General features: G+C 63.5%; 95 protein-coding genes and 1 pseudogene. 68 read left to right on the top strand and 28 right to left on the bottom strand.

The annotated features are described in order from the left end of the window. Positions 1–40 precede the first annotated feature (40 nt). The 13 genes from A5782_RS07680 to A5782_RS07615 all read left to right on the top strand — a co-directional run bounded on the left by A5782_RS07680 (position 41) and on the right by A5782_RS07615 (position 15320). Positions 41–1510 carry an aldehyde dehydrogenase family protein gene (locus A5782_RS07680; RefSeq protein ID WP_064878464.1) on the top strand — a complete coding sequence of 490 codons (1470 nt, stop codon included), beginning with the start codon at positions 41–43 and terminating at the stop codon, positions 1508–1510. Between the two features lie 38 nt (positions 1511–1548). Further along, a complete protein-coding gene (locus A5782_RS07675; protein WP_064878466.1) occupies positions 1549–1983 on the top strand; it encodes a nitroreductase family deazaflavin-dependent oxidoreductase in 435 nt (144 codons plus the stop codon). 3 nt (positions 1984–1986) lie between these two features. Further along, complete coding sequence (locus A5782_RS07670) at positions 1987–3264, top strand: cytochrome P450 (protein WP_064878468.1); 1278 nt, start codon at positions 1987–1989, stop codon at positions 3262–3264. 34 nt (positions 3265–3298) lie between these two features. Then, positions 3299–3718, top strand: coding sequence for a carboxymuconolactone decarboxylase family protein (locus A5782_RS07665; RefSeq protein ID WP_064878471.1), 420 nt, complete (start codon positions 3299–3301; stop codon positions 3716–3718). Between the two features lie 47 nt (positions 3719–3765). After that, a complete protein-coding gene (locus A5782_RS07660) occupies positions 3766–5208 on the top strand; it encodes an MmgE/PrpD family protein (RefSeq protein WP_064878473.1) in 1443 nt (480 codons plus the stop codon). Positions 5209–5212: 4 nt separating this feature from the next. After that, the gene (locus A5782_RS07655) at positions 5213–5989 is read left to right on the top strand and encodes an SDR family NAD(P)-dependent oxidoreductase (protein ID WP_064878475.1); all 777 of its coding nucleotides are present in this window, start codon (positions 5213–5215) and stop codon (positions 5987–5989) included. Positions 5990–6580: 591 nt separating this feature from the next. Next, the gene (locus tag A5782_RS07650; protein ID WP_231122551.1) at positions 6581–7606 is read left to right on the top strand and encodes a serine aminopeptidase domain-containing protein; all 1026 of its coding nucleotides are present in this window, start codon (positions 6581–6583) and stop codon (positions 7604–7606) included. A 106-nt stretch (positions 7607–7712) separates the two neighbouring features. After that, the gene (locus tag A5782_RS07645; protein ID WP_369815598.1) at positions 7713–9743 is read left to right on the top strand and encodes a CoA transferase; all 2031 of its coding nucleotides are present in this window, start codon (positions 7713–7715) and stop codon (positions 9741–9743) included. Between the two features lie 65 nt (positions 9744–9808). After that, on the top strand, positions 9809–10714 hold the full coding sequence (locus A5782_RS07640) for an alpha/beta fold hydrolase (protein ID WP_082279355.1): 906 nt from the start codon (positions 9809–9811) through the stop codon (positions 10712–10714). Positions 10715–10889: 175 nt separating this feature from the next. Beyond that, positions 10890–11276, top strand: a complete 387-nt coding sequence (locus tag A5782_RS07635; RefSeq protein ID WP_067097382.1) for a hypothetical protein — start codon at positions 10890–10892, stop codon at positions 11274–11276. A gap of 1037 nt (positions 11277–12313) precedes the next feature. Continuing rightward, positions 12314–12526, top strand: a complete 213-nt coding sequence (locus A5782_RS07625; protein ID WP_155764217.1) for a hypothetical protein — start codon at positions 12314–12316, stop codon at positions 12524–12526. 69 nt (positions 12527–12595) lie between these two features. Then, a complete protein-coding gene (locus A5782_RS07620) occupies positions 12596–14227 on the top strand; it encodes an ATP-dependent endonuclease (RefSeq protein ID WP_064878482.1) in 1632 nt (543 codons plus the stop codon). Further along, positions 14208–15320: a UvrD-helicase domain-containing protein gene (locus A5782_RS07615; RefSeq protein WP_196771997.1), complete on the top strand. Its 1113-nt coding sequence runs from the start codon at positions 14208–14210 to the stop codon at positions 15318–15320. The genes A5782_RS07620 and A5782_RS07615 overlap by 20 nt, the downstream gene beginning before the upstream one ends. 406 nt (positions 15321–15726) lie before the next feature. Here the strand turns inward: A5782_RS07615 and A5782_RS07610 are convergent, their stop codons facing one another. After that, the gene (locus A5782_RS07610) at positions 15727–16443 is read right to left on the bottom strand and encodes a hypothetical protein (protein ID WP_067097379.1); all 717 of its coding nucleotides are present in this window, start codon (positions 16441–16443) and stop codon (positions 15727–15729) included. 269 nt (positions 16444–16712) lie between these two features. Beyond that, on the bottom strand, positions 16713–17387 hold the full coding sequence (locus A5782_RS07605) for a helix-turn-helix domain-containing protein (RefSeq protein ID WP_067097375.1): 675 nt from the start codon (positions 17385–17387) through the stop codon (positions 16713–16715). 333 nt (positions 17388–17720) lie between these two features. On the opposite strand from A5782_RS07605, the gene A5782_RS07600 reads away from it, so the two are divergent. The 4 genes from A5782_RS07600 to A5782_RS07585 all read left to right on the top strand — a co-directional run bounded on the left by A5782_RS07600 (position 17721) and on the right by A5782_RS07585 (position 21917). Further along, a complete protein-coding gene (locus A5782_RS07600; RefSeq protein WP_067097372.1) occupies positions 17721–18446 on the top strand; it encodes an alpha/beta fold hydrolase in 726 nt (241 codons plus the stop codon). Positions 18447–18532: 86 nt separating this feature from the next. Further along, on the top strand, positions 18533–20209 hold the full coding sequence (locus A5782_RS07595) for an AMP-binding protein (protein ID WP_067097369.1): 1677 nt from the start codon (positions 18533–18535) through the stop codon (positions 20207–20209). A 287-nt stretch (positions 20210–20496) separates the two neighbouring features. Continuing rightward, a complete protein-coding gene (locus tag A5782_RS07590) occupies positions 20497–21303 on the top strand; it encodes an alpha/beta hydrolase (protein WP_067097366.1) in 807 nt (268 codons plus the stop codon). Between the two features lie 74 nt (positions 21304–21377). Next, entirely contained in the window at positions 21378–21917 is a 540-nt protein-coding gene (locus A5782_RS07585; RefSeq protein WP_067097363.1) for a DUF302 domain-containing protein, read from the top strand. 50 nt (positions 21918–21967) lie between these two features. On the opposite strand, the gene A5782_RS07580 is transcribed toward A5782_RS07585, so the two are convergent. Further along, positions 21968–22948 carry a helix-turn-helix domain-containing protein gene (locus tag A5782_RS07580; protein WP_082942833.1) on the bottom strand — a complete coding sequence of 327 codons (981 nt, stop codon included), beginning with the start codon at positions 22946–22948 and terminating at the stop codon, positions 21968–21970. 92 nt (positions 22949–23040) lie between these two features. Here A5782_RS07580 and A5782_RS07575 point away from each other — a divergent pair, with 92 nt between their 5' ends. After that, on the top strand, positions 23041–23619 hold the full coding sequence (locus tag A5782_RS07575; protein ID WP_067097359.1) for a TetR/AcrR family transcriptional regulator: 579 nt from the start codon (positions 23041–23043) through the stop codon (positions 23617–23619). Between the two features lie 58 nt (positions 23620–23677). On the opposite strand, the gene A5782_RS07570 is transcribed toward A5782_RS07575, so the two are convergent. The 3 genes from A5782_RS07570 to A5782_RS07560 all read right to left on the bottom strand — a co-directional run bounded on the left by A5782_RS07570 (position 23678) and on the right by A5782_RS07560 (position 26590). After that, the gene (locus A5782_RS07570; RefSeq protein WP_067097354.1) at positions 23678–24595 is read right to left on the bottom strand and encodes an NAD(P)H-binding protein; all 918 of its coding nucleotides are present in this window, start codon (positions 24593–24595) and stop codon (positions 23678–23680) included. Between the two features lie 151 nt (positions 24596–24746). Continuing rightward, positions 24747–25619 carry an alpha/beta hydrolase gene (locus A5782_RS07565; RefSeq protein WP_082942831.1) on the bottom strand — a complete coding sequence of 291 codons (873 nt, stop codon included), beginning with the start codon at positions 25617–25619 and terminating at the stop codon, positions 24747–24749. Positions 25620–25783: 164 nt separating this feature from the next. Beyond that, positions 25784–26590, bottom strand: coding sequence for an alpha/beta hydrolase (locus A5782_RS07560; protein ID WP_067097351.1), 807 nt, complete (start codon positions 26588–26590; stop codon positions 25784–25786). 175 nt (positions 26591–26765) lie between these two features. Between A5782_RS07560 and A5782_RS27250 the strand changes: the two genes are divergently transcribed. Further along, entirely contained in the window at positions 26766–27239 is a 474-nt protein-coding gene (locus A5782_RS27250) for a zinc-binding dehydrogenase (protein ID WP_197694145.1), read from the top strand. A gap of 342 nt (positions 27240–27581) precedes the next feature. Here A5782_RS27250 and A5782_RS07550 read toward each other — a convergent pair whose 3' ends face one another. Further along, positions 27582–28634, bottom strand: a complete 1053-nt coding sequence (locus tag A5782_RS07550) for an AraC family transcriptional regulator (protein ID WP_197694144.1) — start codon at positions 28632–28634, stop codon at positions 27582–27584. Between the two features lie 190 nt (positions 28635–28824). On the opposite strand from A5782_RS07550, the gene A5782_RS07545 reads away from it, so the two are divergent. Continuing rightward, the gene (locus tag A5782_RS07545; RefSeq protein WP_067097344.1) at positions 28825–29475 is read left to right on the top strand and encodes a TetR/AcrR family transcriptional regulator; all 651 of its coding nucleotides are present in this window, start codon (positions 28825–28827) and stop codon (positions 29473–29475) included. Positions 29476–29938: 463 nt separating this feature from the next. Here A5782_RS07545 and A5782_RS07540 read toward each other — a convergent pair whose 3' ends face one another. Both A5782_RS07540 and A5782_RS07535 read right to left on the bottom strand, forming a co-directional pair. Beyond that, positions 29939–30823, bottom strand: coding sequence for an NAD(P)-dependent oxidoreductase (locus A5782_RS07540; protein WP_082942827.1), 885 nt, complete (start codon positions 30821–30823; stop codon positions 29939–29941). Beyond that, entirely contained in the window at positions 30816–32204 is a 1389-nt protein-coding gene (locus A5782_RS07535) for an NADP-dependent succinic semialdehyde dehydrogenase (RefSeq protein ID WP_067097341.1), read from the bottom strand. Before A5782_RS07535 ends, A5782_RS07540 begins: the two co-directional genes overlap by 8 nt. Before the next feature lie 195 nt (positions 32205–32399). Here A5782_RS07535 and A5782_RS07530 point away from each other — a divergent pair, with 195 nt between their 5' ends. The 3 genes from A5782_RS07530 (at position 32400) to A5782_RS07520 (ending at position 35287) form a co-directional block, all read left to right on the top strand. Continuing rightward, positions 32400–33470 carry an NAD(P)-dependent alcohol dehydrogenase gene (locus A5782_RS07530; protein WP_082942826.1) on the top strand — a complete coding sequence of 357 codons (1071 nt, stop codon included), beginning with the start codon at positions 32400–32402 and terminating at the stop codon, positions 33468–33470. Between the two features lie 90 nt (positions 33471–33560). Further along, positions 33561–34352, top strand: coding sequence for a molecular chaperone Hsp31 (locus A5782_RS07525; RefSeq protein WP_067097418.1), 792 nt, complete (start codon positions 33561–33563; stop codon positions 34350–34352). A 734-nt stretch (positions 34353–35086) separates the two neighbouring features. Continuing rightward, a complete protein-coding gene (locus A5782_RS07520; RefSeq protein WP_067097338.1) occupies positions 35087–35287 on the top strand; it encodes a hypothetical protein in 201 nt (66 codons plus the stop codon). Positions 35288–35291: 4 nt separating this feature from the next. On the opposite strand, the gene A5782_RS07515 is transcribed toward A5782_RS07520, so the two are convergent. From A5782_RS07515 to A5782_RS07500, 4 genes are all read right to left on the bottom strand, one after another. After that, a complete protein-coding gene (locus A5782_RS07515) occupies positions 35292–36812 on the bottom strand; it encodes a molybdopterin-dependent oxidoreductase (RefSeq protein WP_156623840.1) in 1521 nt (506 codons plus the stop codon). Between the two features lie 375 nt (positions 36813–37187). Further along, entirely contained in the window at positions 37188–39197 is a 2010-nt protein-coding gene (locus tag A5782_RS07510) for a fatty acid desaturase (protein WP_067097332.1), read from the bottom strand. Positions 39198–39332: 135 nt separating this feature from the next. Beyond that, positions 39333–40574 (bottom strand): CdaR family transcriptional regulator, encoded by a 1242-nt coding sequence (locus A5782_RS07505; protein WP_067097329.1) that lies wholly within the window; start codon positions 40572–40574, stop codon positions 39333–39335. A gap of 413 nt (positions 40575–40987) precedes the next feature. Beyond that, positions 40988–41614: a TetR/AcrR family transcriptional regulator gene (locus tag A5782_RS07500; RefSeq protein ID WP_082942825.1), complete on the bottom strand. Its 627-nt coding sequence runs from the start codon at positions 41612–41614 to the stop codon at positions 40988–40990. A gap of 180 nt (positions 41615–41794) precedes the next feature. Between A5782_RS07500 and A5782_RS07495 the strand changes: the two genes are divergently transcribed. Together A5782_RS07495 and A5782_RS07490 are read left to right on the top strand one after the other, a co-directional pair. Beyond that, the gene (locus A5782_RS07495; protein ID WP_067097327.1) at positions 41795–43918 is read left to right on the top strand and encodes an MMPL family transporter; all 2124 of its coding nucleotides are present in this window, start codon (positions 41795–41797) and stop codon (positions 43916–43918) included. Positions 43919–44522: 604 nt separating this feature from the next. After that, a complete protein-coding gene (locus A5782_RS07490; protein WP_067097324.1) occupies positions 44523–45983 on the top strand; it encodes an NAD(P)/FAD-dependent oxidoreductase in 1461 nt (486 codons plus the stop codon). Between the two features lie 264 nt (positions 45984–46247). Here A5782_RS07490 and A5782_RS07485 read toward each other — a convergent pair whose 3' ends face one another. Then, on the bottom strand, positions 46248–46670 hold the full coding sequence (locus A5782_RS07485) for a TIGR03618 family F420-dependent PPOX class oxidoreductase (protein ID WP_067097321.1): 423 nt from the start codon (positions 46668–46670) through the stop codon (positions 46248–46250). Positions 46671–46845: 175 nt separating this feature from the next. Between A5782_RS07485 and A5782_RS07480 the strand changes: the two genes are divergently transcribed. The 3 genes and pseudogenes from A5782_RS07480 (at position 46846) to A5782_RS07475 (ending at position 48362) form a co-directional block, all read left to right on the top strand. Next, the gene (locus A5782_RS07480) at positions 46846–47178 is read left to right on the top strand and encodes a hypothetical protein (RefSeq protein ID WP_156623839.1); all 333 of its coding nucleotides are present in this window, start codon (positions 46846–46848) and stop codon (positions 47176–47178) included. A 45-nt stretch (positions 47179–47223) separates the two neighbouring features. After that, positions 47224–47391 (top strand): annotated as a pseudogene (locus A5782_RS27245) (DUF899 family protein); the annotation flags it as partial. Continuing rightward, complete coding sequence (locus A5782_RS07475) at positions 47388–48362, top strand: RNA polymerase subunit sigma-70 (RefSeq protein ID WP_067097315.1); 975 nt, start codon at positions 47388–47390, stop codon at positions 48360–48362. The pseudogene A5782_RS27245 and the gene A5782_RS07475, both read left to right, overlap by 4 nt. Before the next feature lie 79 nt (positions 48363–48441). Here the strand turns inward: A5782_RS07475 and A5782_RS07470 are convergent, their stop codons facing one another. Together A5782_RS07470 and A5782_RS07465 are read right to left on the bottom strand one after the other, a co-directional pair. Beyond that, entirely contained in the window at positions 48442–50058 is a 1617-nt protein-coding gene (locus A5782_RS07470) for an allophanate hydrolase (RefSeq protein ID WP_067097312.1), read from the bottom strand. Between the two features lie 15 nt (positions 50059–50073). Continuing rightward, positions 50074–51480: a TIGR00366 family protein gene (locus tag A5782_RS07465; protein ID WP_067097309.1), complete on the bottom strand. Its 1407-nt coding sequence runs from the start codon at positions 51478–51480 to the stop codon at positions 50074–50076. 352 nt (positions 51481–51832) lie between these two features. On the opposite strand from A5782_RS07465, the gene A5782_RS07460 reads away from it, so the two are divergent. The 9 genes from A5782_RS07460 to A5782_RS07430 all read left to right on the top strand — a co-directional run bounded on the left by A5782_RS07460 (position 51833) and on the right by A5782_RS07430 (position 57514). Then, positions 51833–52258: an Hsp20/alpha crystallin family protein gene (locus A5782_RS07460; protein WP_067097412.1), complete on the top strand. Its 426-nt coding sequence runs from the start codon at positions 51833–51835 to the stop codon at positions 52256–52258. A 36-nt stretch (positions 52259–52294) separates the two neighbouring features. Beyond that, positions 52295–52615 (top strand): hypothetical protein, encoded by a 321-nt coding sequence (locus tag A5782_RS07455; RefSeq protein WP_067097306.1) that lies wholly within the window; start codon positions 52295–52297, stop codon positions 52613–52615. Positions 52616–52852: 237 nt separating this feature from the next. Next, positions 52853–53017, top strand: a complete 165-nt coding sequence (locus A5782_RS07450) for a hypothetical protein (RefSeq protein ID WP_231986618.1) — start codon at positions 52853–52855, stop codon at positions 53015–53017. Between the two features lie 191 nt (positions 53018–53208). After that, the gene (locus A5782_RS07445) at positions 53209–53682 is read left to right on the top strand and encodes a GtrA family protein (protein ID WP_067097303.1); all 474 of its coding nucleotides are present in this window, start codon (positions 53209–53211) and stop codon (positions 53680–53682) included. Positions 53683–53765: 83 nt separating this feature from the next. Further along, positions 53766–54050, top strand: a complete 285-nt coding sequence (locus A5782_RS27240; protein WP_082942823.1) for a hypothetical protein — start codon at positions 53766–53768, stop codon at positions 54048–54050. A 54-nt stretch (positions 54051–54104) separates the two neighbouring features. Further along, positions 54105–54845 carry an SDR family NAD(P)-dependent oxidoreductase gene (locus A5782_RS07440; RefSeq protein ID WP_067097300.1) on the top strand — a complete coding sequence of 247 codons (741 nt, stop codon included), beginning with the start codon at positions 54105–54107 and terminating at the stop codon, positions 54843–54845. Between the two features lie 99 nt (positions 54846–54944). After that, a complete protein-coding gene (locus A5782_RS07435) occupies positions 54945–56378 on the top strand; it encodes an FAD-binding oxidoreductase (protein WP_067097297.1) in 1434 nt (477 codons plus the stop codon). Positions 56379–56490: 112 nt separating this feature from the next. Beyond that, entirely contained in the window at positions 56491–56661 is a 171-nt protein-coding gene (locus A5782_RS26020; RefSeq protein WP_156623838.1) for a hypothetical protein, read from the top strand. A 175-nt stretch (positions 56662–56836) separates the two neighbouring features. Beyond that, the gene (locus A5782_RS07430; protein WP_067097294.1) at positions 56837–57514 is read left to right on the top strand and encodes a Crp/Fnr family transcriptional regulator; all 678 of its coding nucleotides are present in this window, start codon (positions 56837–56839) and stop codon (positions 57512–57514) included. Positions 57515–57598: 84 nt separating this feature from the next. Here the strand turns inward: A5782_RS07430 and A5782_RS07425 are convergent, their stop codons facing one another. Together A5782_RS07425 and A5782_RS07420 are read right to left on the bottom strand one after the other, a co-directional pair. Beyond that, positions 57599–58495, bottom strand: a complete 897-nt coding sequence (locus tag A5782_RS07425) for an alpha/beta fold hydrolase (protein WP_067097290.1) — start codon at positions 58493–58495, stop codon at positions 57599–57601. Positions 58496–58594: 99 nt separating this feature from the next. Then, on the bottom strand, positions 58595–58933 hold the full coding sequence (locus tag A5782_RS07420; RefSeq protein WP_067097409.1) for a hypothetical protein: 339 nt from the start codon (positions 58931–58933) through the stop codon (positions 58595–58597). Between the two features lie 164 nt (positions 58934–59097). On the opposite strand from A5782_RS07420, the gene A5782_RS07415 reads away from it, so the two are divergent. The 4 genes from A5782_RS07415 to A5782_RS07400 all read left to right on the top strand — a co-directional run bounded on the left by A5782_RS07415 (position 59098) and on the right by A5782_RS07400 (position 64019). Further along, complete coding sequence (locus A5782_RS07415; RefSeq protein WP_067097287.1) at positions 59098–59451, top strand: UBP-type zinc finger domain-containing protein; 354 nt, start codon at positions 59098–59100, stop codon at positions 59449–59451. Between the two features lie 566 nt (positions 59452–60017). Further along, a complete protein-coding gene (locus A5782_RS07410; RefSeq protein ID WP_197694143.1) occupies positions 60018–60455 on the top strand; it encodes an MmpS family transport accessory protein in 438 nt (145 codons plus the stop codon). Beyond that, positions 60452–63319 carry an RND family transporter gene (locus A5782_RS07405; RefSeq protein ID WP_067097281.1) on the top strand — a complete coding sequence of 956 codons (2868 nt, stop codon included), beginning with the start codon at positions 60452–60454 and terminating at the stop codon, positions 63317–63319. Before A5782_RS07410 ends, A5782_RS07405 begins: the two co-directional genes overlap by 4 nt. Before the next feature lie 64 nt (positions 63320–63383). Continuing rightward, complete coding sequence (locus A5782_RS07400; protein ID WP_067097278.1) at positions 63384–64019, top strand: TetR/AcrR family transcriptional regulator; 636 nt, start codon at positions 63384–63386, stop codon at positions 64017–64019. A 25-nt stretch (positions 64020–64044) separates the two neighbouring features. On the opposite strand, the gene A5782_RS07395 is transcribed toward A5782_RS07400, so the two are convergent. Further along, positions 64045–64896 carry a LysR family transcriptional regulator gene (locus A5782_RS07395; protein ID WP_067097275.1) on the bottom strand — a complete coding sequence of 284 codons (852 nt, stop codon included), beginning with the start codon at positions 64894–64896 and terminating at the stop codon, positions 64045–64047. Positions 64897–65066: 170 nt separating this feature from the next. Between A5782_RS07395 and A5782_RS07390 the strand changes: the two genes are divergently transcribed. The 6 genes from A5782_RS07390 (at position 65067) to A5782_RS07365 (ending at position 70510) form a co-directional block, all read left to right on the top strand. Continuing rightward, the gene (locus A5782_RS07390; RefSeq protein WP_082942834.1) at positions 65067–65990 is read left to right on the top strand and encodes a DMT family transporter; all 924 of its coding nucleotides are present in this window, start codon (positions 65067–65069) and stop codon (positions 65988–65990) included. A 109-nt stretch (positions 65991–66099) separates the two neighbouring features. Next, positions 66100–66825, top strand: a complete 726-nt coding sequence (locus A5782_RS07385) for an esterase (RefSeq protein ID WP_067097268.1) — start codon at positions 66100–66102, stop codon at positions 66823–66825. Between the two features lie 314 nt (positions 66826–67139). Next, positions 67140–68489, top strand: coding sequence for an NAD(P)/FAD-dependent oxidoreductase (locus tag A5782_RS07380; RefSeq protein ID WP_369815600.1), 1350 nt, complete (start codon positions 67140–67142; stop codon positions 68487–68489). After that, the gene (locus tag A5782_RS07375) at positions 68486–68923 is read left to right on the top strand and encodes an SgcJ/EcaC family oxidoreductase (protein ID WP_067097265.1); all 438 of its coding nucleotides are present in this window, start codon (positions 68486–68488) and stop codon (positions 68921–68923) included. The genes A5782_RS07380 and A5782_RS07375 overlap by 4 nt, the downstream gene beginning before the upstream one ends. Positions 68924–68965: 42 nt before the next feature. Continuing rightward, positions 68966–69529, top strand: a complete 564-nt coding sequence (locus tag A5782_RS07370; RefSeq protein ID WP_067097262.1) for an arsinothricin resistance N-acetyltransferase ArsN1 family B — start codon at positions 68966–68968, stop codon at positions 69527–69529. Positions 69530–69553: 24 nt separating this feature from the next. Then, positions 69554–70510 (top strand): dipeptidase, encoded by a 957-nt coding sequence (locus A5782_RS07365; protein WP_067097260.1) that lies wholly within the window; start codon positions 69554–69556, stop codon positions 70508–70510. 25 nt (positions 70511–70535) lie between these two features. Here A5782_RS07365 and A5782_RS07360 read toward each other — a convergent pair whose 3' ends face one another. Then, on the bottom strand, positions 70536–71291 hold the full coding sequence (locus A5782_RS07360; RefSeq protein WP_067097257.1) for an Mce protein: 756 nt from the start codon (positions 71289–71291) through the stop codon (positions 70536–70538). Next, positions 71282–71911, bottom strand: coding sequence for a hypothetical protein (locus A5782_RS07355; protein WP_067097255.1), 630 nt, complete (start codon positions 71909–71911; stop codon positions 71282–71284). The genes A5782_RS07360 and A5782_RS07355 overlap by 10 nt, the downstream gene beginning before the upstream one ends. A gap of 314 nt (positions 71912–72225) precedes the next feature. Here A5782_RS07355 and A5782_RS07350 point away from each other — a divergent pair, with 314 nt between their 5' ends. From A5782_RS07350 to A5782_RS07290, 13 genes are all read left to right on the top strand, one after another. Continuing rightward, entirely contained in the window at positions 72226–73095 is an 870-nt protein-coding gene (locus A5782_RS07350; protein WP_067097252.1) for an ABC transporter permease, read from the top strand. Position 73096: 1 nt separating this feature from the next. Continuing rightward, the gene (locus A5782_RS07345) at positions 73097–73954 is read left to right on the top strand and encodes an ABC transporter permease (RefSeq protein WP_067097249.1); all 858 of its coding nucleotides are present in this window, start codon (positions 73097–73099) and stop codon (positions 73952–73954) included. After that, positions 73955–75517: an MlaD family protein gene (locus A5782_RS07340; RefSeq protein ID WP_067097247.1), complete on the top strand. Its 1563-nt coding sequence runs from the start codon at positions 73955–73957 to the stop codon at positions 75515–75517. Next, positions 75514–76593, top strand: coding sequence for an MlaD family protein (locus A5782_RS07335; RefSeq protein ID WP_067097244.1), 1080 nt, complete (start codon positions 75514–75516; stop codon positions 76591–76593). The genes A5782_RS07340 and A5782_RS07335 overlap by 4 nt, the downstream gene beginning before the upstream one ends. Next, on the top strand, positions 76586–77632 hold the full coding sequence (locus A5782_RS07330; RefSeq protein WP_067097241.1) for an MCE family protein: 1047 nt from the start codon (positions 76586–76588) through the stop codon (positions 77630–77632). Before A5782_RS07335 ends, A5782_RS07330 begins: the two co-directional genes overlap by 8 nt. Continuing rightward, complete coding sequence (locus A5782_RS07325; protein WP_067097238.1) at positions 77629–78744, top strand: MCE family protein; 1116 nt, start codon at positions 77629–77631, stop codon at positions 78742–78744. The genes A5782_RS07330 and A5782_RS07325 overlap by 4 nt, the downstream gene beginning before the upstream one ends. Positions 78745–78746: 2 nt before the next feature. After that, positions 78747–79979 (top strand): MlaD family protein, encoded by a 1233-nt coding sequence (locus tag A5782_RS07320; protein WP_067097235.1) that lies wholly within the window; start codon positions 78747–78749, stop codon positions 79977–79979. Continuing rightward, a complete protein-coding gene (locus A5782_RS07315; protein ID WP_067097403.1) occupies positions 79976–81226 on the top strand; it encodes an MlaD family protein in 1251 nt (416 codons plus the stop codon). The genes A5782_RS07320 and A5782_RS07315 overlap by 4 nt, the downstream gene beginning before the upstream one ends. Positions 81227–81262: 36 nt before the next feature. Continuing rightward, a complete protein-coding gene (locus tag A5782_RS07310) occupies positions 81263–81859 on the top strand; it encodes an Mce protein (protein WP_067097232.1) in 597 nt (198 codons plus the stop codon). Between the two features lie 12 nt (positions 81860–81871). Then, positions 81872–82657: a mannan-binding family protein gene (locus tag A5782_RS07305; protein ID WP_067097229.1), complete on the top strand. Its 786-nt coding sequence runs from the start codon at positions 81872–81874 to the stop codon at positions 82655–82657. Positions 82658–82784: 127 nt separating this feature from the next. Then, positions 82785–84047, top strand: coding sequence for a TetR/AcrR family transcriptional regulator (locus A5782_RS07300; protein ID WP_067097400.1), 1263 nt, complete (start codon positions 82785–82787; stop codon positions 84045–84047). 294 nt (positions 84048–84341) lie between these two features. Beyond that, positions 84342–84566, top strand: a complete 225-nt coding sequence (locus A5782_RS07295) for a hypothetical protein (protein ID WP_067097397.1) — start codon at positions 84342–84344, stop codon at positions 84564–84566. Between the two features lie 9 nt (positions 84567–84575). Continuing rightward, the gene (locus A5782_RS07290) at positions 84576–84965 is read left to right on the top strand and encodes a hypothetical protein (RefSeq protein WP_231986615.1); all 390 of its coding nucleotides are present in this window, start codon (positions 84576–84578) and stop codon (positions 84963–84965) included. A 35-nt stretch (positions 84966–85000) separates the two neighbouring features. Here the strand turns inward: A5782_RS07290 and A5782_RS26440 are convergent, their stop codons facing one another. The 3 genes from A5782_RS26440 to A5782_RS07280 form a co-directional block, all read right to left on the bottom strand. Beyond that, positions 85001–85168, bottom strand: a complete 168-nt coding sequence (locus tag A5782_RS26440) for a hypothetical protein (RefSeq protein WP_169926947.1) — start codon at positions 85166–85168, stop codon at positions 85001–85003. Between the two features lie 126 nt (positions 85169–85294). Beyond that, positions 85295–86083 (bottom strand): hypothetical protein, encoded by a 789-nt coding sequence (locus A5782_RS07285; RefSeq protein ID WP_067097226.1) that lies wholly within the window; start codon positions 86081–86083, stop codon positions 85295–85297. Beyond that, positions 86080–86505 (bottom strand): hypothetical protein, encoded by a 426-nt coding sequence (locus A5782_RS07280; RefSeq protein ID WP_067097222.1) that lies wholly within the window; start codon positions 86503–86505, stop codon positions 86080–86082. Before A5782_RS07280 ends, A5782_RS07285 begins: the two co-directional genes overlap by 4 nt. 71 nt (positions 86506–86576) lie before the next feature. Here A5782_RS07280 and A5782_RS07275 point away from each other — a divergent pair, with 71 nt between their 5' ends. Genes A5782_RS07275 through A5782_RS07265 form a run of 3 tightly spaced genes read left to right on the top strand, consistent with a single transcriptional unit; the run spans position 86577 to position 89159 of the window. Then, complete coding sequence (locus tag A5782_RS07275; RefSeq protein ID WP_067097220.1) at positions 86577–87161, top strand: hypothetical protein; 585 nt, start codon at positions 86577–86579, stop codon at positions 87159–87161. Next, complete coding sequence (locus tag A5782_RS07270) at positions 87158–87463, top strand: PE domain-containing protein (protein ID WP_067097217.1); 306 nt, start codon at positions 87158–87160, stop codon at positions 87461–87463. The genes A5782_RS07275 and A5782_RS07270 overlap by 4 nt, the downstream gene beginning before the upstream one ends. 19 nt (positions 87464–87482) lie before the next feature. After that, complete coding sequence (locus tag A5782_RS07265) at positions 87483–89159, top strand: PPE family protein (RefSeq protein ID WP_067097395.1); 1677 nt, start codon at positions 87483–87485, stop codon at positions 89157–89159. 21 nt (positions 89160–89180) lie between these two features. Here A5782_RS07265 and A5782_RS07260 read toward each other — a convergent pair whose 3' ends face one another. Together A5782_RS07260 and A5782_RS07255 are read right to left on the bottom strand one after the other, a co-directional pair. Next, positions 89181–89870 (bottom strand): class I SAM-dependent methyltransferase, encoded by a 690-nt coding sequence (locus A5782_RS07260; protein WP_067097214.1) that lies wholly within the window; start codon positions 89868–89870, stop codon positions 89181–89183. 150 nt (positions 89871–90020) lie between these two features. Then, complete coding sequence (locus A5782_RS07255) at positions 90021–90920, bottom strand: class I SAM-dependent methyltransferase (RefSeq protein WP_067097211.1); 900 nt, start codon at positions 90918–90920, stop codon at positions 90021–90023. 157 nt (positions 90921–91077) lie between these two features. On the opposite strand from A5782_RS07255, the gene A5782_RS07250 reads away from it, so the two are divergent. Beyond that, positions 91078–91500, top strand: coding sequence for a nitroreductase family deazaflavin-dependent oxidoreductase (locus A5782_RS07250; RefSeq protein WP_067097208.1), 423 nt, complete (start codon positions 91078–91080; stop codon positions 91498–91500). 325 nt (positions 91501–91825) lie between these two features. Further along, positions 91826–93376 (top strand): SulP family inorganic anion transporter, encoded by a 1551-nt coding sequence (locus A5782_RS07245; RefSeq protein ID WP_067097205.1) that lies wholly within the window; start codon positions 91826–91828, stop codon positions 93374–93376. Positions 93377–93406: 30 nt separating this feature from the next. Here A5782_RS07245 and A5782_RS07240 read toward each other — a convergent pair whose 3' ends face one another. Continuing rightward, positions 93407–94264, bottom strand: coding sequence for an LLM class F420-dependent oxidoreductase (locus tag A5782_RS07240; RefSeq protein ID WP_067097202.1), 858 nt, complete (start codon positions 94262–94264; stop codon positions 93407–93409). A gap of 293 nt (positions 94265–94557) precedes the next feature. On the opposite strand from A5782_RS07240, the gene A5782_RS07235 reads away from it, so the two are divergent. Further along, entirely contained in the window at positions 94558–95481 is a 924-nt protein-coding gene (locus tag A5782_RS07235) for a 2-hydroxyacid dehydrogenase (protein ID WP_369815599.1), read from the top strand. Between the two features lie 145 nt (positions 95482–95626). Continuing rightward, positions 95627–96052, top strand: coding sequence for an ATP-binding protein (locus tag A5782_RS07230; RefSeq protein WP_067097391.1), 426 nt, complete (start codon positions 95627–95629; stop codon positions 96050–96052). A gap of 21 nt (positions 96053–96073) precedes the next feature. Here the strand turns inward: A5782_RS07230 and A5782_RS07225 are convergent, their stop codons facing one another. Further along, the gene (locus A5782_RS07225; protein ID WP_067097196.1) at positions 96074–97291 is read right to left on the bottom strand and encodes a cytochrome P450; all 1218 of its coding nucleotides are present in this window, start codon (positions 97289–97291) and stop codon (positions 96074–96076) included. Between the two features lie 214 nt (positions 97292–97505). Between A5782_RS07225 and A5782_RS07220 the strand changes: the two genes are divergently transcribed. Beyond that, on the top strand, positions 97506–98324 hold the full coding sequence (locus tag A5782_RS07220) for a formate/nitrite transporter family protein (protein ID WP_067097388.1): 819 nt from the start codon (positions 97506–97508) through the stop codon (positions 98322–98324). Positions 98325–98374: the final 50 nt, after the last annotated feature.

The following is a 98374-nucleotide window of genomic DNA, read 5'->3' as shown; positions in this document are numbered from 1 at the left end:
CTAGAACGCTGAAATATCAGCAGATAGGGGAATTCTCGGGATGGTCGTTCACCTCGAGGTGGACCGGTTGCTGATCGACGGCCGCGCCGTCGCCGGCGACGGAGTGGCGTTGCCGGTCGAGGACCCGGCGACCCAGGAGATTCTCACCACCGTGGCGACCGCGTCAGCGGACCAGGTGGAAACGGCCATCGCCGCCGCACGCAGGTCCTTCGACTGTGGTGTGTGGGCGGACAGGTCGGTGTCCGAGCGCCTGGAGACGCTCGGACGGATGGCGCAATGGCTCGAGGAGCGCCGCGAGGAGCTGGTTGAAACGGCCGTCCACGAGGTCGGCGCCCCGCTGGGAATCGCCCGCATCGCCCAGGTGGGCATGGCTTTGGACCAGGCTCGACAACTCCCCGAACTTTTCAGTGGTCTGCCGCAGTGGGAGCACAACGAGATGCCGCTGGGCGATTTGGTGACCGCCAAAGACGTTCTGCTCAGCATCCGTCGCTATGAGCCTGTCGGCGTGGTCACCGCCATCACCCCGTACAACTTCCCACTGCAGACCAATATCTGGAAGGTTTTCTCGGCGCTGGCAACCGGCTGCTCGGTGATCCTGCGTCCGAGTCCGCTCACCCCGTTGACTGCGCTGGCCCTCGGTGAGGCTGCGCTTGCCGCTGATCTGCCGCCCGGCGTCCTCAACGTCGTGGTCGAGCAGGGCACCTCGGGAGCACTGCAGCTCACCAGCGATCCGCGCGTCGATTGTGTCTCGTTCACTGGGTCCACGGTCGTCGGGCGCCAGATCGGCGCACAGGCTGCGCCGACCGTGAAACGCATGATCCTGGAACTGGGCGGCAAATCAGTCCAGCTCTACCTGCCCGACGCGCTCGAGCGGGTCGGGACCGGAGTCCTCACCGTGTTCGCGTCGCATTCTGGCCAGGCCTGCACCGCTCAGACCCGAGTCCTGGTACCACAAGACGCCGTGGACGCCGCGCTGGAGAAGATCACCTCAGTTCTTCCATTCCTGCCCGTCGGTGACCCCAGTGACGAAAAGACAATGATCGGTCCGGTCATCTCGGCTGGGCAGCGAGAGCGGATCGAGGACCTCATTGCCGCCGGCATCAAGGCCGGTGCGCAAGTAGTTGCGGGAGGAAGGCGGCCCGCGGGCCTGGAACGGGGGTACTTCATCGAGCCGACCGTGCTGCGCATCGAGGACAACTCCAATCCGGTTGCGCAGCAAGAAGTGTTCGGACCCGTGGTCACGATTCAGGGATACCGCGACCTTGACGAGGCGGTGGCCATCGCCAACGACTCGGAGTACGGACTGGGCGGGGGCGTCTATACCGCCGACCTGCCGGCCGGAGTGGCTGTCGCACAACGGATCCGGTCGGGCACCGTGCATGTCAACCGTGGGGCCCCTACGGCGTACACGCCGACCGGCGGCTATAAGCAAAGCGGGATCGGTCGGGAACGCGGTGTGGCTGGCCTGCGCGAGTACCAGGAGGTCAAACACCTGGTCGTTGGGCCTTGACCACTTCAAATTCACTTGTTGCTGAAGGGAATACAGTAATGTCGACCCCCAATCTCGACCTCTCGCTGTTCGGTGCCGACCACGTGCGCCGCTACCGCGAGACCGGCGGTGAGGTCGGTTACCTGTGGAACGGTGTGCCGACTCTCATCCTGACCACCATTGGCCGCCACAGCGGCCAGCAGCGGGACACGGCGCTGATCTGCGCTGCCGACGGCGATGACGGCAACAAATACGTCGTGATCGCATCGCAGGGCGGAGCCCCCGCGCATCCGCAGTGGTACCTGAACCTGGTGGCTAACCCACGAGTCCACGTACAGGTCAAGGGCGATCGCTTCGAGGCTACTGCGCGCACCGCCGAGGGGCCGGAACGCGAGCGGCTGTGGCAGTTGATGGCCGAGGCGTGGCCCAGCTACGACATCTACCAGACCCGCACCGACCGGGTGATCCCCGTCGTGGTGCTGGAGAGGGCCTGAAAGATGCTGTCCAACGAGATAATTGCGCTCGATCCGAAGCGGCTTAAGGAGCTGTTCGATCTGCGCAGTGAGGTCTACGAGATGCGCGGCGGGTCGTTTGAAGACGATCCCTACCCCGCCTTCAACGAGTTGCGGGAGAGCGGGCCGGTACACGCGGGCACCCCGGGCGAGCTCGTCGGCTATGACGGACCCGCGTTCTTTTCCGGTCTGCCGTTCGACGAGCGTCCGCACTTCACGGCGTTCGACTACGCCACGTGCAGTGAGATGCTGCAGGATCCGGAAACCTTCGCCGCGTCCCAGCATGAACCGGGATCGGCAGAGTACGAGAGTCAGGCGCTGTTGCTGTTCATGGACGGCCAGCGCCATCGCCGGTTGCGGTCATTGGTACGAAACGCGTTCACGCCCAAGCGGGCCGGTTGGTGGGTGGACAACTGGATCGACGACATCGTCGAAGCGCTGTTCAACCTTATTGCGCGCAAGGGCAAGTCGGACCTCAACGTCGAGTTCTTCGCACCGATTCCACTGCTGACCATCTGTAGCAGCTTCGGCGTCAGTGTGGAGGAGGCGCTGCAGGTGCGCGCCGCGATCGTCTCCGACGCCGCCGGGATTACGGCGATCGCCGAGATCGTCAAACCGATCGTCGAGGCCCGTCGGCTTGACCCGCGCGACGACCTGATCAGCATGCTGGTCAGTGAGGAATTCCAAGACGAGGACGGCAGCAGGCACCATCTCTCAGACGCGGAAGTCCAGATGTTCTCGCTGCTGCTGTTGGCGGCCGGCTCTGGCACGACTTGGAAGCAACTGGGCATCACGATGCTGACGCTGCTGCAGCGCCCCGAGTGGCTTTCACGCGTGGTGGCGGACCCGGGACTGGTCCATCCGTTTGTCGAGGAGACATTGCGGTGGATGCCGACCGATCCGGCGTTCGGGCGGTTCGCGCGTTGCGACACCACGCTGGGGGGAGTGCGTATTCCGAAGGGTGCGGTTGTGCATGCGTGCTTCGCCGCGGCCAATCGGGACCCGCTGCGCTGGGACCGCCCCGACGAGTTTCTCCCGGACCGGCCGATTCAGCCGAATCTCGGGTTCGGCCGGGGAACCCACGTTTGTCTGGGTCAACATGTCGCACGCGCTGAAATCTCTGCTGCGATAACGGCATTGACTCAACGGCTGCCCGGGCTGCGGTTGGACCCCGACGCCGAGACCCCGCGCATCATCGGCATGTACGAACGGGGGGTCACCAGCGTGCCGGTGGTCTGGGATCTACCGGGCGTTCCTCAATGACAACCAACCACAAAGAAAAGAAGAGGGCCATCACGTGACCACTGAGAGCACCGTTCAAGAATCGTCCCGCTATGAGACAGGTGCGGGGATCCTCGACAACATTTTCGGTCCCTCGTGGCGGGACAAGACCAGGGAGACCGGCTTTAAGGCCGTCGACGATTTCCAGCGCATCACCGTCGAACATTGCTATGCCGATGCCTGGGCGCGTGACACCCTGGATTTCAAGACGCGCAGCGTGATCTGCCTGTCGTCGCTGGCCACGATGGGTGCCCCAGAGGAATTGAAGTTGCACGTCGAGGCCGCCTTGGCCAATGGGCATTCCCATGAGGACATTTTTGAGATCCTCCTGCATCTGATTCCCTACATCGGCGTTCCCAAAGCTGTGCAAGCGCTGCGCGTCGCAGGGGAGGCCATCCAGGAACTGTTCACCAAGGCTGCAGCCGAGAACAGCTGAACTCCAAAACCATCAACAGTCAACAAGATCGGAAAGAGAGAAGCGTCATGACTGACACTTTGGAAGATGCCAGGAAAGAATACGTCGAGGCTAAGGCCAATAAGGATCCACAGAAGCGCCGGGCGCAGAACGTCGCTGAATGGGTCGAGCGGGTCGACTACAAGGATTTCGATCCGCAGACCGTCGAGTTCACCAAGGCGCTGCTGCTCAAGAATATTGCGGGCATGCTGGCCGGGTGCCGCGAACCCGCGGCCCGGATCCTGACCACCTACTATGCCGAACAGGGTGGTGCTCCCGACGCGGGTGTGGTGGGCGCCGGCTACCGCACGACGGTGGAGAACGCCGCGTTCGCCAATGCCACGTTCGCGCACTCCTCGGAACTCGAGGACAACGAGATGCCCAACTTCACCAGTGCCTACTGGGTGCTGCCGGGCCTGTTCCCGCTGGCGCAGAAGCAAACCTCGAGCGGTAAGGACCTGATCACCGCGGCGATCTCCGCGTGGGAAGTGGCCTCGCGGTACAACTCTGCCGGTCCCGGTCAGGCGCTGATGTCGGTGCACATCTGCCCCCCGACCTGGTTCGGTCCGCTCGGGGTTGCGGCGGGGGCGGCTAAACTGCTCAAACTCGACGCCCGGCGCACCGAGCACGCCATCACCATGGCGGGTTCCTGGGCGTGTGGCCTGGGGCAGGCCGGCTGCGACACCCACTTCATCGAATCCGGTCACACCGCCAAGATGGGCGTGCAGTCGGCGCTGCTGGCGCGGCTCGGCGCCACCGGGGAGCTCGGTGTGCTGGAAGGGAAGTCCGGCCTGTATGCACCGTTGATCGCCAATAACCAGATTGATCTGTCGATCATCGATGCCGATCTCGGCATCGCGCCGTACCGCATCAATCGGGCCTGCATCAAGAAGTACTCGGCCTGTACCTACGCGCATACCTCGATCGACGCGCTGGGGCTGCTCATGTCTGAGCACAACCTGAGCTACGAGGACATCGAGTCGGTCAAGACCCGCCAGGGCGTGATCGGAAACCTGGCCGTCGGCATCACGCCGGACCCGGTCGACCTGCAGGGGTCGCGATTCAGCGTGCACTATCTGCTGGCCGAGGTGATGCTTAAGGGCGGGATCAGCGAGCAGACCTTCGAAGACCTTTCCTCACTTCAGGATCCGCGCTACCGCGAGGCGATGGGCAAGATCGTCGCTACCGGAGATCACGAAGACTTCGGTGTGCACGACCCGGGTGCGGAGGTGTTTGTTACCACTACCTCTGGCCAGACCTACTCCAAGCGTCTTGACGGCTGGCTGGGTTCCCCGGAAGCTCCGCTGAGTACCGAGGAGATCCGCAAGGTCAGCAGGCCATACCTGGAGTGGATGCTGGACACCGCCACCGCCGACCGGGTGGAGGACCTCGTGCTCAACCTCGACCAGCAGCGCGACATCCTGGAATTGATGGACATTCTCACCTTCCACCGAGTGGGAAGCCGGCACTGAGACGATGCGACTCAACGACAAAGTCGCCATCATCACTGGGGCGGGTTCCGGCGTCGGGCGTGCCACGGCTCTTCGCTTCCTGGCAGAGGGAGCGAAGGTCGTGTGCGCCGACGTGCGTAAAGACTGGGTCGACCAGACCCTCGAACTCGCTGGTGCCCCTGAGAGTTCGGTGATCGGGGTTCCCTGCGACGTGTCCGTCGAAGGTGATCTCGAGGCGGTGGTGGCCGCGACGGTGAGCCACTTCGGCCGACTGGACATCATGCACAACAATGCCGGGATCACTGGGCTGAAGCCCGGTTGCACGGCCGAGGACTTCACCGACGCGGAGTGGCAGAAATTGCTCCAGATCAACGTCAGCGGTGTCTTCTACGGCAGCAAGTACGCGATCCGCCAGTTCAAGAAGCAGGGCACCGGTGGGGTGATCCTGAACACCGGCTCGGTCGCGGGCATGGTCGGCTTCGGGAGCGTCCTCTACGGCGCGACCAAGGGGGCTGTCAACCAGTTGACGAAGGGTCTTGCCATTGAGTTTGCCGCGCAAAACATTCGGGTGAACGCGATCTGCCCGGCCGGCATGCCGCTGACAAATTTTTCGGCGACCGACGACAAGAAGTTCGAACCCGCCGATCAGAACGTGGTGGACTACGTCGCCCAGCTTCATCCCCTTGGTCAGGTCATCACGGCAGAGGACTGCGCTGACGCGGCGGTGTTCCTCAGCTCCGACGAGGCGAAGAACATCACCGGGGTGCTGCTGCCCATCGACGGCGGCTACGTCGCCAAGTAGTCCGCCTGTAGGCGGGCCAAACTGGCTGTCAGCGAAGGAAGTCGAATAGTGCCGGTATCAGCAGCCCAGTGGCCGGCAGACCCGACGGTTCCGATGGTATCCCGGTGATGGTGGTCGTGGGATCTCAACCATCGGGTGGCGGTGTTCGGAGTAACCAGCTAGTGATTGCGCTTGGAAACGAGGCACTTTCAGCATTGGAACCGTTGTCTGGCGCAAGCATTCGGCATGTCGAACCGATTGCTGAGTAGGCGGCCACCATGCAGACCCACCGACGCAGCGTTCTGTTCGTACGGCTTGCAGCGGCGGGGTTGACCAGCTATGGACCGGCCCACGGGATCTTTTGTGACCCCACACGGTGAGCCGGGCACTTTAGCGACGGGCGAGAACATGCGCACGGCCGAGACGTGGCAGGAGCTCATGCTCGATCCCCGCCCGGAATAACCACGTGGGCCCGATCATCGCCGCGGGGCGCACGGCGGCCACTCGTCAGAAAGGAACGACCTTGAGTAAGCGACAAACCGGAGACGTCGATTGATCCCTCGCGAGTTGACGATGCGGCCGCGAGGGGGTGAAGCCGATGTTGTCGACAGGGTGAGTGAAATCCGGCGGGCCGAGCTCGACTTCAACGTCACCGCCGCGGTCGGAGGGGGCGAGCAGCTCAAGCAACGGGCCTGGCTCTTCATACCGAAGCAGGCAGTCCCGCCTCGCGCCATCCTCGTCTGTTTGGCCGGGGCTGGCTACGACAAGCACTACTGGCATCTGCAGGTGCACGGTTACCGTGGCTACAGCTTCGCCGAGCACTTCGCGGCCTGCGGGTACGTGGTGGTGGCCGTCGACCACCTTGGGGTGGGCGACAGTACGGACCCCGTTGCTGCGGGACAAGTGACCGCTGCGATGCTGGCCCGAGGCGACGCCGAAGTGGTCAACCAGGTACGGGCGCGTGCGGCTAGTAAGACACTGCATTCGAGCCTGCCCGCGATGTCGGTTCCCGTTGTGGGAGTCGGCCATTCGCTTGGCGCCGGGCTGGCCCTCGCCGCGCATGCGGGCGACGGTTCGGTTCGGCCTTTCGATGCGTTGGTGCTGCTGGGCTATGCCGCCCGCAGCTACGTCAATGCGCCGGGTGGGATCGAACAACACGTGGCGACCGCAGATTCGGGAATGGGCCTACAAGCCGCGATGCGACAAAACGAGATGCTGATACGGACGATGACCGGTGCGGCTCACGATGCGTTATCGTGCACGATCCCGCGCGGTCCCCTTCGCGACATGCTTTACGCCGCTGATGTTCCAGAGCCGGTGATCGCCGCCGACGAAGCGCACGCCACGCGGATACCGGTCCGCGTGGTCGCCGAGATAATGACGGCGGGCATCGTCGAAGCCTGTGCCGCTGGCATCGACGTGCCCGTGTTCCTCGGGTTCGGCGGAGTGCGTGACATGGCCAGCGATCCGCGCGCGGAAGCGTTGAACTACCCGTCGGCCACTGACATCACCACCTTCGTCGCTCAGGGTGCCGCCCACGCGCACAACCTGGCATCCACGCGCACTCGTCTCTGGGACCGCATTGCGGCGTGGCTGCCAGCGGTGTTACTCGGTGGATCCGCGGATGCCAATCACTAGTGCGCAGTGGCTTTTTCCGATCCACCGCCGCGTTCACCGCATCGGTTATCGGCCCGCGAGTGTCTGTAGCGACCGCACGAAATCACCGCCGAGGAGGCGTAGCGAGATGGTTGTAGAATTGACAGCCGGTTGTGAACAGCCGGTCACATCTGTTGACGGCACCGCCCTACATGTCGGTATTTTCGGGCTGCGCGGATCAATCGGCGGCCGGGGCAGGCCGGGTTCGATGCCTGTGCAGGCAGGCGGGCGCATCGGCGAGTGGACTGCGGGAGCATTCGCGGCGGTGTCTGCGGCGGCCGCGGTTCGCCATGCCGGCTGCACAGGTACCGGCGCCACGATCGACCTCTCCATCTACGAGGCGATGGTCATCGCGGTGGGCTCGTTGGGGGCGGCGTCGGCCAGCGTGCTCGGCGACGATCAGGACCTTGGCAACAGAAGCTTCGAACTGCTGTCCATCGTGGCGACCGCCGATGGGTTGGTGGGGTTCTGCACTATCACGGCGCAGCAGTTCCAGGACTTCCTGGTGCTCATCGAGCGCGCCGACCTGCTCGACGACGACTTGGCGTCGATGGCCGGACGGATCAGGCGCTGCGACGAATTCCTCGCGATGGTCAACGACTGGGCCGCTGACAAGACCACCACCGACATCGTGGAACGGGCCGCGGCCTTCCGGATTCCGGTAGCCCCCATCGCCAGCCCGCAGACCATAACGACGATCGACCATTTCGTCGTTCGCGGTGTCTTCCTCGAATCACGAACCGGAGCCGTCGGACCGCGAGTCCCCTACCGCAGCTCGGCTATCCAAGTCCGGCCTCTTGCCCTCGCGCCGGATCTGGGTGCCGACAACGGCGAGGTGTCGTGGTCGGCACGCACGGACCCACGGGCGGCCAGCGAGCACCCGACGGGCGCACTTCCGTTGACCGGTCTTCGGGTCAGCGACCTCACCGCCTTCTGGGCCGGGCCGATGGCGACCCAGCTGCCGGCCGCCTTGGGAGCAAAGATCATCAAGATCGAAGGCGTGCGCCGCCCTGACGGCATGCGATTCGCCGGCGGCCGTTCGCCCAGCTGGGATCAGTCGTGGGAGTGGGGACCGGTTTTCCAGTGCAGCAACACCAACAAGCGCGGCGTCAGTCTCGAGCTGAGCACACCGCAGGGCCGCCAGACGGCACTCGAGCTGATTGCGCACAGCGATCTGGTCATCGAGAACTTCTCGCCGAGGGTGATGGCCAACTTCGACCTCGAATGGGACACCGTGCACGCCGCCAATCCCCAAGTCACTATGGTGCGGATGCCGGCGTTCGGACTGGACGGTCCCGGGCGTGACCGCGTCGGATTCGCCCAGACCATGGAACAGGCCAGCGGCATGGCCTGGATGACCGGAACTGCGGACGCAGCTCCGCTGATCCCCCGGGGAGTCTGCGACCCCCTCGCAGGCCTGCACGCGCCGTTTGCGGCGATCGCCGGACTACAGATCCGGGATCGCACCGGTATCGGCGTGCACATCGAGTCAACGATGATCGAGGCGGCCCTCAACGCCGCCGCTGAGGCGGTCCTGGAACACTCGCTGAACGGAGTCACATTGCGCCGCAACGGAAACCGCGGTCCCCACGCGAGCCCACAGGGTGTGTTTCGGTACGCAGGCGACGACGCCTGGGTGGCGGTGGCGGTACTCGAGGACGACACATGGCCCGCCCTTGCCGAGGTGATCGGGCGCCCAGACCTGGGCGTCGACTTAAGCTTTCGACGCGAACCTGGCCGCCGCGAGCGCGCGGATGAGATCGACAAACTGATCGCAGAGTGGACGACGCACCGCAGCCCAGCCGAGGTGGTGGCCTGCCTGCGCGCACGCGGGCTCGGCGCCGCCCCGGTGGTGTCTGCCGCCGACTTGCTCGACGATGAACAGCTCGAGGCCCGGGGCTTCTGGGAAGTCGTCGACCATCCCGTCGTTGGCCGCTTCAAGACCATCGGCTTGCCATTCGCCTTCGCGGGGCGTCCCCGCAGATGGATCACCACGCCGGCGCCGCTCTACGGGCAGCACACCGCCGAAGTACTGACCGAGGTACTGATGAAGACGGCCGACGACCTGTCCGCCCTGGAGGGGGTCGGCGCGATCAGCGGCCGCCCAGCGGGCCTGTGACCGACCGGATCCGTCGCCCGCGGCCCTCCACCGCCCCGGACAGGCCGACGGCGCGGACCCTGCGGATGGAATCCTTCGGCGCCCGTTACGCCCGTCTACTGGCTACCGCGCAGCGGCACGGTGTCGATCCTGCGGGTCTTGTCCTGCCCGCCGAGGCAATGATCGTCAGCGCCGACGGCGTCGGCGTTCACTACCTCGAATGGCCAGGCGCCGGTGCCGATCCTGCGGTGATCTTCCTGCACGGCGGCGGTCTGCATGCCCACACGTTCGACGTCGTCGGCAACCTGCTGCGTCACCATGCCCGCTGCATTGCGCTCGACCTGCGTGGTCACGGCGAAAGCCAGTGGTCGCCCGGCCGCTACGGCGCAGAGCACACAGCCGACGATATCTCGACAACCGCGGAGCTCTTGGGTCTGAAAAGAGTTGTCGTGGTGGGGCATTCGATGGGCGGCATGGGCGCGATGGCCTGGGCTGCTCGAGGCGCCCCCGAACTCGCCGGTCTCATCGTCATCGACCTCGGAGCCGACCTCGACAAATCCGCAACCGACTCGGTCCGGGGCTTCATCACATCGCAGCCATCCTTCGCCAACCTAGAGGAGGTCGACGATTTCGTTGCCGGTGACGGGCCGGGTGGCGACAGCGTGGCGAGCAACCTGCGCTGGCGCGACGACGGACGACTGGCCTTCAAATACGATGACTCGCAGTTCCATTTGGGCAACACCCAGCTACCTGTCGGGGACGAGATGCGGCAGTTGGCGCGCCGCATCCATTGCCCGACCATCGTCCTGCGGGGTGACCGCAGCAGGGTCGTGTCCGACGCCGCAGCCGGCGAGCTCGCCGACCTGATCGACGGTGCGACGTGGAGCCGGGTCACCGATGCCGGTCACACCATTCAGTCAAGCAACCCGCGTGGACTGGCCGAAGCGATCACCGGATTCCTTGCCTCGATACCCACTCAACACAGAAGGTGACCAAAGCGGTCAATGATTGATTCGTCTCCCTCAGCGACACGGGGCAGCGCTACGCCAATTCAAATTCCGACGCGAAGACGGATCCGGCCGGGGCTAGACCATCCCGCGGGGCACCCCCACCGCGCCTAAGCACCTCTGCATCCCCACTGAGTTCTTCACCGCCGGATGGCATCTGGTGCTCACCCCCAACGAGCTGGTGACGTTCCTGGTGCTCTGCCATGTGGCCGACCTCCGGCTCCTGCACGACCGCAGCACCAGCATGTTCCTCGCCGAACAGTTCCGCTACAGCTTGCTCGGGCTCACCGACGAGGCCTATGTCTCCCTCCACGAGTTGGCCGAGTTTGGACTAATCGAAGTGACAGACCCAATGCCCAACCGCAAACGCGGCCGCATCCAACTCGGCGAAACAGACGGCAAACCGCCAGAGCCATACAACATTTCGGTACCAATGTTCAGCGGCCAATTGTCCACCGACGCGTTATTCGACCTCTCAATGTTCGACACGCCGGCCATCGACCGTGTCATCTCGAATCTGGCATTTCAGGCGCCCCGATTGAGGTAGCCCACCAGTTGGACGCTACCTGCGCGCCGAATCCGCCGAGCTGCCGAGCCGGTTGTTCATCGACGCGGCCCCCACCTTCGTGGCGAAGGCGGTCCGCATGCGGATTCGCCCCCAGACCATCGGGCCTATTACGCACGCACGGCCTGTCTACGGTGATGCACCGCGCGATCTCGGCTGCTTTGCGAAGCTAAAGGGACCTCTTTTAGCGCCCTAATTTCCGCACCGGTAGGCCCTCTCGGGGGCCTCACTGTCATCGCAAATCGAGATGCCTCTGGACGGCCTCGACGAGGGCCTCCAGTTCAGCAGCCAATGCATTCCGGGCGTCCGGCATCTGGTCAGACAGTGAGAGGGTAGCTTCGGCGCGGCCTACAGCTCTGGCAAGTTGGAGGTCCGAGCAGATGGATGACGGGCCCAATGGAGCGTCGTCGGAGGGCGCTGTGGGGCCCCTGCCGTTCGGGTTCAGCGCCTCAACATCGGTGCGCAACCTTTGCGTGTTCTGCTCGTAGTGCTTGAGCTTCGCCTGTGCGCGGCGGCGCTCAGAATCTGCCAGATGGCGGCACTGCGGTGAGCAGTAGTCCTGCCGCCGTCCGCGGGACAGCTTGCGTTGGAACTCGGCGCGGCATTGCGGCCGCAGGCAGACCGCGGTGACGGTCTGGACGGGCTGACGCACGCCGCGGTTACGGGCCGAGCTAGCGGACCGTAACGGCACAACGCGGTTATCCATCTCCATCCAAATAAATCGCGAGCAATTGCACCATAAACTAGCATGTCATCCGCTGTAGAGCGTGAATAACAGGCCCTTATTCGCGGCAGACACGCCGGATACAGAGCAAAATAAATCGCGTGCTGCTTTCCAGATGCAAACTAGGGGCAAGCGACTTCTCATCTGAGACTCAGCAGGCGACTCCGCGAGGGTTTGGGGCACGTCCAGGTGGTCTGGGGTGAGCCCAAGCGCGACCTCGCTGTGGTTGCGGCCGAGTGTCGGTACCTAGTGCGGGTGTCGTAGTAGCAACCCGTGAGTGCAATTGGAGAATCAGATGACCACGATGACCGTCAAAGGGGCCTGGAATGGCTGGGACGGAAAGACGTTCGTCGAGATGACCGACGGCTCGAAGTGGAAGCAGGCTGAGTACCACTACGAATACCACTATGCATACCGCCCGGAGGCGACTGTTACCCGTGACGGTCTGATGCTCGTCGACGGCATGAGCCGAGCTGTGCGGGTGCGCCGTGTGTATGGACGCGGCTGAACCCGGCGGCCGTATGGGGGAAGCCGTGGCCAGATGCGGTGGCGAGATAGCGGCGGACTGGAGTGATCAGTGATCGAGCGGGTGCGGATTCTGGGATATCGCAAGTTTCGCGAGTTGAATTTCGAGCCGCACCAGCGTCTCAACATTCTCGTCGGCGACAATGACGCGGGGAAGTCGACCCTCCTCGAAGCAATCACTTTGGCGCTGACTGGGCGGGTCAGTGGGCGTCTCGCCAGCGACGAGGTCAACCCGTTCTGGTTTAACGCCCAGTTGGTGAGGGAGTTCTTCGCCGCCAGAACCAAGGGTGATACACCAGCGCCACCAGTGATCGAGATCGAAGTATTTCTCCGCGACCACGACGAATTTCAGCGAAACCTGTTCGGCGCCAATAATTCAGAGCAGCCGACAAGGGCTTGCGCGGGTATCCGTCTCAGAGTTGAGCCCGATCCCGATTACGGTGACGAGATCGAGGCCTACCTATCTCAGATTGAGTCCGACGATGCTGGGCCCTCGGCGCTGCCTGTGGAGTACTACCGCGTGGACTGGCGCACGTTTTCCAACAAGACGTTGACGGCACGCCCGAAAGAGCTGACTACTGCCGTCATCGATTCCCGCACTATTCGGTCGAACAGTGGGATGGACGTCCACCTCAAACAGATTCTCAACGATCACCTCGACGCCTCCGAGAAGGCGAAGGTGTCCCTGGCCGTGCGCGCCACGCGCGACACCCTGGCGTCGCCACATCTGGAGGTGGTGAACGAAAAGATGGCAGAGCTGCCAGGGCCACTGGACGACAAAGCGCTAGAGCTTGCCATGGATCAAACCGGTCGTGGCGCTTGGGATTCCAGCGTAATCCCGCATGTCGCCGAAGTCCCCTTCCTGCTGTCTGGGCAAGGTCAGCAGGCCGCGATCAAGATTGCGCTAGCCATGGGGCGGACGACATCCGCGGCACGGGTGGTGATGATTGAAGAGCCGGAAAACCACCTGTCCCATACCAATTTGGGAAAGCTGCTAGCGCGCATCGCGGATCTTGCTGGCAACGATCAGCAGCTGTTCGTCACTACACACAGCTCATACGTACTCAACCGCATCGGTGTTGACGGCCTGCAACTGGTCGGAGAAAACGGCATCACGGTCTTGGGCGCACTCCCTGAGGGCACCGTTGCCTACTTCAAGAAGCTGCCCGGATACGACACACTGCGTATGGCTTTGGCGGGGCGTCTGATCCTCGTGGAGGGCCCGTCCGACGAGATTGTCGTCGAACGGTTCTATATGGATACGCACCACGGGCGGCGGCCCATTGATGACGGTATCGACGTGATCAGCATGCGTGCACTGTCGTTGAAGCACTGCCTGCGCCTGGTCCAGGCGCTCGGGAGTCGATGCGCGGTTCTGCGTGACAACGACGGCAAAGATCCAACCGAACTGCTCGAGGACCTGGCCGAGTACCTCAACGATGACCACCGCATCTTCATCGGAGCATCCGGTCAGGGAAACACGCTTGAACCCCAAATCGTGCACGCCAACGACGAGCAGACGTTACGCAAGGTATTGGCGATCACGGACAAGGCGGTCCTCGTCACCTGGATGGACAACAATAAGACCGAGGGTGCATTACGAATTTTGGAAAGCGACACGACGCTCAATGCGCCGAGCTACATCATTGAAGCGGTTGCCTTCGTTGACGAATCAGCCCAGTAACCGGCTCACGCTCGCTGTCGCCGGATCCCGAAAGACCCAAGGGCTTGTCGATTCCTGCAAAGCGGCCGATCCGCGCGAGCGCATTCTCGTTCTTACCTACACTAGCCATAACCAACGCGAGCTGTCCTCCAGATTGGATCGGCTGGCGGGCGACCACCCACACATCGAGGTGCGTGGCTGGTTCTCGTTCCTGCTTCAAAATTTCGTCCACCCCTTCCTGCCCTTGATGTTTGAAGGCAGGCGCGTTGAAGGGTTCGACTTCGACAGCCCACCCCAGACCTACGCCGCGACAGGTAGCTGGCAGCGGTACATAAATGAGCAAGCCGACGTCCGGCGCGTACACCTCCCGGAGCTCGCGGTGCAAATCAACCAGGCTGGTGCCGGAATATGCCTGCAGCGACTTGAACGGGTGTATGACCGGCTCATGATCGACGAGGTTCAGGACCTTTGCGGTTATGACCTCGAGATTCTGGACCTGCTGATGGCATCCTCGGTCACCCTCGAGATGGTCGGCGACATTCGTCAGGCCATCTTGGCCACCAACCAACGTGAAGCCAAACACAAGCCGTTCATGTACATGAAAATCTGGAAATGGTTTCAGACGCAGGAACAGGCCGGGCGCTTGGCCATCGAGCAACGATGCGAAACTTGGCGTTGCGCACCGGAGATCGCAGCGTTCGCCGATTCATTATTCGGCCCCGAGTGGGGATTCGAACCGACGGTATCGCTAAATACTGTTCGCACAGACCACGATGGGATCTTCCTGATCGCACCAGGCCATGTCGATGAGTATGACGCCCTTTACCATCCAATTCTTTTGCGTAACAGCAAGGCAAGCGGCAAGCAGTATGACCACCTTGAGTGCCTGAACTGGGGCAAGGCCAAGGGACTGGAGCGACCGCGAGTCCTGATCCATCCCACCGGACCTATTGGCAAGCTCATAACCAAGGCACGCGAGCTAAATGACCAGCAGGCAGCGAATCTCTACGTGGCGGTCACTCGGGCTCGGCACAGCGTCGGGTTCATCATCAAGCCGCCCAAGGACACCGTTATTCCCGTATGGACGCCGGAGGCAGGAATCGTAGGCAGCTGAGCGCGGACTCGCAGAGAGGATTGCTCAACCAACGCGGCCCTTGGTGTTGAAACCGCTCTGAACTGCGCTTTTGCAACGAAGATTGACAAGCTCTCGCGACACGCCCGGATCCTGTCAAAGTAGGCAGGCGTGTCCTGTCAATCGTCGCTGCATCTCGACAACGTGTTGTTGTGTAGGTTCTCATCCGACGTGGCGGAATTCTCATCTTCCTGACGTCGAAGTGGCGGATCCGCCACAAAGATGAGAATTCGCTTACGCACCTAATTGTCAAGCCTCACTTTGACGGTGCGCACCGGGCCTCGGCGTTGATGCATTGGAGTGGCGAAATGCTTTGCACCCCAGTAATATTGGTAGTGCGATCATGCAGAGACGGCTCGGCCAGGCCTTTGCGCCTACCAAGCCGACCTTATGCAGTCGTCCAGGCCTCTATTTGGTTGTACTGCAATGGTCTACCGATGAGGTAGTGATCAACAGGGTGGGCATTGAGCTCTTGTAGATCGCCGGAGGGAACTCGGCGCACCCAGCTGTGGCCGGCTGCGTCCGTAAACGAAATTTCCAGTCCCAGCTGCCCCTGCATTGGCTGGTTCGACGGACCTACGAGGGCCAGCTGGAAGTTGCCAGGAGGTAGGACCTGAACAATCGCTCGGATTTCTCGCATATCTGCGTAAGGATGTATCTGCAACTCTTCGCCGGTATGAGGAGCTGCGCCTTGCACCCACACCAGGTACGCAACCAACTCGTAAACAGGCTCGGCGGAGCTGTTAGACAGCAGAACGCGTTGGGCATACAGGTCCGTCAGTTGTCGTTCGTTCAGTCCCGCGCGGGTGATCCATCCACACACGCGCCTCGCCTGATCGATCCGTTGCTGCGCGACCGCGGCGGCTTCGGTTGCCTCGGCCTTGCGGCGGTCAGTAGCTGCTTCCCGTCTGAGCCGAAGCCCGTTGAGCACAGCCCATATCAGTGCGCCCACCGTTCCGATCGCCGACAACGTCATGACGATCAACGTGGCGTTGATTTCCACCCCGGCCGCAGTCAAGAGTGCCGGCAATCCGACAAACAGCGCCACGGCAACAGCGACTGACCAGACCACGGTGATGACCTTCATCAGGGATTGTCCGGGCATGCCGGTGAGACTAGCCCGTGGACTGGCCGATCGCTTGGGCGCATCGACGGAAGTCGATGAAATCTGCGCCAAGGGCGTGCAGAACTCAGTGTGAGCGCAACCTGATCGGACTTGTTCTGACATGCGCCAACCAATCCGGGCCGCGAGGCGTGCGTACCACAAAACCCATTTCGACGCTGACGTGAACCACATGTGTAGGGCGAGTTCATAGAGCCACGGCGACCGAGGGTCGGCGCGGTCAAAGCGCGAAGCAAGGCGAGCGCAATGTGCTATATCGCTTTGGTGGGGTCGGGTACCTGCAGGTTCCAGGTCGGAAGTGCCCGGCGCAGCCACTGTGGACCCTCGACAGTGATTTCCCCGGTGCGAAGCACTTCGCGCCACGTACGGGCACCGCGGTGCCAGTCGACGAACGCCCGTGAGCTGGCCTCAACGGTGAGGTCGGGCTGGCCGCCGGGATCGGAGTGGCACATCTCGGCATCCCCGTGCTCGATCAATATCCAGAACCGCCGGTTGCTGGGACGCTCTTCGGGGAAGGTGAACGCGATCACCGTTCGGCCGTCTGGCAGCTTAGATCGGTCGAGCTGTACCTGGCACCAAGCCCACAGTGCGTAGGCGGGATCGGATTGCTCCGCGGTGACGTCCATCCACCGTTCGCCCCACGTTCCGAGGGCCCTAATCACCCCGGCGAGGTCGGCGCCGGCGTCGGTAAGTCGGTAGGTGTGCCCACGGCCAACGGGCTTGGGCTCGGCTTCGATAATTCCCGCGCGCTGTAGTTCGTCAAGGCGCTTGATCAACATTGAGCGAGACATCGACGGCACTCCGTTGGCGATCGCCGAGAAGGTGTCGGCGCCAAACATCATGTTGCGCACGATCAACGGATTCCACCTCTCGGCGAGGATCTCCGATGCCGTTGCGACAGGGCAATACTGACGATAGGTGGCCATGTCATCAATTGTGCATCACCGCACGCCTGTGTGGAGTTCTAAATTAGGCCTTCACGGTGCAGCCGTAATCTCCGAGCATGGTGTCGTGACATTCGAAGCCCCCAATGCGGCCCCGGCGTTGATGACCCGATTCGCACGCAACGCGATGCTGGTTGTCGAGGCCGCCCGCCGACAGCACCGCGGCCACCGTCTACCCGCTCGGCAACCCTAACGTCGGCGGTCCGGGACGACTCGCCTTGAACTCACCTGCTCCAACAGTTCAAGTCAGACAGCTCGCAGAGTACGCATCGGCATTCTGCCGTGTGTGAAGCCCACCAAGGAGACGAACAAACCATGTCAACCTTCGTCCTGGTACATGCCGCATGGCACGACGGATCCGTCTGGAACCCAGTGATCAGTCGCCTGCAAGACCACGGTCACACTGCTTTTGGGCCAACCGTTGCGGGACACGGCAAGGGCGTCTGCAAACAGGTTAGTCACGCCCAGGCGACCCAGTCGATCGTGGACTTCATCGTCAGCCGCGATCTCACCGACATCGTGTTAATTGGCCATAGCTTCGGCGGCAGCATCGTTTGCAAAGTCGTCGAGGCCCTTCCCGAACGTGTTCGGCGGCTTGTCTTCTGGAACGCATTCATCCTCAACGACGGGGAGTGCGTACTTGACGTGGTGCCGCCGCATTTTCGCGCTTCGTTTCAACAGCTCGCGGAGGCCTCGCCGGACAACACCGTGACGCTGCCATTCTCGATCTTTCGCGAGACGTTCATCAACGACGCCGATTTGGACGTTGCCGCGGAGGCGTATGCGCAGTTGTCGCCGGAACCGTACCCGCAGATGGTCGAGCCGCTGGACCTGCGGAAATTCTACGAATTGGACACGCCACGGAGCTATCTCAACGGAACCGACGACATCGCGCTCCCGCCAGGCGAATGGGGGTGGCATCCCAGGATGTCGTCCCGGCTCGGGCTGTACCGGCTGGTGCAAATGCCGGGCAGCCATGAACTCATCTTTACCAATCCAAACCTATTGACTGACAAGATCATCGAAGCTGGACGCGACTGAGCGGGATAGTTGCGAGGCCCGCGAGCCGGTCCGATGGTGCGCGAGAGTGTTGGCGTGCTGGGTTATTCGATTAAATTTAGGGAGTTATGGTGTCGTACTCGATGATCCGTCCGCGGGAGTCGAGGGCGAAAGAGTACCGCGCCGCAGGGGTGTGGCGCAGTACCGGCCCGATCGGTGATTTACGCCGGTGGCGGGATGAGAGTCCGCAGGCGTTGGCAATCAGCGCATTCGGGGCCTCGGGTGCGCCGGTGCTGATCGACTATCAAGGTTATGCGTCCCTCGTCGAGCGCTTTTCGGGTGCACTGTACGAACTTGGAGTGCGGCAGGGGCATGTGGTCGCAATTCAGTTGCCGAATTGGTGGCAGGCTTTGGTGCTTTACCAGGCGGTGGCACGGTTGGGGGCCATTGTCGCTCCGACCATGACCACGATTAGACCGCGTGAACTGGAGCGAATGCTACGGCGCGTGGGGGCGCACGTCTGCATCACCGTGGACCGGTGGGCGGGATTCGACCACGCAGATGCATTGCGCAACATAGCTTCTCGATTGCCGAAATTGCGCCATCGGGTGGTGATCGGGCAGGCCGGGGACGGTGATATCGAGTTCGCCTCGATGTTCGAGGAGACCGCCTGGGAGCAGCGTCATTCGGTGGCGCTCGACGATGTGAGGGACGATCCGGACGCGGTTTCGACGGTGATCTTTACTTCAGGTACTACTGGAGAACCCAAAGCGGCACTGCACACCCATAATACCGTTTACAGCTCGTTCGCCGGCCTGTGCGAGGCGCTGGGATTTGAGCAGTCCGACGTCGTCTTCTGCCCACACGCACTCATGCACCTCGCCGGCCACTTGTTGGCCCACACGGCCTTAACCACGGGCGCCTCGACCGTCCTGCTTGACTCCTGGTCGGGGGCCCGGGGTCTGCAGGTCATGGTCGAGAGTCGCACCAGTCGGATGATGGCGGCGCCGGTGTTTATCTACGACCTGCTCACAGCCGTCGGAGAGCGAACGGGTCCGAACGATCTTCCACCCCTGCGTGCGATGATGACCGGCGCCACCACCGTCCCTGCGCCACTGGTAGCCGACGTCGAAAAGGTGTTTGGCACGCCCCTGCTGACGCTCTGGGCGATGACCGAAGTCGGCATCGGGACGGCGACCCGTAGCGATGATCCGCCGGACTGGGCCGCTCACAGCGACGGCAGTCCGTTGCGGTCAGTGGAACTGGATCTGCGATCGGACGACGAGATCAACCGCGAAAATCCGGGCAAATTATTCATACGAAGCGGTGGCGTGTGTGTCGCGACGGTGGGACGCGACACCGGTGAAGTGGTGGTGACTTCCGAGTTCGACGACGGCTGGTACGCGACCGGTGATTTGGCGGTGCCGGATGGCCTCGGCGGGATTCGGCTGATGGGTCGTGCCGGTGACAGGATCGGCGGGGCATTCATGATTCCGGTGAACGACGTCGAATCCGAATTGCTGCGTCATCCAGGCGTTCAGGACGTGGCCCTGGTCGGTTATCCGGACGGGCAAGGCGGAGAGCTGGCTTGTGCGGTGGTTGTTCCCGCCGGCGCGCACCAGGTGACTTTGGAAGAACTGCGCGAGTATCTCGGCGGGCTGGGGATGACCCACTGGTACATGCCGACCCGGCTGGAGTGTGTCGACGCGCTCCCTCGCAACGGCATGGGCAAAGTTCGCAAGATGTCGCTGCGGCGATGGCTGAAGGGCGAAGTCAGCTTGGAAGACGCCTTGACCGATGTGTAGCGGCCCGCTGTCGGTTGATGGTGCCTGCTGCCACGCGCCTACGCCTCGCGACAGCGGTCCAGAACTCGTTGCGGTACCAAAGTCAAAAGCATACCTAAGGCCATGCGCGCCTTGGCTGACCGGCCGTCCAGATGCTCACCCCGTGCACGCAGATGTGCACCACGCGCACGAACACGTCGCCGGAATCGTAACCGTGTGCAGGCCGCCCTAGCGTCGTGAACGACCGCAACCGCAAAACGCCCGGCAATCCATTTTGAGAAACCATCGCACCCGAAAGGACATCTGCCATGACCGCACCTACGAAGATCCACCCCGTCGTATTTATTCACGGCCTGTGGATCCACTCGAGCGCTTGGCAACCGTGGCTAGAACTGTTCCGCGCCAACGGATATGCCGCGGCAGCGCCCGGCTGGCCCGGCGATTCGCCCACTGTGGAAGAGACCCGCACCAATCCCGACGCCATGAACGGCGTCGGCATCGCCGATGTCGTCGACCATTACGCCGGCATCATCGGCAACCCGACCGTCAAACCGATCGTCATCGGCCATTCCTTTGGAGGGATGTTTGCCCAGCAACTGCTAGCCACTGGGTACGCCGCAGCCGCCGTCGCACTTGACCCCGCGGCGATCAAGGGCGCCAAGGCGTTGCCCTTCGCCCAACTGAAATCCGCGTTCCCGGTGCTCGGCAATCCGGCCAACCGGCACCGCGCCGTCGCGCTCACACCCAAACAGTTCCATTACGCCTTCGGCAATACTCTGACCGACGAAGAATCCAACGCACTGCACGACGCCTGGTCCATCCCCGGTGCTGGACGCCCGCTGTTCGAAGCGGCCGGCGCTAACCTCACGCGGCACTCCGCCGCCGCCGTCGACGTCACCGTCGGCAGGCGCGGGCCGCTGCTGATTACCTCCGGCACGGAGGATCACGTGGTGCCGCTCAAGGTCACCAAGCAGGTTGTCGACCTCTACAGCAAAGGACCAGGCGACACCGACTTCCACGTCTTCGAGGGCCGCGGCCACTCCCTCACCATCGACAACGGGTGGAAGGAAGTCGCCGACGTTGTCCTGGAATGGTTGGCCGGCAAGGGATTCTGAGCTCCTCGTCGCGCTTGACCGACTACCAGCCGACGACCGCGCGTCCCGTCACCACACACCCCTTAAGGAGCGCCGTGTCTGCAACAGCCACCCGCACAACGCATCACGTCGTGCGCCTCGATATCGCCACCGCCATCCCGTTCGACGAATTCCGCGCCACCTTCGAATCCGCAGCGCCGGTATTCGACCGCCAAGCCGTACACAAGATCGTCGCCGGCGGTGGCACCTGGGACGACGTGCGCGCCGCCGTAAGGGCCAGGGCACCCCACGAGCTGATGGTGTTTACGTCCATCGACGCAAGACCGATCATGTCGGCCGCCGGTCACCACACCCCGGCCGTGGAGTACCTGCTGGGCAACCCTGTCGTGGCCGAGCAGATGTTCCGCCGCTCCTCCCTGGCTCTGCTCTACGCGCCGCTGCGCATCCTCGTCCACAGCGATGCCGGCGGCGACGCCATTTTCACCCTCGACCAGCCCAGCAGCTTGTTTGCCAGCCTGAACGATCCCGCCGTCACCGACGTGGGCCGCGAACTCGACCGCAAGGTGGTCCACCTGCTTACGGTTGTCGGCGTCGACGCCGCAGCGGCGTTCGTCAACGACGGTCCGACGCAGTAACCGCCGAGCCGCCATGAGTGCTAGATGCCGGGCCGACGACCGCGACGTGGCTAGGAGCGAGTCCTGCCGCCCTCGACGCCCGCACGCAGGTCCCGCCACTCGCGAGGCGACATCCCATACGCGGTGCGGAACATCCGCGCAAAGCTCGATGGGTCGACGAACCCCCACCGCCGAGCGATCGCGGCGATCGATGCCGTCTGTGCAACGGGCTCGGCCAAGTCGCGCCGGCACGCCTCCAGCCTTTCGGTGCGGATCCAATCACCTAGGCCGATCTGCGCCGCCGCGAGCACCTTGTAAAGCTGGCGCACCGAGATGTGATGTTCCGATGCCACCTGCGCCGCACTGAGGTTCGGCTCATGCAAGTGGGCGCGCAGGTATTCGATGATCCGCAACTGCAGTGTTGCCCGCATGGCTTCACGGCCGAGTTCAGTGGCGTCGGCGTGCGTGGTCAACAGGGCGCGCACCAGGTCGATGCTGGCCTGCGCCACCGACTCCGCATCAGTGCGCTCGAAGATGTCAGACCGCGTCCGCAAGCGCCGCAGATAGGTAGCGGTCAGATCGGTGACCGGGTGGTGGGGACTCAGCGTGACCGCACACAACTGGCTAATCATGTTGTGCGGCAGAGCAAGACGGTCGATCGGCACCCGGAAGAAGTCCTGGCGAAGCCCGTCAGGATCCAACAGGGTGTATGGGGCGGTGGTGTCAAACAACGCCAGCTGACCCGGACGCAACGTTGCCTCACGACCATGCTGGACCACGACACTGGTGCCCGACGGTTGCAGCCCCAGGAACACGCACGGGCGTGTGTCGTCGCGGGCCTGCGCCGGTGTCCGCTCGATCTTCAAGGCGTTGGTGTGAACGGAGCAGTTCTGCAAATCACCCAACTCGCAGATGGTGCCCGCGGCGGTGACCGGCGATTGCTCGGTGAACGTGATGTCGATTGGAACCACCGTTTCGCGCGTCATTTGAGTCAACGCTTCGGCGCGGTCGCTGACCGGCACTTGGCGTGTGTCGACGCTGACGTAAGACATGGTTTACCTCGTCGAAATTCTGAACCGATCGATTCATTTCATTCTGAACTGATCGGTTTACGAAGTCAAGTCGAGAGAGCTAGGATCGGCTGGTGACGGTCGGGCGGCGCAGACAATTCGAGGAGCAGGCCGCTGTGCGCGCCGCGCGCGACCTGCTCTGGGAGAAGGGCTATGCCTCCACCTCCCTCACCGACCTGGAGTTGGCGACCGGCCTGAACCGCTCCAGCCTGTACCAAGCCTTCGGAAGCAAAAGCGCGTTATTTAGACGTGCGGTGCAGAGCTACTGCGAAGAAGTTCTCTGGCCGCTGATCGAACCGATGGAAGCCGACGATGCTGGCGCTGACGAGATCGCCGCCTACTTCCTCGCGCTGGCGAGTCGCATTCGCAAGTCAGCGCGGCAGACAGCCGCACGCGGCTGCCTGGTCACCAACACCGCCACCGAGCTCAACATCCTTGACGACGCCGTCGCCGACATGGTGCACAACTACCGGAAGCGGCTGCATGGCGCAATTACCAACGCATTGAACGCGATTGATGGGCTCGACCACCCGGACCGTAAGGCCGACGTGCTCACCGCCGCCCAAATGGGACTCATGATCACCGCTCGCTTCAATCCGACAGCCGCCGCCGAGACGGCGGAGACCATCGCCGCCGACGTCCGCACCTGGTGAGGACGCCCTACGCGATCCGGCCGCCAGCCCATGAGCTGACACCGTCGCCGGATACACCTCAGGGGCTTGGTGGTTGGAGTCCGTGGCGTTCGCGGACGTAGTCGGCGACGGTATGGGCGGCGTGACCGGTCAGCTCTTCCACGGTGTGGGTGAGGCGGTTATAGCGGTCCTCGCGGTGCAGCCGAGCCATGGTGGCGATGTGCTGGGTGAGGTGCGGTCCCGCCCGCATCGCGTCGAGTCGGGTCAGCCATTGGTCGTAGGGCACGTCGACGCCGCCGATGGGCCGGTTCAGCGCCTGGGAGTACTGCTCGGCCAGACCGTCGAGGTCGAGGAGGGCGGGGCCGGTGAGTTCGTAGGTAACCCCCAGGTGCGGCGCCGGGTCGCGCAGAATCGTAGCGACGACGTCGGCAACGTCGCGGGCGGCGATTGGCGAGGTCTTGCCGGCGCCGAAGGGCAGGTTAAGGGTGCCGTCGGCGTTGATCGAGGCGTCTGCGAGCGAACTGAACAGCGGGTTCTCCAGGAAGACCGTGGGGCGCACGGTGACGGCGGGCAGGCGCGACCATGCGATCACCTGTTCGGCGAGCCAGTGCTGGCGTTGCTGACGGGACTCGGCGGTGCTCGTGATCGTCATCTGCGACACCGTCATCTGGGACATGTTGACCAGGACCTCAAGTTGTCCATGATCGAGTGCGGCGGCGCAGACTTCGGTGGTTGCTTCAAGGTAGTGCGCAGAGACGCTCATGGAGAAGAACATTCGCGTCACTCCGTCGAGGGCGTCGTGGACGTCACGAGGGTTGGTGAGGTCGCCGACGACGACGTCGGCCCCCTGCTCGCGCAGCGCGGCGGCGCGCTCGTCGTCGCGGTGCACGAACGCGCGCACGGGGGCACCGGCGTCAAGCAGCGCGGTGATGACCCGGGGGCTGACGCTGCCGGTGCCGCCGCCGGCGCCAGTGATGAGGTACGTGAGTTCGGTCATCTGTCTACCAATCTGGTTCTCGGCGTAGATGTTCCAGTAGCACCGCCAGGCGTTGCCAGGAGCGCATGTAGCGGACGGCAGGTAGCTGGACCGACAACGCTGTCGCATCCAACTACGAGCCCCGGCAACACCACTCGTGTGCCAATCCAGGTCAGTGCACGGACGCGGCGGCAGCCTCGATGACCTGAGTGACGGCGTCGGGATGTGTGACCAGCGTCAGGTGCGAGCCGCCATGGAAGTGTGTGACCTGTGAGTGTGCTCGCGCGGCCATCGAGTCCTCCGAGGACGGGGTGATGACCTGGTCTCCGCTGCTGATGAAGTACCAGGAGGGGATGTCCTTCCACGCGGCGTTCTTCGACGGTGCGTACAACGCGGCCACCGCTGCTGACCGCTGGCTGGCCCAGGCTCGGGTGGCGAGGTCGGGCGGTAGGTCGTTTCCGAAGTGCTGGAGGAAGATGTCCTTCTTCAGATAGAGCTGTGCCTGATCCTGGGGTGCGCCCGGGGGGAGTACCGGATCGAACAGTTCGCTTTGGGGTCGGTTCAGTACCGAGTCGGCTCCACTGAGTTGGGCGGTCGTCTCGCCCACATCGGGGGCCGCGGCGTCGACAAAGACCAGTGCTTTGACGTTCGGATTGCCGGCGGCGGCGTTCGTGATGACCGATCCGCCATAGGAATGTCCGACTAGCACGATCGGTCCGTTCAGAGTGGCGAGGAAATTCTTCACGTAGCCGGTGTCGGAGTCCAGGTTCTCCAAAGGATTGGCGATTGCGCGGGCCTCGTAGCCGTCCTTCTCCAATGCGCCAACTTCGCCACCCCAGCTCGACGCATCGGCGAAGGCGCCATGGACCAGAACGATGGTGGGCTTCGCACCACTCGGTGAAGGCGCGGCGGGTGCGGGCGCGCCGGATGGAGACGCGACCGGCGGAGAGGCGGCCGGTGGAGATGCGGCGTGCGCGCAGGCGGCGACGGCCGGTGGGACGATCACGGCGACCGCCACCGCAGCGGCACGCGTGAGTGCACCCATACGCACCGTGTGCCAAGAAGGTTGAAACATCATTATTTCCAATCTGTGTGGGCCGCGTAACAAAGCCGCGGCGGAGAAATGTCTGTCGCCGAATTCTTCGGCGTCATTCGCGGCTGTGGGCGGTAGCCGGCGTGGGTCCTACCACCGCGCCGCGCCGCGTGCGATCAAAAGCCGTTGGCTGCCAGCCACTCGAGCACCACGACCGCGACGTCCTTCCAGCCACTGTCGATGGTGAGCGAGTGACCGCGTCCTTCGAAAATGTGAAAGTCCGTCACCGCCGGGCTTTTTGAATACATGGCGACGACTTCCTTCGTGACCTGGAAGGGAACCACGTGGTCTTCGGTGCCCGACGTCAACAGCAGCGGGCCGCGGTCGGCCAGGTGGGTGTCGACTTTGGCAGCCGAGTGACGCGAGAAGTTTGCTCCCGCATCCTCGAACAGTGGCTTACCGGGTCCGGGGATGGTCAACTCCTGGTGGAGGGCGTCGGACTCATCTTTGGTGAGATTGTTGCCAAAGGCGTAGTGGAACTGCTTGGCCGTAAGAGACACCGCCCGGTGCCGATTGGCAGGGTTGCCGAGGACGGGGAATGCTGACTTAATCTGCGCAAACGGGAGTGCCTTGACCCCCTTGATCGGCGCGGGGTCGATGGCAACGGCAGCTGCGATGAGGCCTGCGGCGAGTAACTCCTGAGCAAAGAGCCCACCGAAGGAGTGCCCCACCACGATGGGCTTGACGCCACCCTGCGCTTCGATCAGTTGCGCGTAGTGGTCCACGATCTGCTGGATACCGATGTCGTTCATACCGTCCGGGTTCGCGCGTGTTTCTGCGACCGTCGCGAGGTCCCCAGGCCAACCGGGGGCGGAGACCGCATAGCCGTTGTCCTCGAACAGCTCGAGCCACGGTTGCCAAGCAGTCGAGTGGATCCACAGGCCGTGAATGAAGATGACTGGGTGCGGTTTTGGCGATGTCATAATTCGTGTCCTCGTGTGTGCTGGGAATGCTATTCAATCGGGCGCGAGCCTTCGGCAAAGCGCTTGGGACAGAACCTACGTCGGCTATCGCACGCTGTAACTCTTCGCCGCCCGGTCGTGCACGCGGTGCACATGTGTTGGCACGCGGTGAGGCAAGTCGGCACGACATGCCCTGGTGAGGCACGATCACGACGTCTGCGCCGCCAACAGATTCGCAGCCGAAGCTAGGCTATCCGGCAGACCTTGCACCGACGATGTCATCAACTACCGCGACTGCCCGCAGTGGAGTGAGCAGGTCCGGGCTCTGACTGATGGCCGTGGCGTCGATCGCGTCATCGAGGTCGGCGGACCCGCCACCATCGAGCAGTCTCTGCGGGCGGTCGCGATCGGGGGAGAGGTGACACTGATCGGCTTCCTCAGCGCGGCTAACCCCGGAATCGACTACTTCCTCCTCAAAAGGCGCGGGCGCGAACACCCGCTCGATCACAGTCGGGGACCGCACCGACACTCAGGAGCTCGTGCGCGCCGTCAGCGCCACCCATATCCAACCGGTGATCGACGACGTCTTCGAATTCGACGACGCCGCAACGGCGTTAACCATCTCGCAGAGGGCAAGCTCCTCGGCAAGCTAGTCATCCGCATCAACTGAACGGCGTCTGAGGGTCTCTCCAAGCCGGCGGGCGCAGACAGGCGGCTGATGGAGTGCTCCGTCCGCAGCGCCGAGTAGCGGCGAGGTCGTGATAAGGACCGGGACGGGATTTACGCACAACCGTACAGTTTTAGGATTCGCCACGAAGATGAGAAAAGTCGTCCGCCATTTTGGTGAAAATCCTGAAAACATCTAGGTAACGGGGTCAGCTTCCGCCACGATCGGTGAGAACATACAAGAATATACGTAATCGGTTCTCCGGCAAAGGATTAGCCCTTGTCGGCCCACAGATCATCTACGGCGCCCATTGGTGACTAATAACCGATAAGCCGGAGATCGTGGTCAGGTGTTCAGCGGAGGTGTGAATGAGTCAACGCCGTTCCGCGCCGCATGCAACTCGCGGCTCAGGCGATGTGTGTCGGCGTAGTCTCGGGGCGTCGTCCCGAAACGTCCGCGAAATTCCTTGATGAAGTGCGATGCACTGGTGTATCCGACGGTGCGCGACACGTCTACCACGCCGAGCCGGCCTTCCAGTAGTAGTTCGCGCGCTCGGTCTAGCCGCATTTCTTTGACGAATTGATACGGTGGGCGACCGGTGACTTGACGAAACAGTTGCGAGAACGCAGATGTGCTCAGATTGACTTGCTCGGCGAGCGTGGTGACGGTCAACGGCTCGGCCAGGTGAGCGGCGATATAGTTCAGTGCCGCCGCCACAGGATTGCCCGCGGCCTGCTGGGCGGCGATCTGCAGCAGCCGCGGGGACTGCTCTCGTTGTAGTACCCGGTACACCATCTCCCGTAGGTACAAGGGAGCAAGCACGCGCCGATCGGACTCCGCTGTCAACGACCGCAGAAACCGCAGGACGGTGTCCATGAGCTCGTCATCCAGCGTAGACACCATGCATTTCTCGATAGGGTTCGATCGATTCATTAACGGCGGCATTGCCACGCCACGCCGCTCAAGCATGTCCGCCGAGACCTTGCGGACCAATGCCGGTTCGATCTGTAACACGAAAGACAGAAATGGCTCCTGCGGAGATGCTTCGAGGATCTGGCATTGGAAGTGCAGGTAGCTGCTGATCACCAAATAGCTGAATTGGTCGTACACATACTGCGCGCCGTCGGCGATGACCAGCTTGCGGCCTCGCGCGATGACGCCGAGCGACAAGCACTGAATCTCTTCCCAGCGTGGCTGAGTCGGCACGCTGTAGCGATAGATGCTCAGGCCCGGCCACAACCCTACGTTGACACCCTCGTTGGACGCGCGGGCGGCGAGTTCAGTGATCAGGTCGTCTGACGTGACGGCGCTTTCTTTGAGACTGCCAAGCGTCACAGGCCCTGCCCCTACTCGTGGGTGCGGAGCCCGTCGTCGACAATGCTCGGCGACTGAACTCACTGAAGTCATACTATAGTCACATAAGCGATGCTTGAGCAAGTGTCGTAATTGTTTACTGATTGTAAATTCGCTACACTCAAACGGTGAGTCAGCTCGACGGCACTGCATACCGGCATACATCGGCAGACGTGGTGCCCCGGTCACTGCAACCGCCCGTGCCTATTCACTCCACTGCCTTGTTGGCGCGGTTGTGACTGCGAACAAAGCCGCTTCTGCGCCGCGACGCACGCGGCGTGACGAATACGCCGAGCAGACGCGCAATGCGGTGGTCGAGGCCGCCCGGGCGTTGTTCGCCGAGCGCGGGTACTTCGCCACCACGGTCAACGAGATCGCTGATGCCAGTCGTGTCTCGGCGGGCACGGTCTATCAGCAGTGCGGCGGAAAGCAGGGTCTGCTGCGCACGTTGGTCGAGATCTGGACCACCGCGCCGCTGGTGCAGCAGACACTCGACCGGATCGACGCGGCCGGCACGCTCGATGAGGTTCTTCAGGCGCTGGGCGACTCGTACCTCGGCTTCTATCGTCAATTCGACGACATCATTCAGGTCGTGTTCGCCACGGCACCCCACGATGTGGAGGCGGCCGAACTGCTGGCGCAGGCGACCGACCGTCAACGCACCGCTTTGCTTGAAATAGCCCGCAAGGTACGGGAATTGGGAACGTTCCCGGCGTCCTTCTCCGACGACGACTTCGCGGACATCGCTATGTACTACTACGGGGCGCACAACGGCTTTCACTTCACGGTGACCGAGTTGGGCTGGTCAGAAGCGCGAGCGCGGGACTGGATCCACGAACAGTTCCACCGCAGTCTGCTCCACACTGCGGGCGAAGGCGGTGGCTGATCGACGCCGGCGCGCAGGGGCGGCCGCCATCGAGGTGGGCCGACTCTGTGATGCGGCGGTTGACAATTGGGAGGCGACGTCATCCGCCGAACCGGTGGTCATGACGCCTCGATCCGTTGGGCGCCACATCAATGTTGGCGCGGCCCAAATTAATTGACTCCCGCGTCCGCAGCCTCGATGACCGCGGAGACAGCGTCGGGATGGCTGATCAGCGTGACGAGGATGGGAGCCACCGTCGAACGTGGTCACGTGCGCGTGTGCTCGCTGCGCCGCCCCTAGGCGGGCCACTGCGTCGATGATTCGCCAGCCAGCGCACGCCGATGGCAATTCCCTGTGGTCGTCGTCAACCAGCGCGACGATGCCCGCAAATTGCGCGTTGCTCTGTCGCGCCGCAGCCAGGCCGGCGCGGGTCACATGTTCCTTTCGGAGCTCGCGGTGGATCGCTCCGTCGCAGAGGAGTCCATCAGCGGGACGTGACACGACGCGACAGCCGGTAAACGGCCGCCACGTCGGCTCGGCCCAGCCCGTCGCGCACGGCAGCGTGCAGGCGTTCCTGCACAGTCTCGGCGATACCGAGCCGCAGGCCCGCGGCCCGCGCGGCGTCGGTGATCAGCCCGGCGTCCTTTGCCGCGGCCTGCAGTGGGAAAGATGGGGTGTCGAGATCGTCGCTGATCATCTTCGGCCCCTTGGTCCGCACGTAGTCGCTGCCCAGTCCGCTGTGGCCGATAACGTCGACCACAAGCATCGGATCTACGCCCAGCGCTTTGGCGAGAGTGAGGGATTCGGCGATGCCTTCGACCGTGGCGAGCACCCATGCGTTGTAGGCCAGTTTCAGAGCGCTGGGTTGACCGATCCGGTCGAGCCATAGCGTGCGCGACCCGACGGCGTCCAAAACCGGCTGGACTCGCACGCGTGCGTCCGCCTGGGGGGAGGCGGCGAGGATGGTCAACGTGCCCGCGATCGCGGGTTCCTTGGTGCCGAGCAGGGGAGCCTCCACGTAGTCGATGCCGAGCCGGTCTGCTTGTTCGGCGAGTCGACGACTGCCCTCAGGTGCGACTGTGCATGACTGCAGCCACACCGCGCCGTCACCGAACCCCTTGCGCGCCTCGTCCATCACCTCGGCGGTGATCGCTTCGTTCGCGAGGGTGGTGAGCACGACGTCGGCGCGCTGGCTGGCATCAGCCGCCGAATTACAGACCACAGCACCGACTTTGGTCAGGGGTTCTGCGACCGCGCGGGTGCGGTTCCACACCCGCAGCCCCATCGCGGCAGCGGCAATGTTGGTCGCCATCGCCGCTCCCATGGTGCCGGTGCCGAGCACGGCCACCGTCAGGCGACGCTCACGCACCGGCGTCCTGACCAATCCATACCGTCTTGGCGTTCATGAACTCACGCATACCGAGGTCGGACAGTTCGCGCCCGTAGCCGCTGCGTTTGACCCCGCCGAACGGGATCTCCGGGTAGCTGGTGGTGTTCCCGTTGATGAAGGCCATGCCGGACTGGACGTCGCGCACGAACAGCGCGCGGTCGGCCTCGTCCTCGCTCCACAGGTTCGAGCCCAGGCCGTAGGGATGGCCGTTGGCCAGTTGCAGCGCCTCCTGCAGGGACGACACCCGGAACACCTGGGCCACCGGGCCGAAGACCTCTTCGTGGTACATCTTCATGTCAGGGGTGATCTCGGTTAGGACGGTGGGCGGGTAAAACCAACCCGACCTGTCTGGCCGCTTCCCGCCCACCAGCACCTTCGCGCCCTTGGCCACCGCGTCGTCTACATAGGCCTCCACGTCATCGCGACCCGACTCGGTGGCCAACGGGCCGACGTCGGTCGCATCGTCCATCGGGTCACCCACCACCAACGCCCCCATCTTGGCGACAAACATCGCCATGAACGCGTCATAGATGTCCTGGTGGACGAAGAACCGCTTGCCGTTGATGCACGACTGTCCGTTGTTGAGGGTGCGCGCCTTGACCGCGACATCCGTGGCCCGTTGCAGATTCGTCGACGGCATGACGATGAACGGGTCCGAACCGCCGAGTTCGAGGACCACTTTCTTGATCTCGTCGCCGGCGATGTTGCCCACGGAGCGTCCCGCGGGCTCGCTGCCGGTCAGCGTCGCCGCCTTCACCCGGTCGTCTCGCAGTACCTGCTCGACGCGTCGGGCGGAGATCAGCAGTGTCTGAAACACGTCATCCGGGAAACCGGCGTCGCGGAACAGCTGTTCCATGTACAGGGCGGTCTGGGGCACGTTGGAGGCGTGCTTGAGGACGCCGACGTTTCCTGCCGTCAGTGCCGGCGCGGCGAATCGCATGGCCTGCCACAGCGGCAGATTCCACGGCATCACAGCAAGCACCACGCCAATCGGCTGGTAGGTCACGTACGTCTGTTTGGCGCCGACGCGCGCGGCATCGGCAGGAATCTTCTCCAAGAACGCGGGACCCTCGGCGGCGTAGAAGCGCAGCCCGCGTACGCACTTCGCCACCTCTTCCTGCGCGGCACGGTAGGTTTTGCCCATCTCCGTCGTGATCAACGTGCTCACGGAGTCGGCCCCCTTTTCCAGGTTGTCGGCGGCTTGGCCGAGCCACTTCGCACGCTGCTCGATGCTCGTCAGTCGGTACGACTCGGCGGCGGCTGCCGCCCGAGCGAGTTTGTCCTCGAGTTCCTCAGGCGTGAGATCGTCAAAGCTCTTAAGAATCTCACCAGTGACAGGACTGATAGTCGCGATAGCCATGACCCGATGCTATGGCCACATCGTTCCCGAGACCGACACTGAGTTGTTTTGCTACACAGCGCCATTGGAAACTTGCATCGCGCCCCTAAGTAGGCGCGAAATGGGCACAAGTCGAGGCGGACTGCGCTATCAGATGTAGGCGGCGATGGGGTTGGCTTGATCGAGCGACTTCTTCACAGCAACCAAGGAGCGATCATGCGGATGCGGGCGGCACGGATGCACGGGTATAAGGAACCACTGCGGATCGAGGAACTAGCGGTCCCCGACATCGGTTCCAACGAGGTGTTGATCAAGGTTGCAGCAGCTGGCATGTGCCGCAGCGACTTTCAACTTGTCGACGGCTACTTCCAAGAAGGTCTTCCGGTGTCGTTCCCCATCACACCAGGCCACGAGGTCGCGGGCACGATCGCAGCAGTCGGTACCGATGTGCCTCGATCAGCCGGCCTGGAGGAAGGTGGGCTGGTCGTGGTCGACCCCAACTGGGGGGACGGATCATGCCGTCAATGCCATGAAGGCAACGAGCAGCTGTGCAGCAACGGCCAGCTCGTGGGATTCGGACCCCCCGGTGGCTTCGCCGAATACATGGCGGTGCCGCACCGCCACGTCATTGCCGTGCCTGACTGGCCGGATCGCAAACCCGAGACATTGGCCCCGCTGACCGATGCAGGACTCACTCCGTACCGCGGGATGAAGAAACTGCAGGCCGCCGGCAAGCTCGGGGCCGACCGCACCGTGGTGGTCAACGGCATCGGCGGCCTCGGTAGCTACGCGGTGCAGTACGCCAGGCTGCTCGGCGGGGGAGCCACGGTGGTGGCATTCGCGCGCAGCGACGAAAAGCTGGCCCTAGCAAAGGAAAACGGTGCCCACCACACCGTCAATACCCGCGACAAGACAGCCGCCGCCGTGCAGGACCAACTCGAGGAGCTCACCGGACGCCGCGACGTGGACGCGGTGTTGGACTGCGCCGGCGCCGAAGAATCGCTAGCACTCGGATTTTCGATCCTGGGTGCGGAAGGGGCGCTCACCTCCGTAGGTCTGATCGGCCAGCGCGCCCAGCTTCCGTTGTTCCCCTTCGTCAGCGGAGAAAAGTCCTACTTCGGATCGTTCTGGGGAAACCACAATGACCTGACCGAGGTGCTAGCGCTGGCCGACGAGGGATTGATCAAGCACACCATCGTGCCGGTCAAACTCGAAGACATCAACGACAACCTAGAAGCGCTGGCCCGCGGTGACGTGGTCGGGCGTGCGGTGATCGTCTACGACTGATGGGCGTGCGGTAATCGGCTGCCGTGTCAGCGGATAGCACACCAACGAGTACAGAGATGCGCTCAACCACAACACATGAAGGAGTACACCATGACCGTGACCATCCCTCGCAAGGCACTGATCGCTATCAGCAGCTACCACGGCGTCATTTATCCCGACGGCACGAAGACCGGCCTCTTTTTCACCGAGGCCCTGCACCCGTTTGAGGTGTTGACGAAAGCCGGATTCGAAGTGGACCTTGCCACTGAAACAGGCACATACGGGCTGGACGATCTTTCGCTCACCGACCGATTTCTGGCCGGCGACGACAAGGCAGTCTTCGAGAACCCCAACCACCCGTTCAACGTAAAACTGAATTCGCAGCTAAAGAAGGCAGCCGACCTGAAAAGCGAAGAGTACGGGTTATTCTTTGGCTCCGCCGGTCATGCCGCTCTTTACGACTATCCGACCGCCCGAGGGCTCCAGGCAGCCGCCCAGAACGTCTGGGCGCGAGGAGGAATCGTCGCAGCCGTATGCCATGGACCGGTACTGCTGCCCGGGGTGATTGACACCAGCACCGGCAAGTCAATCATCAAGGGGAAAACGGTGACCGGCTTCACCATTGAGGGCGAGATCGTGCTGAACGTCTGGGACAAGCTGACTTCCGATAAAGTCGCGCCCGTCGTGGAAGCAGTCAGCAATGCGGGAGCAGACTACAGCTCGCCCATCCATCCCTTTGATGACTACTCCATCACTGCCGGACGGGTCATCACCGGAGCCAATCCGGCAAGCGCCCGCAGTGCGGCCGAACGGGCTCTAAAAGCATTCGACGCGCTGTCCCACGCACAAGCGCGCCACGCTCGACCGGCGGACGATCCGGCCGCAGCGGCCTACACCGCCTAGCAGTGCAGCACCGCGTCGGCGACCCGCCCTTCTCAACCGGGTCACTGCGGCTCGACTAATCACGCATATGTGAAGCATTGTTACAGTAAAGTGCGCCTCGACCGATCGACCACCTAGACGCGATCCACCGGGCACAGCGAGCCGGCGATTCATTGCGTGCGGTTATTACATACGACATCCGAATGCTTCCAGCAGCAGCGGATCTTGTGATCTCAACAGCGCCGCCACGCTAGGCTTTATCACGCCTATGGAGCGGTCTAGGTCGGTTAGAAGGCATCGCTGCAACGAGGACGCGTAATGCCCTGGCGCACAGCTAGTTTGGAATCACAGCATACGCTTGGCGTATCGATCGCTTGCCAGGCGCCCAGGCCTTCGAGGCCCACATGCGGTGGCAAGCGTTGATTATCGGCCGCCGCGCTGTCACGGTGACGGAAGTCGTAGTTCGTGGGGAGGGCCGGTCGGAAATGCTGGTCGGACCCTCGGTTGGCCATCTGAATAAATGACACCAGTTTGAGACAAACGCCAGATGACATCATGTGAGACGACTTCGATCGCAGCAGGTCAGCCAATCGCGAGATGACACGCGAAATGAGAACCTACAGCCGCAGTTCTTGCGGAAGCGCCATTTCCTCCACGAAACTCATAGCTACCAGTCACAGGCCTTGGAATCAGCCGCTCCGCACAGTCTGCTGGGAAGAGGCATGACATTGCGTCCCCGGCGCTAGCATCCCTGTATGAGAAGGGGTTTCATCGTTACGTTCGCGGTCGGGTTGATCATCGCGCTGTTCGGTCTGATCTGGGCACTCCAGGGATTCGGAGTGCTTGGTGGTAGCCCGATGAGCAACACCACGACCTGGTCCATCATTGGTCCGATCACAGTGCTGATCGGCATCGCGGTTGCGGTATTCAGTTGGCGGAAACTCTCGTCGAAATAATGCTTCATGTCTTCGCCACGGTGAAGTCCACCGTGTGCCAGCCGGTGGCGCCGTCTGGGACGGTACCGACCTGATTTGCCGTTTGGACGGCTCCGGTGTTGTCGGTGGCGCGCACGGTGATGGTGTGCTTCCCAGGGCTTTTCGCCTGCCAGGGGAAGCTCCACAATCGCCACGTCTGGTTGGAATAGCTCGCCCCCTGTTCAGCGGCCTGCCACGCGCCGTCGTCAATGAGGACCTCAACGGCCCGCACGCCACGATTCTGCGCCCATGCGACACCGCCAAACACCACGGGTCCCATCGGGACCTTCTGGCCACCTTTTGGCACGTCGATCCGCGACTCCGTCTTGATGGGTGCGCGCGATGCCCAGCCCTGCCGCGTCCAGTACGCCTCTGCTCTGTCGAAGCGGGTCAGCTCCATCTCGACGACCCACTTGGTGGCCGACACGTACCCGTAGAGCCCGGGTACGACCAGCCGGGCCGGGTAGCCATGCTCGATCGGCAGCGGCTGTCCGTTGAGGCCGACGGCCAGGAGCGCGTCGCGGCCATCGGTGAGTGCCTGCACCGGCGTGCCGGCGGTGAACCCATCGATAGACGTCGAGAGCACCATATCGGCATCCGCGCGCACACCGGTCGCCGCGAGCAGATCAGCCACCCGGTAGCCGGTCCAGACGCCCGTCGAAATCAAGTCGCCCCCAACGGGATTCGATACGCAGGTTAGCGTCGTCACCGTTTCGACGACGTCGAAGTGGGCGAGCTCGTCGAAGCTATAGGTGGCTTCGTGCTCCACCATGCCATGGATACGCAGGCGCCAGTCGGCGTGACTGAGTTGGGGCACAATGAGCGCGGTGTCCACCCGGTAAAAGTCGGCGCCGGCGGTGACAAAGCTCGGAAGCGCAACCCCTTTCGGTTGCACATCAGCAGGTATTGGTGGCGCCGTTGTGCGCGGTCGGGGAAGCGTGAAGGTGTTGCGGTCGGCGGCCACTGAATGCACCAGCCGTGTGATGACCGCACCCGCCACGCCAGTCACTATTCCGAATCCGAGCAATCCGAACATGACCAACCTGCGTCTGTTGGCATCCGGCTCGTCGCGCTCAGCTACGTTTTCCGGGTTTTCCGGGCCCGGCCAAAACCGACGCGTGAGCAAGCGTAGGGTCGCCACCCCACAGGCGGCGCCCGCCACGGTGGGGATGGTGTCGAGTGCGGTCGCACCCTGCCGCGACAGCACAGCAATGCACGCGAGCACGCCCGCCGAGCCGATGACAACGCTGCCGAGCGGGCGGCGCCGAGTCTCGAGGGTCCCGGCGATTGCGGCGATCGTAGCGATTGCCACCAGCACGACGACGGCCACGAACAGTTTGTCCAGAGAGCCCAGGGTCTGAATCGCCCACTCTTTGATGGGTCCCGGTGTCAGGTCCACAGCCGCTGAACCGATCGCGGCACGCGCATCGGCCCGCGCACCGAACGGGATGCCCACCACCTGGGCTAGCCCGAGCGAAACGGACGCGGCGGCGATCCCGGCGATCATCCGTTCATTGGACGGGGCGAAAGCCATCGGAGCTACTGTACTCGCGCCCCCTCAACGACTGCGGGTCCCGGATCCGCCACAAAAGGTGATAAAAGTTCGTTCGCCATTCGAGGAGAATTCTGCGAACGTGCAGAGAGAAACACCGGTATCCGCCAACGACTTTGAGGACCTACACAGCTGTAGGTTCCCATCCAAGATGGCGGAATTCCCATCTTCGTGACGCAGAAATTAGGCTCCGCGATCCTTGGCGCCGATCAGCCGGGGGGCCTCAGCGAGAAGCCGCGTAATCGGAGCTCATGATTCCTCCAACGCATTAACATGCCTAACGCCGGTAGGCGAGTGCAGGCTTCTTGCGGAGCTCGGGCATGTGTTGGCTCAGCTGTCGTAATCGACTGCGACGGTTGGGGTGGTGGGATGAGATTGACAGGTGAGTATGAAGCCGGCGTCGATCTCGGCTGTGTTGAGTGCAAAATTTTGCTCCATCGATACTGCCCCCGTTGTGATCCTGGCTTTGCACGTGCCGCACGCGCCGCCAAGACAGGCATACGGTGCGTCGATGTTGTTTTTCAGCGCGGATTCGAGGATGGTCTCACCTGCGGCGATTTCGACGGTGTGATCCGCGCCGGACAGGGTGATGGTCACTTCGGACTCCGGGTAGCCATCGACCTGTGTGGGTCGGTTCATGCCGCGGAACAGTTCGAGGTGTATCCGCTCGGCCGGGACTCCTTCGGATGCGAGGTTGTCGCGAAACGTCGTGACGAGATCGCTTGGGCCGCATAGGTACCACCGGTCGATCGACGTGAGGTCGCTGGCGAGCAGCCGTTGAACCATCGCCAGGTCGATGCGGCCGCGAAGAGAGGCGGGGTGGTATGCCTCGGCTGAGCGGATGTGGAAGATGCGTAACCGGTCTGCGTATCGAAATTCGAGCTCATCGAGTTCGGTGGCGAACATGGTCGAGTCTGCTGTTCGGTTGCCGTAGAAGAGGGTGAAGCGGCTCTCGGTCTCGATCTCCATCGTGGTGCGCATGATCGACAGGACAGGCGTGATGCCGCTCCCGGCCGCAACTGCGACATAGTCGCGACGAGCGAGTGGATCAAGGGGTGCGCCGAAGCTACCTGTGGGCGTCATCAGGTCCAGTACGTCACCGGCTCGCAGTGTTTCGACAGCGAAGGTTGAGAACGTTCCGCCGGCGATGTGTCGTACTGCGATCGCCAGTTCTGCCGATGTGGCCGAGGCGCAGATCGAGTAGTTTCGTCGCACCTGCTGTCCGTCGATGCGGTGTTGAACGGTCAGGTGTTGGCCCGCCTGGAATTGGAACTGGTCGCTGAGGTGATCGGGAACGTCGAAAGTGACCTTGACGCTGTCTGGTGTCAGGGGCTCGACGCTTTTGACCGGGATCGGGTGGGTGCTGGCGTGGCTTGCCGCGGAGGAACGGGGCATTCGGACTGGGAGCAGTGCAGCTAGTTTGCCGTTGAGGCGTTTCCACTCGCGGTACTGCGCGGCGTCGAGCTGCTGGCCGAAGACGGTGCTTATTGCCGACTCGCGCTCGAGGTAGGCGGTCTCATTTCGTCGCCAGGCCGCGACGTAGCGGTAGAAGGGGATGGAGGGATGTAAGTGGTGGACCAGGTGATAGTTCTGGGACAAGAGTAGGGGAGTCAGGATCCACTCTGAGCCGACGCGGTTGCGGGTCGCGCGATAGCGGTTCTCGCGTTGTGTGTCTTCCAGGTTGTGGTGGGGTAGCCAGTCGAACCACCACGCAAGCACGAACATCGCCAGCCGCTCGGGAATCAGGTAGATCACCGCGAGCATCCACAGATGTCCGGTGAAGGCGCACGCCACGATCACGGTCACCGAGAAGGCCATCAAGGTCGCCGTTTCGAGAACCTCGGCGCGCGGGCGCTTTCGGAGATTACGTACCAAGAAACTGATGTATGGCAGGTCCATCGCTGGAAAACGGATGGGCAGCTGCCACCAGGGTGCGGCGCTGACGAAGTGATCGGGATCGGACCCACCGTCATTGGTGTTGCGATGGTGTTCGATATGGATGAACGCGAACGACTTGAATGAGATCAGAGGCGAGACGAAGAACATTGCCGCGCGACCGAAGGCGACGTTGATCCAGCGACGTGAGCTGATCGAGTAATGCGAGGCGTCGTGCAACACGGTGAACAGGACGAAGATTGCTGCGGAGCTCGCGGCGATGGTGGCGATCGAAGGCAAAGCGGCGGTGAGGGCAGCCCAGGTTGACGCGCCGAAGACCGCGAGCGCACACGTGAAGATGCCGACTATCGGCCAGGACAGCTTAGGAACCTGCTCGCCTGGGTCAGGCAGGGGTTGCAGCGCGGCCGTTGCTAGGGGTTGGGAATGTTGAGTCGTCGTCGACATCGGACTCCGCCTTCACGCTTCGGGATGAGATGACTCGAAACGTACAAATGGACGGTATCGACCAACAAGGCCCTCCCAGCCCCCTCCGGTGTGCTGCGAGCACATCCCGGCGCGCTCGGGCTGCAGTAAGTAAGGCTATGACTCGAGCAACACCGAGGCCCCCAGCACGTCGCACACGTGCAGGGCGGCGTGCAGCTCAGCGATCTTGATCGTTGCGGGCCTGCCCCTGCGCTCTTCGGCGCGACGCACCCTCTGCAGGACCGTGTTCTTGTGGATTCCCAGGGTGCGTGCTGCGGTCGTCAGACTCCCTTGCGCGTCGAGAACAGCCAGGAGTGCGGCACGTTCACCGCGCTCTTTGGCGTCGTCTCGCGCGAGATCGCCGAGCTGAGCGGCAACGAAGGCTCTCGCCCCGTCCAGGTCCCGCGAGATGACATCCACCAACGCAACCTCGCTGAACTCGGTAATCGATGGCGCCGCGCGCCCAGACAGTTCAATGACCCGGCGAGTGCGTAGAGCCTCGAGGTGAGAGGTGCGAAAGCCTGCAGCCCCCGGATGGGGCGAGCCCACCGCAATGTGCACGTTTTCGACTTCGCCGGGAAACTCCGTCGCCATGCCAGTGAGCGAAGTCCTCACGTCCCCCGTGATCGACGCCCAACCCCACACCGCGAGTGGGCCATCCGCCACGACGAGTGAGTGACCCGCTCCGAGAAACCTACCCACCCGCCTAGCGAGTCCCTCAAGGTCGACGCCGCGGTCGTCGACCCAGCACACGAAACCGATCTGCCCACCGGTGAGCCGGTGGCTGAGCACACGTTCGGCGCGGGCGAGGTCGACACGTTCGCCAGCGAGCAGCGCCCGCACGACGTCGTCGCGCTCAGCTCTTGCCTGGTTCTGGCGCCGGTCGAGCTCAGCGACATACTCGGCGGCCACCAGACTCGAGATGCGGTCGATGTATCTAAACCCGAACCGCTCGAGATCGATAAACGTCCTCAGCGCGACAGTAGGGTCCTCGATCCAGTCAGTGAGAGAGTCGGAAAGCGTCTCGGTGAAGTACTCATGACCCAACCGATAGAACCGCAGCATCACATCGACGCTGTGCCCCCGCGATGCCATCGCGCGCGCGTGTTCGAGCGCGGTTACCGGCGCCTCCGCAGCAGCGACGTCAATCCCATGACGGAACATCGAAAGTGCTGCCTCGAGATTCGACGAGCACGATCCCAAGGTCAGGCCGCGAAGCTCGGCATCCTCGGCGACCTCCGGTATCCGCTCGACCAAATACCTCAGCATGTCGTCGGCCAGGCTGGACACATTCGCCAGCAGAGACGCAGCGATCCCCGGCCCAGCGACCACGCCGTGAGCAGGCTCGAGCGCGTCCATATCTGCACACTAACGTCGACCGCTCGGCGCTGGTCGTAGTACGCGCGAGGCTCGGGCAGCTATGCGAGAGGCCCACTCCGCTGCAACATGTCTCGCGAAAGGTGGGGCACCGCCGCCCTGGTGGCCAGTCGGCATCTCGCTCGCCGACTACCCACTCCCCGTTCTCGTCCAGCACGATAATCCGCCAGCCGCTCGTGCCGAACTTCGCCATGTCAGGCGATCTGGCCGCATCCAGCGGACAGCAGATTACAGAATGTAGAAGCGCCATCAGGCCTGCTGTTCCTCTTGAGCGGCGGGTGGCTGTACTGCTGCGGCATTACCGATCCGATGGCCCGCTGGTGACGCAGCATGACGAACGTGTTGTCGTCGGACGCCAGGAAGGGGTACTGCGGCTACTGCTGCTGCATCAGATTTCAGACCCGGGTGGCGGCAGTTTTGAGCCCCTCCAAGGCTATCGCGATTACTTTCTCGACCTCCTGCGATGCTGTGTCGGGGTCAGCGGCGGCAGCGATGTACAAGATGGCGTTGCAGAAGACGCTGAAGAAGATTTCGACGGTGGCATCGATCGGGACAGCGCGCGCGTACCCCTTGGTCACGAAGTCTTGCAGGGTGGCTCGCAAGAAAGGCAACGCGATTTCTTCGTCGAGTGCCCGCACCCCGTCCCAGCCCAGGACACCCATCACCTGCGCAAGCAGAGCCCGGGCGTCGTTGTCGTCGACGTAGCTGCGCAGAAATAGATGGGTCCCGGCCTCGACCCGCTCCCACGGCTCCTGTTGCCCGGGTTGGTTGGTCATTGAGTCGATGACCTTGGCCACGATTGCGTGTTGACTGGCTCGATAGACCTCGGTGAAGATGTCGCGCTTGTCCCGGAAGTGGTGATACACCGCCCCCTTGCTGGACTGCGCTAGCCGGGCGATGTCGTCGATCGAGGTCGCTTCGAAGCCGCCGGCGATAAACAACGTCTTGGCGGCCTCGAGCACCGCCGCTCGAGTGAGTTCGGCATACATCTGACGTCTGCCGCGCTTGACGTCGTCGGTCACAGTCGTGATGCTACTGAAAAACTAAAAGACGTTTACCGACTATCAGTCGGTGGAAGTACAACGGTATGCAGGTGATGCCTCGAAGCAGGGAACTCTCGGATGTTTGGTGACAAACCCATTCCCAAGCAGCCCGCGCGGGGTCCTGGATGGACATGTTGGGTGGTCCGCCGACGGCGGATCGTGCTGCTTGTTGCCGGTGTCTTGGTGGTCACGGCCGCCATGGTCAGCCTGGGTCTGCACGCGCGGTTGACCAGCGGGTGGGCGGATTGGGACGATCCGGCCGCAGGCAACGTCCACGCACGGCAGTTGATCGAACAGAGCACCGGAATCGATTACCACCAAGGCTATGTCTTGCTGGTGCGCACCGACCAGGCGATCGATCCGACCCTAGCCCCGCCGCCAGAAGTGCGGGCCGCGCTCGACTTGCTCCACCATCGCAGCGAGGTACGGCAGGTCGTCGATTACCACTCCACCAACAATCCCGCGCTCATTGCACGAGACGGCCACCAGACCGTGATTCTGGGCAGAGTCGGGCCGATCGCGGAGAAACAGCTGGTCCCCGAGCTGGAGCGGCAGATCAACGACGAACCGCTGCTAGCCGGCCACGTGCTGGTAGGCGGACCCACGGTCGCCAACGTTCAAGGTGCCGATGTGGTCGTACGTGACCTGACTTTCGCGGAGCTGATCGTTTTCCCGCTGCTGTTTTTGTTGCTGATTATCGTGTTCCGAGGTGTCGTCGCCGCCGGTGTCGCGTTGGTCGGCGGTGCGGTGTCGGTGTTGCTTGCGCTACTTGTCCTGCGCATCCTTGTCGAGTTCACCGTCATGTCGGTTTATGGACTGAATCTGGTGTTCGCCCTGGGGCTAGGCCTATCGATTGACTTCAGCCTGCTGATCATCTCGCGCTACCGCGAACATCTCGCCGACACCGGTGATGAGAATGCAGCACTCCACGCCACGATGAACACCTCCGGACGCACGGTGCTGTTCTCCGGGTTGACAATCGCTTCGGCGCTTCTGGGGTTGCTGGTCTTCCCGCAGGAGGTGCTGCACTCAATAGGCGTTGCCGGCATCTTGGTTACCGCCTCGGCGCTGGTATTTGCATGGGTGATCCTGCCCGCGTTATTGGCGCTCCTGGGCGTACGGATCGAGTCTCTCGCCCCGTCACGCTGGCAGCGGCGGGCCCAGCGCGGCGGCGAGGATCCGAGTGCGGCGCGGTGGCGACAGATTGCCTCGGCAGTCATGCGCCGACCTGCGGTCTCTGCCGCCCTCGCGGCGGGTGCGTTGCTGGTGCTGGCGTCCCCACTGCTTGGCGTGCGGTTTACCAGCGTGCTGACCGCAGACACGCTGCCCGCCAACGTCTCCGCCGGGCAGGTCGCCCAGGTGATGAGCCGCGATTTTCCCGCCCCGATCAGCGACCAGGAACAACTGGTGATCGACGCTCCTCCTGCGGCCCAGGCCAGCATCACGACGGTCGCGAACACGCTTAGGACGGTTACCGGTGTGGCGGCAGTCGGCCAACCGCAGATACTCGATCGCACACGCTGGCTGATTCCCATTACCCTTACCGGCCAACCGATCTCCAGCACCTCACGTGACACCATCGATCGCATCGAGCACCTGCGTCTCCCGCATCAGGTGCGGCTGACCGGACCGACCGCCGACGCGCTGGCGCTCAATACCAGTCTGCGCCAGCACCTGCCCCTCGCCGGGGTGATACTGGTGGCCGCTACGGTGATGGTTCTTTTCGCCATGACCAGATCAATCGTGTTGCCCGCCAAGGCTGTCATCATGAACGCGTTATCTCTCGGTGCCGCCCTGGGCAGCGTCGCGTTCATCTTCCAGGACGGCCATCTCGCTGGTCTGCTAGGCGCCAGCGGGCAAGGTGCGCTCGACTCCACCGCGCCGATCGTGCTCGCCGCCGTGGCGTTCGGCTTGTCCACCGACTACGGCGTTTTCCTGCTTGGACGCATCAAAGAATCCCACGACCTCGGTCAAGACAACCGTCAAGCGGTCGCGACCGGCATCGAGCACACCGGCCGAATCGTGACCTCAGCGGCGGCCCTGCTGTGTCTGTCGATGTGCGCATTGCTGCTCTCTCGCCTGGTATTCGTCAAAGAACTCGGTCTCGGGGCAGCCCTGGCCGTCCTCCTCGACGCCACCCTGGTCCGGGCCGTGCTGGTCCCCTCGCTGATGACCCTGCTCGGCGGGATCAACTGGTGGGCACCGAAACCCCTTCTGGCTCTGCATGATCGAATTTCTCGAAAAGCTGTCCGCCGACGACAGTCTGACTCCGTCACTATGTGAGGGGCAGCGGACGCAAGACGCAGCTGCTAGCAGTCCGCCGACCGTGATTCTGCGACTACAAGCCCGCGGACCTCGGTCTTGGCGCTCGATTCTCGTAGGGCCAGATTGGCTCCGTAATCAACTGGGCAACGAGCGCAGTGCGTTACCCGTGAGGGCAACGGCGCCTCAGCATTCGTTACCCAGTTTGCGTCCTCCAATACAGTGCAAGTGGAAGTGGAAGGCCGTCTGATCCGCATCTGGGCCCGTGTTGCCGATAGCGAAACCCGGTGTCGGCAATGCCCTTCTTGCGGGCCAGTCTGCCCGCAACGGCGAATAATCGGCCAGCAACGACGGCGTCATCATCTGTCAGATGCAAGGCATCTGGAACATGCTGAAAGCTGACGGCGATTTCAGCAACCGCACGAAGACTCGTCCATACGACCGACGACGGTGTCGCACAGAATAATTCGAGACATAACTCTCGCATTGTTAGCTCGCGATAGGCCTGATGTTTCAGGCGGCGGTGGCGCGGTCCCGCCATGGGTACAGGCACCCGGGGGCATAGATAGTGGGACGCTATCTAGTTTTTCTGGAAACAGACGGTCCGGTTTGACAGGCTGTCTGGGTGCGGGTTGCGATAGTTGGGGCGGGGATCGCTGGCCTGGCCAATGCGAAGGTGCTGCGTGACGCTGGCCATGACGTGGACGTATTCGACCAAGCGCCTGATGTCGGCGGGGTGTGGAGCGCAACGCGTCGATACCCCGGACTGCGCACTCAGAACAGTAAACGCATCTATCGCTTTTCGCAGTTGCCGATGCCGGCTAGCTATCCGCGTGTGCCCAGCGGCGCGCAGATGCAGGCCTACCTGCAGAACTATGTCGAGTACTTCGGTTTCGGTAACCGGATCAAATTAAACACGGAAGTTATTGCAGCCCAGCAAGTTAGGCGTGGCTGGTCGCTACGGGTGCATCACCGCGAGCGCCATCGCGCCGAGACTGTGCACTGTGATCACCTTGTGATTGCTAACGGCGTGTTCAGCAGCCCCATGGTGCCCCGCTATCCGGGCACTGACGCCTTCGGCGCTGCGGGTGGCCGGGTGTGTCATACCTCGGAGTTCCTTGACCTGCGCGAGGCGCACGGCAAGCACGTCATCGTCGTCGGCTACGGCAAGTCGGCATGCGATGTCGCCGAGGCAGTCAGCGATGTCGCCGCATCCACGACGGTTCTGGCGCGCCGACTGTTATGGAAAATCCCGCGCCGGGTGCGTTGGCTCGGCGACTTTGAGGCCCTCGCGTTGACCAGATTCGGTGAGGCCGGTTTCGATTACCTCGAGCCTAACTGGTTCGAACGGTTCTACAACGGTCGCGGCCGGCGGCTCCGGGACGCGGCCTTCGATTTAATTCAGGCGCTGGTCACCCGGCAGCTGCGATTGCGAGAGCTCGGGCTCGTGCCCGACGGGCCGTTCGAGGACATCGCCCAGAGCACAGCCGGCCTGGTCACTGAAGGCTTCTACGAAAAGGTCGCCGCCGGCCAGATCGTCATGCACCGCGACACCGAGATCACCCGACTCGTGGACGGCCCGGCCGTAGAACTGTCGACCGGCCTCCGGGAATACGCAGATATTGTCCTGTGTGCTACCGGCTTTCGTCAGCACGTCCCGTTCTTCGACAAGGTCGTGCAGCAACAACTCACCGACGAGCACGGCAACTTCCGGTTGTATCGGCAGATCCTCCCGTCAACGGTCAAGGCAGTGACGTTCGCTGGCTACAACTCCTCGATGCTTAGTGCACTCGGCGCCGAGATAGGTGCGTTGTGGACCGCGAGCCTGCTCGCCGGTCGTCTCGATCTGCCCACACCAGCCGAACGCGATGCCCACATCGACTCACGACTGGCCTGGCTGCACCAGCGGACCGGCGGCCATCACGCGCACGGCACCGTGATCGCGGGATTCAACATCCACAACGTCGATGAGATGCTGACAGACCTTGGCGTCAACATCGGACCGCTCACCCGCACTTCACAATGGGTCCTTCCGATCAATCCACGGTCCTACCGCACCATCACAACCCGCCTCAACAGGCGGTGAGTAGCAACTCGCTGGTAGCGCCGAACTTCTGTATTCCACATTGCCCGCGCGGTTCCCCCAGTTGACCACTCAAAAAAATGACACGAGCGAGACAAATTCCAGATGACGCGACGTGAGACGATTTGCATTAACCCACGTCAGACCGTCGAAACTTGACACGAAGGAATGAGAACCTACACGCCGAGTAGCCCGGGTCTTGTTGATCTTCAGCAGCAGCCAGAGCCGACGAGTAGCAGACGGGCAGCTGACACCGAGGCGCTGCCGTCAGGATGCCCATGGACCCACGCCGCCGACCTTCTCGATCGTGATGCGCGTCAGGTATCCGGGCGGTGATCCGGGCGGCGGAAAACCGGTGCCCGGTCCGAGGATCGCCGTGGCAGTCTCGCTCAGCAGCTCGGGCGCCCCGCCCTCCTCGATGCGTGCCGTGCCCTTAATCGATAAATAAGGAGTCTGCAGCACGCTGCGGTCTTTGGACACGATGGTCACCGCCACGTGAGGATCACGCCGGATGTTCCGAACCTTCAGATGCTCCTCCAGATGGGCGATTACCAACTCGTCATCGCCGTCGGCGGTGCTCTGCACCACCATCCAGACCAGGCTCACTTGCGGGCTGCCGTCGCGATTGATCGTGACCAGCGTTGCGGGGTTGGAACTGATGAGTTGGCGTGCGTTGTCGTCGAGTTTCATGACTGCTCCTGGCTTCTAGCGCGGTTCCTGCTGATTGCGGCTCGCTGTACGAGTCGTCGTCGATATGGAGGCGGTGAGTGACGGAAACTCATCGCGGATTGCGCAACGAGGTATCACGCGGGGCGCGATGAGTTTGGTGATCATCCGGCCTCTGTATTCGTGGGAGGTGACTGCGGTGCGCAGAGCTGCAGTGGTGCAGTACTTCACGACCCAAGAAGGCGCGCAACGTAACCGCGCGCTCATTGAGGACGTGCTGATCGAACTGGCTGCCCGGGATCCTGGCGGAGGCCAGTATCAGGTGTTGATGTCTGACGACGGGCTCGGATTCGTGCATGTCGTCGCGTTCGACGGCACCGTCGATCCGTTCGCGGACTGCGCCGCCCATCGCGAATTCCATCGTGAACTCGCTCACCGCTTGGCCACAAAACCTGTCGTGACCCGTGCCGTCTTGATCGGTTCCTATCACGGTCGGGCGCCCGGTGCGACGTTGCGCCGGCCACAGCGATGAGTTTCGACCGGCGGCCACCCAACGGTTCCGACCGAACAGGGCGTCAACGTCTTCGTCCAGGAGGATGGCAAAGTCTTTCGCGCCTATTCGACCTACGGTGTCGGCGCAGATGTCATGCTGAGCACCTACCGGCTCCTCGACCTCACCCCGGGGCCGGCAGCGCTACAACGAATCGCCATGGCACGACACATACGGGGCACCGGATCGTCATGAGCACCACCACTGATCGTGGGGGAGAGGACTTCGCGCGGCTCGCCGAGCCGTTTCGTCACGAGCTGATCGCCTACGGCTACCGCATGCTCGGCTCGGTCGACGACGCCGAGGAAGTCGTGCAGGACGTTTATTTGGATGCATGGCGGGCCTACGACCGATTCGAAGGGCGATCGTCGTTGCGCACCTGGCTGTATGCGATTGCCAGCCGGGCGTTCGTCAAAGCCCTCGAGCGCAGCAAGCGCCGCCCGCTGCCGTCGGACCTGCATGCTCCGGCCGCCGACCCCACCGCGCGCCCAATGGCCGGTGATTCGGAAGTGACGTGGTTGCAGCCCGCACCCGATTCGCTGCTGACCGCCACCACGACTGACCCCGGCACGGTGGTCGCCGCGCGCGACACCATGCGGCTGGCTTTCGTGGCCGCCTTACAGCTTCTTCCCCCGCAGCAGCGGGCGGTGCTGATTCTGCGGGACGTATTGGCTTGGTCCGCAGCCGAAGTCGCGACGCTGCTCGATCTGAGCGTGGCTGCGGTCAACAGCGCGTTACAGCGCGCTCGTGCTCGCCTGCCCGCGGACAGCGACGCACTGGTGCCGCCGTCCGAACAGCGGCAGCGCGAACTGCTCGACCGGTATGTGTCCGCATTTCAGCACGCCGACGTCGACGAACTGGTCGCGGTTTTGACCGAGGACGCACTATTTGAAATGCCGCCCTTCATCACGTGGTTTTTGAGCGGCGCCGCGATCGGGGTCTTCCTCGGACCTCGCATGCGTGCCTTCGGCAGCACCCGGGTCCTACGCACCTCGGCCAACGGGCAACCCGCGGTGGCGCTCTACCCGGCGACCGCGGACGGACAGCATCGCCTGCACGCCCTACATGTGCTCACTGTCGCGCCGGAGGGTATCGGTCGAGTCGTGGCCTTCATGGACATCGCCACGCTGCGACGCTTCGACCTGCCCCACGTGCTGTTGCCTTAATCAGCGTGATTACCGGAGCTGCTGCAGCGGGCCCTATCACGTGTGCCATCGCGTGCCCTACGACGGAACCCGCGCCGGCTCAGCTGGTGCGGCCCGCGTCGGCGATCGGTGGTTTCAAACCGATGACGGTGCGGCCTTTCTCGAGTTCGACGCCGGCCAGGGCCACAGCGTCCGGCAGGGACACCAGAAGGCGGCCGAGGCCGGCTTCGGAGACGCGGAACAATTCCCCGTCGATGCGGGCAGCCGGGTTGTCGACCGACGCGAACCGAGGGTCGCCAACCGTCTTGACGTCGTGGGCGTAGCGGGCGCCGACTTGTTCGAGATGCCAGTGCAACGGCTGACCGCGCCGGTACGCGCCGAATACCGCTAGCTCGCAACCGGTTTCGACGAAGAGCGGGGACGTTGTGTCGCTCAGTCGGGCCGCGATGTCCACTGCGATTTGGTCACCGAAAGTGCGCACGACGACCGTCACCCCGAATGGGGTGCCGGTCTCCGTCGGGACCCCCGGCACGGCAACCGCGGCCATGTCGAGCAGGTTGGCGAAATTGGTGTACGTGCCCAGGCGGCGGTTGATCGAATAGGGATCGGCCTGTATCTCGGCCAATGACGGGTGTTCGGTGGTGGTCGGGAGCAACAGCGCGTCGAAACCCTCGAGCACGACGGCGGCATCGGCTCGTGCGCGCACCAGCGCGTCCAGATCGGCGGCGAACGCAGGGCCGGTGATCGCCCGGCCCGCGGCGATGATCGTCGCTACGACAGGGTCCGCGCCCGCGGGTGCGGTGTCCAGGAATTCGCCCACCGCGGCGTATCGTTCGGCGACGAAAGCGCCGTCGTAGAGCAGCAGGGCTGCGTCCAACAGAACGCCGATATCGACCGGTTCGACCCTCAATCCGGCATCGGCGGCCAGCGCCACAGTCTCCTGGAACGCACGTCGGTAGGCATCACTGAGCGGGGCGAGGTTGGCGGCTTCGGGAATCGCGACCCTGGGTGCGGTGGGTGCGCTGAGGCGAACATCGGCGGGCCAGCTACGGCTGCGGGGGTCGCGGGAATCAGGCCCGGCCATCACAGCCACCGCGGCGACGGCCGTGTCGAGGTCGGCTGCGAGCACCGAGACTGCGTCGAAGTCGGCGCAGGCGGGGACCACTCCATGGGTGGGGATGATCCCGAGTGTGGGCTTGATTCCAACGATTCCGTTGAGCGCGGCCGGGACCCGAACCGATCCTGCAGTGTCGGTACCGATGCCGATGTCGGCGATGCCCAGAGCGACGGCCACGGCGGAGCCGGAACTGGAGCCTCCGGCGACCAGGTGCGGATAAAGCGAATTACGCACGGCGCCATAGGGAGTGCGCGTGCCAACCAGGCCGGTGCCGAACTGGTCGAGGTTCGTCTTGCCGAGCACGACCGCGCCGGCGCCGCAGAGGCGGTCCACGACGCTGGCAGAAGCCGTTGGTGCGTAGGCGAACTCCGGGCAGCCTGCGGTGGTCGGAAGCCCCGCGACGTCGATGTTGTCCTTGACGGCAACCAGCATTCCCGCCAGTGGCAGGCTCTCTCCCGCGGCGAGCCGTCGCTCGACCGCGCCGGCGTCGACGAGCACGTCAGCCTGTTCACGCAACGTGATCCAAACTTCGGGCCGGTCGACTTCGGCGATGCGGCGGTACGCGGCGGCTACGCGCGCGGTCGGTAAGCGGGGGCTCATTTGACTTGCCCGATCTCAAAGCACGTGGGGCGCAATGAGCACAGCAGCGCCGGCGACCCCGAACCCGATGAGGAAGGCGATGACCGTGAAGCCCATAACCTGGCGCACATTCAGCTTGGCGATCGCCAGCACCGGCAACAGCCAGAACGGCTGAATCATGTTCGCGACTCCCTCCCCGATCGCGACCGACATCGACATCAGCCCGAGGTAAGTCGCCGAGTGCTGGCCGACCGCCACCGCCGAGCCGACGGCGATAGGTCCCTGCACGGCCCAATGTCCGCCACCGGAAGGCACGAACAACGAGATCAGGACCGACCCGATGAAAGTGAAGAACGGCAACGTGTATTGATCCGCGCCCCGCACCAACGCCTCCGCGAGCACCGTCTGCAGCGCCTTGCCCGATCCGGTTGGCAGGTAGCCCAATAGGCCAACGATCCCGCCGTACAGCGGATACTGCAACAGCAAGGGACCCGACACCTTCGCGGCGTTGGAAAAAGCGCGGATGAAGCGGATCGGCGTGCCGTGCAGCAAGGCGCTCGTGATGGTGAACAACATGATCATCGACGAGATATTCAGCGCAAAGCCGCTCAACGCGAAATACGTTATGCCCGCGGCAAAAACAAGGACGTTGAGAATCCACAGGTCTTCCAGCCACTCGGCAGCGGTCCGCTTGCCGTCCGGCTTGACGGGTTCCGGCTCCTCCTCGAAAACGGCCGGGTCGGGCTCGAGGCTTTGGTTGGGCGCCATGCGCCAGATCGCGACGGAGAGCAAGGCGACCACCGCAATCACGGCGACCCAGTTGTAGGGCTGGAAAACCGTCTTCGTCAACGGCACGGTCATGCCGGTCATCTTGTGAATCACGTTGATAGGGCTGGTCGTATCGGTGTTGGCAAGCGCGATCGACGACGACAGTCCCTGTGTCCACACGATGTAACCCATGAACCCGGTGGCGATGAGGTACCCGAAATGCGCCCCCTCCAGCCGTTTTGCGATCTGACGTGCGACCAGCGCGCCCGCGACCAGACCCAGTCCCCAGTTCAAGAGGGAAAAAACGGTGCTGACGCCGAAACACAGTAGGGCTCCCTGCACCTGGTTCGTCGGCTTGCTCGCGATGTGAACGATGGCCCGCTTCAGGACGGGCGCCTCGGCCAGGGTGTAGCCGGTCACAAGGACGAGGACCATCTGGAACGCGAAGGTGTAGATGTTCTGCGCCCCCCACACTCCGCCGTACCACGCCTTGAGAACACCGGCGGGCGTCGCATCCCGGACGAGCAGTGCGACGAGCGCCACCACGACGATGGTGAGGATGACGGCGAACAGATAGGGGTCGGGCATGAGGCGTTCGACATAACGGACACACAGTGTGGTCAGGCGCTGGATGAAGCCGCGCCGGTCGGCCTGTCGATCCTCGCTCGTGGTCATTGGTTTCCTTTATCTCTTCGCGCGCGCCGTGATCACGTTGACTTCTCGAAACCTGCTTCAGGTAACTCCAAACAGTTTGCGGGCAGGTGAATGCAAGCGGACCCGCAAACGACGACAACCACCGGTACTCAACACGTGCCGCGGCCACCATGACACGGCGCAGTTCTGCACGGACAGTTCGTCCCAGGCCGCCTGCTATCGACCGTGTCCAACCGGGAGGTTGTCGGGTAGCGAAAAATATCCCATCTCGGGCTTGCCAAGGCAGGGCAGCCGAGCTATATAAAAACTATGCCGAACGGCATAGATAATTGATGGCTACAGGCAGATGATGGGAGTGTTGGAGGTGACGGCCATGTTGGTGCGTAGCGATCCATTTCGTGACCTCGATCGCTTCACTCAGCAGGTGTTAGGTACCGCGGCGCGTCCTGCGGTGATGCCAATGGATGCCTGGCGCGACGGCGACCAGTTCGTCGTCGAATTCGATTTGCCGGGCATCAATGAGCAGTCGCTGGATCTGGATATCGAACGCAACGTGGTGACGGTGCGCGCCGAACGCCCGGATGTCAATTCAGGCCGGGAGATGCTCGCCACCGAACGGACGCGTGGGGTGTTCAGCCGACAGTTGGTGCTCGGCGACAATCTGGACACCGAGCAAATCGATGCGTCCTATGACGCGGGGGTATTGCGATTGCGTATTCCGGTGGCCGAGAAGGCAAAGCCGCGCAAGATCGCGGTCAACCGCGGTGGGAATAGGCAGCAGACCGCCATCAGCGCGTGATCGGCCGGTTTGATGCTGACAGAACGCGGGTTAGTCATGACGCACGGCAGCACCGGGGCACCGCCGGCGCCCTGCGTGGTCACTGAGCGTCCAGCAGACAAGCAGGAAGCGCTTCCGCTGGACGCTGACCAAGAGTTGTTCGTGCTGATTGCCGAGGTCGACGCCATCTTGTGCGACGCGGCCGCGACCCTGCTTCGTCGGCCACCGGCGCCGCCCGTGACCGGGTGCGCCCTGCTCGGGCCCCGGTCGCCGGGTCGGTCTTGGAAGCTACCCGCGCAGCACTGGAATGCGCCTGCGCCCGATGTGCGCGCGGTGCAGCGCGGCCCTCCGCGGACCAACATCGCGACCAACCGGTGACACACAATTTGGGAAGGCAGGTGATGGCATTACAACGAGGATGACCGGGCCAGTCCGCCGGCCGGCGATATCGTGGGCACTACCTCAGTCCTTCTGCGGATGAGGACAGGCCACTGCCACAGCCAGGCACCTCGTTTCCGGGGCGGGCGGCCCGCCCTCACTTCAACCGCTATGGTGTCCTCGAAACTGAAAGATGCTGCAAATCCAGGTTTATCGCTAGACGATGGGAGGGTAGCCGTGATCGAACAAGCCATCCTTAACCGCCCTACGCGCAACTACTCGGGTGCGCTGCGCGACCTGCTGCCGGTAGAGGCCGATCCAGTCGACTGGGCAGAACAGCAACAGTCGGTGCCGCTGCCCGACGACGAATACCCCCATGTTGTGGAGACCGCGATGTCCTGACCGCTACGTCGGGCCATTTCGACATCGACTGATACCTGGAATGCCCAATGCTGTCTAGTGGGGCATCTCGTCCACAACCGAAATCGTAGGGCTTAGGTCCACGGCGATGAGGACAAAGCGACATACTCCGCGTTCGCCGAAGTTGGCCAACTGATCACGTGGCGGATACCTGGCCATGTCACCGTATTCGTGTGCGAGCGGAACCCTGGGCCGAGGAATCGCGCCTGGTCGACCGTTTCCATAACTGGTGTGAGGCGTTCGCCGGCCGGTTGCCATTCGGGCTCGGCGCCTTCGTCGCACCGACGTTCGTCGGCTTTTGTGTGATCAACGGCGTCACCTTCGGCGTTGATCTGATGATCCTCACCGGCTTGCGCAGCGGGATCGGCCTCGCGGTGCCGATCGCCGTCACGGTTGCTTACGTGTGCCCGTTCACGTTCAGCTATGTCCTCAATCGGATTTTCAATTTCCGGTCCCACGCGCCGGTGGGACCGCAGGTCGTCGTCTATGTCGTGGTGGTTGTAGTCAACTACTTGGCTTTCATCCTGGGAGTGACCACCGCGCTGGCGGCCATGGGAGTGCAATATCAGCTTTCGCGACTGGCGGCGGGCATGTGCGAAGCCGTCTACATGTACAGCGCCATGAGGTGGGTGGTGTTCCGGCGCTGACCTGTGGGCCGTTCCCGCACTTGGTAGCCGAGGTGTAGCCCGCGCGTGACCTTCCCGCGACGGCAACGAAGGACGCTCAACACGTGACGGTAATCGCGGTCGTCGCCGCGCTCGCGACAGCAACGTGTCTCGGCTACTACTTAGGACGGCGGGCGGGCTCAACGCGGCCGAGCTGGAAGAAGCGAACGAGTCGGATCGCACTGGGAAGGCAGGCCGTCAACCTGGTCGCGATGATCACCGCACGCCGGATCCAGCGGCGCTTGCAGGCCGAGCGTGTCGTCTCCGCCATGGCCGGCAGATATGGGTTGAGAGTAATTGCGCCACTCCATCTTCTACGCGGCGGCGCGGTGCGGTCGCGGTCCTACTAGGGTGCATCCAGTATTCCGCCGAATCGACGGTCACTGAAAAGGACGGGAACTGGCATGACTGCACTGCAGGGCAAGGTGGCGTTGGTGACGGGAGCGTCGTCGGGCCTGGGCGCCGAAACGGCAAAGTTGTTCTCCCGACAAGGCGCAACGGTTTTCGGCGTTGGCCGCGATACCGGACGCCTGGCCGACGTGTTCGCCGGTGTCGAACGGGGCGGATTTGCGTCGCTGGACATCGGTTCCGTGCAGGCCTGCGCAGACGCGGTTGAGCGGTGCGTCCGGGATTTCGGTGGACTCGACGTTCTCGTCAACGTCGCGGGACGACACCAGATGCGTCGGACCGAGTCGATGACCGACGAGGACTGGGAAGACGACCTCGCGGTCAACCTCAACGGGCCGTTCTACCTCTGCAGGGCAGCACTGCCTCATCTGCTCGAACGCGGCGGAAACATCGTCAACGTCAGCTCCATCGCCGGCGTCGAGGGTCAGGCGTATTCGGCCGGTTACTGCGCCGCCAAGCATGGCCTGATCGGCCTGACCCGCGCATTGGCGGTGGAGTACACCGCGGATCGCTTGCGCGTCAATGCGGTATGCCCCGGCGGCATGCTCACGCCGCAAATCGAACAGTTCAGTGCGCCAGACAATCCCAACTACGACTTGATCATGCGCACGGCCGCACCGCGCGGCATGATGCAACCCGTCGATGTCGCCAACGTGATCGCCTTCCTCGCCAGCGACGCCGCGGCCGCCATCCACGGCGCGGTCTACCGGGTCGACAACGGCAAAGGCGCCGGGTAACGGTTCAGGCACGTTTCAATCACCGCCCGACACGTCGGGCGGCACCACGCTTGTTGTGGTTGACAATTCGGGGCATGACGCAATCGCGGGAGTCCGACGATGGCGCGTGAAATCTCGCGGCAGACGTTCCTGCGCGGCGCCGTCGGAGCGTTAGCCACCGGCGCCGTCCTCGGCGCACCCCGGGTCGCCGCCGATCCGAGACCTACCGGCTGGGAGGGCCTGTCCACCGCCCTCGGCGGGAAGGTGGTGCTCCCGGAGAGCCCCCAATTCGCCGGAGCAAAACAGGTTTTCAACACGAACTACAACGGGCTGACGCCGGCGGCGGTCGTCACCCCAACGTCGGCAGCCGACGTGCAGAAGGCGATGGCATTCGCGGCCGCCCACAACCTCAAGGTGGCCCCGCGCAGCGGTGGACACTCCTATATCGGCGCGTCGACCGCGAACGGAACCATGGTGCTCGACCTGCGCCAACTGCCAGGGGACGCCAACTACGACGCCGCCACGGGGCAGATCACGGTGACGCCGGCCACGAGTCTGTACACGATGCACCGGACTCTGGCCGCGGCCGGCCGGGGCATCCCAACCGGTACCTGTCCGTCGGTCGGTGCCGCGGGCCACGCGCTGGGTGGCGGCATGGGAGCACAGTCCCGGCATGCCGGCCTGCTCTGTGACCAGCTGACGTCGGCGTCGGTGGTGCTGCCCAGCGGTCAGGCGGTCACCGCGTCCGCCGGCAGCAACCCCGACTTGTTCTGGGCACTGCGCGGCGGCGGTGGCGGCAACTTCGGTGTGACGACCGCGTTGACCTTCGCCACGTTCCCCACCAAGGACGTGGACGTCGTCAACCTCAACTTCCCGCCGCAGTCGTTCGCGCAGGTACTCGTCGGTTGGCAGAACTGGCTGCGCACCGCCGACCCCAACAGCTGGGCACTGGCGGACGCCACTGTCGACGCGATGGGTATGCATTGCCGAATCCTGGCGACCTGCCCCGCCGGGTCGGGTAACAGCGCTGCGGCCGCGATCACCCAAGCGGTGGGACTGCAACCGTCGGGCACCGAGAACCACACCTTCAACTACATGGACCTGGTGAATTATCTGGCCGTCGGCAACCTCAACCCGTCGCCGCTCGGGTATGTCGGCGGCTCCGACGTCTTTGCCACCGTCAACGCGGGCGTGGCACAGGGGATCGCCTCGGCGGTGAACGCCTTTCCCCGCGGCGCCGGCCGGATGCTGGCCATCATGCACGCCATGGACGGCGCACTCGCGACGGTGGCGCCGGGCGCCACCGCGTTTCCGTGGCGCCGGCAGTCAGCGCTGGTGCAGTGGTATGTGGAAACGGGCGATCCCGCGGCCGCGACCAACTGGCTCAATACGGCACATCAGGCGGTGCAACAGTATTCGGTCGGCGGCTACGTGAACTACATCGAGGCCAACCAGTCGCCCTCGCGCTACTTCGGACCGAACCTGTCCCGGCTGAGCGCCGTCCGGCAGAAGTACGATCCCGGCCGGGTCATGTTCTCGGGGCTGAATTACTAGCCGCCGAACACGGCACTGGCGCCGGTCCCGCGGGCACCGGACCACTCGATGGTTAGCCCGGCTCGGCACGGGGTACTTCCAGTGTGTCTGTGACGAGTAAGGGGTTTGGTCAATGGCAATCGAGCACGGTCGTGCACGGTGCCCGCGCTGCATGGCGTGGGCGCAATACCGGTTTCTCGAACGGGATGACGACAAGCTCGAGTATCAGGTCGATTGCGATGCGTGCGGGAACCTGTACTCCGAGGTGACCATCGCGTCGACTGTCACTATCCCGGCGGCGTAGGCGGCCCTCCCGGCTCTCGAACGGCCACTCATTTCACGCTCAAAACCGCGGGCATGACCGGCTATGTTACGGATATCGCCGCTGGTGTAAAGTCTGGACCGCGAGCTAAGACGCCCCACACCGGAGCAGCGCCTAGTGCGCGCAACGCCGTGCGAAACGCGTTGAAAGGGGCGGCGTGAACGAAGTATTGGCGCGAGCCGGCATCTTCCAGGGGATCGCCCCTGATGCGGTCGATGCGTTGGCTCGCCACCTGCAGCACGTATCCTTCCCGCGCAGGCGCACCGTCTTCGTCGAAGGCGAGCCGGGTGACGACCTCTACGTCATCTTGTCGGGCGCGGTGAAGATCCGCCATCAGACGGCAGACGGTCGCGAAACCGTCTTTGCGGTGCTGGGCCCCGGGGATGTGTTCGGTGAGCTAGCGCTGTTCGACCCCGGCCCACGAACCTCGACGGTGATCACCCTGACAGAGGTGGAAGCCGTCAGGATGGACCGTCACGCGTTACGAACATGGATTGCCGAACGTCCCGAAATCGCGGAGCAGCTGCTACGGGTGCTGGCACGCCGACTCCGGAATACGAACAACACTCTGTGCGACCTGATCTTCACCGATGTCCCCGCCCGGGTGGCCAAGCAAATCCTCGATCTGGCAATGCGATTCGGCACGAGTAACGGGGGTTCGGTGCTTGTCGAGCACCATCTCACGCAAAAGGAACTCGCTCAACTCGTGGGGTCCTCGCGCGAAACCGTCAACAAGGCGCTATCAGACTTCACCCAACGCGGATGGATCCGGCACCAAGGCAAGGCCCTCATCATCGACCAACCCGCGAAGCTGGCCCACCGCGCAAGGGCCTGACGCCCGCGCGAGTCTACCGGTCACGCACCGGCACTGGGCATTTCAGCAAGCTGGGCTCTCTTGGGAGACCGGCCAGTTCGCGTCCTAGGTGATCGACCAAAACTCCAGGAGCGTCCGCAACGTCGCGACCAGGGGGAGCGGTTGGTCGAGCATGGGATGGTGGCCGGCCAAGGCCAGCTCCACGAAGGGGCCACGAAGCTGAAGCAGCGAACGGATCCGTTCGGCCATCGCGGGAGGCACTAGCCCGGCTTCACAGCGCAAATACCCTACGCGGCAACGCATCGCGCCCAGCATGGTCTCCAAGGATTCCTCGTCGGCGGGCGTCGGCTCGAGAAATTCACCGCCGAAAATCGCCGGGTCGAACTTCCAAATCCATCCTTCGTCGGTCTTGCACACCGATTCGGCCGCTATGTGCTGCCGGATGTAGGGCAGGATCAGCTCCTGCGAAGGCACGGCCGTAAAGCGGGCCAGGATCTCATCTCTCGTCCGGTAGCGGGTGTGTTGGTGCCTGCGCAGTCGCCCTTCCTCCGGCGCACGCTCCCACAACGGCGAGTCGATCACCAGCATGCTGTTGATCTGCGGGCTGTAGTGCATCGCCGCCGTGGATACGACCCAGCCGCCCATACTGTGGCCGACGATGGTCGGTCGCCCAGCGGGCCCTGCGGCCGCCGCGGCTGCCATCACTTCGCTTGCCCAGGTTCGCACGTCGTAACTGGTACGGGCCTCGCTGTCGCCGTGCCCCGACAGATCCGGCGCGATCACCCGGTGGGTGCCCGAAAAGAACGGCGCGATGTGGTCCCACCAACCTGAGTGCGCTCCGCCACCGTGGACAAGCACCACCGGAGGCTGGTCGGCAGCGCCCCAGACACGCAGATGTATGCGGCAACCGTCGACCTCGACGTCACAGTGGTCCGGCTTTTGATCGAGTGCTGTGGTGAACCAGGATGGCGTAGTCGGTATCTGATGCGAACGGGAAAACAGTTTTTCGACCTCCGTAGTCGAGGATTCAAATACCTTGCCTTGATGCAGCTTTCGCGCGAGGCAACCAACAGCGGCTCATCTGGACGGGAAACGGGAAATTCAAGAGTGCGCCTCGGCGAGCCGCACCGTGACGGTGACGCGTCCCTTTTCGTCCTGTTTGGCGACGGCATGTCCAGCCCGATCGGTCTCGTCAAATCGCAACGTGAGGGCTCCGCCGGTGTCCAGGAAGTTCCGCCACCACGTCTTCGCCGCAGGCATGCTGACGCCGATGACGATGTCGCCCACCGAACGCCGGTAGGCCACCGGGATGCGGAATGTGCGTCCGGAGCGTCGGCCCGTGTAGGTCAGCGTCGTAATGTTGCGGTTGAGCATTCTGCCAAAACGACGGGAATCGGCCAGCGCGGCCACCGGAGCATTGAAAACAGGCGCGGCGCGCATCAGGAGGCGGCCCAGATTGTCAGGTTCCACGTGGAAAGTATCGCAGCAAATTCCAGCGATTAGTCGACCGTCGGAATTCAACATGATGCCAGGCCGTTCGACATGGAGGTAGCATCCCCGCGCAGATGCTCTAGCCGTTGCCATGAGCGAGGAAGAGGGCGCTGATGACTGCTCCTGTCAACCCGTCGGTGCCACCCAGCGGTATGGGCTGTGTCGAGTGTGACGAGACCGCTGGTTGGTGGGTGCACTTGCGGCGTTGCGCCGCATGCGGGCACATCGGCTGCTGCGACGACTCGCTCTCCCGCCATGCGACCAAACACTGGCAGCAGACCGGACATCCGATAATCCGATCGTTTGAGCCCGGCGAGGACTGGTTCTGGAACTACGAGGCCAACGACTACTACGAGGGTCCCGGGCTCGCGCCGCCCGAGTGCCGTCCGGAGGATCAGTCCGTTCCCGGGCCGCGCGGACGGGTGCCACATAACTGGTTCGAGCTGCTCCGCCATCGAGACGGCTGACGAGGTGAGCCGGCCGCTTTGGCGTTCTCATCCAGTGAAACCCCTGGCTGACGAGGCTGTTATCCGGCGGACGGGACGGTGCTGGTAACAGTTCGCTGGCAGGTTCCACCCGCGAACCGGCGGCCACAGCTGGCAGCCGTATCACACTGTCGTCCAACCTGATACGTTCCTATGCCCAGGACCGCGGCCGACAGCACGAGTATCCCCTGGGCCTGCGCTTACGCCCATGATCCGACCGTTGTTCCGAGCCACGTCACGGAGTCGGCGAACCGGCCGGACGTTCAATCGGAAAGCGTTGGGAGAAAACAATTCTAGTCATCATCAGGCCAAAGGCTCCCGGCCGCGCCTGTGGAGCCGACCCGGCGCCGGGTCGACTTGTCGTCCCGCCGGCGAAAGCGAGGCATTTCGCGACCTGGCTCCGACGAGAAGTCCACCGGGGCATGCTGTACAGTTCTCGACGACCGGCTCACGGAACTTGAGTTCCGTTTATCTTCTGTGGTGGCGTTAGGCGGTTGCGCTCCGTTGCGCGCTCCCGCTGGCTGCGAAGGGTGAAAAGGAGGCAGCGGATGCTGAGCGCTTTGCGAAGGGCATGGATGCCCCTGCTTCTTGTCGTCGTAATTACGGTGGGCGCGTATGCCGTTGTCCGCATCCGTGACACGTTCGGCTCGCACGGTGGCGTAACGAGCGGCGAGGGTGGTGGCGACAACACCAAACCGTTCCACCCGAAACACATCACTTACGAGATAACCGGTACCCCAGGCGGCACGGTGAACGCCAATTACCTCGACGAAAACGGTCAGCCGCACCTCGTCGATTCCGCCCCGCTGCCGTGGTCGTTCACCGTCGTGACCACGCTGCCGTCGATGTCGGCCAACATAGTCGCCCAGGGCAGCACAGAGGTACATGCCCTGCGGTGTCGTGTCATCGTCGACGACCAGGTTCGCGACGACCGCAACACCACTGACTACCAACCGTTCATCTACTGCTTGGTGAAATCCGTATGAGCAACCCGCATTTGAAGCCCCGCCGCGCGGTCATCCCCCGGCTCATCCGCATCCTGTCGCTGCCGATTACCCTGGGATGGTTGTTCGTTGCCGTCGCCCTGGGCGTGATTTCGCCCTCCCTTGACGACGTTGCGTCCCAGCACTCGGTGCCGATGACGCCGCGAGACGCGCCGGCGTTCAAATCGATGATGCACATCGGCGACAAGTTCAACGAATTCCACACGGACTCAACGGCGATGGTGGTCCTGGAAGGAAAAGACAAGCTCGGCGACAGCGCGCACGACTTCTACAACCACATCGTCAGCAAACTCAAAGACGACCACGCGCATGTGCAAAATGTTCAGGACTTCTGGGGCGACCCCCTGACCGCTGCCGGCTCGCAAAGCCCGGACGGCAAGGCCGCCTATGTCCAGGTCTTCCTCAACGGTGCGCAAGGCACCACTCCCAGCCACGAGTCGGTCGCCGCCGTGCGCAAGATCGTCACGGACACGCCTGCGCCGCCGGGTGTCAAGGCGTATGTGGCCGGCAACACCGTGCTGAACGCCGACACCAGCGTTGTCGGGCATAAGAGCATGGCGACGATGGCGCTGGTCTCCATCGGTGTCATATTCGTGATGTTGCTGATCGTCTATCGGTCGATCGTCACAACCCTGCTGTGCCTGGTGGTGATCGGCATCGAGCTCTTTGCGGCCCAAGGTGTTACGGCAACCGCGGGCAACCTCAACATCATCGGGCTCACGCCCTACGCCGTCAGCATGATCACCATGCTCAGCATCGCCGCCGGAACCGACTACGTGATCTTCCTGCTGGGCCGCTACCACGAAGCCCGATCCCTGGGCCAAGACCGCGAGGAGGCTTTCTACACGGCCTATCATGGCGTGTCGCACGTCATCCTGGGCTCAGGTCTGACGATCGCGGGTGCCTGCTTGTGCCTGACGGCGACCCGGCTGCCGTATTTCCAGACCATGGGATTGCCCTGCGCGATAGCCCTGTTGGTTATCGTGTTCGCGGCACTGACCCTGGCCCCGGCGGTACTGGCGCTCGGGGCGCGGTTCGGCCTGTTCGATCCCAAACGCGCGGTCGACGAACGTGGTTGGCGCAAAGTGGGCACCGCCGTGGTGCGCTGGCCAAAGCCGATCATCGTCGTGACCGCAGCTATAGCCGTCATCGGATTCATCAGCCTGCTGACCTACGTGCCGAACTACGATGACCAGAAATTCACTCCCGAAAACATGCCCGCCAACGCCGCAATGACGGCGGCGCAACGGCACTTCTCCCAAGCCCGGATGAACCCTGAACTGCTGATGGTCGAAGCCGATCATGATCTACGCGACCCGGCCGACATGCTCGTCATCGATCGAATCGCCAAGAGCGTCTTCCACCTTCGCGGTATCGAACGCGTCCAGACCATTACCAGGCCGTTGGGTGCGCCGATCGAGCACAGCTCGATCCCGTTCCAGATCGCGATGCAGAATTCGGCGACCCTACAGACGGCGAAGTTCAATAACGACAATATGGCCCACATGCTCGAGCAGGCTGATGAACTGAGCAAAACGATCGCCACCATGGAGCACATGTACGGCGTCATGCAGCAGGTGACAGCGGCGACGCACAGCATGGTCGGCAGAACCCATGACATGGTGGCTACTACCAATGAATTACGGGATCACATCTCGGATTTCGAGGATTTCTTCCGGCCGATCAGAAGTTACTTCTATTGGGAGAAGCACTGTTTCGATATTCCCGTGTGCTGGTCGCTGCGGTCAGTCTTCGATACGCTCGACGGCATCGATGAGCTCGCTGACCAAATCAGCGGCCTCACAGTGGATCTCGATCGTTTGGATCGATTGATGCCGCAACTGCTGGCCGATTTCCCCAAAATGATCGACACGATGAAGACGATGCGCGACTTCATGCTGTCCACGCATAGCACGATGGCCGGGATCCAAGCCCACCAGCAGGAGGGGGCCGAGGGCTCTACCTTGATGGGGCAATACTTCGACGAAGCCAAGAACGACGACTCCTTCTACCTGCCGCCGGAAGTCTTCAAAAACCCTGACTTCAAACGCGGGCTGAAGATGTTTGTTTCCCCCGATGGCACGGCCGTGCGGTTCATCATCACTCACCAGGGTGATCCCGCCTCGGTTGAGGGAATCAAGCACGTCGCGGGAGTTAAAGACGCGGTCGCCGATGCCATCAAGGGAACTCCGCTGGAGAGCTCGAAGGTGTATCTGGCCGGAACGGCATCGATGTATTCCGACATGCAAGAAGGCGTCATCATCGACCTGCTGGTCGCCGGGATCTCCGCGTTGATACTGATCTTCGCGATCATGCTGCTCATCACGCGTAGCGTGGTCGCCGCGTTGGTCATCGTCGGCACGGTGGCCGCGTCGCTGGGTACAGCGTGCGGTCTGTCCGTACTGCTGTGGCAAGACCTCATCGGACTCGGTGTGCAGTGGATCGTGCTGCCCCTGTCAGTCGTCATCCTGTTGGCCGTGGGATCGGACTACAACCTGCTCCTGGTCTCCCGGCTCAAAGAAGAAATCCCCGCCGGCCTCAACACCGGAATCATCCGCGGCATGGGCGCCTCCGGCCGCGTCGTCACCGCCGCCGGGCTGGTATTCGCCTTCACCATGGCCTCCATGATCGTCAGCCAACTACGGGTGATCGGAGAACTCGGCACCACGATCGGATTGGGTCTGTTGGTCGACACCCTTATCGTGCGGTCCTTCATGACCCCGTCGATCGCCGCTGCGTTGGGGCATTGGTTCTGGTGGCCGATCAACACTATCCGCCTGACGAGGAAGACCGATCGGAACGAGGACGCGCATACGGCGCCGATTCCACAACTGGCCACAAGGTGAAACCGATACCAGCCGGTCTGCCAAGCTGTCCACGACGACGTTGTTGATTGACAGCCCAGGACCCATGGCAGAGCCCGAATCGAAACTTCGACAGCGCACCGAGGGGCGGCTGGACCGCTCCCGCGACCCCGCGATCCTCGACGCCGCGTTGGCCTCACTGGCCGAGCACGGTTACGACGCGACGAACATGAACGACATTGCGGCACGGGCCGGTGTGGGCAAGGCCGCAATTTATCGACGGTGGTCGTCGAAAGCCGCCTTGATGACCGACGCTCTCGTCTATTGGCGACCCGATCTGCTCGAGGATGACGCCCCCGATACCGGCAGTCTGGACGGTGACCTCGACGCCGTTGTCAAGCGCGCCAAGCGCAATGACAACTCCTTGATTACCAATGACCTCGTGCTGCGAGTCGCCGTGGAGGCCGCGCACGACCCCGAACTCGCCACCGCGTTGGATGACCTGATTCTCTTCAAGGGCAGGCGTGTGCTGTCGGCCGTTCTGTCTCGTGCCGCAGACCGCGGCGAAATCTCCGCCACCCGCGACTGGTCATTGATCGCTGACGTCCTGACCGCAATGGGCCTACTACGCGTCATCAGTGGACAGAGCGTCGACGCCAAGTTCATACGACAAGTGATCGATACGCTGATTCTTCCCGCCGTGCAGATGCCAGACGGCGAGCGCGACGTCAGGAAGCGGTGAGGCGATCGGACGCCCGACCGCCGGTTCAGCTTGCGGCGGCCAGCAGGTCGCGTACCGCATTGTCGATGGTGCCCAGCAGCTCGGGGTCGATGCCGGCGCGGCCGCGTACCAGTATCGAGGCGCTGTTGGCGGACGGCAGTCCCTCGGCGTGGCTGAGCCCATCGGGAAACTTACCGATCATCGGCAGCAGCGCTACTCCGAGCCCAGAACGCACCGCCGCGTAGAGGCCGGACAGATCGCTGCACTCGGCGGCGATCTCATACTCGATGTGGTGATTCTCCAGAATTGCGAAAGCGGGCTCGCGCAACGTGCACGGCTCGGAAAAAATCACCAGCGGCAACGGGTCTCGCGGCGAAATCGTCAGCGTGCGCGCTGAAATCCATTGCAACCGCACGAGTCCCGACGCGTGAGCGCGATCCAGGCCCGCTCCGTCGAGCATGATGGCCAGATCGACCAAGCCGCGATCGATCGAGTCCGCCAGCGACACGTTGCGGTCAAGCCGGAAGCGCACCCGCCGGTCGGGAAGCCGCTCCCGCAACACGCGGGACAGGCCGGCCAGCATGACATCAGCGCCGTGCTCGGTGGCGCCGATCGTGAGGAGTTTGTGTTCGGTCGCGCCCAGGTCGTCGAGCGCGGTGTCGTGCGCGGCCAGAATCGTGCGGGCATGCCGCAGCGCCTTCTGGCCGACCTCGGTGAACACGACCCCACGCCCGGAGCGTTGCACAATCGGCTCGCCGACCACAGCTTCGATTCGGCGCAGATGCTGGCTGACCGCGGACTGGCTGAGGTGAAGGGCGGCGGCGGCACGATGGAAGCCACCGCAGTCGGCAACCGCGACGAGACTGCGCAACGGCGCGATGTCGAGCACCTGGGCCATAGGCGCACTCTAATCCGATCGGCACGTCTGATCAATCGTCAACCTCAAGGCGCGAGATCGACTGCCCTGGGGGGGCGTCCGATAAGGCGATGTGATCAATCATGATCGCCAATAATCGTTGGACTGCGTCGGTCGGTCAAGCGAACATGGGTGGCATGGCTCTGCCGCGCATGCCAGTGACCACCGCCACGGCGGTGACGTTCTTTTACGCACTCGGATATCCCATCGGCACGCTGGCGGTATTTGCCATGACACCGATGGCCGCCCTGGTGCTGCGGTTCAGTTTGGCCGCAACGATTCTGGCGATCTGGTCGATGCTGGCCAAGGCCCCCCGGCCCGGACGAACGCAATTCGGCCACGTCCTGGTGACCGGTCTGCTGATCCAGGGCGTTCAGTTCTGCTGCCTGTATGAGGCCGTTCAGCTCGGAGCGCCGGCGGTGTTGTGTGCAGTGGTGGTCGCCATGAATCCGGTGGCCACCGCGATCCTGGCGGCGATGTTCCTGCGGGAACCGCTCGGTCCGCTGCGTGCGGTTGCTCTGGTGCTCGGCGTTGTCGCGGTGTTAGCCGCCTGCTCTCGGAGGCTACTGAGCACGCACGGCGCCGACCCGGTCATCGTATTGCTTGTCATTGCCCTGCTGGGCCTTTCGGCGGGGGGTGTCTACCAACAGCGATTCTGCACCGGCGTCGACTTTCGGGTGATGAGTGCCCTGCAAAATGCCGTGGGGTTGATACCCGCGTCGGCGCTCGCGATCGTCACGCCGTTCACCGTGCACGACGGCGTCAAGGCAGTGATCGCCGTCAGTGGCATGGTGCTGTTGAACGCCACGCTCGCGGTGAGCCTCTACGTGCGGGCCATCAACACCCATGGCGCGACGGCGGTGGCGATGCTGTTCGCCGTCATTCCCGCGGTGGCCGGAGTGTTGTCGTGGATCATCCTGGACCAACGTCCCGACGCGGGTATTGCGGTCGGCCTGGTGCTGGGAGGGCTCGCATGCTGGATCAACACCAGGGCATCCGGCCGGCGTCGGCCCGCGAGGGGCAGCACGCCCACCGCGCCACTGCCGCAGGTCGGGCTCCAGGGCGCACCGAGATGAGATCGCGAACGTCCCCCGCACAGAGGCGTTGCCAATAGCTCGTCCACCATCCGTTCATCCGCGCCTGCCGATCTGTGACAATGCACCCTGCGCAATAGTCAACGGAGGCGTGGTGAATTCTGACAGCGGTCCTATCGGATCACGGTGGGTAGCGGCGACGGTGGCAGGCCTTGTATCGGCAGCCGCGTTCACTTGTCCCGCCGTGGCCAGCGCGGATGCGCAATTGTGCGACCCGGCGAGCGTCGATGCGAATCAAATGTGCCACTTCGATGCCGTAGGCCCACTGTCGGACATCAGCATGGTGTTTCCCGCTAACTACCCCGATGAGCAGGCCATGATCGGCTATTTAGCCAAGGCCGACGATGACTTCATCAACGCCCGTGGACCAATGAACTCGTTGAAATCGCCGACGGCGTTGAGGGTTTCTGGAACCCGATACAGCTCCGGTCCGCAAGCGACGGGTACGCAGTCGGTAGTCACCGAGATCCACCAGAACCTCGGCGCCGTTCACCCTTTGGTGTGGTACAAGTCCTTCAACTACAACCTGGCCAATCAGCAACCGATCACCTTCGATGCGCTGTTCCGGCCGGGAGCTCAACCGCTACAGGCAATCTTGCCGATCGTGCAGAAGACCCTGGCCGACCGGTATCGGGCGACCGTATCGATTCCGCCGGCCACCGGACTCCAGTCAACGAGCTACCAGAGTTTCGCGGTCACCAATGATGCGATCGTGTTCTTCTTCGACCAGAACGCGCTACAGCCGGCGATGGAGGCTACCCAAGTATCGGTGCCGCGCAGCGCGATTGCGTCGATGATCAGTCCCGACATCGCATAACCGGGCGCTACACCGCCCAGCACCGCGGACACCGTTGTCGTGCAACGACTATGCGTCGGACTGCCTGTCAGCGCCCACGAACGGCGCCGTCGCGCCATGTGACGTTCCCCCCGCGTAGGCAAGGCCCGCTACAGCTTCCCATCGAACCCTGTCGAGTCCGTCTTATCGAATCCTTAATATCCTTAACAATTACTTATCCTTCGTGTATGGTGCTGTGGCATGGATCTCACGCCGCAGCGCATTGGCGCGTGTTCACGGCGGAGGCGCGTGCCGTGAGCCCGGTGGGTGAGCACGCCGTCGTGCTGGGCGCCGGAATGGCGGGTTTGCTTACGGCACGGGTGCTTTCGGAGTTCTACGATTCAGTCAGCGTGGTAGAGCGTGACACATTCCTCGGCCATCCGGCTCACCGCAAGGGCGTACCGCAGGGGCGCCACGTGCACATGTTCCTGGGGCGCGGCACGCAAGTGCTTGCCGAACTGTTTCCCGGCGTGATCGACGAGTTGGGCGCCGCGGGTGCCGTCGTCGTCACCGACGGGGACCTGGCGCGGTTTTATGTGCGCGTCGGCCGCTACGAGCTCAAACGTTCGGGCAAATTCGCCGATCCGGCGGCGGTGACGTTATGCCTGGCCAGCCGGCCGTTCGTGGAGTTCCATGTGCGCCGTCGCGTCGCCGGCCTGTCCAATGTGGTGGTTCTCGATGGCCACGACGTGGTCGAGCCCCTTGCCGACGGAGACGTGGTCACCGGTGTGCGAATCATGCGTCGCGACAACGGCACTGTGTCCGACCTGCCAGCTGATTTGGTCGTTGACGCCATGGGCCGGGCGGCCCACACGCCCGCGTTTCTGGACGCTCTGGGCTATGGGCGGCCGCCCGAGACCCGGTCCACCGCCACCTTGGGCTATTCAAGTCAACTGCTCACCATGCCCAAGGGCTGCATCGACAAGCAGATGGTGGTCTTCAACCTAGGTGGCGGAGGTAAGCCGGGCGGCCTGTTGCTGGCCTGCGAGCACGACACGTGGATGTTCGCGGTCGGCCGTACCGTCGAGGCCGGTGGGGCGCCGGCTGATTTCGCCGCAATGCTCGGGCTGGCTGCTGCCGCATTGCCCCGGGAAATCATGGACGGACTACGCCAGGCTCACGCGGTTGGGGAGATCGCCACATACCGTAACCCCGCGGCCATATGGCGGCGCTACGACCGGATGCCGAGCTTCCCAGACGGGTTACTGGTCATCGGCGATGCCTTGTGCAGTCCCAATCCCATTTACGGACAAGGCATGACGATGGCGGCTGTGCAAGCGCTCGCGTTACGCGACTGTCTGCGTGGCGGCGTTGCGGACTTGGCTCAGCGCTTCTTTCATGTCGCGGCACGCGACATCGGGCCGACGTGGGCACGGAATGAGGCCAACGATGCTGGCCCGTCGGCTGGCCGCAAACGATCCCTGCGCCAGCGGTTGCGGGGCCAATTCGTCGGGGCCTTGCTGAATGCCGCCGGTTGCGACACCGCCGTAACCGAACTTCTGCTGCGGGTCAGCCACCTCATCGACCCACCGACGCGACTGCAGGATCCCGCGCTACTTCTCCGAATCCTTCGCGCCAACGTGCGGCGGCGGTTCGCCCGACTCCATAAGTCCGATCAACGTGAACGGGTGCGGGAGGCATCGTGACAAACGGCGACCAGCGAGCCGACGAGGCAGCCATTCGTGCGCTCATCGATCGGCAGGTAAGAGGCTGGGCCGCAGGCGATCCAGCGGTCTACGCCGGGGTCTTCACCGCGGACGCCGACTACATCACCTTTCTGGGGAGCCACCACAAGGGGTGTGACGCGATCGCGGCATCGTATGTTCCCCTGTTCAGAAAGCTCCTCAAGGGAACACAGCTGCGAATAGACATCACCCAGGTCCGGTTTCTCACAGTCGACGTCGCGCTGGTCCACGCGAACGCGTCGGTGGTAAGAGCGGCACGACGCCGCAATAAGGGCAATGCCCGGGTGAACACCAGTGTCGCCGTGCGGACGGACGGCCGCTGGCGACTTGCCGCCTCGCAGAACACCACCCACCGGCGGCTCGCTGAAAAACTCATGACCAAGTTATTTTCCTGAACATTGCCGCCCGACTAGCGTTGTGTGGTCATGAGGGTACGAATGGCGACGCCGCAGGACGCAGGTGCGGTGGCGGAGATCTATCTGCCCTACGTCCGCGACACCGCGATTTCCTTCGAAGCGACGCCCCCAGATGTTGAGACGATGCGGTCGAGGATCACCGACACCCTTGCCCGCTTGCCATGGCTGGTCGTCACCGATCGTGAGTGCGTCAAGGGGTATGCCTATGCGAGCCCGCACCGGGCGCGGGAGGCCTACCGTTGGTGTGCAGATGTGTCGCTCTACCTGGACGAATCGATCCACCGCCAAGGGCACGGCCGCCGGCTTTACGCTGCTTTGCTCAATCTGCTTGTCGCGCAGGGCTATGTCAATGCCTATGCAGGTATCGCGCTGCCCAATCCCGCCAGCGTAGGACTGCACGAAGCGCTGGGTTTCACACGCGTCGGCATCTTCAACGGCGTGGGTTTCAAGCACGAAACGTGGTGGGACGTCGGCTGGTGGCATCGCCGACTGGTCGACCCGCCCCCCGCCCCGCGGCAGCCGCTGCCCTGGTCCCAGCTGTCCGCAAAGACCATCGACGCCGCGCTCGCAGCCAACACCGGATAGCGGTCCAGGAAAGAATTCATACCGATGACCACACCACTGTGGGACCAGCACACATGTCTACCGCTCACAGCGGATACCGACATCAGCCCGCTGACTCGCTACCAACGGGGCGCCGGCACTTTGCTTTCGGTCAACGCGGGATACTCACCCCACAGCTTCAGCGACGCCATGGCGCTCCTGCGCCACTACCGTGCCGCGATCGCTGCCCACCCCGACCTTGAATTGGCGGCCACTCTCGGTGATGTGGACGCGGTGGCACTGGCGGGGCGCATCGCGGTGGTGTTCGACCTGGAAGACTCGCGGCCCCTGGACGACGATCTCGGCAATGTACGCAGGCTGGCGGACCTCGGCGTGCGCACCCTGCTGCCGACCTATAACAACGCGAACCGCGCCGGCAGCGGTTGCCTCGACCACACCGATACTGGTCTGACCGCATGGGGCCGCGCCGTCGTCGCCGAGCTGAACGCCGTCGGCGTCGTCCCGGACGGTTCGCATTGCAGTGCGCGCACCGGCCTCGATATGTGCGAGGTATCCACCGGCCCAGTCATTTACAGCCATTCGTGCATGCGGGCACTCTGGGATCACCCGCGCAACATCACCGATGATCAGGCACGGGCGTGCGCGGAAACCGGCGGCGTCGTCGGCATCACCGGTGTCGGCATCTTCCTGGGGCCCAACACACCCACCCGGGAAGCGATGACACGACATCTGGAATACGCCGTCGGCCTGATCGGCATCGAGCACGTCGGTGTCAGCACCGACTTCTCCTTCGACGCCGCCGATTTCAACGACGAACTGCGGCGCAATCCACATCTGTTCGACGACAGCTACACCCGCTGGGGCCCTATCCAGTGGATGCCCCCGGAAACATTCCTCATGCTCGGCGAGCACCTCCGGCGCAGGGGGTGGAGCGCAGGCGACATCGAGGCTGTGCTGGGTGGGAACTTCTACCGGGTGGCACGACAAGCCTGGCGATCTTGAGTAAACCGCTGATGGGACGAAAGTTTCAAGGCAGCTCGACCTTGCTGGCCAGCCACCGACCGTCCACCTTTTCCATGGTCATCTTGACCCGGCTGCGGTCTAGCTGAGGCGCCGGCGCGGTCCCATTGCTCACCGACTGGTCGACGAACAAGACAACGTCGACCTTGTCTTCGGTGGCGGACTGGACCGCGGCCTCGATCACACTCCCATGCGCCGCGGCCTTGTTGTCAATGAGAGTTTGGCGCAGCTGGGCACTGGATTTTGTGTACATGTCTTTGAATTCACCGGTTGAGCCGTCGAGAACATCGGTGAAGTTCTTATCGATAGCGTTGGTGTCCACACTGGTCAATGTGATGATGTACTTCTTTGCCGCATCGAGTGCTTGGGCAGCGGCGACATCCTTCTGGTGTTGCTGAAACAGAAGCCAGCCCTCATATCCCGCACCCGCGAGCACGATGGACAGCACGCTGGCAGCGGCCCAGCGAATGACATTGACGCGCCGGCCTTTTCGGACATCGGTCCGCAGATCATCGGTGCCATCGTCGTCCTGGTCCGGTGCCTCGTCGGGCTCGGCTGCGTCCACCATGTCGTTGTCCGTGGCCGGTGACCCGCCGACTGGTGTCGAGCCGTCGCCGGACTGGTCGGCCTCGCTCGCCGCGACGGCCGGAGGTTGCGGCGCTTCATCTCCAATCCCCTCCGCGGCCTGGCGGAAGCGACTTACCAGCCATGTTCCTGGACTGCCGGCTCTTCGTAGCGATGGGTGATGGTTCATCAGTTGCATGCGCCGGAGTCACGAAGCGCGTTCGCCCAGCCGGTGGCCGAGACGATGTTCGCATGGGTGACTCCTGACGGATCCTTTCTCTTGATGCTGTCGCTGATCCGCGAGAGCTGAAATGCCAAGTGGGTCATCGATTCCCCGCCGTACACCGGTGAATACGGGCCGAAGTTGTCGGGCTGATTGGTGATGATCAGCGGCCTCACGCGAGGTGCCAGAAACGCCGTCGACTGGTCAATATTGATGACCACAGCCCGGGCATTCCCCTGCACACCGCCGATCGAGTAGTCGTCATGCTGGTCACCCAGGTACCGGTTGAAGTCATTGATCTGGCCCATCAACGGATCGAATTGCGACTTGAACCATTGGCAGGAATCGGACATTCCGCCGACCATCTCCGGTGTCACCCTTGCCGTGAACGTGCTGTACGGCCAGATGTCGAAGTTCGGTGACCAATCGCTGGGAGCCGGTGTGAACACCGGCAACGGCGGTGGGGGCTGGCCCGCATCGGCAGCGGCATAGCCGGACAGCGCCATGGCGGCGGCGAGTGCCGGCCCGGCGCACGCCATGCCGCTACCTGCCCGTCGCAACCTCGTTAGATCCATCCGCTCTTCCCCACGAAACACGATATCCCGTGCCTACCGAATAGCGGACCGCAACCGCGTTTCCAAATTGCCGTTAACATCGATGCTCTGATACGGGATCTTCTCGCGAAGTCAGCAACGCGTCAAGGGGGCGCTATCGGGCCAACTGCAGGTGTGACCACCGGTCGCCGCGCCCCGGCGAGCCGATTCGAAGCACAGGAATCGGCGCGACTCGAAAAAGTCGGGTCTTCCTTAGAAGCTGAGCGACGGTTAACATAGCCGCCCGTGGGGGCACACCGAACGTTCACCGACAAACATCGGCACCTGCGAGTGGTCGCCTTGGGATGCATCCGGCTATGACCACCCAGGACGACCGCTCGCTGAACGACGACCGCGCTCCCGACAGCGTGGCCACTATCCAAGAGTGGTCCGCGGGCTACGTCGTGCGGCACCCACTGGCCTCACTCAACACCCTCGGCGAGCAGTACATCCTCGCAATACGCACCATTGAGTACTGCATGGTCGACCTATTCACCGGGCGCTTCCAATGGGTCGAGTTCATCCGCCAGGGCGCATTCATGGCTGCTACGGCGGTGCTGCCGACGGTCTTGGTAGCGCTGCCGATCGGGGTGACGCTATCCATCCAGTTCGCCCTGCTGGCCAACCAAGTCGGTGCGACGTCACTCGCCGGTGCGGCCAGTGGACTCGCGGTGATCCGTCAGGCCGCTTCACTGGTGGCCGCGGTGCTCATGGCGTCCGCCGTCGGGTCCGCCATCACCGCTGACCTGGGTTCCCGCACCATGCGCGAGGAGACCGATGCCATGGAGGTCATGGGCGTCTCGGTAATTCGCCGGCTGGTCGTGCCCCGCTTTGCCGCGGCCATCATGGTTGGTGTCGGTCTGACGGGAATCACTTGCTTTGTCGGGTTTTTGGCCAGCTACCTGTTCAACGTCTATTTCCAGCGCGGCGCACCGGGGAGCTTCGTGGCGACATTCTCATCGTTCGCCACCACCGAGGACATGATCGTCGCGCTGCTCAAGGCCGTCATTTACGGGGCGATCGTGGCGGTGATCGCCTGTCAGAAAGGACTTTTCACCAAGGGCGGGCCCGCGGGCGTCGCGAACTCGGTGAACGCCGCGGTGGTGGAGTCGATCCTGGTGTTGATGATCGTCAACGTCGGAATCAGTGAGTTGTACAACGCGCTGTTCCCGAGGACGGGGCTCTGACATGACGGCCTCCGCTTACGTTCCCGTCTTGGCGCGACCGATTGTCGGTGCCTATCGGGCGGGGTCCATCCCAATCATGCGGTTGGGGCACATGTTGGTGTTCTTCGGACGCGCAGTATTCGCTGTGCCGTCCGTGCTGCGGCAATACCGCACGGAGTTCCTGCGACTGCTATCGAATATCGCTTGGGGTAACGGCTCGATCGTGGTCGGCGGGGGCACGGCCGGTGTCGCGGTGGTGCTGGGCTTCACCGCGGGGGCTCTGGTGGCCGTGGAGGGATATAACTTCCTCAACCTCCTCGGCCTGGGTCCCGCGACCGGCATCATCTCGTCACTGGTCAACACGCGCGAGCTGGCGCCGATCATGGCTTCGCTGGCCTTTGCGATGCAGGCCGGTTGCCGGTTCACCGCGCAGCTGGGCGCCATGCGGATCGCCGAAGAGATCGATGCCCTGGAATCGTTGGCGATCCGCCCTATTCCGTTCCTGGTCACGACGCGGCTCATGGCCTCCGTCATCGCGGTGATCCCGCTCTACATCGCCTGCCTCGCGGTGACCTATCTGACGTGCCAGGTCGTCGCGGGCGTGATCAGTGGTGGATCCATCGGCCCGTACCTGCACTACTTCACCATGATGCTCAGCGCTAAAGATATTGCCTATTCGGTACTCAAGTGCGTTGTCTTCGTGTGGCTTTCGTCCACAGTGCAGTGCTACTACGGGTTTTACGCCGCAGGTGGCCCCGAGGGCGTAGGGGTAGCCGCCGGGCATGCCATGCGGGCGAGCATCACCGTCGTGATCATGGTCAACATGTTGCTCACCATGGCGCTGTGGAGCATCGACGCCGGCGCGAGATTCGGTGGCTGAATGCCGAATTCATTAGATTTCGACGGTCGCGGCCCCTCCGACCAACAGCTGCTTGCCATGGGTGTGGCAGTGCTGTTGATCGCAGGGCTGATCACGGGAAGCCTGCTCTTGAAGTCCACGGGACGGCTCAATGACTACATCCGTGTGGTCGCCGAGCTGACGAACGTGGGCGACGGGCTGCCCGCCCGTTCGGATGTGAAGTATCACGGGCTACTCGTGGGCGCCGTCGACGATGTCGTCCCAGCGACGTACGGCAGGCCCAACTACGTCCACATCAACCTCAAGCCGGAATACGCCAGGGACATTCCGGGCGCGGTGACCGCGCGTGTGGTGCCCAGCAATGTGTTCGCGGTGTCGTCCGTGCAACTCGTCGACGGTGGGCCGAGCCCGAGTATCCGCAGCGGGGCGCGCATCCCCGAAGACCTGCAGCTTTCTACGGTGATCTTCCAGACCACGATCAGCAAACTACGTGACATCCTTGCCGCGACCGGTCGGGACCGCGAGGACCACAGCGTGGGAATTCTGGCGGCCGTCGCGGCCGCTACCAACAACCGGCGCGGCGCGCTGCTCACCGCCGGTGCGCAGATGACTCGGGTACTCGATGAGCTCAACTCGATCGTTACCGCGGATCCCGGACCGTCCACCGTCTCCGCGCTGCTGGATGCCACTCGGGGTTTGCAGTCCACCGCGCCCGACCTGGTCGATGTCTTGCATGACGCAGTCACACCGATGCAGACCTTGGCCGAAAAGCGTGAGCAATTCAGATCACTGGTTACCGGATCGCACCACACCTTCGGGGTCAGCCGGCAAGCGTTCGACAACCACACCGATCAGCTGATCGAAATGACGCAACACCTCACCCCCGTCCTGGGCGTGTTCGCCCTGCACAGCGACAAGTTCGTGCCCATCTTCACCCGATTGAACCGCCTGTCGGACAAGTTCTTCGAAGAGGTATGGGATCCCGAACTCGACACGGGAAACATGCGGGTCAATCTGTCGCTCACACCGAGCTACACCTACACCCGCGCCGACTGCCCGCGCTACGGCCAGTTACTGGGGCCGAGTTGCTATACGGCCCCGACGATCGCCGTCCGGCCCGACCTGCCCGAGGTTCTGTTACCGCAGAACTACCACCCGCCCGCGGATCTGGCGCCGCCCCCGGGCACCCAGATCGGACCCGACGGCAACCTCGTTGCGGTCGGTCCGCCGCTGTACAACCCGAACCCGAACCTGCAAGACCCCAATCCGCCATTGCCGTGGTGGCCGTGGCCCATCGGCCCCACTCCCCGAGTTCCGGGAACCGCCGATCCCGACGACGCGCCACCACCACCCGGTTCACCGCCGACACCAAACCCGGGCCCACCCGGTGCGATCGCCCCGTCGGGATACGGCGGCAACGTCGGTCCGGTTGGCAGCCAACACGAGCGCGACCAACTGGGCTTGATCACCGGCCAAGGACGTCCGGCGTCGGTGGCGACCCAGTTGCTGCTCGGCCCGGTAGCACGCGGTACTGCGGTCTCGCTGCAACCACGGCAGCGACAGCTGGCGGGCGGCCCGAGATGAAAGTACGGGGACCGCTGATCGGGCTGTCGATCTTCATGGCGATCGCCATCGCCGTGACGTGGCTGGTGTATGCCACCCTTCGGCGTGATGTGGCCGGTCCGACCACGCCGTACGCGGCGGTATTCACCGACGCGTATGGATTACGCATCGGCGACGACGTGCGGATGGCGGGCGTGCGGGTCGGTCGCGTCGAAAACGTCGAACTCACCGGCAAACTGGCGAAAGTCTCCTTCATCGTCGAAAACGATCAACACTTGTATGGCAACACCGTCGCATCGGTGACCTATCAGAACATCATCGGACAGCGGTATCTGGGCTTGTCGCTGGGCGAAACCGGCAACAGGGAAAGACTTCCCGCCGCAAGCGTGATACCGGTGCAGCAGACGGACCCTTCCTTTGACGTCGGGAAGCTGCTCAACGGATTCGAGCCGCTGTTCACCCTGCTCAATGCCAAGGACGCCGACGACCTGACCAAGGGCGTATTGCAGTCGCTGCAAGGCGATCAGGCGTCGATCCCCTTGTTGGTGGAGCAGACATCGACAATCACCCGGACGTTGTCCGCACGCGATCAATCCCTGGGCGATCTCATCAGCAGCCTCACGAAGGTCACCGACACCGTCGCCCGTCAAAACGACGACCTCGACCATGCGCTCGACCAAACACGCGATGCGGTAGCCGATTTCGATGACCGTCGCCCGTCGCTGCAGGACTCCGTGGGTTCAATCGCTCGGGTGACCCGTCGGCTCTCGGCGATCGCCGACGACGTGGATCCTTCGCTGAACGAACTCATCACCCGAGAACCGGGGTTCAGCAAGCACATGGCCGGCATCGAACCTCAGCTCGCATTTACCGGAGACAACCTCCCGCTGCTACTCAAGGGTTTTGCGCGAGCCGTCAGCGAGGGTTCCTACGGCAATGCTTACGCGTGCGACCTCAACGCCACCGGCTTCTTCCCGGAGCTCAACGACATCACGACTTTCATCGTCAACGCGGCCACACCGGGCAACGCCTATCCGATCACCACGAAAAATATGGGGTGGCATACCCCGCGATGCAGAAACATGGCTAATGGCTGATTCACTGAAGGCCCGGTGGTCGCGGCGCCGTCCGCTGGAGTCATACAACAGGACCTGGCTCGGGCTGGCGGGACTGGTGGTGGTCGCCGTTCTTGTCGCGGTATCGCTGGGAATCAAGCTCCTCGGTGTCGGCTACACCCACTACACCGCCGAATTCCTGCAAGCGGCAACGCTGCGACCCGGCAACCCCATCACCATCGCCGGCATCGAGGTCGGACACGTCACCAGCATGAAGCTCGATGGCGATCACGTCGAAGCCGGTTTGAGCGTGCGTGAGAATATCGCGCTGGGCCGGGACACCCGGGCGGTGATCAAGGTGATGACCATCCTCGGCTCGCGCTATCTCGAGCTGGTGCCCGACGGCCCGGGCTCCTTGCCGTCCAAGACGATCCGCCTGTCCCACACCGAGGTGCCCTACGACCTGCAGTCGCTACTCGAAGACGCCACCACCACCTTCGAGCAGGTCGATTCCGACCAGTTCGCGCAGTCGCTCGCAGTGCTGGGCAAGCAGCTTGGCGGCGTGCCGCCGCTGATACCGCAGGCCGTCGCGAATCTGCAGACGCTGTCGACGATCACGGCCGACCGTCGAGGCCAACTCGGCACGCTGCTCAAAAGCACTCAGCGAGTGGTCAATACCCTGCGGCACCAGCAGACCAACATCGGACATCTGATGGATCAAGGGCAGGATCTGCTGGGGCACCTGGTGGCGCGCGAGGCCACCTTTCACGCGATGTTCGCGGGACTGACCGACCTCGTCGACCAACTCGACAAGGTCGTCGTCAGCAACCGGCCGATGCTCGACGAGTTGTTCGCCAACCTGCACCAGCTGACGAACATGGTCGGACAGCACGACGACTTGCTGCGCAACCTCCTACAGGTCGCCCCGGTGACGCTGCGGGGCCTGACCAACGCCACCGGCTACGGACCGGTCGTCGAGTTCAACCTTCCCAATGGTCTCGCAATCGATTCATGGATGTGTGCCATCAGCGGGCGCGCCAAAGAATTCAAGATGATCCAGTATTTCAAGGACTGCAAATGACCTCCGGCAGGCGCACACTCATCGCCGTAGGTGCCGCGGTCGCGGTGCTGGCCGCCGTCGGCCTCGGATTAGTCGGCCACTACGTCAAATCACGACTGGATACCATGACGGTGATCGCGCAATTCGACAGCGCCGCCGGCCTTTACGAAGGAAATGTGGTGGCGGTTCTGGGCATGCCGGTGGGCAAGGTCAGCAGGGTCACGTCGAAAGGCAGCTACGTTGAGGCCGAGTTGACAGTGGACAAGAAGGTCAAAATCCCGGCGGCGGCCCGCGCGGTCACCATCACCACCTCCATCCTCACCGATCGGCAGGTGGAACTGACCCCGCCCTATCGGAGCGGTCCGGTACTGAGGAACCACGACACGATCGGGCTCACCCGGACCAAGACACCGGTGGCTTTCGATCGCGTACTCGACATGCTCGACAAGGTGTCCAAATCGCTGAAGGGGGACGAAAAGGGGGGTGGACCCATCGCCGACCTGACCGACTCCGCGGTCGCCATCACCGACGGCAACGGGAAGAAAATCCTGGCTGCTCTCGACCAGCTTTCCAACGCGCTGCGGCTCAGCTCCGAGCGGGGCGGGACCACCCGCGAGCAGTTGACCACGATCATTACCGACCTGAGCTCGATAACGGAGGCCGCCGCACGCAACGACGCCAAAGTGCGTCAATTCGGCTCGACGACACGCCATCTCAGCCAGATACTCGCCGACGAAAAGTTCGGCACCGGCACCACCGGACGTACCATCAACAGAATCCTCGACGAAGTCACCACGCTGCTCGAGCAGAACCGGGAGAACCTCAAGCAGGCCGTGCGCAACGGCGACACCGTCGCCAAGACGATCGTCGATGATCAGCGCGTGGTGTCCGAAATGCTCGATGTGCTCCCCATGACGCTGGAAAACCTCTACAACACCGTCGATCAGAACAATGGGGCGATACGGGTGCACGGGCTGCTCGATAAGGCCCTCACCGACAGCCAGTCCGCCAAGGAGCTCTGCAACCTCATGCACCTGCGCCAACTGGGCTGCAGCACAGGCACACTGCAAGACTACGGCCCCGACTTCGGCCTGACCTACATTCTCGACGGTCTCTCGGCGATGGGGCAGTAGCGATGAGCTTGGTCAAGTACAAAACGTTGACGGTGGCGCTCAGCGCAATCATGGTCGGTTCCGGTTGCGCCACCAACGGCCTGTCCAGCTTGCCGCTGCCGGCACCAGGAATCGGCAATGGTGGATATCTGCTCAACGCCGTTTTCTCCAACGCGCTGAACCTGCCCGCGCACGCAAAAGTCAAACTCGCCGGCGCCGATGTCGGACAACTCGAATCGATGGTCGCACGCAACTACACCGCGGTGACCACCATGCGAATCATGGACGGTGTCCGAGTCCCCGTCGGCAGTACAGCGGAGTTACGGTCGGCGACACCGCTTGGCGACGTGTTCGTCGCGATCAAGCCACCGACCCGGATCGACCCCCGCGTGCCGCTGCTGAAAAGCGGTGACACCATCGGCCTGCCGGCGACCCGTGCCGCAGCGACCGTGGAGAGCGTGTTGAGCTCGGCCGCACTGCTGGTCAACGGCGGCGCAGTTCGAAACTTCACCAATATCGTCAATGGCGCCGGCAAGGCGACCGGTGATCAGGGACGCGCTTTCGGCGACCTGATCAACCGAACCAACTTACTTCTGAGCAAGCTCAATTCCCGCTCGGCGCAGATTGACGCGGCGGTGACCGAAACGGCCGGGCTGGCCGACCGGCTGGAGCAGAAGAACCAAGCGCTCACCGACGTTCTGCAAGCCATCGGCCCCGCAACGAATGTGTTGTCCAGCGATGCCGACGAAATCGCCGACGTGGTCAACGAGCTCGGCGCCACGACGCACCAGCTGGCCAAATTCCCGTCGATCGCCGGCAGCGACAAGACGGGCCGCAGTGTCATCAAGGACGCCAACACCATCGCCGCCGCGTGGAATGATGTCGTGCTGAGCCCCGATACTAGCCTCGCCGGTCTCAACCGGCTGATCCCGCCGTTCGTGAAATCCACTCCCAGCGACGCGATTTCGGTGCGCGGGAGTTTCGATCGGCTAGTCATGGGATCGCGGCCGGGTACCGGCGCGGAGACCGGGGGATTCAAGGGTGATCCTGCATTTCACGGACCCATGCGGCGCGACTGGAACTACATGATCGGGTCCATCAAATACGTCCTGTGGCGCTTGCAAGAACGGGTCGTGGGTCGGGGTCCGCAAACACCGATGGGCCAAAGCCCTTGGAAGCCAGTCGGTCCGCCGCTTCCGCCGGCACCCGCCGGGGAAGCGCCACCGGCTCCCATGATCCCGGAGCCACCGCGGTGATCGACACCCTGGGCCGACTCGTCGTCGGCCTCGTCAGAGCGGGGCACCGCCGGCGAGCCTGGCTATCCGGCATCGCTCTCGTACTCACCCTGGTGGTCGGCGTGACATACCTGGCGATCGGAGCGTTACGGATCAATCCCCTGGATTCGACCTATCGGGTCACCATCCGGCTGCCCGAATCCGGTGGGCTGCTGGCCAACCAAGATGTATCGGTCCGCGGAATCCGGGTCGGGCGGATCCAATCGCTGCGACCGACACCCACCGGTGTCGAGGTAATCGCCAATATCAATGCGAATACCAAGATCCCGGCCGCCAGCCCGGTACGAGTCTCCGGACTTTCTCCCGCGGGCGAGCAGTACATCGATTTCGAACCGGCATCCAGCAGCGGTCCGTTCCTGTCGAACGGCAGCGTGATCGGCCCGCAGCACACCACCACGCCGATCCCGCTCTCACAAGTGCTCGCCGACGCGGATGGGCTGCTTGCCCAGACCGACCCGAAGAAGCTCGAAACCGTTAAGCGGGAACTGAGTTTGAGCAAAGAGGGGCCGCAGAAGCTCACCGACATCATCGACGGCGCTACCTTCCTGCTGTCGACAATGGACCCGGTGCTGCCGCAGACCGTGAGCATGCTCAAGACCAGCCGCGTGGTCCTGACGACGCTCTCCGACGTCAATGCCGGCCTCAGCGTGACCTCCCGCAATATCGGTGACCTCATGACCGGCGTGAACAAAATGGATCATGGCTACCGCAAATTCGTCGACGAGACTCCGCATGCCCTGTCATCGGTAGACAACCTGTTCGACGACAATTCCGACACCATGGTTGGGTTGCTCGCCAATCTGGTTACCACCGCCCGGATCATCTATCTCCGTGTCCCCGCTTTGAACGCGGTGTTCCCCGACTATCGCGGCTCGACGCTCGAGGCCCTGATGACGACCATGCACCAGCATGGGCTGTGGGCCACCGCCGACATCTACCCGCGCTACACCTGCGACTACGGCACCCCACGGCGGCCGTCGTCATCGGCGGACTACCCCGAGCCCTTCCTGTACACCTACTGCCGAGACGACGACCCCCAGGTATTGATCCGGGGCGCCAAGAATGCGCCTCGACCGGCCGGCGACGACACCGCGGGACCACCTCCCGGCGCCGACCTCGGCCAGACGGCCGACCCAACGCCTAAGGGACGCTTCACGATTCCCACTCCGTACGGCGGACCGGCGCTGCCCATAGAGCCGCCCCACTAAATCCGCGAGCATTCAAAACCGCAAGGAGAGACCACCATGACGATAACCGCCGACCAGGAATGCAGCACGAGTGAAGACAACGAGAAGGCATCCGACGACGAGCAGGAAGCCCTGGTGGGCGCCGATGAGCAAGACGCGGAAGGCCGCACCCGATCGTGGAAACGCTACGCCCGCATCGCCGTGATCGCTGCCGTCTATGCCGGAGCATTCGGCCTCGCCGGTGGACTGGGCTGGAAGTTATGGGATGAGCACGCGGTGAGCCAGGCGGGGCAGGTGGCCAGACGGACGGCGATCAACTATGCCCAGGTACTCACCAGCATCGATTCCAATCAAGTCGACCAGAACTTCTCGGCCGTACTTGGCGGAGCCACAGGGGAATTCAAGGACACGTACACCAAGGCAAGTGCGCAGCTTCGGCAGTTGCTCATCGACCACAAGGCCGCCGCCCACGGCACCGTGGTGGACTCTGCGATCCAATCGCAAACGAAAAACAAGGTGGTCGTGTTGTTGATGATCGACCAAACCGTCAGCAACGCCGTGCGTCCCGACGGTCGGGTTGACCGAAGCCGGATGAAGATCACCATGGAAAATGTCGGTGGTCGCTGGCTGGCCGGCAAAGTCGAATTACCTTAGGACGTTTCGATCATGCGGATGGTCCGGCTCTCGGCCAGTGTGGCGACGGTGGCGGCCGCGGTGTTGAGCGCACCGGCGGCATCGGCCTCGGCGCAGTCGTTTTGCGGCGATCTCGGCGGCGACTGGGACGGACAGTACTGCCACACTCCGGTGTTGTCGGAGCGAAAGGCCGTCCGTGACATCAAGATGGCGCTGCCCGGTGACCTGGTCGAAAACTCCACCAGCGGCCCGCCCATCCGCGAATACCTACGCAACCTGATGAACAACTGGCGCACCAAGGGCGCCTCGATGGTCCAAGACAGTTGGGGTGAGGAGAACTATCAGGTGTTCCCCCACGGGCGCACACTCAGCGTGGCCTTCCACGAGGACTACCACGCGGACGGCCCGGCGTTCAACAACGCCTATCGCACGTTCACCTTCGACATGGCGGGCGGCAGGCGGTTACAGCTGGCCGACATCACCAACCCGGGCGTCGACCCACTGACCGCCATTCCACCGTTGGCCGAACCGTTCATTCACCAGGCACTCGACCGCGCCGCCTGGCAGCACAATCCGGGAACCTGTCCGTTCACTGTCGATCGGTGGACACCGGACAAGGTCTTTTCGGGCGGCTACAAGGCATGGGCGCTCACACCCGATGAGCTGATCCTGTACATGCCGGACTACCCGGTCGGACACGACGCCCCCGTCCAGTACGGCCAGGCCGAGCAGTGGTCGATGGATGGCGGCGCCGTCGAGCCGCACATTCCGCTCAGCGCACTCAGCTCGGTTCTGCGTCCGGAATTCGGCGGAGCGTAACGGGTCAGATGTCTGATGACCTCGGGTTCAACGCTGCGCACAGCACTGCGTGGGAGCTTGGCGGCTCCACAGTTCCGGTCGTCCATCGATCGCCCGGACAGCCGCTGCTGCGGCTACGGTGATCTGTATGCCATCGGCTAGCCGCTCGTCTGCAGATCAAGTAAAGCGGCGTCCGAAGGACCGCAAGATCCAGATCGCCCGGGCCGCGACCGATGCATTCAGCGAGTTGGGCTATCACGCGGTCAGTATGGAAAACATCGCGGCGCGGGTCGGAATCTCCGCCGCCGCGCTGTATCGCCACTCGCAGGGCAAATACGACCTGTTCCGTGATGTCTTCTTGGCGCTGGGACAGCAACTGGTCGACGCCACGGCGTTCGCCGATGATTTGGCCGACGATGCCGATCCCGAGGAAACCCTGAGCGCACTCACCAGTGCACTGATCGACAGCACGATCGTCAACCGCACCGCCGGCGGACTGTATCGGTGGGAGGGCCGCTACCTCCGTGGCGACGATCAGCGCGCTCTGGCCGAACAGATCAAACTGATCAACCGGCGGCTGCAGCGTCCGTTGATGAGGCTTCGGCCAAAACTCACGTCGCGGCAACGCTGGATCCTGTCGGCAGCGACTCTGAGCGTGATCGGCAGCATCACCGATCATCGGTCCCGCCTCGGTAACGCCGAGATCCGCGCGGCGCTGAGTGATATCGCGGCCGCGGTGTTGAAGGCCGAGTTGCCCACCCAGCGTGATCGCGGACCCGACCCGTCGCGGCCGGCGACGCTGACCAGCGCCGCCGGAAGCTACGAGCTTCTATTGCACGAATCGATGCGACTGTTCAACGAGCGCGGCTATCGCGAAACGGGGATGGAAGACATCGCCGCGGCGGTCGGCATCCCGGTTGCCAGCATCTATCAATACTTTCCGGGGAAGGCCGCCATTTTGGCCGTCTACTACCGACGCGCCGCCGATCAACTCTCCGGTGACCTGTCCAGCATCCTGGCCGCCAGTGCCGACCCGGAACAGGCGCTCGCCCAACTCATCGAGGCCTACGTCACCCGGTCATTCGCCAACCCCGAACTGGCCTGCGTGTACTACACCGAGCGTCACAACCTGCCCGACACAGACGCGGTGCTGCTGTACAACATTCAGCGCTCCACCGTCGAATCCTGGGCCAGCCTCGCCGTCGCGGCCAGGCCGGAACTCACCCTCGGCCGCGCCCGATATGCCGTCCATGCCGCGTTCGCGCTGGCGGTGGACACCGGGCGACTGGTGTACCCCAACACGAGTGCGGCCGCGGGCCTGACGGTGCGCCGCCTGATGGAGGTCACAGTGCTGGGACGACCGGCCGCCGCATTTCGCAATGCGCCACGCGGCAGCCGACAGCGCGGTTGAAGGGACTTAACAGAACGGCCGCAGTCGAAGAATCGATCTCCACTTGCTTGCTAGACATTCATTTCATCAGCGCATCCAGCTGAGCTGAACGTCCCCCTCCGGCATTGCATCTGCGTATTCGGTTGCTGCGCACCAGCGTTGTAGATCGGACTTCTGCACTACCGGATCATCCGAATGGGCATTAACATAGTTGCGTCTAGTCGATACAGTCGATACGCGGGGACGTGGTCGGGCCTCATCACCTTGGTGTGGGCCGGCTTCGAGCCCGCCGGTGCCCGCGCGAAAGGCATGCCCATGCTCAGCAGGATCCGCACACTCCTGGAGTATCAATTGACCATCGCCGAACTGCTGGGCCTGGCGATATTGCTGGGGACGCCGTACCTGATCGTTGGAGTGATCTGGTCGAGCACTCACACCCAACATCTGCACGACATGCACGGGGCCGATTTGGTGGTGTCGTTTCTCGGCTCGATCGTGTCTTGGCCGGTGCTGCTGTTCGCCAATGTCTGCATGACCTAGGGAGCTCGCATGAAAAACCGTGGTCCGCTGATCATCGCCGCCGCCGCGGTTTTCCTGGCCGGGGGGCTCTTTGCGCTCTATTTCCCGGTATTCATCGACGCCTACGATCAGTTCGGCTGGCAGGTCAAGTGCGGCAGCGGCGTTACGACCGACCTGACCCAAGCGTCCAGCGCGGCGGGCGCGGCGGGCAACGACTATGTCGGCCAATGCACTAACGCGCTGATGGTCCGACGGTTGTGGGCCATACCCGCAGCTGTCCTTGGCGGGCTGACGCTGACGTGGCAGGCGGCAGCGGCGCTCGCCCGCGACCATCAGCGGCCGACACCCCCAGGGCGCCGGGTGCAATCACCACGCTGGACCCCTGTGTTGTCCGGCCAGGACGAAATCACCTGCCAATAGCTGACTTTCGACGGGGTGTCGGCTGGTTTCGCCAACTACCGGGTGCTCTCGTCGGGTAGGTCGTGCCGAGATTGGTGCAATCCGGGCCCGTCTGGGTCCTCGTTTTGATGCTCGAGCTGCTCCTGCAGCTTGCGCTGTTCCTCGGTTGCCTTACGCGCGTCCTCGGGCGCCGCGGGCGGGTCGAAGTTGACTTGCTGATCCACCGAGATCTCCTCTGAACGTCTGCAGTGCCTCTTGTCAGGTTCTCCCGAATGACAGGCCTTGAAACCCCGCCGAATCTGTCGAGGCCGATCGCGCTGCTCACGGGCGTGGGGGAATCAATCGGGGGATCAGTATTGCTTGACCACCGCGCGCGGTGCCGTTCGCCACGTCGTGGTTCCGTCGTCCTGCTGATGGGGCGGCTCGAGAAGCAACACGGCCAGTCCGTCGAGCAACACCGGGCGTACCCAGTCGCCCAGTTCGATCACCTCGCCGGACCCGGGCCGGCGGTGCATGTCGTCGCGAGCGAGGTCGATGGACGCCAGGTCGAATACGGTCTCGACGGTGGCCTGGTCGGGCAGCTTGCGGATTCCGGGCAAAGTGATGAACAGTCCGTCGTTGCCCGACAGGTGTAGGCCAACTGCGGCGAGCGCGCCGGTCATCCCCTCCCGGGTGCCGCCGTGCCCGGACAGATGCACGCCCAGCGCCGCGGCGAGGTCATGGGCTTCGTTGGGACGCAATACTTCTCGCTTCGCGCGGCGACCGTAGTCGATCAGTCGTGGCGCGGTGCCGGCGAGGTCGCCCGGAACGACAACGGCAAGCCCGGGGTCGGCATCGGGTGGACATACCCGTTCTAAGAATTGCCCGGCGAGCTCGATGATTTCGGGCCGCACCGCGTGCGGATCGGCGTCCCGGCTCCGCCAGGCCAGGCATGCACTCGAGTTATGGGATGTATACGGGATCCGGTCGTCGACGAGCAGCTGGTGACGAGTCGCGCCCGCCGGGGAGCCGAGGCCCGCCGCGTGTAGCTCATGAAGCAGCGCGCGGGCCCGCCGGCCGGTGCCGGGCGTATACGGGTTGTCGGTGTCGTCGATGCCGATGAGCAGGTCCACACCGGCCAGCGCGGTACGGTCCGTCATGGATTGACCACCAGGTCGGTGACGTCGCGAACCCATTGATCACGGGTGAGTCTTGTGCCGGCGAGCTTGAGTGTGTTGCGTTTGGTGAAGCCGAGAATGGTCTGATCGTCCAGCTCGGCGGCCGTCAGGGTCTGAGCCGGATCGCGCCCTTCGACCCGCACCTTGACGGCGCCGTTCGCCCCCGCAGCATCGAGGATCGAACGAACGCTGGGTCCCTTCTGGACCTGGGCGCCATGTGATTGCGGCGTCGCGACTTCCACCTGAGGGAGCTGCTGGAGCTGCGAGTGGGTGAAGCGTTCGAGGACTCGATGGTTTTCCTGCACCACGAGCTGACCCTGGTTCTCCGACGCGCCGCATGCGGCGAGCCCGGCGCTCAAGGCGAGAACCGCAACCGCCAAACACGGGCACTTGTTGCTGCGCATTTACGGATCCCACCCTGTGAATACGCCGTAAATAAGGATCAGTGTAGGTGCTGGCGCCTTATGATTCCCGAATGACCGTGATGCAGCGGCCGGCGGGCGGCTCCGTGGCCGTCCGGGAGATGGCGTTCCCCCTGCTTGCGGTCGCCATCATCGTCACCTCCACCGATATCCGGCTTCCGTTGGGTCTTCCCGGACACCGTGGATTGATCTGGCTGACGCTGCTGGTGGCGGTTGCGCTGGTGACGGCACGGCGTGAGACGGTGCTGGCGGTCGGGACGGCGTCATCGATTGCGGCATTGCCGATACATGGGTTGAGCGATCCACTGTGGAGTAGTCGCTATGTGGCCGCCGCGGCGTTGCTGTATGCCGTGGGTTCCCTTCCGGTGGTGCGGCGACACCGGTGGTTACTGGCGGTCGGTGCCGCGCCGATTCACCTTGTCGCGCTCGCCTGTTCGGTCTTTTCGTGGCGCACCGGAGCCACCATGTCGGCGTGGGCATCGAACGGGATGCTCGATCGAGTGGCTGGACATCTGGTTTTTGGATTGATCGCCGGTCTGCTCGCCTGGGTGGTGGCACTTGGCCTGCGTCGCCCCCCGTCGGCGAGGTCGGCCGGCGCGTTTTTTGACAGAAGCCGATACAAGGAGCGGCCGCTATGACGCTGCGAGTTATTCCCGAGGGCCTGGCCGCGACGAGCGCGGCGGTCGACGCGATCACCGCTGCGCTGGCGGCCGCGCATGCGGCAGCGGCCCCGGTGGTCTCGGTGGTGGTTCCACCGGCGGCCGATCCCGTGTCACTGGCGGCCGCCGCCGTATTCAGCGAGCGTGGAAGCCAGCATTCGGCCGCCGCCGCCAAGGGCGTTGAGGTGTTGGGCCGGGCCGGGCTGGGGGTGAGTCTGGCCGGGGCCGGTTACGCCGCCGGCGATGCGGCGGGGGCGGCGACCTATCTGGGCGCGGGCTGACGTGACCGCGCCGGTATGGATGGCACTTGCACCAGAAGTGCATTCCGCGCTGCTGAGCAGCGGTCCGGGACCGGGCCCGTTACTGGCAGCCGCAGCAACTTGGACCTCGTTGAGTGCCCAATACGATTCGGCGGCAACGGAATTGACCGCCGTGTTGACCGGATCGGTTCCGGTCTGGGACGGGCCGACCGCCGATAGGTACGTCGCCGCGCACATGCCGTATTTGGCGTGGTTGCAGCTGGCGGGTGCGCTCAGCACCGAGGCGGCCACCCAACATCAGGCGGTGGCCACCGCATACACGGTTGCACTGGCCGCGATGCCCACGTTGCCGGAATTGGCCGCCAATCATGCAACGCATGCGGCCTTGGTGGCCACGAATTTCTTTGGGATCAATACGATTCCGATTGCGCTCAACGAGGCCGACTACGCGCGGATGTGGACTCAGGCGGCCACCACCATGACCACCTACCAGGCGACGACCGAAGCCGTGCAGATGAGCAGCGTCGCCGGATCGGGCACCGGGGGGAAGGCTGGTAGTGGCACCGGCACCGGCACCGGCACCGGCACCGGCACCGGCACCGGAACCGGCACTGGCACTGGCGCCGGAACGGGCACGGGCACCGGCGCTGGGACCGGGGCGGGAAGCGGCACCGGTGGTGGGACCGGTGCCGGTGGAGGGGGCGGTACGGGATCCTTCCAGTTGCCCACGCCCGAAGAGATCTGGGAAATGCTTTTTGGGCCCGACGGTGAGCAGATCCCCGGTCAGGGGCAGCCCAACTGGAGCCCGTCGCAGTATCTGCAGAACCTGGGGAATTTCTTCAACGGCAACGCCCAGGCCGTGGCCTGGCTACAGCAGAACCTTTCCGGTCTGCTCAACCCGTCCCAGTTCCCGGCGCTGATCAATTATTTCATTGCGTGGCAGGCCTATCGGATCATCAACTGGACGATCCGGACGCTGCGCTTCATTCTCCAGGAGCTGCCGCTGCTGCTGCAGGTCGGTTTGGGCCTGTCCATCGCCAGCCTGGGTGGCCTGGCTGGCCTGGCTGGCCTTGCGGGTTTGTCGGGGCTGGCCGGGTTGGCCGCGCCGACAAGCGTTCCCGCTCCCGCTGCCATGCCCCAGCCCGCCGCGGTGGGCGTGCAACCGCCGGTGGTGCCGGCCGCTCCGGCGATGGCTCCGATGGCCCCGACGAGCCCGGCGGCACCGGCGACATCGGTGGCGTCGACCCCAGCGCCTACAGCCTCTGCGGTTGCGCCGCCCGCGGCCCCGCCCACGCCGCCGGCCCCGGTGACCGGAGCCGAGGGCTTCGGCTACATGGTGGGCAACGTCGGCCTGGGCATGGAATCGAAGGTGCAGACGCGGGCCAGAAGCGCAGTGCCCGCGACGCAGACCGCGGCGTCGGAAGTCGGCGTGATGGCGTCGGAAAAGGAGCAAGGACGCTCACGCCGGCGCCCACGCTCGATCGTCGACCCCGGATACCGCTACGAATTCATCGAAGCCGATGAAGGCTCCGCCGCTGTCACATCGGCACTGCCGGACCGGTACCTGCCCTCGGACTCTGGTGACTCGAGACTGGGCTTCACCGGGACGCTACCCAAACCCGACGTGCACGCGGCGGGCCTGATCACATTGGCCGGCAACGAGTCCGGCGACGGCGCGCGTACGCCGATGCTGCCGGAGAGCTGGGACGGTCCGTAGGCCGTGCGCTCCAGTGCGCCGTCAGCCGAGATGTGCGGACAGTAACCAGGCGCCCATGGACTTGCGGCCGTTGTCCTCATCGCGAATGTCGGCGCCCGCGAAGGCCTCAAAGCCCGACAGGAAGTTCTCCGGCACGTTGGCGTGGATGCGGGCCGGCCGGATCTCGTCGATCACCCAGTACTTGGACACCACCTCGCGCAGCTCGTCTTCGGTGACCGCATTGACGGGTCCGTCGGCCGGCATCGCGGCGCGGTCGAAGACGAGGACAAAGTACGAGGCGCCCGGCGCGGCGGCCCGTACGATCGACTGCTGATAGCCCTCGCGCAGTTCGACGGGCATCGAGTGGAAAAGGGTGCTGTCCACGATGGTTCCGAAGCGGCCGTCGTAGCCGGTGAAAGCGCTGATATCCGCGACATCGAAGGTAGCGCTCGTCAGGCCGCGCCGGGCGGCTTTCTCGGTTGCCAACGCGATCGCGGTGGGCGACTGGTCCAGGCCCACCGTCGTGAAACCCCGCTCGGCGAGGTACAGCGACACGGCTGCCTCGCCGCAACCCGCATCGAGCACGTCACCGTGGAATTTACCGTCGTCGATGAGGGCCGCGATCTCTGGCTGCGGCTCACCGATGCTCCACGGTGGGCGATTGCCCTCGCCCATCTCGGGGGCCTCGCCCCGGTAGGCGGATTCGAACATCTCATGAGTCGGTTGCGTCATGCGCTCATTTATATCAACGGGGCTGATATATGTCAACGACGCTGATATAGAATCCGGACGTCTTCATCGCGGTGGATGCAGCTTTGGCCGCCGAAACAATCTCGCGCCGACATACCCTGGCCACGCAGGCGATATCCCCGGTGGTTCTTCCTACTTGAGCCTCGCCGTCAGGTAGCCGGATGCGTCGCCGAATGAGGCCAATTCGTCGTTCGGCACTGCGAACCCGTGTGCGGCAAAAGCCTGCTCGGTTGTCCGAACATCAATCTGCCAACCACGTGCGCCCAGGTATTCGGCGGCCGTATTGCGCTCGCCGGTGTAGAACAATTCGGCCAGATTGATACTCGAGCCAATGCGCCGAGACCGCTCGGTCAGCTTCTGCGCCCAGTCCGAGGGGATGTTGCGCAGGTCCAGGTGTTCGGTGGCGATCCGGCTGCCCGGAGCCGAAACGGCCGCGATGTTGTCGAATAAACGGTCTTGCGCCTCGGGCGGCAGGTAAACGAGCAGTCCCTCGGCGCTCCACGCGGTCGGCTGCGCAGGATCGAATCCGGTTGCGGTCAGGGCGAGCGGCCAGTCCTCGCGCAGGTCGATCGACACGGTACGGCGCTCCGCGCTCGGCGTGGCGCCCAGATCGGCCAGAGTCCGCGTCTTGAACTCGATCACCTCGGGTTGGTCGATCTCGTACACGACGGTGCCCGCCGGCCAGGGCAACCGGTAAGCCCTGGTGTCCAACCCGGATGCCAGAATCACCGCTTGCTGGATTCCGGATTCGGTCGCTTGCACAAAGAAGTCGTCGAAGAACCGGGTGCGCACCGTGATCTGTTCCTTCACGGCCTGTCGGTTCAGCAGCGGATCGTCGCTGCGATCGAGCTGGTTTTCGACGAGCTTGACGAAGGTATCGATGCCGACTGCGCGGACGAGTGGCTCGGCCCAGGGGTCATCCAGCAAAGCGTCCGGTGCCCTGGAAGCGATCGCCCGCTGTGCGGCGACCGCTGTCGCGGTGGCTCCGACGCTGGATGCCAAGTCCCAGGTGTCGTTCTCGGTGCGGGCCACACCCGACTCCTCTCCGCGACTGTCGCGCGATTAGTTAGCTCATATAAGTGACAAGTCAACTGTACCCTTCCCGCAGGAAGCGACGGTCCGATCGGCGTCGGCCCGTGCAGCCGGGACCCGGGGAATCGAGTAGCGGCGTCGGGTGTTCGCTGTAGGTATGGCTGACGAAATCGAGTTGAGCCCCAGGGGATGGGTGCGCGACCAAACCGAACAGATCTTGAGTCGAGGCACGACCGACGGAGTCGAGGTTTTCGACCGGCCCATCGTCCTGCTGACCGTCACCGGGGCGAAGTCCGGCAAACAGCGCTACGTACCGCTGATGCGGGTCGAGAAAGATGGCCGCTACGTCATTGTCGCGTCCCACGGCGGCGCCCCGGAACATCCGGTGTGGTACTTCAACCTGAAGGCGAATCCGGCGGTGACGCTGCAAGATGGCGACAAGATCGTCAGCTTGACGGCTCGCGAGGTCGAGGGCGCCGAGCGCGAGGAGTGGTGGCAGCGGGCCGTTGAGGCCTTTCCTCCCTACGCGGAATACAAGACAAAGACGGCGCGGCAGATCCCGGTTTTCGTTCTGGAGTAACCGCTTTCCGCCGGATGACTCCGCTGCCTGCGATGCGTACCGAAAAATTTGCATTCGGTATGCGCTCGGCCCGTCCGGTTGACCCCTTGTGCCCGCCCACATACCTTCGAACGCATAGGCCAGGCTTATCCAGCCGGACAATGACGTTCGCGGTATTTGTAATCGCCTGCGCTACACGGCTTTACGCACCTTCTACTGGCCGTGATCGGGCGGATATCTAAAAGCCCACCGCTAAAGGACCAATTCCGGGGAGGGCCGCGTGCAAGACGTGAAACAGCCAGGTCGGCAGGGTACACAGGACGCAATTTCATCCCGAATCGACCGGATGCGCGAGACGCTGCGGTACGACCTGCCGGCCTCGTTGGTGGTCTTCCTGGTGGCGCTCCCGTTGTCGCTCGGTATCGCGATTGCTTCAGACGCACCGGTTCTGGCCGGCCTGATCGCAGCGATCGTTGGGGGAGTGGTGGCCGGATGGATTGGCGGCTCACCGTTGCAGGTGAGCGGCCCGGCTGCCGGGCTCACCGTCATTGTCGCCGACCTGGTCTCTCAGTTTGGCTGGGCAATAACCTGTTTCATCACCGTGGTAGCTGGCATTCTGCAAGTCCTGTTGGGGTTCAGCAGGATTGCCCGCGCCGCGCTGGCGATCTCACCCGTCGTGGTGCACGCCATGCTGGCCGGCATCGGAATTACGATTGCCCTGCAGCAAGTGCACGTATTGCTGGGAGGTGCTTCGAAAAGCTCGGCTTGGAGCAATGTCACCGGCCTGCCCGCACAGATTCTCGGTGCTCACCGGCCGGGGCTTGTCCTGGGTCTATTGGTGATCGCCATTCTGGTTGCCTGGCGCTGGGTTCCGGCCCGGATTGCCAGTATCCCCGGCCCGCTGGTCGCGATCGTGGTGGTCACTGCTATCTCGATGGTCTTCCCGTTCAACGTATCCCGGATCGCCCTGGATGGCTCTGTCCTCGAGGCGCTGCGGTTGCCGTCGCTGCCACACGGGAATTGGGGAGCTGTCGTCATCGCCGTCATCACCGTCACCTTGATCACCAGCGTCCAGAGCCTGCTGACCGCGGTGTCGATCGACCGAATGCACAACGGGCCGCGAACTGACTTCAACCGTGAGCTGATCGGGCAGGGCGCGGCGAACATCGCGTCAGGTGCAATCGGCGGGCTTCCCATCGCCGGTGTCATCGTGCGCAGTGCGGCCAACGTGAATGCCGGCGCAAAAACACGCGCATCGACTATCCTGCACGGTATTTGGATATTGCTTTTCGCCGTGCCCTTCGCGGGTCTGGTCGAAAAGATCCCCACGGCGGCACTTGCCGGCCTTCTCATCGTCATCGGCATCGAACTGTTGAAGCCGGCGCATATCGAAACCGCCTTGCGCAACGGCGATCTCGCCGTCTACCTGGTGACCGTGGTCAGCGTCGTCTTCCTCAACCTGCTGCACGGCGTGATGATCGGACTTGTGCTGGCCGTCGTCGTCACCGGATGGCGGGTGGTGCGAGCCAGGATCGAGGCCAAGCCCGTCGGTGACGGATGGCACGTCGTCGTCGAGGGCGCATGCACGTTCCTGGCCTTGCCCCGGCTGACCGCCGTCCTGGCGTCCGTCCCCGAACGGACGTCGGTGACCATCCACCTGCTCACGAACTATCTCGACCACGCAGCGCACCAGGCGATCAGCGACTGGCAACGGCGGCACTGCGCTACCGGCGGACAGGTCCATGTTCGTGACACGGTCGAAGCGAGTGACCCTGACAACCAGGTCCTAAGTGGACTGATGGAACCCGTTGGACCCGCGGGGACGTCATCAAAGGCCCACCGCCGCAATGTGCATTTGAGCCTGGTGGAGGAGTTATCCGCATCGGCGAACAAGTGAACAAGTAAACCGACGCGTCAACCTCGGCCGCTACTTCAGGTCGGTAGCGACCTGCTCCAGGGCGGCGAGGTGTTCGTCGACATTCGTGAAACCCGCCTTCATGGTGTTCACCGACAGGTGGCTGGCGCCGGCGGCCTTCCAGGCGGCGATGGTGGCGGCTAGCTTGTCGGGGTCATTGGTCCAGCTGACCCGGCCTTCCATTCCGAGGCGCTTCGGGTCACGACCCGCCGCTTCGGCCGCACGGTTCACCCGCTCGAGCGCCTGGTCCAGGCCGGGACCCGGCTCCACCATGGGGAACCATCCGTCGCCGAGGCGACCCGCCCGTTCGTACGCACGATCCGAGGCCGCACCAAACCACACGGGTATCGGCCGCTGGGTGGGCAATGGGGCCAGTCCGGCCGCGGTCACCGTGTGGTACCTGCCGTTGAAGGTGACAGACCGTTCGGTCCACAGCTTGCGCATGACCTCGACCTGTTCTTCGGACCGTTTGCCGCGGTTCGTGAACGACTCCCCAAGGGCCTCGTATTCGACGGCGTTCCAACCCAATCCGATGCCCAGCCGCAAGCGGCCCCCGGTGAGCACATCGACTTCGGCGGCCTGCTTGGCCACCAACACCGATTGGCGTTGCGGCAAAATGATGACACCGGTGACGAGTTCCAGTGAGGTAACAGCGGCCAGGTAGCCGAACATGACGAACGGCTCATGAAAAGTCGAGTCGATGTCATAGGGGCCCTGAAAGCCGTGGTGCACCGTCGGGTCCGCACCAACGACGTGGTCGTAGGCGAGGATGTGGGTGAATCCCAGTTCCTCGACGCGTTGACCGTACGTGCGCAGGACGGTCGGGTCCGAGCCGAGCTCGGTCTGCGGAAAGACGACTCCGATACGCATTCGTGGTTCAACCACGTCGCATCAGGATTACTTCCCGCGCAACGAAAAACACAGCCTGACAGCGCAGCGCATGGGATTCGGGGCGGTGCCGCCTTCTCACCTCTGGCGCAAGTGGTCGCTGAAAAGCAACGATTGTGATGTGGTACCCGGGGGAATGGCGGGCAACGCCGCGCTGAATCAGCGACGGCCGTTGCCGGGGTATTCCGCCGCCGGTTGGCCGAGCCGGCGCCGTCTTCGACGATGATGTAGTCGTGACGGCGAAGAAGGTCAGCGGGGTGCTCAGGGTCGGCGAGATGGAGCCGACGTTCGAACAGGAGTTGGCCGCGCGGTATGCGATGCCGCGGCTGCCCGATGGTCCCGCGAGAACGCAGTTCCTGACCGAGCATGGTGCCGACGTGCGCGTGTTGGTGACATCGGGATCGCCCGGCGTCGATGCCGACACCATCGCGGCGCTGCCCAATCTGGAGGTCATCGTCAACAACGGGGCGGGGGTGGACCTGATCGATTTGGGTGCGGCGAAACGCCGCGGCATCGGTGTGAGCAACACCCCCGACGTGTTGTCGGACACAGTCGCCGACACGGCGATGGGCCTGATTCTGATGACACTGCGGCGTTTCGGTGCGGCCGACCGCTACGTGCGCGCCGGCCGTTGGGCACGGGAGGGCCCGTTTCCCTATGCCAGGGATGTCAGCGGCCTCCAGGTCGGCATCCTGGGCATGGGCCGGATCGGTTCGGCGATCGCGACCAGGCTGCTCGGATTCGACTGTGCCATCGCCTATCACAACCGCCACCGCATCGAGGGATCGCCATTCCGCTATGCCGGGTCTCCCGTGGAGCTCGCCGAATCGGTGGACGTCCTGGTCATCGCCACCACAGGCGACGGCAATACGCGCAAGCTAGTCGACCGGGCCGTGCTGCAGGCTCTTGGTCCCGAGGGTTACCTGATCAACATTGCGCGGGGCAGTGTCGTCGACGAGGCCGCGCTGGTGGAATTGCTGACCGCCGGAGAACTGGCGGGAGCGGGCCTGGACGTCTTCGCCGAAGAACCGCAGGTACCCGCGCAGTTGTTCGGTCTGGACAACGTTGTGCTTCTTCCACACATCGGCAGCGCCACCGCGCGGACCCGGCGGGCCATGGCACTGCTGGCCATCCGCAACCTCGACAGCTACCTCAGCACCGGCGAACTGGTCACACCCGTCCTGCCGCGGCGCCATTAGAACCTGCCAACACGACGCCGTGACCTGGTGATTCTGGACGGCTATCCATCGGTGGCCGAAGTGATACTCGCAGAAGGTTATTGCTCCAACTTCAACTGGGTATGCGGGTCTCATGGGTCCACTACTGCCGGAGACTGCCACGCCGGTGCGGCTGACGCTTGCGGGCACAGCCCGCCCCGATACGGTGGCGGACTGGCGTCGTGCGCTGCAACGGTGGCTGCAGCACGAGGTGCACGCGCCGGAAGTAATTCGTGAGGATGTCGTTTTGGGAGTCAACGAAGCGTTGGCGAATTGTGTTGAGCACGCTTATCGCTCGCACCGCCAGGTCGGCGCCATGAAGCTGCAGGCCAGCTACGACCCCGACGCCGAGTCAATTCGGGTGTGCATCAGTGACCGCGGAAGTTGGCGGAAACCCTCGTCGAGGCAGTCCAACGATCCCCATGCGTCGCGCGGCATCACGCTGATGCACAGCCTTTCCGACCACTGCACCATCCATGCCCGCCCCAACGGCACCAGCGTCTACCTGGATTACGCGACCGACGCAGAGCCTGGCGGTCACCAACAACGTTGAAGCCTCGGTCCCAGGCCGAGATCAGGCGCCTGACCGCGGCGCCGGCGTGAATTTGACTGGCATCTTTTCCAGACCGCTGACAAAGTTGGCCGGCCGCAGCGGCAGCGGCTCCTCGGACGCCAGCCGCATATCCGAAAGGCGTTTCAGCAATCGCTCGAGCATTATGGACAGCTCCAGGCGTGCCAGCTGATTGCCCAGACAAAAGTGGGTTCCGAACCCGAACGCCAGATGGTTGTTGGGGTATCGGTCAATTCGGAAGTTCTCCGGATCACCGAACACCGCCTCGTCGAAGTTCGCCGATTCGAACAACAGGATGATCTTCTCGCCGTGCTCGAGCTGTGCGCCGTGGAAGTCGAGGTCACAGGTCATGGTGCGGGCCATGTTCTTGACCGGGGCAGTCCACCGCAGCATCTCCTCGATCGCATTCGGTAGTAGAGCCACGTCGTTGATCAGTTGCTGCTGCTGTTGCGGGTGACGCAGAATCTGCGCGGTGCCCCCGGACAGCGTGTGCCGGGTGGTCTCATCGCCACCGATGAGCAGCAACAACACCTCGGTGACGATCTCGTGGTCGGCCAGCTTCTCGCCGTCCACCTCCGCGTGCACCAGCACGCTGACCAGGTCGTCGGTCGGCTCCGCCTTGCGCGCCGCGATCATGGCCGTCATGTATTCGGTGTAGGCGGCGAATGCGTCCACCGAGACCTGAAAATCTTCTTGTGCGGTGGTGCTGCTGAGCAACGTCACCATGTCGTCGGACCAGCGAAGGAACATCTGGCGTTCCTCGGGAAGCACCCCGAGCATGTCGCCGATCACCGCCATGGGCAATGGAGCGGCGAGGTCCCAAACGAAGTCGCACTCGCCCCGTTCGCAGACGTTGTCGATCAGCGCATCGCACAGCGCGCCGATCGAATACTCCCTGTCCTTGACGCGTTTGCGGGTAAACCCCGCGTTGACCAGCTTGCGCCGCAGTAGATGCGCGGGGTCATCCATCGCGATCATCATCGGCGGCGCGTCCTGGTCCGGCCGGATACCGCCGGCGTTGGAGAACAACTCAGGCGCCCGCTCGGCGTCGATCACCGCCTGGTAGGTCGCCGCGGCCGCCAGCCCGTTGCGGTCCCGGAAGACCGGCTCGTGCTCGCGCATCCATCGATAGACCGGTCGGGAGTCGCCCGCGTAGAAGGCGCCGTCGGTCAGATCAACGTCCGGGCGTAGCTGATTACGCGCATCAATGGTGTTTGGCACGGTTCACCCTTCCCCGCTGCGGGCATGTGCTTCGTACCGTGGACCTTACAGTAGGCGCTGTGGTATTCCCCACAACCGATCGCGCTCTGGGAAGGCACGGGGCCGTCGACCGCACTCGGCATGTGGTGCAGCTAACGTGTCGCGCCGTAGCGACCTGGCCCGCGAAATGGGTATAGGACGGTTTCTGCGGCCGATTACCTGCGAGGAAGTCATCATGAGCGAAACCGTGCGACGACAGCTCGGCAAAACCGACAGTCCGATCGAGGACGAGCTCGAAGACGCCTTCAGCAGGATGTTGAGCGAGGGCACCCAGCGCTTACACCGCAGCTGGCGAGGCGTGCTGGTGACGGGATTCTTCGGCGGGACCGAGGTGGCACTCGGGGTGCTCGCTTATCTGTCGGTGCTGGCCGCCACCCACCGCCCCCTGGTCGCCGGATTGGCATTCTCCATCGGCTTCCTGGCCCTGCTGCTTGGTCGTAGCGAGCTCTTCACGGAGGGCTTCATCATTCCGGTCGTGACCGTGGCCGCCAGGCGTGCCAGCCTCGCGCAACTGCTCAAACTATGGGTCGGCACGATGTTCGCCAATCTCGTCGGCGGCTGGGTGATCATGTTGCTGATCATGACGGGCTTTCCCCAGTTGCACGCGCAGACCATCGAGTCCGCCAACCACTTCGCCGCCGCGCCGCTGTCGTGGCAAAGCATGTCGCTGGCGGTTCTCGGCGGAATGGTCATCACATTGATGACCCGGATGCAACACGGCACCGACTCGGTGCCGGGCAAAATAGCCGCCGCCGTCGCGGCGGCGTTCCTCCTCGCCGGACTTCTGTTATTCCATTCGATTCTCGACTCACTTCTCATTTTCGGCGCGCTCATCACCGGGAAGGCGCCGTTCGGCTACCTCGACTGGCTGGGATGGTTCGGCTATGCCGTCGTCGGAAACATGGTCGGCGGGCTGCTTTTCGTCACGCTGCTGCGATTGCTGCGCAGCAAGGACCGGCTGGAAGAGGAGCGCGCCGAGGCCGAGATGGCGTGAACATTTGCAGTTTCCTCAAGTGGCGCACCGCGTCTCAGACGCCCGCGGCA

It is taken from the genome of Mycobacterium sp. 852002-40037_SCH5390672, from assembly GCF_001665875.1.
Classification (GTDB): Bacteria; Actinomycetota; Actinomycetes; order Mycobacteriales; family Mycobacteriaceae; genus Mycobacterium.
Note: the sequence above shows the minus strand (reverse complement) of the source record. Positions and strands in the feature narration are given on the sequence as shown.

Coding starts and splice junctions, on each gene's coding strand:
- A5782_RS07625 (WP_155764217.1), top strand. CDS start 12,314: ATGACCACGATGACCGTCAAAGGGGCCTGGAATGGCTGGGACGGAAAG.
- A5782_RS07220 (WP_067097388.1), top strand. CDS start 97,506: ATGAGCGAAACCGTGCGACGACAGCTCGGCAAAACCGACAGTCCGATC.
- A5782_RS07570 (WP_067097354.1), bottom strand. CDS start 24,595: ATGACCGAACTCACGTACCTCATCACTGGCGCCGGCGGCGGCACCGGC.
- A5782_RS07525 (WP_067097418.1), top strand. CDS start 33,561: ATGACCGTGACCATCCCTCGCAAGGCACTGATCGCTATCAGCAGCTAC.
- A5782_RS07595 (WP_067097369.1), top strand. CDS start 18,533: ATGGTGTCGTACTCGATGATCCGTCCGCGGGAGTCGAGGGCGAAAGAG.
- A5782_RS07475 (WP_067097315.1), top strand. CDS start 47,388: ATGAGCACCACCACTGATCGTGGGGGAGAGGACTTCGCGCGGCTCGCC.
- A5782_RS07240 (WP_067097202.1), bottom strand. CDS start 94,264: ATGCGTATCGGAGTCGTCTTTCCGCAGACCGAGCTCGGCTCGGACCCG.
- A5782_RS07510 (WP_067097332.1), bottom strand. CDS start 39,197: ATGTCGACGACGACTCAACATTCCCAACCCCTAGCAACGGCCGCGCTG.
- A5782_RS07590 (WP_067097366.1), top strand. CDS start 20,497: ATGACCGCACCTACGAAGATCCACCCCGTCGTATTTATTCACGGCCTG.
- A5782_RS07645 (WP_369815598.1), top strand. CDS start 7,713: ATGGTTGTAGAATTGACAGCCGGTTGTGAACAGCCGGTCACATCTGTT.
- A5782_RS07455 (WP_067097306.1), top strand. CDS start 52,295: ATGACGCACGGCAGCACCGGGGCACCGCCGGCGCCCTGCGTGGTCACT.
- A5782_RS07265 (WP_067097395.1), top strand. CDS start 87,483: ATGGCACTTGCACCAGAAGTGCATTCCGCGCTGCTGAGCAGCGGTCCG.
- A5782_RS07335 (WP_067097244.1), top strand. CDS start 75,514: ATGAAAGTACGGGGACCGCTGATCGGGCTGTCGATCTTCATGGCGATC.
- A5782_RS26020 (WP_156623838.1), top strand. CDS start 56,491: ATGGCAATCGAGCACGGTCGTGCACGGTGCCCGCGCTGCATGGCGTGG.
- A5782_RS07655 (WP_064878475.1), top strand. CDS start 5,213: ATGCGACTCAACGACAAAGTCGCCATCATCACTGGGGCGGGTTCCGGC.
- A5782_RS07290 (WP_231986615.1), top strand. CDS start 84,576: ATGAAAAACCGTGGTCCGCTGATCATCGCCGCCGCCGCGGTTTTCCTG.
- A5782_RS07600 (WP_067097372.1), top strand. CDS start 17,721: ATGTCAACCTTCGTCCTGGTACATGCCGCATGGCACGACGGATCCGTC.
- A5782_RS07395 (WP_067097275.1), bottom strand. CDS start 64,896: ATGGCCCAGGTGCTCGACATCGCGCCGTTGCGCAGTCTCGTCGCGGTT.
- A5782_RS07640 (WP_082279355.1), top strand. CDS start 9,809: ATGGAATCCTTCGGCGCCCGTTACGCCCGTCTACTGGCTACCGCGCAG.
- A5782_RS07285 (WP_067097226.1), bottom strand. CDS start 86,083: ATGACGGACCGTACCGCGCTGGCCGGTGTGGACCTGCTCATCGGCATC.
- A5782_RS07505 (WP_067097329.1), bottom strand. CDS start 40,574: ATGGACGCGCTCGAGCCTGCTCACGGCGTGGTCGCTGGGCCGGGGATC.
- A5782_RS07310 (WP_067097232.1), top strand. CDS start 81,263: ATGACGATAACCGCCGACCAGGAATGCAGCACGAGTGAAGACAACGAG.
- A5782_RS07345 (WP_067097249.1), top strand. CDS start 73,097: ATGACGGCCTCCGCTTACGTTCCCGTCTTGGCGCGACCGATTGTCGGT.
- A5782_RS07250 (WP_067097208.1), top strand. CDS start 91,078: ATGGCTGACGAAATCGAGTTGAGCCCCAGGGGATGGGTGCGCGACCAA.
- A5782_RS07680 (WP_064878464.1), top strand. CDS start 41: ATGGTCGTTCACCTCGAGGTGGACCGGTTGCTGATCGACGGCCGCGCC.
- A5782_RS07465 (WP_067097309.1), bottom strand. CDS start 51,480: ATGACCACGAGCGAGGATCGACAGGCCGACCGGCGCGGCTTCATCCAG.
- A5782_RS07260 (WP_067097214.1), bottom strand. CDS start 89,870: ATGACGCAACCGACTCATGAGATGTTCGAATCCGCCTACCGGGGCGAG.
- A5782_RS07370 (WP_067097262.1), top strand. CDS start 68,966: ATGGCGACGCCGCAGGACGCAGGTGCGGTGGCGGAGATCTATCTGCCC.
- A5782_RS07670 (WP_064878468.1), top strand. CDS start 1,987: ATGCTGTCCAACGAGATAATTGCGCTCGATCCGAAGCGGCTTAAGGAG.
- A5782_RS07305 (WP_067097229.1), top strand. CDS start 81,872: ATGCGGATGGTCCGGCTCTCGGCCAGTGTGGCGACGGTGGCGGCCGCG.
- A5782_RS07325 (WP_067097238.1), top strand. CDS start 77,629: ATGACCTCCGGCAGGCGCACACTCATCGCCGTAGGTGCCGCGGTCGCG.
- A5782_RS07390 (WP_082942834.1), top strand. CDS start 65,067: ATGCCAGTGACCACCGCCACGGCGGTGACGTTCTTTTACGCACTCGGA.
- A5782_RS07660 (WP_064878473.1), top strand. CDS start 3,766: ATGACTGACACTTTGGAAGATGCCAGGAAAGAATACGTCGAGGCTAAG.
- A5782_RS07365 (WP_067097260.1), top strand. CDS start 69,554: ATGACCACACCACTGTGGGACCAGCACACATGTCTACCGCTCACAGCG.
- A5782_RS07675 (WP_064878466.1), top strand. CDS start 1,549: ATGTCGACCCCCAATCTCGACCTCTCGCTGTTCGGTGCCGACCACGTG.
- A5782_RS07610 (WP_067097379.1), bottom strand. CDS start 16,443: ATGCCCGGACAATCCCTGATGAAGGTCATCACCGTGGTCTGGTCAGTC.
- A5782_RS07235 (WP_369815599.1), top strand. CDS start 94,558: ATGGAGCCGACGTTCGAACAGGAGTTGGCCGCGCGGTATGCGATGCCG.
- A5782_RS07515 (WP_156623840.1), bottom strand. CDS start 36,812: ATGATCGCCGGGATCGCCGCCGCGTCCGTTTCGCTCGGGCTAGCCCAG.
- A5782_RS07560 (WP_067097351.1), bottom strand. CDS start 26,590: ATGACATCGCCAAAACCGCACCCAGTCATCTTCATTCACGGCCTGTGG.
- A5782_RS07275 (WP_067097220.1), top strand. CDS start 86,577: ATGACCGTGATGCAGCGGCCGGCGGGCGGCTCCGTGGCCGTCCGGGAG.
- A5782_RS07535 (WP_067097341.1), bottom strand. CDS start 32,204: ATGGCTATCGCGACTATCAGTCCTGTCACTGGTGAGATTCTTAAGAGC.
- A5782_RS07580 (WP_082942833.1), bottom strand. CDS start 22,948: ATGTCTTACGTCAGCGTCGACACACGCCAAGTGCCGGTCAGCGACCGC.
- A5782_RS07565 (WP_082942831.1), bottom strand. CDS start 25,619: ATGGGTGCACTCACGCGTGCCGCTGCGGTGGCGGTCGCCGTGATCGTC.
- A5782_RS07340 (WP_067097247.1), top strand. CDS start 73,955: ATGCCGAATTCATTAGATTTCGACGGTCGCGGCCCCTCCGACCAACAG.
- A5782_RS07360 (WP_067097257.1), bottom strand. CDS start 71,291: ATGCAACTGATGAACCATCACCCATCGCTACGAAGAGCCGGCAGTCCA.
- A5782_RS07435 (WP_067097297.1), top strand. CDS start 54,945: ATGGCGCGTGAAATCTCGCGGCAGACGTTCCTGCGCGGCGCCGTCGGA.
- A5782_RS07520 (WP_067097338.1), top strand. CDS start 35,087: ATGAGAAGGGGTTTCATCGTTACGTTCGCGGTCGGGTTGATCATCGCG.
- A5782_RS07470 (WP_067097312.1), bottom strand. CDS start 50,058: ATGAGCCCCCGCTTACCGACCGCGCGCGTAGCCGCCGCGTACCGCCGC.
- A5782_RS07405 (WP_067097281.1), top strand. CDS start 60,452: ATGAGCAACCCGCATTTGAAGCCCCGCCGCGCGGTCATCCCCCGGCTC.
- A5782_RS07440 (WP_067097300.1), top strand. CDS start 54,105: ATGACTGCACTGCAGGGCAAGGTGGCGTTGGTGACGGGAGCGTCGTCG.
- A5782_RS07350 (WP_067097252.1), top strand. CDS start 72,226: ATGACCACCCAGGACGACCGCTCGCTGAACGACGACCGCGCTCCCGAC.
- A5782_RS07320 (WP_067097235.1), top strand. CDS start 78,747: ATGAGCTTGGTCAAGTACAAAACGTTGACGGTGGCGCTCAGCGCAATC.
- A5782_RS07460 (WP_067097412.1), top strand. CDS start 51,833: ATGTTGGTGCGTAGCGATCCATTTCGTGACCTCGATCGCTTCACTCAG.
- A5782_RS07380 (WP_369815600.1), top strand. CDS start 67,140: ATGGCGGGTTTGCTTACGGCACGGGTGCTTTCGGAGTTCTACGATTCA.
- A5782_RS07530 (WP_082942826.1), top strand. CDS start 32,400: ATGCGGATGCGGGCGGCACGGATGCACGGGTATAAGGAACCACTGCGG.
- A5782_RS07330 (WP_067097241.1), top strand. CDS start 76,586: ATGGCTGATTCACTGAAGGCCCGGTGGTCGCGGCGCCGTCCGCTGGAG.
- A5782_RS07400 (WP_067097278.1), top strand. CDS start 63,384: ATGGCAGAGCCCGAATCGAAACTTCGACAGCGCACCGAGGGGCGGCTG.
- A5782_RS07605 (WP_067097375.1), bottom strand. CDS start 17,387: ATGGCCACCTATCGTCAGTATTGCCCTGTCGCAACGGCATCGGAGATC.
- A5782_RS07245 (WP_067097205.1), top strand. CDS start 91,826: ATGCGCGAGACGCTGCGGTACGACCTGCCGGCCTCGTTGGTGGTCTTC.
- A5782_RS07415 (WP_067097287.1), top strand. CDS start 59,098: ATGACTGCTCCTGTCAACCCGTCGGTGCCACCCAGCGGTATGGGCTGT.
- A5782_RS07270 (WP_067097217.1), top strand. CDS start 87,158: ATGACGCTGCGAGTTATTCCCGAGGGCCTGGCCGCGACGAGCGCGGCG.
- A5782_RS07410 (WP_197694143.1), top strand. CDS start 60,018: ATGCTGAGCGCTTTGCGAAGGGCATGGATGCCCCTGCTTCTTGTCGTC.
- A5782_RS07485 (WP_067097321.1), bottom strand. CDS start 46,670: ATGAAACTCGACGACAACGCACGCCAACTCATCAGTTCCAACCCCGCA.
- A5782_RS07280 (WP_067097222.1), bottom strand. CDS start 86,505: ATGCGCAGCAACAAGTGCCCGTGTTTGGCGGTTGCGGTTCTCGCCTTG.
- A5782_RS07420 (WP_067097409.1), bottom strand. CDS start 58,933: ATGCGCGCCGCGCCTGTTTTCAATGCTCCGGTGGCCGCGCTGGCCGAT.
- A5782_RS07300 (WP_067097400.1), top strand. CDS start 82,785: ATGCCATCGGCTAGCCGCTCGTCTGCAGATCAAGTAAAGCGGCGTCCG.
- A5782_RS07295 (WP_067097397.1), top strand. CDS start 84,342: ATGCTCAGCAGGATCCGCACACTCCTGGAGTATCAATTGACCATCGCC.